This is a genomic window from Marinobacter sp. UBA2688 (genome assembly GCF_002352785.1).
Lineage (GTDB): Bacteria > Pseudomonadota > Gammaproteobacteria > Pseudomonadales > Oleiphilaceae > Marinobacter > Marinobacter salarius.
Genome location: NZ_DELU01000009.1, coordinates 28689 through 144031, shown reverse-complemented (window position 1 = coordinate 144031; position 115343 = coordinate 28689). Strand labels below are relative to the sequence as shown.

General features: G+C 55.4%; 116 protein-coding genes, 1 tRNA gene and 1 pseudogene (1 of these 118 only partly in view). 64 read left to right on the top strand and 54 right to left on the bottom strand.

Annotation, left to right across the window (positions count from 1 at the left end; translation table 11 throughout):
• The 4 genes from B3M52_RS04620 to B3M52_RS04605 all read right to left on the bottom strand — a co-directional run.
• Positions 1-603, bottom strand: the beginning of a protein-coding gene (locus B3M52_RS04620; protein WP_286748980.1) for a TonB-dependent receptor family protein. Its footprint begins 1470 nt before the window's first position; the window shows 603 of its 2073 coding nt (coding positions 1-603); its start codon is at positions 601-603; its stop codon lies off the left edge, out of view.
• 19 nt (positions 604-622) lie between these two features.
• Positions 623-1348, bottom strand: a complete 726-nt coding sequence (locus B3M52_RS04615; RefSeq protein ID WP_036208912.1) for an LrgB family protein — start codon at positions 1346-1348, stop codon at positions 623-625.
• Positions 1341-1721, bottom strand: coding sequence for a CidA/LrgA family protein (locus B3M52_RS04610; RefSeq protein WP_075194425.1), 381 nt, complete (start codon positions 1719-1721; stop codon positions 1341-1343). Before B3M52_RS04610 ends, B3M52_RS04615 begins: the two co-directional genes overlap by 8 nt.
• Positions 1722-1785: 64 nt before the next feature.
• Positions 1786-2697 carry a bile acid:sodium symporter family protein gene (locus B3M52_RS04605; protein ID WP_213479638.1) on the bottom strand — a complete coding sequence of 304 codons (912 nt, stop codon included), beginning with the start codon at positions 2695-2697 and terminating at the stop codon, positions 1786-1788.
• A 272-nt stretch (positions 2698-2969) separates the two neighbouring features.
• Between B3M52_RS04605 and B3M52_RS04600 the strand changes: the two genes are divergently transcribed.
• Together B3M52_RS04600 and B3M52_RS04595 are read left to right on the top strand one after the other, a co-directional pair.
• Positions 2970-4421, top strand: coding sequence for a WS/DGAT/MGAT family O-acyltransferase (locus B3M52_RS04600; RefSeq protein ID WP_286748979.1), 1452 nt, complete (start codon positions 2970-2972; stop codon positions 4419-4421).
• Positions 4422-4450: 29 nt separating this feature from the next.
• Positions 4451-5221, top strand: coding sequence for a class II aldolase/adducin family protein (locus B3M52_RS04595; protein ID WP_286748978.1), 771 nt, complete (start codon positions 4451-4453; stop codon positions 5219-5221).
• 10 nt (positions 5222-5231) lie between these two features.
• Here the strand turns inward: B3M52_RS04595 and B3M52_RS04590 are convergent, their stop codons facing one another.
• Entirely contained in the window at positions 5232-5858 is a 627-nt protein-coding gene (locus tag B3M52_RS04590; RefSeq protein WP_151982974.1) for a TetR family transcriptional regulator, read from the bottom strand.
• Positions 5859-6040: 182 nt separating this feature from the next.
• Here B3M52_RS04590 and B3M52_RS04585 point away from each other — a divergent pair, with 182 nt between their 5' ends.
• Positions 6041-7144, top strand: a complete 1104-nt coding sequence (locus B3M52_RS04585) for a ferredoxin reductase (protein WP_151982975.1) — start codon at positions 6041-6043, stop codon at positions 7142-7144.
• 68 nt (positions 7145-7212) lie between these two features.
• Entirely contained in the window at positions 7213-8307 is a 1095-nt protein-coding gene (locus B3M52_RS04580; RefSeq protein ID WP_151982976.1) for a fatty acid desaturase family protein, read from the top strand.
• Here the strand turns inward: B3M52_RS04580 and B3M52_RS04575 are convergent.
• A complete protein-coding gene (locus tag B3M52_RS04575) occupies positions 8304-8741 on the bottom strand; it encodes an RrF2 family transcriptional regulator (protein WP_036208891.1) in 438 nt (145 codons plus the stop codon). The genes B3M52_RS04580 and B3M52_RS04575 overlap by 4 nt on opposite strands.
• A gap of 185 nt (positions 8742-8926) precedes the next feature.
• Between B3M52_RS04575 and moaA the strand changes: the two genes are divergently transcribed.
• The 14 genes and pseudogenes from moaA to B3M52_RS04505 all read left to right on the top strand — a co-directional run bounded on the left by moaA (position 8927) and on the right by B3M52_RS04505 (position 22735).
• Entirely contained in the window at positions 8927-9919 is a 993-nt protein-coding gene (gene moaA / locus B3M52_RS04570; RefSeq protein ID WP_036208888.1) for a GTP 3',8-cyclase MoaA, read from the top strand.
• A gap of 100 nt (positions 9920-10019) precedes the next feature.
• A pseudogene (locus B3M52_RS04565) lies at positions 10020-10193 on the top strand (cryptochrome/photolyase family protein); the annotation flags it as partial.
• Positions 10194-10475: 282 nt separating this feature from the next.
• Complete coding sequence (locus B3M52_RS04560; RefSeq protein WP_151982977.1) at positions 10476-11180, top strand: L-threonylcarbamoyladenylate synthase; 705 nt, start codon at positions 10476-10478, stop codon at positions 11178-11180.
• A gap of 46 nt (positions 11181-11226) precedes the next feature.
• The gene (locus B3M52_RS04555; protein WP_151982978.1) at positions 11227-12396 is read left to right on the top strand and encodes a LeuA family protein; all 1170 of its coding nucleotides are present in this window, start codon (positions 11227-11229) and stop codon (positions 12394-12396) included.
• 15 nt (positions 12397-12411) lie between these two features.
• The gene (locus tag B3M52_RS04550; protein WP_151982979.1) at positions 12412-13092 is read left to right on the top strand and encodes a TenA family transcriptional regulator; all 681 of its coding nucleotides are present in this window, start codon (positions 12412-12414) and stop codon (positions 13090-13092) included.
• 14 nt (positions 13093-13106) lie between these two features.
• The gene (locus tag B3M52_RS04545; protein WP_159265603.1) at positions 13107-14285 is read left to right on the top strand and encodes an amidohydrolase family protein; all 1179 of its coding nucleotides are present in this window, start codon (positions 13107-13109) and stop codon (positions 14283-14285) included.
• Positions 14286-14290: 5 nt separating this feature from the next.
• On the top strand, positions 14291-15685 hold the full coding sequence (locus B3M52_RS04540; protein ID WP_151982981.1) for a 3-isopropylmalate dehydratase large subunit: 1395 nt from the start codon (positions 14291-14293) through the stop codon (positions 15683-15685).
• A 356-nt stretch (positions 15686-16041) separates the two neighbouring features.
• Complete coding sequence (locus B3M52_RS04535; protein ID WP_199480638.1) at positions 16042-16674, top strand: YbhB/YbcL family Raf kinase inhibitor-like protein; 633 nt, start codon at positions 16042-16044, stop codon at positions 16672-16674.
• Positions 16675-16684: 10 nt separating this feature from the next.
• Positions 16685-17329 carry a 3-isopropylmalate dehydratase small subunit gene (gene leuD / locus B3M52_RS04530; RefSeq protein ID WP_151982983.1) on the top strand — a complete coding sequence of 215 codons (645 nt, stop codon included), beginning with the start codon at positions 16685-16687 and terminating at the stop codon, positions 17327-17329.
• Positions 17330-17342: 13 nt separating this feature from the next.
• Entirely contained in the window at positions 17343-18074 is a 732-nt protein-coding gene (locus B3M52_RS04525; RefSeq protein WP_151982984.1) for a Sua5/YciO/YrdC/YwlC family protein, read from the top strand.
• Entirely contained in the window at positions 18071-19165 is a 1095-nt protein-coding gene (locus B3M52_RS04520; protein WP_151982985.1) for a citrate/2-methylcitrate synthase, read from the top strand. The genes B3M52_RS04525 and B3M52_RS04520 overlap by 4 nt, the downstream gene beginning before the upstream one ends.
• A gap of 56 nt (positions 19166-19221) precedes the next feature.
• Positions 19222-20442: an HlyD family efflux transporter periplasmic adaptor subunit gene (locus B3M52_RS04515; protein WP_199480639.1), complete on the top strand. Its 1221-nt coding sequence runs from the start codon at positions 19222-19224 to the stop codon at positions 20440-20442.
• A gap of 74 nt (positions 20443-20516) precedes the next feature.
• Entirely contained in the window at positions 20517-21479 is a 963-nt protein-coding gene (locus tag B3M52_RS04510; protein WP_159265599.1) for a LysR family transcriptional regulator, read from the top strand.
• A 185-nt stretch (positions 21480-21664) separates the two neighbouring features.
• Positions 21665-22735, top strand: a complete 1071-nt coding sequence (locus B3M52_RS04505; RefSeq protein WP_151982988.1) for a hypothetical protein — start codon at positions 21665-21667, stop codon at positions 22733-22735.
• 57 nt (positions 22736-22792) lie between these two features.
• Here B3M52_RS04505 and B3M52_RS04500 read toward each other — a convergent pair whose 3' ends face one another.
• Complete coding sequence (locus tag B3M52_RS04500; RefSeq protein ID WP_151982989.1) at positions 22793-23293, bottom strand: cupin domain-containing protein; 501 nt, start codon at positions 23291-23293, stop codon at positions 22793-22795.
• A gap of 284 nt (positions 23294-23577) precedes the next feature.
• On the opposite strand from B3M52_RS04500, the gene B3M52_RS04495 reads away from it, so the two are divergent.
• Positions 23578-25110 carry a cryptochrome/photolyase family protein gene (locus B3M52_RS04495; RefSeq protein ID WP_286748974.1) on the top strand — a complete coding sequence of 511 codons (1533 nt, stop codon included), beginning with the start codon at positions 23578-23580 and terminating at the stop codon, positions 25108-25110.
• A gap of 22 nt (positions 25111-25132) precedes the next feature.
• Here B3M52_RS04495 and B3M52_RS04490 read toward each other — a convergent pair whose 3' ends face one another.
• From B3M52_RS04490 to B3M52_RS04455, 8 genes are all read right to left on the bottom strand, one after another.
• Positions 25133-26248 (bottom strand): ABC transporter ATP-binding protein, encoded by a 1116-nt coding sequence (locus B3M52_RS04490; RefSeq protein ID WP_091642910.1) that lies wholly within the window; start codon positions 26246-26248, stop codon positions 25133-25135.
• Between the two features lie 6 nt (positions 26249-26254).
• The gene (locus B3M52_RS04485; protein ID WP_036208880.1) at positions 26255-27124 is read right to left on the bottom strand and encodes a carbohydrate ABC transporter permease; all 870 of its coding nucleotides are present in this window, start codon (positions 27122-27124) and stop codon (positions 26255-26257) included.
• Positions 27117-28043 carry a carbohydrate ABC transporter permease gene (locus B3M52_RS04480; RefSeq protein ID WP_036208877.1) on the bottom strand — a complete coding sequence of 309 codons (927 nt, stop codon included), beginning with the start codon at positions 28041-28043 and terminating at the stop codon, positions 27117-27119. The genes B3M52_RS04485 and B3M52_RS04480 overlap by 8 nt, the downstream gene beginning before the upstream one ends.
• Before the next feature lie 54 nt (positions 28044-28097).
• Positions 28098-29357 carry an ABC transporter substrate-binding protein gene (locus B3M52_RS04475; RefSeq protein ID WP_286748973.1) on the bottom strand — a complete coding sequence of 420 codons (1260 nt, stop codon included), beginning with the start codon at positions 29355-29357 and terminating at the stop codon, positions 28098-28100.
• 41 nt (positions 29358-29398) lie between these two features.
• Positions 29399-29746, bottom strand: coding sequence for a carbohydrate porin (locus B3M52_RS04470; protein ID WP_052479472.1), 348 nt, complete (start codon positions 29744-29746; stop codon positions 29399-29401).
• 10 nt (positions 29747-29756) lie between these two features.
• Positions 29757-30263, bottom strand: a complete 507-nt coding sequence (locus B3M52_RS20005; RefSeq protein ID WP_052479471.1) for a carbohydrate porin — start codon at positions 30261-30263, stop codon at positions 29757-29759.
• 109 nt (positions 30264-30372) lie between these two features.
• On the bottom strand, positions 30373-31842 hold the full coding sequence (locus tag B3M52_RS04460; protein ID WP_036208871.1) for an ATP-binding protein: 1470 nt from the start codon (positions 31840-31842) through the stop codon (positions 30373-30375).
• Positions 31829-32545 (bottom strand): response regulator, encoded by a 717-nt coding sequence (locus B3M52_RS04455; RefSeq protein ID WP_036208869.1) that lies wholly within the window; start codon positions 32543-32545, stop codon positions 31829-31831. Before B3M52_RS04455 ends, B3M52_RS04460 begins: the two co-directional genes overlap by 14 nt.
• 141 nt (positions 32546-32686) lie before the next feature.
• Here B3M52_RS04455 and B3M52_RS04450 point away from each other — a divergent pair, with 141 nt between their 5' ends.
• Positions 32687-33934 carry a substrate-binding periplasmic protein gene (locus B3M52_RS04450; protein ID WP_286748972.1) on the top strand — a complete coding sequence of 416 codons (1248 nt, stop codon included), beginning with the start codon at positions 32687-32689 and terminating at the stop codon, positions 33932-33934.
• Between the two features lie 2 nt (positions 33935-33936).
• Here B3M52_RS04450 and B3M52_RS04445 read toward each other — a convergent pair whose 3' ends face one another.
• Positions 33937-35625: an HAD family hydrolase gene (locus tag B3M52_RS04445; RefSeq protein ID WP_041334022.1), complete on the bottom strand. Its 1689-nt coding sequence runs from the start codon at positions 35623-35625 to the stop codon at positions 33937-33939.
• 2 nt (positions 35626-35627) lie between these two features.
• The gene (locus tag B3M52_RS04440) at positions 35628-36191 is read right to left on the bottom strand and encodes a DUF2845 domain-containing protein (RefSeq protein ID WP_075194495.1); all 564 of its coding nucleotides are present in this window, start codon (positions 36189-36191) and stop codon (positions 35628-35630) included.
• 312 nt (positions 36192-36503) lie between these two features.
• On the opposite strand from B3M52_RS04440, the gene thpD reads away from it, so the two are divergent.
• The 3 genes from thpD to B3M52_RS04425 all read left to right on the top strand — a co-directional run bounded on the left by thpD (position 36504) and on the right by B3M52_RS04425 (position 38635).
• Positions 36504-37418 (top strand): ectoine hydroxylase, encoded by a 915-nt coding sequence (gene thpD, locus B3M52_RS04435; RefSeq protein WP_036208857.1) that lies wholly within the window; start codon positions 36504-36506, stop codon positions 37416-37418.
• A 33-nt stretch (positions 37419-37451) separates the two neighbouring features.
• On the top strand, positions 37452-37904 hold the full coding sequence (cadR, locus tag B3M52_RS04430; RefSeq protein ID WP_036208855.1) for a Cd(II)/Pb(II)-responsive transcriptional regulator: 453 nt from the start codon (positions 37452-37454) through the stop codon (positions 37902-37904).
• An 80-nt stretch (positions 37905-37984) separates the two neighbouring features.
• Positions 37985-38635: a cation transporter gene (locus tag B3M52_RS04425; RefSeq protein WP_041334016.1), complete on the top strand. Its 651-nt coding sequence runs from the start codon at positions 37985-37987 to the stop codon at positions 38633-38635.
• Here B3M52_RS04425 and B3M52_RS04420 read toward each other — a convergent pair.
• Positions 38607-40268, bottom strand: coding sequence for a M12 family metallo-peptidase (locus B3M52_RS04420; protein ID WP_286748970.1), 1662 nt, complete (start codon positions 40266-40268; stop codon positions 38607-38609). The two genes, B3M52_RS04425 and B3M52_RS04420, sit on opposite strands and share 29 nt — an antisense overlap.
• 93 nt (positions 40269-40361) lie before the next feature.
• Here B3M52_RS04420 and rrtA point away from each other — a divergent pair, with 93 nt between their 5' ends.
• A complete protein-coding gene (gene rrtA / locus B3M52_RS04415; RefSeq protein WP_286748969.1) occupies positions 40362-40949 on the top strand; it encodes a rhombosortase in 588 nt (195 codons plus the stop codon).
• Here the strand turns inward: rrtA and B3M52_RS04410 are convergent.
• A complete protein-coding gene (locus tag B3M52_RS04410; protein ID WP_036208847.1) occupies positions 40939-41859 on the bottom strand; it encodes an AEC family transporter in 921 nt (306 codons plus the stop codon). The genes rrtA and B3M52_RS04410 overlap by 11 nt on opposite strands.
• Before the next feature lie 147 nt (positions 41860-42006).
• Between B3M52_RS04410 and B3M52_RS04405 the strand changes: the two genes are divergently transcribed.
• The 6 genes from B3M52_RS04405 to fabB all read left to right on the top strand — a co-directional run bounded on the left by B3M52_RS04405 (position 42007) and on the right by fabB (position 46834).
• Positions 42007-42717, top strand: coding sequence for a Crp/Fnr family transcriptional regulator (locus tag B3M52_RS04405; RefSeq protein ID WP_036208845.1), 711 nt, complete (start codon positions 42007-42009; stop codon positions 42715-42717).
• A gap of 91 nt (positions 42718-42808) precedes the next feature.
• Positions 42809-43498, top strand: a complete 690-nt coding sequence (gene trhA, locus B3M52_RS04400; protein WP_081899296.1) for a PAQR family membrane homeostasis protein TrhA — start codon at positions 42809-42811, stop codon at positions 43496-43498.
• Between the two features lie 79 nt (positions 43499-43577).
• Positions 43578-44033 carry an EVE domain-containing protein gene (locus B3M52_RS04395; RefSeq protein ID WP_036208837.1) on the top strand — a complete coding sequence of 152 codons (456 nt, stop codon included), beginning with the start codon at positions 43578-43580 and terminating at the stop codon, positions 44031-44033.
• A 79-nt stretch (positions 44034-44112) separates the two neighbouring features.
• On the top strand, positions 44113-44943 hold the full coding sequence (locus B3M52_RS04390; protein ID WP_036208834.1) for an ion transporter: 831 nt from the start codon (positions 44113-44115) through the stop codon (positions 44941-44943).
• A 159-nt stretch (positions 44944-45102) separates the two neighbouring features.
• Positions 45103-45612: a bifunctional 3-hydroxydecanoyl-ACP dehydratase/trans-2-decenoyl-ACP isomerase gene (fabA, locus tag B3M52_RS04385; RefSeq protein WP_007153372.1), complete on the top strand. Its 510-nt coding sequence runs from the start codon at positions 45103-45105 to the stop codon at positions 45610-45612.
• Positions 45613-45622: 10 nt separating this feature from the next.
• Positions 45623-46834, top strand: a complete 1212-nt coding sequence (fabB, locus tag B3M52_RS04380) for a beta-ketoacyl-ACP synthase I (protein WP_085679192.1) — start codon at positions 45623-45625, stop codon at positions 46832-46834.
• Between the two features lie 62 nt (positions 46835-46896).
• Here the strand turns inward: fabB and B3M52_RS04375 are convergent, their stop codons facing one another.
• On the bottom strand, positions 46897-47250 hold the full coding sequence (locus B3M52_RS04375) for a helix-turn-helix transcriptional regulator (RefSeq protein WP_041334002.1): 354 nt from the start codon (positions 47248-47250) through the stop codon (positions 46897-46899).
• Between the two features lie 453 nt (positions 47251-47703).
• On the opposite strand from B3M52_RS04375, the gene sufB reads away from it, so the two are divergent.
• The 7 genes from sufB to B3M52_RS04340 are packed head-to-tail and all read left to right on the top strand — an operon-like array spanning position 47704 to position 53956.
• Complete coding sequence (sufB, locus tag B3M52_RS04370; RefSeq protein ID WP_075194399.1) at positions 47704-49152, top strand: Fe-S cluster assembly protein SufB; 1449 nt, start codon at positions 47704-47706, stop codon at positions 49150-49152.
• A 60-nt stretch (positions 49153-49212) separates the two neighbouring features.
• Positions 49213-49986: a Fe-S cluster assembly ATPase SufC gene (gene sufC, locus B3M52_RS04365; RefSeq protein WP_041334000.1), complete on the top strand. Its 774-nt coding sequence runs from the start codon at positions 49213-49215 to the stop codon at positions 49984-49986.
• A 12-nt stretch (positions 49987-49998) separates the two neighbouring features.
• Positions 49999-51285 carry a Fe-S cluster assembly protein SufD gene (gene sufD / locus B3M52_RS04360; protein WP_085679189.1) on the top strand — a complete coding sequence of 429 codons (1287 nt, stop codon included), beginning with the start codon at positions 49999-50001 and terminating at the stop codon, positions 51283-51285.
• A 6-nt stretch (positions 51286-51291) separates the two neighbouring features.
• The gene (locus tag B3M52_RS04355) at positions 51292-52545 is read left to right on the top strand and encodes an aminotransferase class V-fold PLP-dependent enzyme (RefSeq protein WP_286748961.1); all 1254 of its coding nucleotides are present in this window, start codon (positions 51292-51294) and stop codon (positions 52543-52545) included.
• 13 nt (positions 52546-52558) lie between these two features.
• Positions 52559-52912, top strand: coding sequence for a HesB/IscA family protein (locus tag B3M52_RS04350; RefSeq protein ID WP_007153379.1), 354 nt, complete (start codon positions 52559-52561; stop codon positions 52910-52912).
• Between the two features lie 40 nt (positions 52913-52952).
• Positions 52953-53495 carry a putative Fe-S cluster assembly protein SufT gene (gene sufT, locus B3M52_RS04345; protein ID WP_007153380.1) on the top strand — a complete coding sequence of 181 codons (543 nt, stop codon included), beginning with the start codon at positions 52953-52955 and terminating at the stop codon, positions 53493-53495.
• A complete protein-coding gene (locus B3M52_RS04340) occupies positions 53495-53956 on the top strand; it encodes a SufE family protein (RefSeq protein WP_007153381.1) in 462 nt (153 codons plus the stop codon). Before sufT ends, B3M52_RS04340 begins: the two co-directional genes overlap by 1 nt.
• A gap of 11 nt (positions 53957-53967) precedes the next feature.
• Here the strand turns inward: B3M52_RS04340 and B3M52_RS04335 are convergent, their stop codons facing one another.
• On the bottom strand, positions 53968-55164 hold the full coding sequence (locus B3M52_RS04335) for a flagella assembly protein FlgT (protein WP_286748960.1): 1197 nt from the start codon (positions 55162-55164) through the stop codon (positions 53968-53970).
• Positions 55165-55178: 14 nt separating this feature from the next.
• Positions 55179-55721: an LPP20 family lipoprotein gene (locus B3M52_RS04330; RefSeq protein WP_036208805.1), complete on the bottom strand. Its 543-nt coding sequence runs from the start codon at positions 55719-55721 to the stop codon at positions 55179-55181.
• A 255-nt stretch (positions 55722-55976) separates the two neighbouring features.
• On the opposite strand from B3M52_RS04330, the gene B3M52_RS04325 reads away from it, so the two are divergent.
• From B3M52_RS04325 to B3M52_RS04300, 6 genes are all read left to right on the top strand, one after another.
• Positions 55977-57236, top strand: a complete 1260-nt coding sequence (locus B3M52_RS04325; protein WP_286748959.1) for a conjugal transfer protein TraF — start codon at positions 55977-55979, stop codon at positions 57234-57236.
• Positions 57237-57369: 133 nt separating this feature from the next.
• On the top strand, positions 57370-58479 hold the full coding sequence (locus B3M52_RS04320) for a multifunctional CCA tRNA nucleotidyl transferase/2'3'-cyclic phosphodiesterase/2'nucleotidase/phosphatase (RefSeq protein ID WP_136634158.1): 1110 nt from the start codon (positions 57370-57372) through the stop codon (positions 58477-58479).
• 7 nt (positions 58480-58486) lie between these two features.
• A complete protein-coding gene (locus B3M52_RS04315; protein WP_286748958.1) occupies positions 58487-59233 on the top strand; it encodes a pteridine reductase in 747 nt (248 codons plus the stop codon).
• 90 nt (positions 59234-59323) lie between these two features.
• Positions 59324-60502, top strand: coding sequence for an acetyl-CoA C-acetyltransferase (locus tag B3M52_RS04310; protein ID WP_007153388.1), 1179 nt, complete (start codon positions 59324-59326; stop codon positions 60500-60502).
• Between the two features lie 7 nt (positions 60503-60509).
• Positions 60510-60974, top strand: coding sequence for a tRNA (uridine(34)/cytosine(34)/5-carboxymethylaminomethyluridine(34)-2'-O)-methyltransferase TrmL (gene trmL, locus B3M52_RS04305; RefSeq protein ID WP_036208783.1), 465 nt, complete (start codon positions 60510-60512; stop codon positions 60972-60974).
• A complete protein-coding gene (locus tag B3M52_RS04300; protein ID WP_286748957.1) occupies positions 60952-61698 on the top strand; it encodes a substrate-binding periplasmic protein in 747 nt (248 codons plus the stop codon). The genes trmL and B3M52_RS04300 overlap by 23 nt, the downstream gene beginning before the upstream one ends.
• Before the next feature lie 61 nt (positions 61699-61759).
• On the opposite strand, the gene secB is transcribed toward B3M52_RS04300, so the two are convergent.
• Together secB and B3M52_RS04290 are read right to left on the bottom strand one after the other, a co-directional pair.
• Complete coding sequence (gene secB / locus B3M52_RS04295; protein ID WP_007153391.1) at positions 61760-62260, bottom strand: protein-export chaperone SecB; 501 nt, start codon at positions 62258-62260, stop codon at positions 61760-61762.
• 142 nt (positions 62261-62402) lie between these two features.
• Entirely contained in the window at positions 62403-62819 is a 417-nt protein-coding gene (locus tag B3M52_RS04290) for a rhodanese-like domain-containing protein (RefSeq protein ID WP_007153393.1), read from the bottom strand.
• Between the two features lie 161 nt (positions 62820-62980).
• On the opposite strand from B3M52_RS04290, the gene gpmM reads away from it, so the two are divergent.
• The 4 genes from gpmM to B3M52_RS04270 all read left to right on the top strand — a co-directional run bounded on the left by gpmM (position 62981) and on the right by B3M52_RS04270 (position 67972).
• On the top strand, positions 62981-64528 hold the full coding sequence (gpmM, locus tag B3M52_RS04285) for a 2,3-bisphosphoglycerate-independent phosphoglycerate mutase (RefSeq protein WP_036208777.1): 1548 nt from the start codon (positions 62981-62983) through the stop codon (positions 64526-64528).
• A gap of 26 nt (positions 64529-64554) precedes the next feature.
• A complete protein-coding gene (locus B3M52_RS04280) occupies positions 64555-65661 on the top strand; it encodes a murein hydrolase activator EnvC family protein (protein ID WP_036208774.1) in 1107 nt (368 codons plus the stop codon).
• A gap of 104 nt (positions 65662-65765) precedes the next feature.
• On the top strand, positions 65766-67166 hold the full coding sequence (locus B3M52_RS04275) for a S41 family peptidase (protein WP_036208773.1): 1401 nt from the start codon (positions 65766-65768) through the stop codon (positions 67164-67166).
• A complete protein-coding gene (locus tag B3M52_RS04270; RefSeq protein WP_075194386.1) occupies positions 67163-67972 on the top strand; it encodes a divergent polysaccharide deacetylase family protein in 810 nt (269 codons plus the stop codon). The genes B3M52_RS04275 and B3M52_RS04270 overlap by 4 nt, the downstream gene beginning before the upstream one ends.
• A 9-nt stretch (positions 67973-67981) precedes the next feature.
• Here B3M52_RS04270 and hisF read toward each other — a convergent pair whose 3' ends face one another.
• From hisF to B3M52_RS04245, 5 genes are all read right to left on the bottom strand, one after another.
• Positions 67982-68755 (bottom strand): imidazole glycerol phosphate synthase subunit HisF, encoded by a 774-nt coding sequence (gene hisF, locus B3M52_RS04265; protein WP_075194385.1) that lies wholly within the window; start codon positions 68753-68755, stop codon positions 67982-67984.
• A gap of 8 nt (positions 68756-68763) precedes the next feature.
• Positions 68764-69501, bottom strand: coding sequence for a 1-(5-phosphoribosyl)-5-[(5-phosphoribosylamino)methylideneamino]imidazole-4-carboxamide isomerase (gene hisA, locus B3M52_RS04260; RefSeq protein WP_036208766.1), 738 nt, complete (start codon positions 69499-69501; stop codon positions 68764-68766).
• Positions 69495-70136, bottom strand: a complete 642-nt coding sequence (gene hisH / locus B3M52_RS04255; protein WP_085679168.1) for an imidazole glycerol phosphate synthase subunit HisH — start codon at positions 70134-70136, stop codon at positions 69495-69497. The genes hisA and hisH overlap by 7 nt, the downstream gene beginning before the upstream one ends.
• Before the next feature lie 51 nt (positions 70137-70187).
• On the bottom strand, positions 70188-70781 hold the full coding sequence (gene hisB / locus B3M52_RS04250) for an imidazoleglycerol-phosphate dehydratase HisB (protein WP_286748956.1): 594 nt from the start codon (positions 70779-70781) through the stop codon (positions 70188-70190).
• Between the two features lie 113 nt (positions 70782-70894).
• Positions 70895-71356: an SRPBCC family protein gene (locus B3M52_RS04245; protein WP_075194381.1), complete on the bottom strand. Its 462-nt coding sequence runs from the start codon at positions 71354-71356 to the stop codon at positions 70895-70897.
• A 185-nt stretch (positions 71357-71541) separates the two neighbouring features.
• Here B3M52_RS04245 and B3M52_RS04240 point away from each other — a divergent pair, with 185 nt between their 5' ends.
• The 4 genes from B3M52_RS04240 (at position 71542) to B3M52_RS04225 (ending at position 75311) form a co-directional block, all read left to right on the top strand.
• A complete protein-coding gene (locus B3M52_RS04240; RefSeq protein WP_269399722.1) occupies positions 71542-73743 on the top strand; it encodes an AsmA family protein in 2202 nt (733 codons plus the stop codon).
• Complete coding sequence (gene mutY / locus B3M52_RS04235; RefSeq protein WP_269399723.1) at positions 73740-74804, top strand: A/G-specific adenine glycosylase; 1065 nt, start codon at positions 73740-73742, stop codon at positions 74802-74804. Before B3M52_RS04240 ends, mutY begins: the two co-directional genes overlap by 4 nt.
• Positions 74805-74856: 52 nt before the next feature.
• A complete protein-coding gene (locus tag B3M52_RS04230; protein WP_036208753.1) occupies positions 74857-75129 on the top strand; it encodes an oxidative damage protection protein in 273 nt (90 codons plus the stop codon).
• A 106-nt stretch (positions 75130-75235) separates the two neighbouring features.
• A tRNA-Phe gene (locus B3M52_RS04225) sits at positions 75236-75311 on the top strand.
• 91 nt (positions 75312-75402) lie between these two features.
• On the opposite strand, the gene B3M52_RS04220 is transcribed toward B3M52_RS04225, so the two are convergent.
• The 8 genes from B3M52_RS04220 to B3M52_RS04185 all read right to left on the bottom strand — a co-directional run bounded on the left by B3M52_RS04220 (position 75403) and on the right by B3M52_RS04185 (position 84095).
• Positions 75403-77817: an NACHT domain-containing protein gene (locus B3M52_RS04220; protein ID WP_286748950.1), complete on the bottom strand. Its 2415-nt coding sequence runs from the start codon at positions 77815-77817 to the stop codon at positions 75403-75405.
• Positions 77818-78439: 622 nt separating this feature from the next.
• On the bottom strand, positions 78440-78691 hold the full coding sequence (locus tag B3M52_RS04215) for a hypothetical protein (protein ID WP_286748948.1): 252 nt from the start codon (positions 78689-78691) through the stop codon (positions 78440-78442).
• A 480-nt stretch (positions 78692-79171) separates the two neighbouring features.
• Positions 79172-81184 (bottom strand): AAA family ATPase, encoded by a 2013-nt coding sequence (locus tag B3M52_RS04210; RefSeq protein WP_286748946.1) that lies wholly within the window; start codon positions 81182-81184, stop codon positions 79172-79174.
• Positions 81165-81572, bottom strand: a complete 408-nt coding sequence (locus B3M52_RS04205) for a hypothetical protein (protein WP_286748944.1) — start codon at positions 81570-81572, stop codon at positions 81165-81167. Before B3M52_RS04205 ends, B3M52_RS04210 begins: the two co-directional genes overlap by 20 nt.
• Before the next feature lie 9 nt (positions 81573-81581).
• Complete coding sequence (locus B3M52_RS04200; protein WP_286748942.1) at positions 81582-81776, bottom strand: hypothetical protein; 195 nt, start codon at positions 81774-81776, stop codon at positions 81582-81584.
• Between the two features lie 81 nt (positions 81777-81857).
• A complete protein-coding gene (locus B3M52_RS04195) occupies positions 81858-82499 on the bottom strand; it encodes a hypothetical protein (RefSeq protein WP_286748940.1) in 642 nt (213 codons plus the stop codon).
• A gap of 5 nt (positions 82500-82504) precedes the next feature.
• Entirely contained in the window at positions 82505-82768 is a 264-nt protein-coding gene (locus B3M52_RS04190) for a hypothetical protein (RefSeq protein ID WP_286748939.1), read from the bottom strand.
• Positions 82769-82802: 34 nt separating this feature from the next.
• Positions 82803-84095 (bottom strand): tyrosine-type recombinase/integrase, encoded by a 1293-nt coding sequence (locus B3M52_RS04185; protein WP_286748938.1) that lies wholly within the window; start codon positions 84093-84095, stop codon positions 82803-82805.
• 477 nt (positions 84096-84572) lie between these two features.
• On the opposite strand from B3M52_RS04185, the gene B3M52_RS04180 reads away from it, so the two are divergent.
• Together B3M52_RS04180 and B3M52_RS04175 are read left to right on the top strand one after the other, a co-directional pair.
• A complete protein-coding gene (locus B3M52_RS04180; protein WP_075194377.1) occupies positions 84573-85217 on the top strand; it encodes a hypothetical protein in 645 nt (214 codons plus the stop codon).
• A complete protein-coding gene (locus B3M52_RS04175; RefSeq protein ID WP_075194376.1) occupies positions 85214-86305 on the top strand; it encodes a DUF262 domain-containing protein in 1092 nt (363 codons plus the stop codon). Before B3M52_RS04180 ends, B3M52_RS04175 begins: the two co-directional genes overlap by 4 nt.
• Before the next feature lie 130 nt (positions 86306-86435).
• Here B3M52_RS04175 and B3M52_RS04170 read toward each other — a convergent pair whose 3' ends face one another.
• The 4 genes from B3M52_RS04170 to B3M52_RS04155 form a co-directional block, all read right to left on the bottom strand.
• Positions 86436-87179 (bottom strand): hypothetical protein, encoded by a 744-nt coding sequence (locus B3M52_RS04170; RefSeq protein WP_075194375.1) that lies wholly within the window; start codon positions 87177-87179, stop codon positions 86436-86438.
• Positions 87172-87930: a hypothetical protein gene (locus B3M52_RS04165; protein ID WP_075194374.1), complete on the bottom strand. Its 759-nt coding sequence runs from the start codon at positions 87928-87930 to the stop codon at positions 87172-87174. The genes B3M52_RS04170 and B3M52_RS04165 overlap by 8 nt, the downstream gene beginning before the upstream one ends.
• Positions 87931-89802: a hypothetical protein gene (locus B3M52_RS04160; protein WP_075194373.1), complete on the bottom strand. Its 1872-nt coding sequence runs from the start codon at positions 89800-89802 to the stop codon at positions 87931-87933.
• A gap of 473 nt (positions 89803-90275) precedes the next feature.
• Positions 90276-91847 (bottom strand): DNA cytosine methyltransferase, encoded by a 1572-nt coding sequence (locus tag B3M52_RS04155; protein ID WP_075194371.1) that lies wholly within the window; start codon positions 91845-91847, stop codon positions 90276-90278.
• A 67-nt stretch (positions 91848-91914) separates the two neighbouring features.
• Here B3M52_RS04155 and B3M52_RS04150 point away from each other — a divergent pair, with 67 nt between their 5' ends.
• The 3 genes from B3M52_RS04150 (at position 91915) to B3M52_RS04140 (ending at position 93532) form a co-directional block, all read left to right on the top strand.
• Positions 91915-92385, top strand: a complete 471-nt coding sequence (locus B3M52_RS04150) for a very short patch repair endonuclease (protein ID WP_075194370.1) — start codon at positions 91915-91917, stop codon at positions 92383-92385.
• A 162-nt stretch (positions 92386-92547) separates the two neighbouring features.
• Entirely contained in the window at positions 92548-93129 is a 582-nt protein-coding gene (locus B3M52_RS04145) for a DUF6036 family nucleotidyltransferase (protein ID WP_083637125.1), read from the top strand.
• 28 nt (positions 93130-93157) lie between these two features.
• Positions 93158-93532, top strand: coding sequence for a hypothetical protein (locus B3M52_RS04140; RefSeq protein ID WP_083637124.1), 375 nt, complete (start codon positions 93158-93160; stop codon positions 93530-93532).
• A gap of 14 nt (positions 93533-93546) precedes the next feature.
• Here the strand turns inward: B3M52_RS04140 and B3M52_RS04135 are convergent, their stop codons facing one another.
• Both B3M52_RS04135 and B3M52_RS04130 read right to left on the bottom strand, forming a co-directional pair.
• Complete coding sequence (locus B3M52_RS04135) at positions 93547-94293, bottom strand: NYN domain-containing protein (protein ID WP_091644230.1); 747 nt, start codon at positions 94291-94293, stop codon at positions 93547-93549.
• 146 nt (positions 94294-94439) lie between these two features.
• Positions 94440-94595, bottom strand: a complete 156-nt coding sequence (locus B3M52_RS04130; protein WP_286748935.1) for a hypothetical protein — start codon at positions 94593-94595, stop codon at positions 94440-94442.
• Positions 94596-94782: 187 nt separating this feature from the next.
• On the opposite strand from B3M52_RS04130, the gene B3M52_RS04125 reads away from it, so the two are divergent.
• Positions 94783-95754, top strand: coding sequence for a calcium/sodium antiporter (locus B3M52_RS04125; protein ID WP_286748934.1), 972 nt, complete (start codon positions 94783-94785; stop codon positions 95752-95754).
• 22 nt (positions 95755-95776) lie between these two features.
• Here B3M52_RS04125 and B3M52_RS04120 read toward each other — a convergent pair whose 3' ends face one another.
• The 8 genes from B3M52_RS04120 to dctP all read right to left on the bottom strand — a co-directional run bounded on the left by B3M52_RS04120 (position 95777) and on the right by dctP (position 104226).
• A complete protein-coding gene (locus tag B3M52_RS04120) occupies positions 95777-96226 on the bottom strand; it encodes a DUF4124 domain-containing protein (protein ID WP_075194367.1) in 450 nt (149 codons plus the stop codon).
• Between the two features lie 94 nt (positions 96227-96320).
• Positions 96321-97529, bottom strand: a complete 1209-nt coding sequence (glcF, locus tag B3M52_RS04115) for a glycolate oxidase subunit GlcF (protein WP_075194366.1) — start codon at positions 97527-97529, stop codon at positions 96321-96323.
• A 196-nt stretch (positions 97530-97725) separates the two neighbouring features.
• Positions 97726-98790 (bottom strand): glycolate oxidase subunit GlcE, encoded by a 1065-nt coding sequence (gene glcE / locus B3M52_RS04110; protein ID WP_286748932.1) that lies wholly within the window; start codon positions 98788-98790, stop codon positions 97726-97728.
• Entirely contained in the window at positions 98783-100255 is a 1473-nt protein-coding gene (locus B3M52_RS04105) for an FAD-linked oxidase C-terminal domain-containing protein (RefSeq protein WP_286748931.1), read from the bottom strand. The genes glcE and B3M52_RS04105 overlap by 8 nt, the downstream gene beginning before the upstream one ends.
• 39 nt (positions 100256-100294) lie before the next feature.
• Entirely contained in the window at positions 100295-100720 is a 426-nt protein-coding gene (locus B3M52_RS04100; protein ID WP_286748930.1) for a GlcG/HbpS family heme-binding protein, read from the bottom strand.
• A gap of 18 nt (positions 100721-100738) precedes the next feature.
• A complete protein-coding gene (locus B3M52_RS04095; RefSeq protein WP_286748928.1) occupies positions 100739-102280 on the bottom strand; it encodes a TRAP transporter large permease in 1542 nt (513 codons plus the stop codon).
• Positions 102277-102990 (bottom strand): TRAP transporter small permease subunit, encoded by a 714-nt coding sequence (locus B3M52_RS04090; protein WP_278367427.1) that lies wholly within the window; start codon positions 102988-102990, stop codon positions 102277-102279. Before B3M52_RS04090 ends, B3M52_RS04095 begins: the two co-directional genes overlap by 4 nt.
• 96 nt (positions 102991-103086) lie before the next feature.
• Positions 103087-104226 (bottom strand): TRAP transporter substrate-binding protein DctP, encoded by a 1140-nt coding sequence (gene dctP / locus B3M52_RS04085; protein WP_278367426.1) that lies wholly within the window; start codon positions 104224-104226, stop codon positions 103087-103089.
• Positions 104227-104474: 248 nt separating this feature from the next.
• On the opposite strand from dctP, the gene B3M52_RS04080 reads away from it, so the two are divergent.
• The 6 genes from B3M52_RS04080 to astE all read left to right on the top strand — a co-directional run bounded on the left by B3M52_RS04080 (position 104475) and on the right by astE (position 109585).
• Positions 104475-105233, top strand: a complete 759-nt coding sequence (locus B3M52_RS04080; RefSeq protein WP_286748927.1) for an FCD domain-containing protein — start codon at positions 104475-104477, stop codon at positions 105231-105233.
• A gap of 153 nt (positions 105234-105386) precedes the next feature.
• Positions 105387-106157: an ABC transporter ATP-binding protein gene (locus B3M52_RS04075; RefSeq protein ID WP_091644241.1), complete on the top strand. Its 771-nt coding sequence runs from the start codon at positions 105387-105389 to the stop codon at positions 106155-106157.
• Between the two features lie 135 nt (positions 106158-106292).
• Positions 106293-107045 (top strand): transporter substrate-binding domain-containing protein, encoded by a 753-nt coding sequence (locus B3M52_RS04070; protein WP_075194360.1) that lies wholly within the window; start codon positions 106293-106295, stop codon positions 107043-107045.
• 51 nt (positions 107046-107096) lie between these two features.
• The gene (locus B3M52_RS04065; protein WP_036208713.1) at positions 107097-107801 is read left to right on the top strand and encodes an ABC transporter permease; all 705 of its coding nucleotides are present in this window, start codon (positions 107097-107099) and stop codon (positions 107799-107801) included.
• Positions 107802-107804: 3 nt separating this feature from the next.
• A complete protein-coding gene (locus B3M52_RS04060; protein ID WP_075194359.1) occupies positions 107805-108527 on the top strand; it encodes an ABC transporter permease in 723 nt (240 codons plus the stop codon).
• Positions 108528-108565: 38 nt separating this feature from the next.
• Complete coding sequence (astE, locus tag B3M52_RS04055; protein WP_075194358.1) at positions 108566-109585, top strand: succinylglutamate desuccinylase; 1020 nt, start codon at positions 108566-108568, stop codon at positions 109583-109585.
• A gap of 2 nt (positions 109586-109587) precedes the next feature.
• On the opposite strand, the gene B3M52_RS04050 is transcribed toward astE, so the two are convergent.
• Entirely contained in the window at positions 109588-112617 is a 3030-nt protein-coding gene (locus B3M52_RS04050) for an efflux RND transporter permease subunit (RefSeq protein ID WP_286748925.1), read from the bottom strand.
• Positions 112617-113696 (bottom strand): efflux RND transporter periplasmic adaptor subunit, encoded by a 1080-nt coding sequence (locus B3M52_RS04045; protein ID WP_075194491.1) that lies wholly within the window; start codon positions 113694-113696, stop codon positions 112617-112619. The genes B3M52_RS04050 and B3M52_RS04045 overlap by 1 nt, the downstream gene beginning before the upstream one ends.
• A 164-nt stretch (positions 113697-113860) precedes the next feature.
• Here B3M52_RS04045 and B3M52_RS04040 point away from each other — a divergent pair, with 164 nt between their 5' ends.
• Positions 113861-114526, top strand: coding sequence for a TetR/AcrR family transcriptional regulator (locus B3M52_RS04040; protein WP_075194356.1), 666 nt, complete (start codon positions 113861-113863; stop codon positions 114524-114526).
• A gap of 20 nt (positions 114527-114546) precedes the next feature.
• Here the strand turns inward: B3M52_RS04040 and B3M52_RS04035 are convergent.
• A partial coding sequence (locus B3M52_RS04035; RefSeq protein ID WP_286748922.1) for an N-succinylarginine dihydrolase occupies positions 114547-115343 on the bottom strand: 797 nt, incomplete at its 5' end.

Sequence of the window (115343 nt, the reverse complement as noted above, 5' to 3'; positions counted from 1 at the left end):
GATGCCACTCGTCGCCCCCTCACTTCCGTTGGCCTGGAACGTGGTTTTGTAATAGTCGTTGCTTCCCACATCCTGACTTAGGCGCGCGCCCGGCGGCATTTCGTCTCCACGGGCCGTGGTAATGTCGATCACCCCACCGGAGGCGTTACCGTACTGAACCGACGACGGCCCGCGAATCACTTCAATGCGCTGTGCCGAGTCCAGGTCCACCGCATCAATCTGAGACTGCCCATCGGGCAACGTGTAGGGGATGCCATCCACCTGTATACGAATGCCGCGAATGCCGAATGGCGCCCGGGCACCAAAACCACGGGTGGACAGCCGCAGATTCTGGGCGAAGTTGTAGCGGTTCTGGAAGAACAGGCCAGGGACAGTATCCAGGGACTCGTCCAGTTGCAGCCTCTGCTGGCCCTCCTGGATGTCCGGGGCATTGGTCACGGACACCGCAGCGGGGGTCTCGTAGAGGTCTCTCTCAAGGCGGGGCGACGTCACCTTGATGACATTGTCTTGCGACTCCACGCTTTGCTGCGCATTGGCGGTGCCCCATGTTCCAGCGAATATCAGCGCCGAAAAGACCACGATCAACATTCTGATAATGACCACTTTACCTCCTGCTGCCGGGTTAAATACCGAGTAAATCCACCAACCAGGGCACAATCAATGCCGTCGCAAACGCCGACAGCGCCATCGCCAGCCCCGAAAAAGCGCCCATCTGGGAACTGACCTGAAATGCCCGTGCTGTGCCAATGCCATGGGCCGCCACACCCATGGCGATGCCTTTCACACTGTCGTCGGTGATACGCATCCATTCAAACAGTTTGGTACCGAGCACCGCACCGACAATACCAGTGGCCACCACCAGAACGGCGGTCAGGGACGGAATGCCGCCGATGGTTTCGGAGATCCCCATGGCAACCGGCGCCGTGGCGGATTTGGGCGCCAGGGACACCTGAATCTCAGTGGAGCCGCCAAGAAGCCAGGCAAGCCCAATGGAGCTGCCCGCTGCAATCACAACACCACACACCAGGGAAATGGATACCGGCAACCAGAGTTGGCGCAGCCGGGAAAACTGCTGGTAAAGGGGAACCGCCAGCGCCACCGTGGCAGGCCCCAACAGGAAGTGAACGAACTGCCCGCCTTCGAAGTACTCCTCGTAGGAGGTACCAGTGAGCATCAACAGGGCAATCAGCATCGCCACTGAGGTAACCACCGGATTGGCCAGGGGGCTGGAGTTGGACTTGAGATAGAGCCGATAGGCAAGGCCATAGGCCACCAGCGTAATGGTCAGGCCAAGCAACGGCGACGTTGAAAGATAAACCCAGATATCACGAATGACCGGCTCATTCATCCCGCTGCCCTCCCGCATTTTCGGGTCGGGCAAACCATCGCGAGGTTACCTGCATAATGCCGGCGGTGGCGACCATGGTGATAATAGTGGAGAGAAACAGGGCCAGCGTGATCGGCAGCCACTCATCCGCAATCCGGCTAAAATGACTCATCATGCCAACACCCGCCGGCACGAACAGTAGCGACAGATGGCTGAGCAATGCGCTGGAAGCGTTCTCAAGTGGCTCTGGCGTGGCGCCCCGAATCATCAGCGTCAGGAACAACATCACCATACCCAGCACGGGCCCTGGAATCGGCAGAGAGAGAAGACGAACAGTGACTTCCCCTACCAACTGATACACCAGCAGCAGGGTTATTCCGTTGAGAAAATTCATGGTGGCAGCTCCCGACAGAAAAAACGGCCCAAGTCAGGAGCATAGCCACTAAGCGGCCCCTTGCCTACCCGGCCTTGGTCTCTGTGCGCGGCGGGGTGGTGGTCGTGATGGTAGTCGCGGGAATCACTTTCCGGCCATAGGCCGCCAGCAGGAATCCGATCGGGAACATCAGCACGCCGTATACCGCCGCGGGAATCGACATGGTGCTGGACTCCAGCAGCGTCAGCGTTACCAACAGGGCAATGGTGCTGTTTTTGATGCCCAACTCCACGGCAACTGCAATGGATTCGCGCTGGGTCAGGCCCGCGACGCGGCCCGCCAGGAGCCCCAGGAATATACCGGCAATGTTCAACAGGAGGGTTGCCGGGCCGGCCTGTCGCAGCAGGTCCCAGATCTGGTCGCGCACGCCCCAGATCAGACCGACAACCAGCAACGCCAGAACCACACCCCCGAACACGCTGACTGCGCTTTCAGCACGGCGTGAGAGCTCTGGTGCCCGGGTACGGAAGATCATCCCAATCGCCACAGGAAACAGGACAATCCCCACCAGCATGCCTACCGTTCTTCCCACCGGCAGCGTGATGGACTCCTCCGTGCCGGCATAGAGTTGAAGCGCATAGTTGGTGAACAACGGCAGAGTCACGATGGTTATAAGACTGGCCGTGACCGTCAACACGATCGACAGGGCAATGTTCCCCCGGGACAGCAACACGAACAGGTTGGAGGTAGTGCCGCCCGGACAGGCCGCAATGATCACCAGCCCCACGGCAATGGCCGATGACAGGTCGAGCATGGAGGCAATGGCAAAGGCCACCATGGGCATGAGCAGTATCTGGGCAACGGTACCCACCACCATCCCTTTTGGATACACAGCCACTTGGCGGAAGTCCCTGACCGTCAGGGTCATACCTATACCGATCATGATAATAAACAGGGCAATCGGCAGCCCCGCAGAGATCAGTGGACTCGATTCCACAAAGCCTCCAAGGATTGTTGTTGTGATTAGATTAGATTAGCCAGCTAGTGAAAATAGCATAAGCCACCGAAAAAGAGTGAATGTGGATTCGCAACAACATGTAATTGCAGGAAGGACAGGAATGGGATTGCGCGCAAAAACCTGAACCTTTCAACCTGCTTGTTCGTGTGATTGTCCTGGTTGTTGCGTATACTTTCGAACAACAACTATACGAATCCAAACGCATCAGATTCAGTGCAGTTTGGCAGCTTCATAAAGCAAGAGGACGATCAATGAAACGCCTGGGCACACTGGACGCTTCCTGGTTGGCGGTGGAATCGGAAGACACCCCGATGCACGTCGGCAACCTGCAGATTTTTTCACTACCGGAAGATGCTCCGGAGACGTTTCTAAGAGACATGCTCGCCCGCATGAAAGCCGATGCCGATGTAGCGCCGCCCTGGTGCTACAAGCTCGCCTTTTCGGGGTTCCTGGGCCGCCTGGTCGCCCCGTCCTGGAAGGTCGACAAGAAGCTGGATCTCGACTACCACGTTCGACACTCGGCGTTGCCGCGCCCCGGCAGTGAACGGGAACTTGGCATCCTGGTATCCAGGCTGCATTCCAACCCGCTGGATTTCTCCCGCCCGCTGTGGGAATGCCACATTATCGAGGGCCTGGAGAACAACCGTTTTGCCCTCTACACCAAGATGCATCACTCCATGATTGATGGCATCAGCGGTGTTCGGCTGATGCAGCGGGTGCTCAGCAAGGACCCCGGTGAGATTAATATGCTGCCGCCATGGTCGGTACGCCCGGAACGGACACGGGGCAGCAAGACAGATTCCGAAGCCAGCATTTCAGCCGCCCTGTCCCAGGCCATGGAAGCCCTGAGAATTCAGGCCGACATGGCACCGAGGCTCTGGAATGCGATGAACCGCCTGATCCAGTCCGCACGGCACCCGGAAGAGGGGCTGACCGCGCCCTTTGCCGGCCCGGTTTCCGCCCTCAATCACCGGGTCACCGGCCAGCGGCGGTTTGCCACCCAGCACTACCAGCTCGAGCGGATCAAAAAGGTCGCCCAGGCGTCCAACGGTTCCCTGAACGACATTGTGCTCTACCTCTGTGGCACTGCCCTGCGCCGCTTTCTTGTTGAACAGGATGGTTTGCCGGATACGCCACTCACCGCCGGAATTCCGGTGAATATCCGCCCCTCCGACGACCAGGGCACGGGTACCCAGATCAGCTTCATGATTGCCTCACTGGCGACCGACGAAGCCGACCCCCTCGAGCGACTGAAGAGCATCAAACACTCTACCCGCAGGGCCAAACAACACCTTCAGAAACTGCCGCGTAAAGCCCTGACCCAATACACCATGCTGCTGATGTCGCCCTACATCCTGCAGTTGATGTCAGGCCTGGGCGGGCGAATGCGCCCGGTGTTCAACGTGACCATCTCCAACGTACCGGGGCCCGAGGAAACGCTTTACTATGAGGGCGCTCGGCTGGAGGCGATGTACCCGGTCTCGCTCATTGCCCATGGTGGTGCTCTCAACATTACTTGCCTGAGTTATACCGGTTCACTGAACTTTGGCTTCACGGGTTGTCGCGATACGTTGCCCAGCATGCAGAAGCTGGCGGTCTACACCGGCGAGGCTCTGGATGAACTGGAAATGCTGGCTCTCCCGCCTGATACCGCCACTCAAAAATCCGTCCGCAGAAAGGTCGCCGCCTCCAACAAAAAGTAACGCAACACCTGAGAACGGGAGCCAATGCCATGTCCGAACAACTTTCAATTCCGTCAAAAAGAGATCAGGTCAGCAAGGAAGAATGGCAGCTCCGAGTCGACCTCGCCGCGGCCTATCGTCTGGTCGCCCTGTACGGCTGGGACGATCTGGTATTTACCCATATTTCCGCACGGATACCCGGTGACGAGCACCACTTTCTTATTAATCCATACGGTATGATGTTCGAGGAAATTACAGCCTCCAGCCTGGTGCGAGTGGATCAGGACGCCAACAAGATCAACCCCGACGACTTCGATATCAATCCTGCGGGTTTTACCATCCATAGCGCCATCCACCAGGTCAGGGACGATGCCGGCTGCGTCATGCATTTGCACACCACCGACGGTATTGCTGTATCCGCCCAACAGGAAGGCCTGCTGCCGCTATCCCAGCAGAGCCTGTTTGCACTGGCGAGCCTGTCGTATCACGACTATGAAGGTGTGGCGCTAAGGGAAGACGAGAAGGCCCGCCTGCAAAAGGATCTCGGTAATACCAATTTCATGATTCTTCGCAACCACGGCCTGCTGACCACCGGCTCCAGTATTCCTGATGCCTTCCTGGCCATGTACATACTGCAAACGTCCTGTCAGATCCAGATCAGGGCACTGTCGGGCGATCGCCCACTGACGCCAGTTCCTGCCGGCATTGTGGACACCATCCGGCAACAGGCGGATCAGGTGACCAAAGGCCTGGGCGGCAAGCTGGCCTGGCCGGGCCTGCTACGCAAGCTCGACCGCATCGACGCCAGTTTCCGGGAATAGGAGTTGACCTTCATGGGCGACTCTTCCAGTTGGCTGCGCCCACAAATATCAGCTGTAGAAAGCGCGCGGTTCGCTGCCGCACCTGTTCTTCCTGATAGTCGTCGTCGGGAGAGATCCCCAGAATGTCCGTCAGGCTGAAGGCTACACTGCGCACCACCAGGTCGCAGGTCATATCCAGGTCGGCATCGCTCAGGTGATCCGCCACTTTCAGACGCCGAAGATCATTGGCCAGTTCGCTGGCAAAATAACGCATTTCGCTGCGGATGCCTTCCTGTACCGCCCGGCTCTCCCCCGCCAGCCCCTGGGCCATAAACATGAAAAAGCTGCGATTATTGCGGGCATGGGAGATAAAAATACCGACTGATTCGTCGATCAGTTTGTCCGCCTGCAATACGTTCGCCCGCGCCTCGCGCATCATCCGTCGAAGCACCAGCCCCAATTCGTCCACCAACTGCAGCCCAAGGTCATCCATGTTGCGGAAGTGCCGGTAAAAAGACGTCGGCACCACGCCTGCCTGTCGGGTGACTTCGCGGATGCCCAGGCTGGCAAAGTGCCGCCCCTTTCCCACCAGGGCCAATGCCGCGTTCATCAGTTTTTCGCGGGTTTCACCCGGCTTACGTCGTTGTTTTTCTGCCATCGCCTGGAACTAGCTCATCGGTTGATCACAAGCCAACAAGTGTACACAGGCCCACACTAAAAATAACCCGAACTTGTCATTACAGGACAATGTTAGTGGCTTGATTGCCGCCTAACACCTCGGTGTGTACAGTCGTACACATTAGTGAACACTTGTACACATCAGTACAAAGGAGAGCAATCATGATATCTGTACTGGAAAAGTCACCGACCCTGCACTGGCTGGGCAGGCAGCTTTTTAACCGGGACGACCCGGCTGCCTTTTTTGATCCCCTGCTGGAGCGCATCAACCCCATGTGGGTACGGCAATACACGCCGGCCAGAGTGAAGGCCATCTACAACGAAACCGCCGACACCAAAACCTTTGTCCTGGCGCCGGCCGGGCGCTGGAAAGGCTTTGCCGCCGGCCAGCACGTCAATATTGGCATCGATGTTGACGGCGTGCGTCGCAACCGAACCTTCAGCCTGTCCAGTTCGCCCATTCAATGGCGCGCAGACGGCACCGTCACCCTGACCATCAAACGGCTTCCCGGTGGCCTGGTGACCAACTGGATGCACGACCACCTGGAGCCAGGAGCGGTCATCGGGCTGGGCGAGGCGTTCGGCGACTTCCAGATTCCCGATCCGCAGGAGCCAGCCCTGTACATCGCCGGTGGCAGCGGCATCACCCCAGTGCTGAGCCAACTGGAAACCATGGCGGCATCAGACTATCGGGCGCCGGTGACCCTGCTGTATTTCGTGCGCACCCAGGCCGATGTGATTGCTGCGGAAAAGCTGCACGCGCTGGCCAGTCGCTGGCCGGCCCTCACCCTGAAGGTGTTTGCCACCAGCGACACCCACCCGCCCCAGTTCCTCAGCGAGCAACATCTGGATGAGGTTCCCGGCATTGCAGCCCGGCGGTGCTATCTCTGCGGGCCGAAAGGGCTCATGGATCTGGCCAACGATCTCCTGTATCGGCGGGGGATTGGCGAAGACCGCATTCACAGCACCTTCTTCTCCGCACCGACCGCAAATCTCGACACCGAGTCCCTCGGAGGAGCGGTGCATTTCCAACGCAGCAACCTGGATGTCTCGTCCGAAGGCGATGCGGTGCTGCTGGACATTGCCGAGGCCGCGAAACTGTCGCCACGCTACGGCTGCCGCATGGGCATCTGTCACCAGTGCAGTTGCCGCAAGACCAGCGGCACTGTGATCAACCGCCTGACCGGGAAAACATCCGGCCCGGGCGAGGAAACCATTCAGCTTTGTGTGTCTGTTCCGAGCGGGCCGGTGTCTGTTGAACTCTGACCGGCCGCACCACAACGCCTGAACCCATTATTGGCAGACATGGTTCGACCATTCTGCAAGGAGTCACCATGAAGACGATGAACGAAACACAACTGAAAGAGCTTGAAAACGACCTGGACGCCATTCGTGACCAGGTGATCTCCGATCTTGGCGAACGGGATGCACGTTACATCCGCAGGATCGTTCGGCTCCACCGGTCCCTGGAAATCGGCGGCCGGGTGCTGATGCCCTTCGGGTTTATCCCGCCCGTGTTCCTCGCCGCCACCACGGCGCTGGGTATCTCCAAGATTATCGAAAACATGGAGATCGGCCACAACGTCATGCACGGCCAGTACGACTGGATGAACGACCCGTCACTGCACTCGCAGACCTATGAATGGGATACGGTGTGCAGTGGCGATTCCTGGCGCCGCACCCACAACTACGAGCACCACACCTACACCAATATCATCGGCAAGGACCGGGACTATGGCTATGCCCTGCTGCGCCTGAGCGACGACGACAAATGGAAGCCGGCTCATACTCTGCAGTTCATCAACTATATTCTGCTGAGTGTGTTCTTCCAGTGGGGCGTTGGGTTGCATGAGCTGGAGTCTGAACGGATCCGCCGCCGGGAAATCTCGGTACGGGAAAAGATTCCGTTCCTGAAAGACTTCTTCCGCAAGGGCGGCCGTCAGGCCTTCAAGGACTATGTGTTCTTCCCGCTGATCACCTTTCCGGTGGCTCCTGTGGTACTGGCGGGCAACATTGGCGCCAACCTGATCCGTAACCTGTGGTCGTCCACGGTCATTTTCTGTGGCCACTTTACCCAGGATGCGGAGACGTTTACCGAGGAGGAATGCGAAGGTGAGAGCAAGGGCCACTGGTATCTGCGCCAACTGACAGGCTCCAGCAACTTTACCGGCGGTAAGTGGGTGCACCTGCTGAGCGGCCATCTGAGCTACCAGATTGAACACCATGTGTTCCCGGACCTGCCAGCCCACCGCTACCCCGAAATGTCGGAGAAAGTTCAAGCGGTGTGTAAAAAGCACGGTATTCCGTACAACACCGGCACCTTCGCCAAACAGTATTCAACCGTGCTGAAACGCATTTTCGGCTATTCACTGCCGGACCGGATGCGCAACCGGCTGCTACCGGAATTCAGCAACCGGGCCTTGAGTTAAGCGATCTGCAAAAGTCGTAGTAACTGAGGGCGATGCTGGTCGTTAATAATATCGGCCAGCGTGTATCGGTCCAGCACTTCCAGGAATGCCGCCAAGGCCTCGCCGAACATTGATTTCAACCCACAGACCGGCGTGATGCGGCAGGCATTCCTGGAGGAAAAGCACTCCACAACACTGAGATCCTGTTCGGTTTCCCTGACCAGGATGCCAACGTTAATGTCCTCCGGCGCCATGTGCAGGCGCATCCCTCCTTTCTTGCCACGAACGGTTTCGATGTAGCCCTTCTTGTTGAGTTGATGAACGACTTTCATCAGGTGATTCTTGGAGATCTCATAGCTGTCGGCGATCTGCTGAATGGTCGCCAGCTCATCACCCTGCACCGCCAGGTAAATCAGAACACGCAGGGAGTAATCGGTGTAACGGGTGATATGCATTCATCAACTCCAATAAGTCATCGATATCAGGTTCACACCGAAAGTGGCCAAACCGATACTTGTATACGCAGAATTCATGAAACCGGTTCTTACGCCCGAATGGTTCTTTTGTCGATATTGGGTTGGGTTATTCGCCACACATTGGTTATGCTTGTTGTATACAAAGCCAGACGGGGAATTTACCCATGCCCAACGCCACGCTGACAGACCGTTTTGGTCGCACCGTCAACTATGTGCGTCTGTCCGTCACAGACCGCTGCGATTTCCGGTGCGTGTACTGCATGGCCGAGGAGATGACCTTCCTGCCACGGCAGCAGGTGCTGACACTTGAAGAGATTGCCCAGGTGGCAAAGACCTTCGTATCCCTGGGCACCGAAAAGATTCGGTTGACCGGGGGAGAGCCACTTGTCAGACGGGGCATTCTGGAACTGGTCAAGGAAATCGGCACATTTGGCCTGCGGGACTTCGCCATGACCACCAATGGCAGCCAGTTGCCCACCATGGCAGAGCCACTGCGCAAGGCCGGGCTCAAACGATTGAATATCAGCCTGGATTCCCTGGATGCCGAGAAATTCAGCCGCATCACCCGCACCGGCCGGCTTGCCCAGGTTCTTGATGGTATAGACGCCGCAAAAGAAGCGGGGTTTGAGGGCATCAAACTCAATACCGTTGTCATGAAAGGTGGCAACGACCAGGAAGTACCAGAGCTGGTTGAGTTTGCCCGCAAAAAGAAAGTGGACATTACCTTCATTGAGGAAATGCCACTGGGTGAAATTTCCGATCATGATCGCGGTCAGGTGCTGTGCACCAGCGACGAAGTGCGCGATATCATCAGCCAGCGCCATGAGCTGGTTCCCACACCGGAAGATTCCGGCGGCCCCGCCCGCTACTACCGCATGCCGGACAGCGACATTCGGGTCGGTTTCATCTCGCCCCATTCCCACAATTTCTGCTCTACCTGTAACCGCGTTCGGGTCACGGTGGAAGGCCGTCTGCTGCTATGCCTGGGCAACGAGCATTCCGTTGATCTGCGCCGCGTGCTGCGCGGCCACCCGGAAACCGATGACAAACTCCGTGAAACCATCATCAACGCCATGGACCTGAAACCGGAGCGCCATCACTTTTCCAGCGAGGGTGACGTTCAGATTCTTCGCTTCATGAATATGACCGGCGGCTAGCTTCCAGCTGAACCAGCCTTGCGCCGCTGGCGTATCCTTCGTACCACATCGTGGCGATCATGGGTGATTGCTGCCCCAGGTACGGAGGTCGTTTCCCGCTATGTCCAATCTGATTCTGATACTCGGCGACCAGCTGACCACCGCCATCAGCGCACTCGACAACGCTGACAGGAAACGAGACAGAATCGTGATGGCAGAGGTCCACGACGAGGCCAGCTACACCAATCACCACAAGAAAAAACTGGTTCTGCTGTTCAGCGCCATGCGCCATTTCGTAGAGGTATAGGGGCGAGTGAAATTGGCTGGAGGACCACCCCTGGAAATTTGTGAATCTACTCAGCGATAGATGATCTTCAATATTACCGCAATCAACTGACAACTTTCACCAAGTGTTCACGAGACATGTCAGTCAGGACCTGTGACATAAGCCTTCCTTATATTTGACCATAAGATTATATCGTTTGTTAGCCCAAGACTCCTCTGAAAGAATAAATCCAAGGTGTTTCAAAAAACATAAACCTATAAATCAAAACAATGCCTGAAAAATGGAGTCGACATGACCAAACGAGACAAAAGAATTAGAGCATTAAGCCCAGACTCCATCATGGAAGCTGCGAGGATTCTTGATCGTGGTGGTTTAGTTGTTTTGCCTTCGGACACCAACTACTGCATACACTGCGACTATAAAAACTCAGATGCTGTAAAGCGACTATATGAGGCAAAAAAAAGAAACGGTAATAGTCCACTATTAATGACCGTCCCCAGCGCCAATTATATAGATCGTTTTGCCGAACCTAATGACCGCGCGTTGGAACTGGTAAATAAACACTGGCCAGCTCCCTTTAGTGTCATTTTACTGCGCAAGCCGGAAGTACCGAGCTTTGTAGTACGGGGCCTTCAAACTGTCGGCCTGGGCTGTCACAAACATCTGGCATTGAAAATGCTTTTTGATCTTAGGCCGGAAGCCGTGGCGTCAAGCTCTGCCAACATGTCTGGCGGGCCGGACCCCAAGAGTGCGGATGACGTGGCGAAACAGATTGGCCCCGGTGTTGACCTGATCATTGACGGCGGCCACCTGGGCTCCCTTCACGCCAACACACTTATTGACTTCTCCGAGCACCCCCCGGTTATTGCCAGATTCGGTGAATTCCCCTTGGAACCCATACTCGAAACCCTTCCAGATATCGATAAAACGATGACCAGCGAACAGTACAAGATTCGAACTCAAGGACAAGTCAGTGAAGTATGGAACACGACTTGAGTAATAGAACGCCAACAGTAGTTAACTGTGTAAATAAGGGACGACTATGCGCACTGTAAAACTCTTTGATACGACACTTCGTGATGGCGAACAAGCTCCAGGTAACGCCATGTCCGTTGAGCAACGGGTAGAACTAGCGAAATGGATTGACGCTATCGGCGTTGACTATATCGAAGGCGGTTTCCCTTCGTGCTCGGAAGCCGATTTCGAAGCCACAAAAGGAATCAGTGAACTTGGCTTAAACGCAACCATCTGCGCTTTCGCAAGGGCCAAGGCAGCCGATATAGAGTGCGCCATCAAGGCAACGGAAGCTGCCAATAAATCACAGGTTCAAATACTGCTCACCGGTTCTGAGGTACACCTTGAAAAGAAACGTCAATTTTCTCTTCCAGATGCGGTAAATGAAGCCAGCGAGGCTGTTCGAATTGCAAGAACAAACGGAGCACAACACATATCACTGGGCTGCGAGGACGCTGCTAGGGGGTCACTTGATATGCTAAAGCAAGTGGTCGCCGCTGGCCTGGAACAAGGAGCAGACTGCGTCGTACTAGCTGATACGGTTGGAGCCGCATTACCCAGCGAGTTTGAAGATAAGGTAAGAGCCATTCGGGAGTTTATCGGAGACGACATTGAGCTGTCCGTTCACTGCCACAACGATATGGGTCTTGCCGTTGCCAATACATTCGCAGGACTGGTCGGCGGTGCGGACTGCGCTCAGGTATCCCTGTGCGGTATCGGTGAACGAGCGGGCAATACAGCCATGGAAGAACTCGCAACTGTCATCCACTACAGGGGATATGAAGTAGGTATGCAGTCTCGCGTCGACTCAATACACATGATTAAAGCATGCCGGAAACTAATTGATGAGATCAGCCTGGTTGTTTCTCCTCAAAAACCACTCATAGGAAGGTATGTTTTCTCGACTGCAGCAGGCATTCACATTAATGGAATGCTGCAAGACCCGGAGTGCTACGAGTATGTATGTCCTGAGCATTACGGCCGAGAACGCGAATATATAATAAGCAGACTCTCTGGTCGTAGCGTGATCACCGACCGTTTGCAAAAGAACAACTTACCATCAAGCCCGGAACTTGTAGATCGAATGTATAGATCAATCATTAAAAGCAAGGATGTTCACAAGTACAACAATAACAAGCAATTCTATGATTTTTATATAGAGCAAAGAAATCAGATTCATAGCAATACAAATCAATAAGAAGGAGCTTAAAAAATGGAAGAACGGATTCTCGACGAAATCGATAAATTTATCGATCAGAACAGATACGTCAGACATAAGTCTGTTCAGAACATCGTAAATAAGGTGGCATCAAGATCGACATTAAGAAGGTGGTCGACTCAAAAATATCATCAAACCTATCTCCAGAATGTGTCATTCAGCGCAATACATAGCAATGCGAGGGATTACCCGGATATACGAGTCTTTCAGGTTGATCAGTTAGTGGGTGAAGAAACCGATATATGTGACGGAACCGATAGTCATTTCAATTTGATGAAAAGATTCGCGATTGCCTGTGGCGCTGACACCCAGGAGATAGAAAACAGCCCGGTGGCAGAACCCGTGAAACGATTCACGGATTACCTGATTAACTGCTGCAAAAAAAGACATCCTGTTCTGGCAATGCTGGCCATTTATTGCAACGAACGACAGACCCCCGCTAGCGCCAGCCAGATGGCAGCCGCACTTAAGCAAGAATATGGTTTCAACGACAGCGAACTGGAATGGTTTTACCTGCACGGTGAGCTTGATGTTGATCATAGCAAGCAAGCACGAAACCTGATCATCCGACACGCAGATGATGTAGTGGATTTCGAGAAAAACGCATGGGAAGTGGTCAGATTAGCAGTCATAGAGTGGACAAACCTTCAAGACTACTACGCATCCATAACGTAAAGGAGAGTTCGAAAATGGAAACCATTAAAAGTACAGACCAGTCGGCTAGCCAGAACTACAAGGAGCTTTACAAACTGGCCCGTCCATTTATCGACGCCGATTCTCATATCGAGGAAAACGAAGAGGTTTTTCGATACATCGATAAGGAATATGAGCATCGTCGGCCTACTATTATCGATATCGAAGGCGTGATCAAACACCGCCCCACCCGGAACAAAGTGTGGCTAGTCGACGGAGAAATACGTCCAAAACTGATGGGGCAGAATCCCTCATGCTATGCGAGCCCGCCAACATCCGACTACGCGATGTCAAAGCCGGTCAGCGTCTCAGTGCAAGGATTGATGGACCCAGATGAATATATTGAGTGCATGCAAACCATTGGGCTTGATGTGTCCGTTCTTTACCCCACACTGATGCTACATCCTATGACGCGTGATCCTGGGTTTGAGGAGGCGCTGGCACGAGCCTACAACTCTTTCATGGGAGAGCGTTGTGGCCAACGACCTGAGAATCTGAAATGGGCCGCCGTGCTGCCAATGCGAAACCCCGACGCGGCGGCCCGGGAAGTACGTCGGGCTAAATCCCTAGGCGCTTCCACCTGCATGGTACTAAGCACGGTAGGTGACATGCCTCTGCACGACCGTCGTTTCGATATCGTCTACGAGACATTGTGTCTTGAAAACATGCCAATGAGTATCCACGTGGGCTGGCCCCATGACAGCCTCAATGACTCACTTTCCAGCATTCCCGCCAGTCTGATACTCCATTTCGAAGCTGGAATGTTGCACAGCATGTTTTCAGTGCTCGCGGGCGGAATACTGGATCGTTTCCCTGAGTTAAAAGTGGCTTTCGTGGAAGCCGGGGCTGTCTGGCTTCCCACCTTCCTTGATCGAGCGGAAAAGTGGCGTAAGACACCCACCGCCGAAGTCTGGCTAGCCGAAAAAAGCCCGATGGATTACTTACGGGAGAATCAGGTTTTCTTCACTGTTGAGGGTGATGAGCCACGACTTGAAGAGTTTGTTGATCTGGTTGGTGAAAACCGGATTCTCGGATCCGCCGATTTCCCTCATGTGCACTACGAAGGCGGCAAGCTGAGCGAAACCTTTAAAGATCTGGTCACCCACCCGGGATTTAGCAACCAGACCAAGGCGAGGTTTCTCGGTAAGAACTCCCTCGATTTCTACAGGATGTGACCGAGATGGGCCTGACGACATTTGACAAGATTTGGGATCTACATACCGTCAAGACACTTCCAACGGGGGAGGACATTTTATTTATTGATCGCCATCTGTTGCATGAAGTATCCAGTCCTCAGGCCTTCGATGGCTTAAGACAAAAATCCCGTCCTGTGCGATATCCCCACTTGGCGATCGGCACCGAAGATCACATTGTTTCCACGGCACCTGGGCGGGTTGGAGGAACGTTCTCGGAGGCGGAGCAGATGCTGAGTACGATGAGAAAAAATACCGAGAACTTCGGTATTTCCCATCATCAGATTGGTAGTGACAGGCAGGGTATCGTTCATGTCATTGCGCCAGAGCAAGGACTCGTAATGCCGGGGATGACCGTCGTGTGCGGTGATTCCCATACCTGCACACTCGGCGCATTGGGAGCGGTCGCATTTGGGATCGGGACCAGCGAAGTCGAGCATGTGCTGGCAACCCAGACCATTGTTCAACGACGCCCGGGCGTATTACGGGTCTGTCTCGAAGGGGACTCAAAAGAACGCAGATACATACTGCCTAAGGACTATATCCTGCAGATATGCAGGCACCTCGGACCTTCCGGTGCTCGAGGCATGGTCATAGAGTTTGCCGGTGAAGCAATCCGGCAAATGCCCATGGAGGGACGACTGACGATCTGCAATATGGCGATTGAGGCCGGTGCCAGGTCAGGCTTTGTCTCCCCGGACAAGCTCACCATTGATTATATCCTGACAACAGATGCGGGAAAGCAAGTCCTCAACAAATCCGAACTGGAGAGTCGCTGGTTGTCGCTCGCCAGTGACAGATATGCCGAGGTACAGCGGGAACTGGTGATCGATGTTTCCGACATCGAGCCCCAGATCACTTGGGGAACCCGACCGTCCCAGTCAATGCCAATCGATGGAACGGTTCCTGGTTCCCAGGACGACAGCGATGATAAAGCACTGGCCTATATGGGGCTGACCCCGGGAGAACCCATCCGCGGTACAAACATAGATACGGTGTTCATCGGCTCCTGTACCAACAGCCGAATCAGTGATCTGCGCATCGCTGCGCATGTATGTCGCAATCAAAGGGTCGCCCCCCATGTGACAGCCTATGTCGTGCCCGGATCGGAGAGTGTCAAACGCCAAGCGGAACGCGAAGGTTTGTTGGATATATTCGTCGACTCCGGATTTGAAGTACGCGAACCAGGCTGCTCCATGTGTGTCAGCGTCAATCGCGAGTTCGTCAGGCCCTATTCTCGCTGTGTTTCAACAAGTAACCGCAACTTTGAGCACCGGCAAGGGCCGAATGCGCGTACTCACCTGAGTGGCCCGGCCGTTGCAGCAGCTTCCGCAATTGCAGGTCAAATCGAAGATCCGAGAACACTGGGGATTCACCTATGAATGAGCCATATATCAAGCACCTCTTTATTTGCACCAATGTACGACCAGGTGGTGGCCGTGCATGTGGCAGCTCAGGCGGAACTGCGTTTTGTCAACTGGCCAAGTCTGCCCTTAGGACAAGTCTTCCTATAGCTGAAAAGCATCGGTACAGGGTGTCGTCTTCTGGCTGCATGGGACGCTGTGCCAATGGCCCTGTGGCGGTTTCCTACCCGGATGGACACTGGTGGCAAATGCGCGACGAGGAACACGTGAAAGAAATTGTCAATAGTTTAGTGCCTCCGGCGGCGGGCATTGAAACAAACAACTAACTCAATGTAAGCGCACTGCTGCCATGCAGTGGAATGTATACGGAGGTCATGATGAAGATTTTATCGGAATCGTTCTCGGATGGAGAGCGTATGCCCAGCAAGTTTGCATTTGCGAAAAAGGATTTGTCCGAGGGGCTATGTTTTGCCCGCAACGTAAACCCGGAAATCGCATGGCAGGATATCCCGCCGGCCACACGTTCACTCGTGCTGATATGTAAGGATCGCCACGTTCCTGTTGACCTTACACAAGTCAATCTGGCCGGGGTGATCATACCAGAGAGTGCTCTTAGACGAGATTTCTACCACTGGGTCGTTGCCGATATCCAGCCTGGCATCAAGCGTATACCAGAAGGAAGCGTGTCCAAATGCGTCACAGTCGGTGGCAAGAGTTCACAGCATCACAATGGTTTCATCGAAGGGCTGAACGACTACACGAAAGTTCTTGGAGAGGATCAAACCATGGCGGGTCATTACTTTGGTTACGATGGCCCCTCACCTCCACTCAACGATAAGAAACTGCATTGGTACGAGTTCACTCTTTACGCCCTGTCGATCCCCACGCTGGGTTTAGAGGGCGCCTTTTCGGCGGACGACGTTATCCCGTTACTACAAAGGCATTGCCTGGATTCAGCGTCGATAGCAGCGAGTTACTCCTATTCGCCTGAAGTTGAACTGACATAAGGTGAGGACAATGACGGTAAATGATCCGTGGATATTCCGTGACGTCCGAGCCTCTATTCTGAGCCACAACGACGTGGACACCGATGCCATTATCCCGCAGACGGAGCTGGTTACGACATCCAAGACAGGATTGAGCAAAGGGCTGTTTGCACGTTGGCGTTACGACAACACTGGGCTGCTCTGTTCAAACTTTGTGCTCAACAGACCAGAAAACCGTAACAGCAAGATTCTGATTTCAGCCCGGAACTTCGGTTGTGGCAGTTCTCGGGAGCACGCCGTATGGGCGCTAAAGGACTTTGGTATTGTCGCCGTTCTGGCTCTGTCATTTGGCGAGATTTTCTACCGAAATTCTGTGCGGAACGGTCTGATAGCTGCAGTGATAAGTGACGAGACCTATAGCATGCTTTTGAAAAGCGCCAGCCCGGAATCCAAGGGAATGATGATGTCACTCGACCTCGGAAAAAAACTTATCGAGTGGCGAACGCCTGAGGCCCGGATGGGAACCGCAGATATCAACATTGATGACAAAGACAGGGAGCGAATAGCTAGTGGTCAGGACGAAATTGATATCACATTGAAGTACCTATCAGAGATTGATCAATACGTTGAACAGGATATGTCAGCCAGACCTTGGGTTTACTCACTTAGCCAATAAAAGGTGTCTTGAAATGAACAAAGCTGTGTTATTGGAAACAGCCCGGAATGCGGTTTCGGTCATCAAAAACGGGGGGCTGGCATTGACGCCGGCGGACATTGGTTACGGATTACTGGGCAATTCGGAATACTCGATCCGTAAAATGTACAGCCTCAAGGGACGGTCCTTCACCAATCCATGCATTGTGGCGGGGAACATGAACGTTCTGACAGAGATCGCGGTCGTTCCGGACGATGGGACTCTGGAGTGGCTGCTTGAAATAACTCGGGACAGCACCCTGGCGGTAGTCTTTCCGCTGAACAAAGAGTCCCGGCTCATTCGTTCCTTGTCACCCTGGGTACTCGAGCATTCAACCGAGAGTGATTCTATCGCGGTGTTCCTAAACTGCGGGCCAGTTGTTGAAGAAATGGTGAGACTGGCCTCCGAGGAGGGAATGTTATTGGTTGGGTCATCCGGAAATTTCTCAAAGTCCGGTAACAATTTCCGGTTACAGGATGTGCCGTCGGAAATTCGTGAGGGCGCGGATTTCACGTGCGACATGGGGGTATCAAAGTATGAGAATCCGGAGCGTATGGCAACCACCATCCTGAACTTCAGTAATCACAGCGTGAGAAGGCTGGGCGTGAACGGCGCCGAGATACTCAGCAGCTATCAATGTTTTGCAGCAGAGCGCAAGCTACCGCTCCTTCGGGAAGAGATTGCGCCAGTAACAGATAAGAATAGAGAAACGGAGGCCCCCGTATGAACGCAATAAACGAAGGACTGGAAGGCATCGCTATCGGAAAATCCAAGATCACCTACATCGATGGTCTAAAAGGTCAACTGATTTTTCGTGGTCATTGGGTTGAGGAGCTTGCAACCAAACACTCGTTTGAGGAAGTTGCTTACCTGCTGTTGTTTGGGGAATTACCAACGCCCATGGATCTGGCCGCGTTCTCAAAATCCATGGCGGATGCGCGCGAATTACCGCAATGGATCTATCCGATGCTGGACCTCATCCCTGACGAAGTTAGCTATATGGCTGCATTGAGAACCGCGATGTCCACCATGCCTCTGGAGAAGGAACACTTTCCACCTGAAAAAGAAGAGGCGATCAGGTTGATTGCCAGAGCCCCGGTTATACTTGCCTACCTTTTCAACAAACGCATGGGACAACCGTTTGTTGGACCAGACCCGTCTCTCGGTCACGTGGACAACTACCTCTACATGCTCTCTGGAGAGCGACCAGCTGCGGAGAAAGTCAAGTTGCTCGAGACTTACCTGGTGCTTTCCATGGACCACTCGATCAATGCATCAACCTTTACCGCACGCGTGGTTACTTCAACCGAGGCTGACCTGACATCATCAATTGTTGCTGCCATAAGCGCATTGCTTGGGCCACTCCATGGAGGGGCGCCCTCTAAGGTAGACACTTTGCTTGACGAGATTGGCTCTGTTGAGAATGCCGAAGCTGTAATCAGAAATAAGGTGGAACGCGGTGAGCGCATAATGGGGTTTGGCCATCGCGTCTACAAAACCCATGATCCTCGCGGTGCCGCATTGCGGAGTATGTGTGAAAAGTATAAAGCTTGCGATCCCTTGCTCCAACTGGGGTTGGAGGTGGAGCAGGTCATTGTCGACACCCTCCAAGAACTGAAGCCTGGTCGTGACCTGTACCCGAATCTTGAGTTCTGGGCAGCAGCCGCATTGCGTGTATCCGGGTTGCAGAAAGATATGTATACGCCCACCTTCTGCCTCGGGCGCATCGTAGGATGGAGTGCCCATATCGCCGAACAGGCTGGTAAAAACAGACTGATACGCCCGACGGTTGTTTATTCTGGAACGTTTCCAGAATAAGCCAAAGAAAGGGAATCGGAACGAGTCAACGGAATGATTCAGTTGGGGATAAACGATTGAAACTCAGGAGCAAGTTGGCAATACACAGGCTGCATATCTTAGCGGCAACGGTTGTTTTTGCATCAGGGTATACAGCCTGGAACTGGGTATACGATAGTGACAGTATCCAGGCATTCGTGAACGCTCGAGTTATCGAGGTGCGCTCACCAATCTCCGGTACCTGGATGCCCGAGCCCGATACGGTTCGGGCTGGAGCGTTTGTCCCAGGAGGCAAGACATTTGGCAAAGTGAAAGGAGTCAATAACAACCCGCTGGCACTTAGTCTGCGATTGCAGCGGGCGGACCTCGAACGAAAGATCGCCATTCAGCTTGAATCAATATCCTCCCTCAAAGGGAGGCTGAAAAGCAGAGTGCGTGAGTTGTCGCGATTCCAGCACCTTTTATCCCAGCAGACTGAATTACAGGCAAAGAATTGGTCTGTAACTTTGAATGAGGCGGAGGCTGAACTAGCCGAAGCGACTGTCAGAAGTCAACTAAGGGAAAAGCAGTTAAGACGAACCCGTGAGTTGGAGGGAAAAGGGTTTGTCAGTGAGGAGGAACTGGATGTCACTGAGATGTCTCATCGAGAGGCCGAGGCCCAGGTTGAGGTCTTGCGCTCAAGGCGGGAGCAGATCCGCCTTGACTCGGAGGCCGATAGGCTGGGGTTGCAACTAGGCGGCACGATGACCTTCAGCTATCCGCAACTGCGCGTGAGTGAAATTGAACTCGAGATTAAAGACCTGAAACTCGACCTGAATGTGCAACAAGCACGACTTGGCGCCTTGCGAAAACAAAAAAACCTCGTGTCCTTAGAACAGAGGCAAGAGGAAAAGCGCGTTATCTCTTCTACTTTTCCGGTATTGATTTGGTCTGTTGAAACTCAAGGGGTCACTCAGGTCAGCACCAACCAGCCCCTGCTGAGGGTTATCGATTGTTCAAATATATGGGTTGAAGCCTTCGTGAACGAGCGAGCCGCTGCCACCTATCATCGCGGAAGCTTGGTTCGGGTTTCTCCAATTGGTCGTCCCGAGCATTGGGAAGGAGAGGTGGAGTTTGTCAGATACGGGACCGGAAGGGTATCAATCGGTCAACCTGTTACCGAACCACCTCCAGAGATTTCCAGAAGGCAGCTTCCCGTGAGAGTAGCAACAGTAAAAATACGTGTGGATTGGCAAAAGAAAAACACAGGCGTGGAGTCTTGTCCTGTTGGTCTTAGCGTGAACGTAAGTCCAGCATAGTGTTTGCTTTACTATAGGGTTGCCTCACCGCATCGATGGGTGTTGATGAGCGACCATCAAAGGAACCAAGTTCAATGGAGTTGAGCCTGATGATAATAAGTATAGGTAAAGTAAAAAGTATACACATGCTAAAAGTATTTTCTGCAGCGGCGCATTACGGAAGCTTTACCGCATGTGGCCAACGATTGCACATGACACAGAGCGCAGTGAGTCAACAAGTTAAACGCCTGGAAGAGCTTGTCGGGTCGGAACTGTTTTTCCGCCAGGCTCGCGGTGTAAGGCTCACAGATCAAGGCCGCTTGCTTCTACAACAAATAGGCCCACTTATATCAATAGTAAATAACGGTCAGGAAAAAAAACCAGAAGAAACGTTTGTTATTAGAATGGCCATGTCGACGATTATAGCAGAACAGTGGGTTCCAATGTATCTACCAATGTTCAGGAGACTATTTCATAATTTCAAGCTTTGCGTTCTAGAGTCGAGCTTAAACGATAATGAGTTCGATTCAGCAGATATAAGCCTCATCCAAGTGAACGTAAATGAGGAAAGATTCATCGATGAAAGCTGGTGCTTCTGTGATCGTGACGAAATGGTTGCCGTGTGCTCTCCTGAATACCTCGAAATGATCAAGATAGATGCTAAAAATTGGTTGGAGAAGTCCTGTTTGCTTGAAAGCCACAGTTCAAGCAGGGAAAACGGCGGACTATCTTGGGACGCTTGGTTAGCCGCGCAAGGAAAACTAGGGAATCAATCCGACGAGATCGTTTTATTTGAAAGCAGCAGTCTATCCCTGCAAGCAGCGAAAGCAAGCTGCGGTGCCGCGTTGGCTTCCTTGGCGGAAGTGAGCTGCGATCTGCGAGACCGAACACTTGTCGTGCTTCCCGGACGCCCGGTACCCGCAGCCAGGTCCTACTATATCAAGGTGAGAGAAACCAGCGATTACCGTCATCAACAAGCGTTGGATTGGTTGCGAAAAAGCATATACGCAACAGTACAAGGTACCGTTCATAGCAGCCAATTGGTCGACGCGATCTAAAAGTAAACGCCGCACCCATACTCGACAGGGCCAGACCTTCATGCCCCGTCCCATCAACAGCCAGGAATGCGGTCAATCTTATGATAGTAAGGTTCTATGCCTATCGAATAATGTCGAGGCTGTATTTCCACGTCATTATCATTTTCATGTACTTCACCGCGCTCGAATATGGCTTGGTGCGAACCATGCTGCTCATTGCAGCGTATGGTTTTTCGATCACACTTGCCAGCGGGGTCGTCAGATACACTTCACAGTTCCTATCAGCCAAAGGAATGGTGCTGACTGGCGAGGTGGCCAAATTATCTGGAATAATTCTACTTATTCTGGGCACCCAACAAACAAGTGTCAGTTTTTGGTTACCCCTTGTGGGTCAAATTCTGGGAGGCATCGGATTCTGCTATTCAATTAGCTCTGACATTGGGCTTTTGTCTCAAGCCAACTCAAAAATATCGCAAGAAGACTTTGCACGAGTCCAGACTAACTCACAAAGCTTGATGTTTATTGCCACGTTAATTTCCGGGCTTTCTGGCGCCATTCTCTACAATTATCAATACCAATGGCCTTTCCTGGCCACTCTTTTCACAAACGTAGCAGCTATATTGATTGTACTTTCATTCCCCTCAATCAGCACCAATCCCCAAGCTCGCCACAACATATCATCAGGTCGTGACGATACACCAAGGTTAAGTGGATCGGTCAAATTCTGGATGACTTATTATGTGGTCGGCCGCATTGCGACATTAGCTCCTTTTATTGGATTTCTGCCCTTCTTTTTCATACAACTGCAGCCCGACCCATACACTTTCGGTATTGTGCTGAGTTTTTTTTCACTCTCTGCTTTCATTTCCGCATACTATGCAAACCACTTGGATCGCGTACTTGGGAGTAACGGGTACTACTGGCTTAACGTAGTGGTTATGTTAAGTGGGATGGCTTTATTCACACTTTGCGAGTGGTTGGCTGAGAATTATCGAGATCCTTTCCCTGCGGCTTGTCTTGCGACGCTATTAATTGGTTTTGGATCTGGCTGTATTCGACCATTATCCATGAGCAAACTTCAGTTGAGCGCCAAACAAGCAGATGAAAGGACTTATATACTGTCAACCATGGAAAAGAGGTTTGGTCTGTTCAACTCTGTTGTGCTAATTGTTGGAGGAGGACTCATTTATATCGGCAGTTTTTCTTTAGTCATGCTGGCGCTAACGACTTTGTATTTTGTGACATCCATATCCAGAAACACGACCTCCGCCGAATAGTGGAGGCCGCTAGCGTGGAGAACGCCAATTAAGCCAGCCATGCCGCAAGTTTCTACATTATTCATCATCCCAATAGCTGACCGCAGAAGATTCTCGGCCAAAAAAGGAAAATGTGCGCTCTTCTGAAGGGCCTCCGGGGGCTGTACCAACGAATACTCCAAACTTTCCAGAGTCCGGGTACTCCATAACATCGGGCGCTTCCATGGTACTGATGCACAGATACGACAACGTATTATCGGAGTTGTTGAGAATCTGATGAGCGTGCTCGGTACCGCCAGCCGGTGCACAAATAACGTCACCTTTTGTTATGGAGAAGGACTCCTCTCCGATCCGAACCAAGCCCTGCCCCTCCAGGATGAAGAACATCTCTTCATTGACCCGGTGGCTGTGGAACGGCCAGGCACGATAGCCGGGATCCACGTGCACCACTCGATACCCCAGTTTTTGCGCGGGTAGCAAGCCGGAAAGATCAACGGTGCGAGCCTTGAATTTTTCGTTGTGTTGGCGCTCAGTGAGGGTGAGTGATGGGTCCTCAATGTTCACAATCTTCTTGGTCATATTAACGTCCCTTATCATTAGCATACTTCCAGCCAGCGTCCATTCAGCCCTCACATACTGCCACTTGAAGAGATAACCCGGCAACTCCACAAGCGTCACTGAACACCAGCAATTGATGTTTGGACACTATCTGCTACTGAGTTGAACCGCCCACATGCAGATGGCGTATTCTTCGTACCATCTTCTGTGTGGTCGAGCGAGCGGGTGTAGAGGACGCAACCTGCTCAGTTTACAAAGAACACCTGACAAGATAGAGAATCTCATGTACCAGAGGCCAATCAAACATGCCTAACCTGATTTTGATTCTAGGCGACCAGCTGACCACCGCCATCAGCGCACTCGACAACGCTGACAGGGAACGAGACAGAATCGTGATGGCAGAGGTCCACGACGAAGCCAACTACACCAATCACCACAAGAAGAAACTGGTTCTGCTGTTCAGCGCCATGCGCCATTTCGCACAGCGGCTGGAGGATGACGGCTGGCAGGTTCACTACCAGACTTACCACCCCGATAACGAAACCCGAAATCTCGAGTCTGTCATCGCCAATCAGCTCAAAGAAACCGGCGCTGACAGGGTGATCACGACAGAGTGCGGCGAGTGGCGATTGCACGAGCAAGTTAGCCATTGGCATGAGCGCCTGGGTGTGCCGGTCGAGATCCGGCCGGATACGCGCTTTATCGCCAGCAAGCAGGCGTTTTCGGACTGGGCAGAGGGGCGTAAACAGCTGCGCATGGAATTCTTCTACCGGGAAATGCGACGAAAAACCGGTTTGTTGATGACGCCAGATGGCAAGCCTGAGGGCGGCGAATGGAATTTCGACGCCGACAACCGCCGCAAGTGGACGGGAAAACCGGCGGCTCCGGCTCCCTACCGCGTTGAGCCCGACAAGGTGACTCGGGAGGTGATTGAGCTGGTAGAGCAACACTTTACCGAACACTTCGGCACCACGGAGGATTTTCACTTTGCCGTCACCCACGAGGACGCAGAGCAGGCATTGGAGTACTTCATCGATTTCGCCCTGCCCTGTTTCGGCAACTTTCAGGATGCCATGTCCGACAATGAAGACTGGCTGTTCCACTCCATCCTGTCGCCCTACATCAATTGCGGCTTGCTGGATCCACTGGCCGTCTGCGAGGCCGCCGCACAGGCCTGGTATTCGGGGCGTGCGCCGATTAACGCAGTGGAGGGCTTTATCCGCCAGATCCTGGGATGGCGTGAGTTTGTGCGGGGTATCTACTGGTTGCATATGCCAGGGTACGCACAGGAAAACCGGCTCGGTAATACCCGTTCCCTACCCTGGTTCTACTGGACCGGAGACACCAGGATGCGCTGCATGCACAAGGCCATTGATGCCACTCGTCGCAACGCCTATGCACACCATATCCAGCGGCTGATGGTGACCGGTAATTTTGCGCTGCTGGCCGGCGTCAAGCCGGAGGAGATCTGTGACTGGTACCTGGCCGTGTATGCCGATGCCTACGACTGGGTGGAGCTACCCAACGTGCTGGGCATGGTGATGCACGCAGACGGTGGCTATCTGGGATCGAAACCCTATGCCGCCAGCGGCAAATACATCCAGCGCATGTCGGACCACTGCAGCAACTGCCACTACAAGGTCAACAAGGCCACGGAAGAAGATGCCTGCCCTTTCAATGCGCTCTATTGGCATTTCATCAATCGCCATCGGGAAGACTTTGCCAGCAATCCGCGCATGGGCATGATGTACCGCAACTGGGACAAGCAGAAACCAGAAAGGCGGGAGGCGCTGCTCCAGCGTGCCGACAACTTGCTGGCACACCTGGAGCAGCTCTGAAAACAGAGAGGAACTGGGGCGACTATGGGCGGATGCGCTTCTCGCTGTCCGGGTCGAAAAACACGACCTTTCTCATGTCGAACATCAGCTCCGCTTCTTCACCCCAGTTCACCGGGTGTTCCGCATCCAGCCGGCACTGCACATCAACATTGTTGAGGCGAATCACGGCGAGGATGTCCGGCCCGGTGGGTTCGGTCACCTCCACCGTAAATCGGCTCTCGGCCACCATCTGGCTATCTCTTTTCTGTTCATCTGGCTGGCTTATGTGCTCCGGCCGGATACCGAGTACCACCTGTTTGCCGGCCCACCCCTTCAGGTAATCCGGCACTGGCAGGGCAAGTTTCCGGCCATCGCTACCCTCAACGTTGACCACCAGGCCTGCGCCAGCCTGCTCTACCGTCACATTGATAAAACTCATGGACGGCGAGCCCATGAAGCCCGCGACAAACAGATTCTCCGGCGTATCGTACACTTCCTTCGGCGTGCCCAGTTGCTGCAGTTCGCCGTCTTTGAGCACCGCGATCCGGTCTGCCAGCGTCATGGCTTCGATCTGGTCGTGGGTCACGTACACAATGGTGGTTTTCAGGCGCTGGTGCAGCTTCTTGATTTCGGTGCGCATTTCCACCCGCAGCTTGGCGTCCAGGTTGGACAGCGGCTCGTCGAACAGATAAATTTTCGGCCTGCGAGCCAGGGCGCGCCCCATGGCGACCCGCTGTTGCTGCCCCCCTGAAAGCCGGGCTGGCTTTTTGTCCAGCAATGCAGAAATCTGCAGCAAATCGGCCACCCGCTCCACTTCCTGCTGGATCTCGTCTTTCGGCATACCACGGATTTTCAGGCCGAACGCAATGTTCTCGCGCACCGACATGGTGGGGTACAGCGCGTAGGACTGGAACACCATGGCGATGTCCCGGTCCTTCGGCTCCATGGTGGATATGTCCTTGCCTTCCACCACAATCGACCCACCGGTAATGGACTCCAGGCCGGCAATGCTGTTCATCAGGGTTGACTTGCCGCAGCCGGAAGGTCCAACGAGAGTCAGAAACTCACCGGATGCGATGTCTATATTAATGCCTTTGAGCGTCTCATCGAGAGCCCCCGGGTATGTCTTGCGGATGTCCCGCAGTTCAAGTTGTGACATGTTGTTTTACCCTTTAACCGAGCCGGCCGTCAGGCCGCGTATAAAGTACTTGCCGGCCACGATGTACACCACCAGCGTTGGCAGGGCGGCAATCATGGCGGCGGCCATATCCACGTTGTATTCCTTCACCCCGGTACTGGTGTTCACCAGGTTATTCAGGGCGACCGTTATCGGCTGGCTGTCGCCGCTGGCGAAGACCACGCCAAACAGGAAGTCGTTCCAGATCTGGGTGAACTGCCAGATCAGTGACACCATGAAGATGGGTGTGGACATGGGCAGAAGGATGCGGAAGAAGATGGTGAAAAAGCCGGCGCCGTCGAGCCGGGCCGCCTTCACCAAAGCGTCGGGAATGGCCACGTAATAGTTGCGGAAAAACAGCGTGGTAAAGGCCACCCCGTAGATCACGTGGACCAGCACCAATCCAGCGGTGGTGTTGGCCATGCCCAGCTTGCCAAGGGTGGCCGCCATGGGCAGCAGCACCACCTGGAAGGGCACAAAACAGCCGAACAGCAACATCCCGAACAACAGATCCGAGCCCTTGAATTTCCACTTCGACAGCACGTAGCCGTTAAAGGCACCCAGCAGGGTGGAAATCATCACCGCTGGCACCGTCATCTTGAACGAGTTCCAGAAATACCCTTTCACGCCCTCACACTGCACACCGGTGCAGGCCTCGGACCAGGCCTTGGTCCAACCGATGGTTGTCCAGTCGGTGGGCAGTGCCAACAGGTTGCCAGAGCGGATATCCATGGGCGTCTTGAAACTGGTGATCAACATCACGATCAGCGGAATCAGGTACACCAGGCAGGCCAGAAGCAGCACGCCATAGATGGCAATGCGGCTGGGGCGAAAGCCGGTACGAACCATATCAGTCATGGCGTTTCTCCCTCAGTTCGGAATACAGGTAAGGCACCAGCAATGCCAGAATCGCACCCAGCATCAGCATGGCGCTGGCAGAGCCCAGCCCCATCTGGCCACGGGTAAAGGTATGGGCGTACATGAACACCGCCGGCAGGTCGGTGGAATAGCCCGGGCCACCCGCCGTCATCGCCATCACCAGGTCAAAACTCTTGATAGCAATGTGGGCCAGCACCATCACGGAGCTGAAGAACACCGGCCGCAAGGACGGCAGGATGATTTTCCAGTAGATCACCGGCAGGCTGGCACCATCCACTCGGGCAGCACGGATAATGGATGAGTCGACGCCCCGCAGCCCGGCCAGAAACAGCGCCATCACAAAGCCGGAGGCCTGCCAGACAGCGGCCATCACAATGGTGTAGATGGCGAAGTCGGAGTTCACCAGCCAGTCGAAGCTGAAGGACGTCCAGCCCCAGTCGTGCATCAGTTTTTCCAGGCCCAGGCGCGGGTTAAGAATCCAGCGCCAGACGGTGCCGGTGACAATCATGGACAGCGCCATGGGATAGAGATAAATAGTCCGGATCGCGCCTTCCTGGCGGATGCGCTGGTCCAGAAAGATCGCCAGCACCACGCCGATCAACAGGCAGATGCCGATAAAGAGCCCGCCAAATATCGCCAGATTCCATGAAGCGACGATCCAGCGCTCGCTCTCCATCAGCTTGGCGTATTGCTCAAGGCCGACGAAATTGTAACTGGGCAGGAAGCTGGAATTGGTAAATGACAGCACGCCCGTCCATAGCATGTAGCCATAGATCCCGATGCCAACCAGCAGGAAGGTCGGGGCCACCACCAGTTTGGGCAACCAGCGCTGCAGGCCATCCATCAGGCCAGACGATGCCCTGGCCACCCCGGTGGCGCGACGTTGAGTGTGTTCCATGAGGAATCCCCTGAAGAAACCCGAAGGCCGCCCACCGGGCGGCCTGATACGGCATTACATGGCGGACTGGATGGCGGCTGCCAGCTGGTCCGTGGTTTTTGCCGGGTCCGGGTTGTTGGAGTTTACGAAGTTGGTGACCACATCGAAGATCTGGCCCTGGATGTAGCTGGTGGTCGCCAGGCCGTGGGAGAAGCTTGGCACCAGACCGCCGTCATCCGCGCTGGATTTGAAGGTATCCATCGACGCCTGGGCACAGGTATCGAAATCACTCATGTCCATGTCGGTACGAACCGGGATTGAGCCCTTGTTCTGGTTGAACAGGGTCTGGAATTCCGGTTCCAGGATGGTTCGGGCGAGATCCTTCTGTGCGTTGATGTCCTCCTCCTCGGACAGCGTGAACATGGCGAATGAGTCCACGTTGAAGGTGAACTGCCCGGTTGTGCCCGGGGCCGGCGCGCACACGTAATCCTCTCCTGGCGTCAGACCTGCAGCGGTGAATTCGCCCTTGGCCCAGTCGCCCATAATCTGCATGGCGGCCTCACCGCGAATGACCATACCGGTGGCGGTATTCCAGTCGCGGCCCGCGGCATCGTCATCGACGTAGCTCATGACCTTGGCGAACTGTGCAAAGACCTCTTCCATCTTGGCGCTGTTGATCACGTCCATGTCGTGGTCGACAAAAGCCTTGCGGTAATCATCGGGGCCAAGCTCGGCAAGTGCCACGGCATCGAACACCGTTGCGTCCTGCCACGGCTGTCCACCGTGCGCCAGGGGAATGTAGCCCTCGGCCTTGAGCTTGTCGGCCACCTCGAAGAACTCGTCCAGCGTAGTGGGAACCTCAACACCAACATCTTTCATGACCTCCGGGTTCACCCACAACCAGTTCACCCGGTGGACGTTCACGGGCACAGCCACGTACTCGCCTTCGTATTTCATAACGTCGGAAATCATTGGCGGTATGAGCTGATCCCAGTTCTCCGCCTCAGCGACGCTGTCGAGGCTGGTCAGAAAACCCAGCTCCGCCCATTCACGAATATCCAGGCCCTTGATCTGGGCGGCAGCAGGAGGATTGCCAGAAACGGCGCGGGTTTTCAGGACGGTCATGGCGGCTTCACCACCACCGCCGGCTACGGCAAAGTCTTTCCAGGTGTGGCCCTGCTCTTCCATCATTTTCTTGAGAGCGGCCGCAGCACGCGCTTCACCGCCGGCGGTCCACCAGTGCAGAACCTCGACTTCTCCGGCCTGAACGGCCGCTGTTGGCATCAGGGCGGCAGAGACCGCCAGAGCTGTAAGATGACGCTTGAACGATTTCATATCATGACTCCTTATTCTTGTCGTGGAGACGTTTGTCAGGCTCAGAACCAGACTTCCATCTGGGTACCAAAGGTCCATTGGCTGCCACCAAAGTCTTCCTGCCCCAGGGCATCGCCGCCGTCGTAGCGGTTAAGCTCGTCGTCCCAGGTGGAGTAGGTAGCAAAAACCCGAATTTCCGGGCGGTTCCAGAAGCCGCCTACCTGAGGCTTGAAGGTCGGTGCAATGGTAAAGCGGGCATAGTCGCCATCCACATCACCACGGCCTTCGTAGCCTTCGGTTTGCAGGTCCATCACCTGCCAGGAGGCTTCGTACTGCATTTCAAAGTTGGCGCCAAGCTCATTGGCCAGGCGGGTGTTGAAGGTCAGCCATTGGTACTCGTCCCCTTCCACGTAGCGGTCCTTACTGGTTTCTGCCAGGATTGCCGTGGTAGGCCAGCATGGTTTGCACACCTGAGTCAGCGGCCTCCATAACGCCCCCTACGACACGCTCATCGTTATCCGCAGCAGACATACCATTGATCAGCCACTGCACGTTGCCGAAATAATTATTGGCGGTAAGGATGGCTTCGAGATAGATATCCGGCTCGCTACCCAGCCGACCCACGGCCCCACCAACAGAGCCGGCGGGGGTCAGATAGGGGCCGCCGGGAGCACTTTTACCATCGCTGTTGAGCAGCAGTCCGGAACGGGCGTAGGTGTTGAAGGAGAAGCCCTGCTCTCCCTTGGCATGGGGTTCGACCTCAGCCAATTGTTGCTCCAGGGCGGACAAGCGTTCTTCCACGCTCTCCTGGGCATGCGCCTGGCCGGCAAACAACCCCAACGACGCCACGCCTACGGCGGCTGTCAGTCTGTGAAGAGGCTTGGCGCCCAGGATCAGGGCAGAACGATACGTTTTATGGGTATTCATAATGACTCCTTGTTTTTGTTGTATTAGCAATATCGGAGTCTATGGCAATACCTCGGGGAGGAACGTATCAAACTGAAAGGCCGATGTAACACGGTTGTTACATGCCACCTCAATGTCGGGGCAGCGTGAGGGTGACGTCCAGGCCACCGCCTGGCCAATTCGCGATTTCAAGGTCGCCACCATGGCTTTGGGCAATGTTACGGGCTATGCCGAGACCAAGCCCATGCCCCCGCCGGTGTTCCTGGCCCAGACGGTAGTAGGGCTCGAAAATTCGTCCAAGTTCGGCCTCCGGAATACCCGGCCCGTAATCCCGGACGTGGATCGTCAACTGCTCTGGAGAGTCCTCCACACTGATGGTCGCAGAGTCCCCATACTTGACGGCGTTGTCCACCAGGTTACCCAGGCATCGTTTGAGCGCCAGTGGTTTGCCGCGATAAGCCGCGCAGTTTCCTTCCACGACTACCCGCGGGCTCTCTCCTCCATACGCTTCCGCCATTCGCCGTAACATGCCGTCAATATCAACCAACTCCACGTTTTCATGGATGTCGGTGTCCTTCATCCCCTGCAAGGCCCCCTTCACCAGCAATTCCAGCTCCTGAAGGTCGCTCTCGAATCGCTCGCGAATGTCGGCGTCGTCAATCAGGTCGGCGCGCAGGCGAAGCCGGGTTATCGGGGTTTTCAGATCGTGGGAGATGGCTCGGAACAGCTGATCCCTGTCGCTGATGTAACTTTGTAGCCGCCGATGCATGGTATTGAAACCACGGGTTACCGCCACAATTTCCGCACTACCCTGCTCTCTCAATGGTGATCGGTGTTCATCCAGCGGCAGGTCCCGCGCTGCCCTGGCCAGCTTGTGCAGTGGTCGGGTCTGGCGACGCACCAGCCAGGCCAGCACCGGGAACAGAACCCCTATCATCACCAGGATAAACACGATCTGCTGCCCCGGGATGCTTTCATCATCCAGCGAGACATAGGGCGCCGGCAACAGCGAAGCCAGGTACAGCCACTCTCCTGTGGCAATCTCCACCTGAGTCACCAGAACGGGCGGTTTGATGGGTTCCAGCGTCAAAGCATAGTGGGCCCAGGATTTCGGCAACGCATCTAATGGCAACTGGGTATTCAGTATTCGCAGGTCATCGGGGTGAACAAATTCCACGTGCAGATTTATCGATTTCCCCAACCGGCTTTTCAACACCGCCACGACTTCGTCTGTCACCAGGCGCTTGCGTTCACTGTCAGGCAACGCACGCATATCGATGTGTTTGTCGTTGAGGGAGACAAAAAAGCGGGAGCCTCCCATATCCCGCAGCTGGTCCAGCACAATATGCCGGTATTCCAGTGGCAGGGACTTGAAGAACTGCGTCGTTGCCGCCGCTGATGAGGCCAGGTTGCGGGTGGTGCTGACCAGGCCCTCCACCTGCTGGGCGCGGAATGTGCCCACCCAGATCACGCTGGAGGCGACCTGGGCAACGCCCATTGCCAGCAGAGTCAGCAACAGAATGCGTCCGAGAAGCGACGAAGGCACAAGACGCCAGACCTTGCGGCCGGTTTCTAAGGTTCCCTCGTTATTCCGCGCCATGGGTCACCGTTGCCGCCAGCAGATACCCCGCCCCTCGCACCGTCTTGATCAGCCTGGGGCTCCGCCCCTGGTCTCCCAGGCGCTGGCGCAGGCGGCTGACCGCCACATCCACCACCCGGTCCAGCGGCATGGACTCCCGCCCCCGGGTAACGCCGGAAATGGTGTCACGGTCCAGGACTTCGTTGGGGTGTGCCAGGAACAGTTGCAACAATGAAAAATCCGCGCCGGACAACGGCGTGGCTTCGCCCTGGTCCGAGATAAGCTCATGGGCCTGGGTGTCCAGCCGCCAGCGATCAAAGTACACGTACCGGGGATTGTCCGCACGATTGAACCCGGAGCGTCGCAACAGTGCCTTGACCCGGGCCTGCAACTCCCGGGCGCTGAAGGGCTTGGCCAGGTAGTCGTCGGCACCGATTTCAAGGCCGACCACACGGTCGGTTTCGTCCGAGCTCGCGGTCAGCATGATGATCGGCACCTGTGAGTGCTCGCGAATCTCACGGCACAGCGTGAAACCATCGTCGCCCGGCAACATGACATCAAGGACAATCAGATCGACCCGTGCCTCTGACAGAGTGCGGCGCATACTGTCGCCCTCGGCCGCGGTCATGACATCATAGCCGACACGAGACAGGTGCTCATGCAACAATTCACGGATTGCCAGGTCGTCGTCAACAACCAGAATCGATGTTTTTACATCAGACATTCATCAGCCTTTATTGTTATTCATTCGAGCAGGGAGATGCCTGAACCTTGTCGGGCCGCTGTCAGACAACGTAAGGCAAAACCCACATCCAAATGCTAGTCTTCAGTCAGCATTGTCAACAAAAGGGATGACTCGGTCATCATGGATCTTCGGCCTATGGCCCTGAGCGTACTCGGCACCCTAGCTGTTTCCGTGTGCCACGCCGGGCCTTCCACACTCACTCTCTACACATTTGAATCCCCGCCTTACCAGATGTCTGCACAGACAGCCGGTGGCGTAGCGGATGTGGTTGGCGAAACCGTAGATACCGTGACCTGCGCGGCCAATCAGGCCGGCTGGTCCACGAACATCCGGCTCGCTCCCCAGAACCGGGCTGCGCACTCACTCAGCCGCAATCTCATTGACGGCTACTTTGCCATAGATCCGTCCACCGAGCTGGATATCACGGCAAAAAGAAGTGACCCGGTATCGCTGGAGAAGTGGTACCTTTTCAACGCAGACCCCGGCCCCATCCCAGACACCGCCCGTATCGGCGTTGTCGACGGCAGCAACGAGGAAGCCTGGCTCGAAGCCAATGGTTATAACATTTTTCTGAGCGTGTCATCACCAAGCCAATTGCCCGCCCTGCTCAGGCGCGGTCGAATTGACGCCGCCCTGATGGATGAGCGAACCATGAGTGGCCTGCAACACATGGAGGGCACGGGTTACAACGAGCTGAATGCACACTTTCTTCGCTACGCGCCTCTGTATCTGTATATGAGCGAGAATTTCACCGCCAACAACCCGGACTTCATCTCAAGCTTTAACCGCTATCTACCCGGGTGCATGGAGGGGCAGATTACACTCTCCGCAGAGGAGGACAAGCGCATAAGGCAATTGGCGGAGCGGCTGTTCAGCGAGCTCGACAGCATGCTGGACCTGCAACAAGCCATTGATGCCGGCCCACGCCTCGAAACCCTGGCGGACGTACTGACCTTCGACAGCATGTGGCAGGCACAGGCACCGGAAAAGGCAACCGACCTTGCCAGTACCATACTTGAGTTGCCGGGATCGCGAACTCTGAATGCCTGGACGCTTACTCACCCGGAACTGGTCACCGAGGCATTGCTCTCCAATAACATGGGCACTCTGGTCGCCATGAGCCAACTTACCTCGGATTACTGGCAGGGGGATGAGCCAAAGTTCAACGCTGTCGTATCAAACATCCGCTCCGGTTTAACCGGGCTGGAGGCCATGTACCTTTCGGACATTCGATACGATGCCTCGACATCCCGCTTTCAGGTGACGGTCAGCGCCCCCGTTGGGCCCATTACCGACAAACTGCCAAAGGGCGTTATCTCCCTTGGACTCGACATCGAAGAGGCGCTGGCGAACAGCCGGCCTCACTGAGATTACGGCGGGCCGATTTCGCAGGCCAGCACCAGCGCCCAGAATTCCGAAAAGTCATTGACCACCACATCCGGTTTATCCGGATGCTTGTGAGTGCCCGGAAAGATCCGGTTCAGCCAGGGCAAATCCCACTGCGCACCGTTGAAAAACACCGCCGTCATGCCGGCGCGTTTGGCGGCTATCACGTCTGTGGTGCTGTCACCTACGTACCAGACGCTCGGGTCTGGCGGGTAATCCAGCTTCTGCACGGCAAGATAAAGCTGATCGGGATGAGGTTTTCTCAGCGGCGTGTCGTCTCCACAGACGTCCACATCAAACAGATGCGTCCAGCCGGTGTCCTCTACGGCGGCCAACTCATGCTCGAAGAATTCCCGGTCACGATTGGTAATAACACCCACCTGAATATTGATCCGCCGAAGTCCCTCAAGAACGGCCCGCACCTTCGGCTCAAAGGCTTTCACCGTGCCGTAGTGCTCGCGGTAGTGACGATTGAACGCTTTGTGGGCGATCTGCTTGGCCTCCTGATCCTCCCCGAACAAGACCTCGAAAATATCGGTGCGCGAAATCTTGCGGTCGGCCCGAACCTTGGGGTGAAGCTTGGCAAACTCCCGCACGTAAGCCACCAGCCGAGCGTCTTCCGGTGTCTTGCTGTCTTCCGGCGCCAGCATACGGCTGACCAGGCCCAGTTCCTCGAAATCCGGGAACATATCGTCCACCGCGTGATACATGGCGTCCAGGGTATCCACCAGCGTGGCGTGCCAGTCGAACAACACCACCGACGGGCGGATCAGGCTGACAACGGCAGGATGCCAGTCCGGCTCAATGCGGGGCTGTGGCGGCTCCGGCCGCGGATAGGGCCGTGGCCGGACTTCCGCCGGAGTGGCCTGAAATGCCTTTGGCTGATGTCGCTCCAACAACGCCAGCAGGTCTATGAGGTCTTCGAAACTGTCCAGTATGGCAGCCGGAGCGTCGCGATAACTGAACCAACTGTCAATTCGATCCGGCTCCCAACAGGCGCCGTTGTAGAAAACACCCGATACCCCGGCACGGTTGGCCGTGAGCATATCCACGTAGCTATCGCCCACATACCAGGCCTGTTCGTCGACTGGCAGCCCCAGTTTCTCCAGCACGCGGGTAATCACTTCCGGGTCGGGCTTGTACTCGGTGACATCGTCGGCGCACACGGTAGCGTCAAACAGGTTGCGCCAGCGCCCCTCGTCCACCATGCTCAGCTCCTTATCCAGGAACTCCCGGTTGCGGTTGGTGGACACCGCCAGCTGGATGCCCATTTCCTTCATGGCGGTCAGGTACTCGTAGGCGCCCTGCTGGAAGGGCCGTACCTTGCCGAAGTATTTCCGGTAACAATCGTTGTAGGCTTTATGGGCGACAAGCTTGGCGTCTTTATCGTCGCCAAAGATGGCGTTGAAGATGTCGGTGCGTGATACCCGCCGTTCCGCCAGAATGCGCGGGTGCAGCCGTCGGAAGATCCGTATGTAACGGACCAGGCGAGCATCGTCTGAGGTGCGACATTTGTCCTCGGGCAGCAGCCGGTCCACCAGGCCCAGGTCTTCCAGCTGCGGCAGCATCTCTTCCATGGCGCTGAACATGGCATCGTGCGTATCCACCAGCGTGCCATGCCAGTCAAACATCAGCACCGAGGGTGCGGGCAGTCCATCGCTGAATCGGGCCATAATCAGTTTCCCGTTGGTTTCTTCGCGGTCTCCACGTGAACCACCCGCCCATTACGCAACTTGACGATGCGGCGGAACTGGGTCTTTCCGGTCTCGTACAGCCACTCTTCCACAGGCACCAGTTGATCGGCACGGTAGTGACCGGCGACCGTTGACCCACGGCCAACGGGTTCCCAGGTGACTCGCCGGGAAAGCGGCTCGCCGCAATAGGCCACCATTTCGAATTCGCTGAGCCCACTTTGCAGCCGCGCCGGAGAGCAGTCACCGGCACTGTCGCCGGCGAAGCCATAGCCCAGGCTGTGCTCATGCCGGAGCTTGCCATTCCTGAATTCAAGGCGGCGAATAAATCCCTGTGGGCCGGGGTTGTAGTACCAATGCTCGACTTCGCCCACAACACCTATTCCGGGAACGGTGGCCGTTGGGTAGGTCGCTACGTAATCCGGCGCACCGCAGCGCTCTTCAACCTCCACTGGCCAGTCACCGACGTCCACCAGTGACGAGCCACAGCGAAAAGCACCATTGGCGGCACCCGGCAAGGCAGCCAACCCCGGAAGAACCAAAAGCATCAACACTCTGATTGATAACGGCAACCGCATACCCTTCCTCCCCTGAACGCTCCTAACCTTCCATAGTAGAAGCATGAAAAGGTGTTGGGCACCCGTAAATCGTAAAAAACACGTAAACAACCACCGTCTGATCCTCAGCAATCAACGTTCACTGTTCAAAGGACCACTACCCATGGCCGGTTGGGTTGGTAGTGGACTTTTCAAACTGCGGCCTCGCTCGAAGATGTTTCAAGGGTCTCCTCCATATCAACGGTTGAAATACATCTTAAGACCCCAACGGATCAGGTTACCTACGCAATAAGGAGGACACATATGGCACGCCCACAAGACCTGTTTCCGACACGCCTCGAACGCAAACTGGGCATGTTTGAGCGACTGGATCCTGTGGTACACACCCCTTCGGAGCGCCTGTCGGACGGCCCACTATCCGCCAAACAGGTGCGAGAGTTCGATGAGAGGGGGTTTCTGTTTTTTGATTCCTTCTTCTCCAAGGACGAGATGGACGGGTTTATCAAAGAGCTTAAAGACTACGAGGACGATGACGACCTCAAGTTGTCTGAGGGCACCATCCTTGAGCCCGGAAAGGAGGAGATTCGATCCATCTTCGGCATTCATGACATTTCGGAACGCTTTGACCGGCTGACCCGTGATGCTCACCTGCTCAACATCGTGCGTCAGTTGCTGGACAGCGAGGTCTACATTCACCAGTCGCGGATCAACTACAAGCCCGGTTTCAAAGGCAAGGGGTTCAACTGGCATTCCGATTTCGAAACCTGGCACAGCGAGGATGGCATGCCGCGCATGCGCAGCCTCAGTTGTTCCATCGTGATGACGGACAACAACGAGTTCAACGGCCCGTTGATGCTGATTCCGGGTTCCCAGAAGTATTTTATCCCCTGCGTCGGTCGCACGCCGGAGGACAACTACAAAGAATCCCTCAAGAGCCAGGATCTCGGGGTTCCAGACGCAGCCAGTCTGACCCGGTTGATGGACGAGAACGCCATTGAGGCACCGAAGGGCCCACCGGGGTCGTTGATCATCTTCGAGTGCAACACGCTGCATGGTTCCAACGTGAATATGTCGTGCTGGCCGCGAAGCAACCTGTTTTTCGTTTACAACAGCATTCACAATACTCTGGAAGAGCCTTATTGTGGCAATAAACCACGGCCTGAATTTCTGGCCAACCGGAAAAATCTGGAACCATTGAAGCCGGTCAAGAACCCATAACGGTCTTGGCGGACAAACGGCAGGCGAACAACCATGAAAATTGGCGAAATCTCGAAAACCACAGGCATTCCGGTAGAAACCATTCGCTACTACGAAAAAATCGGGCTGGTGCCGGCACCCGACCGCCTGGCCAGTGGCTATCGCCAATACCGGCAAAGCCACCTTGATCGCCTGCTGTTCATCAAACGTTGCCGTAACCTGGATATGGCACAGGACGAAATCCGGGAGCTCATACGCCTGGCCGACCAGCCGGACTCTGATTGCAGTGAGGTGGATGCCCTTCTGGCTCGGCACCTCAGCCATGTACGCGAGCGTTTGCAGGAGCTTGAAAGCCTGGAAGATACCCTTGAACAACTGCAGCATGCCTGCTCCGAAGGCCGTACAGTCAGCGAGTGCGGCATCCTCGGCGGACTGACTTCGGAGCCGGCCCAAGACGCGTCCTCCGGCAACCACAACCATATTCCCGGCACTCACGGCTCTCGCTGAACACCATTTTCGCGACGGGGTTTGACTCTGTAGTAGCTACAGGGTTTTTAATGAATACAGTCTCACATAAGGAGGTATTCATGGCCTGCAGTAGCTGCTCCGCCCCCAACCCAAAATCCCCCGCTCCAGGCTTTCGAAAGGCATTGTGGATTGCGCTTTGGGTCAACCTTGCAATGTTTCTGGTGGAAGGCATCGCAAGCCTTCAATCCGGGTCGGTGTCGTTGATGGCCGATGCCATCGACTTCTTTGGCGACAGCGCCAACTACGTGCTGTCCCTGACCGTACTGTCCATGGGTATGCTTTGGCGCGGCCGGGCCGCCCTGGTGAAAGGTATTACGATGGCCGTTTTCGGTGTCATCGTACTCGCCCGGGCCATCTGGGTACTTCAGAGCGGCATCACACCGGAGCCGCTGACCATGGGGGTCGTGGGCCTTATGGCACTGGTGGCAAACGTCGTTGTGGCACTGATACTGTTCCGTTACCGGGATGGCGATTCAGACATGCGCTCGGTGTGGCTGTGCAGTCGCAACGATGCTATCGGCAATGTCGCCGTCATGGTGGCCGCCCTGGGGGTATTTGGCACTGGCACTGCGTGGCCTGACCTGGCCGTGGCGACCATCATGGGCGGCTTGGCTATTACCGCGGGTGTCAGCGTAGTGCGTCATGCCCGGAAGGATATTGAAGGCGCCAAACAGGCGTCAGTCAGTTCCGCCAGCCCGGAAGTCCGATAACTCGTACTGGCTGGCCCACACCGCCCTGGCAACGAAGGCTCGCCGCGAATACCGCGACCACAAGCCACCACCAGGAAACGGAACCACCGCCACCACCGCCTCCGGAATCCGAGCCGGTGGCTTCCGGCGTGTCTGATGTCGGTTCAGCGTCGTCCGGATCTCCCGTCGTCCCAGACTCATTGTCGGTAACCGCAATTTCCGTCAGTATCGAATCGTTTATCGGCCGGATATCCTTAACGTCACCGCTGTTGCTGGCCAGACTCACATTCTGCAGCAAACTGAATGTCGGGCGATCGCCGGCAACCGCGTGAACGCTGAGCTGAAGCCCCGTTCTAGCCTGTATTTCACCACAGTCATAGGCATCGGTGCCCAGCAAGGTACAGGCTGCGCCACCTACACTGACGCCCAGCAAGCGCCCCTCCTGATCACCGATAGCCCCTGCAACGACAAGGCCGTCTGCTGGCTCGGCAGCCCGGCGATACGCAATGTCGAAATGCGCCTGAAACGACGACTGAGCCTGAACCTCACTCGGGTTTCCGGAGACGGCGGTGAGCCCCGCATCCGCCGGGAAGTTAAAACATTGTTCGACCGAATTTAGCTGGGAAATCCTGTTGGTGAGGGCATCGTCGGAGCACTGGGAGAACTGCGTGGCCGAGGACACCACATAAGGGCTCATGATATTTACGCCTTCATCGCACCCATTATCTGGCGAGTCGTGGCTTGCCCCCAGGTTATGGCCAATCTCGTGGGCGATCACAACCGCAGTGGTTGCGTTAGAGTTATAAGCATTGGTAATACCGGAGGCATAGCCTTGCGAGTAACACACCGTACCAACCCACGCCAGACCTGCCGTGGAGCCAGCAAAATCGCGACCGCTGATCAGGTGAAATATCGACCGTTCGCTTTCCAGGAACGGTAAAATTCGGCTGCCTCTCCGGGCAGTTACGTCGTCCAGCAGGGTTCCCGCATCCGTGGTGCTGTCGAACGTCCCCGGCCCGGTGAACGTCAGCGATAAGGTATCGAACACAATCCCGAACTGATCGGCGTAGAAGCCCTCCACCATATTCAGTATGGCTCCTGCACGGCCCTGGAAGTCGCCCGGGAAGCGATCCTGGAACTGCTGGTCAAACGCCAGCTCAAGTTCCAGCATCAGGCAGGCGCCGTCTACCTTGTTTGCGCAGAGTGTGTCGTAACTGGCGGAGACCGCCTGCGCCATGGCACGACCGGTCAAGCTTTGCGGAGTGATGAATGTTCGGCCATGGAGATGATCAAGACCGCACTGCGGCGCCTCCAACTGGCTGGTACTAAAACTGGTCACGCGACTGGCACGAGGGGCATCGCCGATGGCATGCATACGCCCGAAAACGTACGCCAAGCCTTCCCAACCGCTGTCCAGGCGGGAAACCCTCACCCAACTGTCCGGGTCTTCCGGGAAGTGCCCTTTATAGTGAGTGCCGGCAAGGTCGGAATCCCGGGCGTTGTCCACCCGCAAGTTCTCCTCCAGCACCGCTGCGTAATCATGGCCGTCGATCCAGATATCACGAACCGTGCTGGTGTCCGCAACCACAGGGGTTACAGCAAGGAGCATGAGGGTGATTATGGCCGCAACAACCTGTATAAACTTGAACTGCATTGAACATCCCTGTTTTGTTGTTTAAAGGGGGTGCACAAAATCTAATCACTTCGCAAACAGGGCACCAGGCGTTTTGCGTAACGCCGTGTATTTATGACACACACACGATCACCACAACTGTTCCCTTACTGGCCGAGATTCACGGTACTGGCAGCGCTGCTGGCGGCTGCATTCCTGTGGCCGGCAAGCGCTCTGGAATGGTCTCGTGAGGGTATTCCTGGCGGCGAGTACTGGCGGCTGCTCACCGGCCACTGGACCCACCTGGGCCCGAACCACCTGCTACTCAACCTGGCGGGGCTACTGGTAACCGGCCTGTTGTTCACAAGGCATCCCCCCCTGCCGAGCTGGATAAGCTACCTGATTCTCTCCCCTCTCGCCATCTCTTCAGGCCTGTTTCTGGCGGCGCCCGAGGTTGACTGGTATCGGGGGTTTTCAGGCTGTCTTCATGGGCTTCTGGTGTTTACGGCCTTGTTCAATATCAAAGCGGATACCCGCTGGAGCATCACCATACTGGCATTCATTCTGCTGAAGATGGCAACGGAGGTGTTTCTATACCCGGCGGTTGGCGAAAACCCATTGATTGGGGGCCATGTCATCGTCCAATCCCACTGGCTTGGCGCGCTCACCGGCCTGATAGCGGGCTTGTTCACCTTACGCACCGCTCCCCGGGTTACGGCATAACCAGGGCCACCATCACCGGAATAAACGCCAGGGCAAACAAGGTGCTCAGCAAGGCAGTGCCGGCGGCCTGTTTTGGCGCGGTGTCCAGCAGCGTGGCTATGACCACCGTATTGGCGGCAATGGGCGTTATGGAAATCAGGAAAATCGCCTGGTAGACGGCCAGGTTATAGATACCGAAGAAACGGGCATCCAGCCACCAGAGCACGATGGCCGCCAGCGGCCAGGACACGAACTTGCCGAAGAACGCCAGGCCGGTAAAACGCGGGTTGCCCGCCAGCCCGCGGAAACTGAGAATCCCCATGCCAATAATCATCATGCCGAGGACGCTGTAGGCCCCACGAAGGTTGTCGAAAAGCGGCGTGAAAACATCCGGGATGGAAAATCCGTTCAGGTTCAGCACAACCGCCAACATAAAGGCGTAGACCGAAGGCAGCCGCGCCACCCTCACGAGGGAATCCTTGAGGCTGTACCGTCCCCGGGCGGCCAGATAGAAGCCCACGGAATTCTCGAACAGCGTCGTACCCAGCATGCACACGATATAAAGCGCCAGTCCTTCCTGACCAAACAGCAGCAATGCCACCGGTATGCCAAAATAACCGGTATTGCCCGTGCCCACCGACAACGGAATAAGACTGGCACTGCCGTCCGAAATTATTCCGCGGGCAATCCTCATGTGCGCAAAACCGAGCACCGAACACAGCGTAAAAACCAGTAGTGGCAACAGGATCACTTCCGTCGAGAGCGGTGCCGCCATAACGCCGGAAAACACCACAGAGGGCGTTACAATGTAGAGCATGATACCGGCGATGTGTTTACCGCTGGCCTGAAGATAACGCCCGGCAACCCAACCCAGGGCAACCGTGATATACAGGGGGAGCAGTTTGTAGAACAGTGCGAGGGCCGCGGCCATGCTGACTCCGGTACAGGGCAAGAAAGGCACCGAGTTTAACACCAGCAGGAATATTGATTCAGCCGCTAAGACAAACTGGTTTAATTTATTTTGAATGTACCTATCCAGATGCCAAACTCCGACAACCGACTCAGCCAAGGTGCTCCCATGAAACAAGAACCGATTGCCAGCTCATCGCCCCCCTGCATGCTGGCAGAGCGACACCGGGATATTATCTGGCATGAGCCCGCGCCGGAGTCCCATGCGTTACTCAGTGGGCTCAGCCACTGCTTTGGCATTCATCTGAGCAACGACAGCGACAACCCCCAACAGCGCTTCGTCAGTGAACTGGGCGGACTGTTCCAGAAATGCCGGGTGGACGCTGAAACCGATCTGGAGCGACACAACCGCCCCTGGGGTAACGTGTACCTGATCCAGCACGGTGTGCTTCGACTGTTCCGGGAATCACTGGCGGGAAAGGTGGCCATCCACCATTTTTTCACGGAAGGGGATCTGATCTGGCCTGTCTTTGGCAGAAGCCGAACTTCCCGCAACACCCTGTGCCTCACAGCCGTTACCCCCGCAACACTCTGGGTGGCCGATTTTTCCGCGTTCCGGGCAGCAGTCCAGGCACAGGGGGATGGCGCCTGGGAAAAGTTCGCCATTGTGCTGACGGAGGAAGTCGCCGAGCTGACCAGCATGAGGGAGTTCCGCAAGCAAACCATGCCGGCCCAAGAGCGTTACCGGCTGTTGCTGGACGAGTATCCCGAGCTGATCAAGCGGGTGCCGGACAACCAGCTGGCGTCGTGGCTGGGCGTGGTGCCGGCAACTTTCTCAAGGCTGAAGAAGGCCACCGGCAACGGCCGCAGTTCGGGATAATCCGTCGAACAGCGTTCTTACAGGCTCGAGCTGAACAACACGTCACACTTCGTCTATTGCGTACACCTGTACGCTGAAGTACCGTAGCGGCATGACAGAACCGAACCAGGTACCCATGAAAGCTCGCGAGAACCCCGAAGAATCCGTCCATCACCGTATCGAGGAATGGCTGAACAGTGCCACCCACGGCCTCGGCGCCCTTCTTAGCGTGATCGGCACGGTTGCATTGATCGTCGCGGCCAGCCAACTGGGTGATGTCTGGAAGGTTGTAAGCTTCAGCATTTTTGGCGCGTCCCTGATCATGCTTTACCTGGCATCGGCGCTTTACCATGGTGCTCGCCATCCCCGGATGCGAGCGCTGTTCAAGACCCTGGATCACTGCGCCATCTTCGTGCTGATCGCCGGCACCTACACCCCTTTCCTGCTGGTCAACATGCGCGGTACCAGCGGTTGGACCCTGTTTGCCATCATCTGGTCCCTGGCGGCTACCGGCGTGGTTCTGAAAGTCATCTTCCAGAACCGCTTCAAACTGGCACGTGTAGGTATCTACATTGCCATGGGTTGGCTGATCACCTTCGCCTCATCGGACCTGGTAGCGAGCATCAGCGAGACAGCCCTCTACCTGACCATCGCGGGTGGCGTGGTCTATACAGCCGGCGTCGGCTTCTACCTCGCGGACCGCATTCCCTACATGCATGCGGTATGGCACCTGTTCGTCATCGGCGGCAGCGCCCTGCACTTCAGCGCAATCTACTACGGCGTCCTGCCCCATACCCTGTGACAGCGTGACCGTGCCATAACGGCCAGACGAGCCGGATTTTGGTTATACTGTATAACCTCACCATGTCGGGAGCCGAGCGATGGCAAAGTGGCTGGTCAAGACCGAACCGTCCGAATGCAGCATCGATGACTTTGAGAACGCGAAGGATCAGACCATCCCCTGGGACGGAGTGCGCAACTATCAGGCGCGAAATTTCCTGCAGGAAATGGCCGAGGGGGACGACGTGTTTGTTTACCACTCCAGTTGCAAACACATTGGCGTGGCAGGGATTGTCCGCGTCGTCACGTCCGCCTATCCAGACCCGACCCAGTTCCGGGAAAACTCGCCCTACTACGACCCCAAAAGCACACCGGACAAGCCACGCTGGCAGGCCGTTGATATGGCCTTTGAGAAAAAGCTCCCGCGACTGATCCCACTGGATGAAATCAAGTCCCTGCCAGGGCTTGAGGGTCTGGCATTGATCAGGCGAGGCAACCGCCTGTCGGTGATGCCCGTTACTGAAGAGCAGTGGCGGATCATACTCGCCAACGCCTGAGCGCAGTTCCCGCTACCCAATCCGGCCCACTCCCTTTAGAATTCAGGCTCCGCGATCGTTATGGAGTTGCTGTTTTCCCATGTCCGACCAACCAAGCCCCACAACCGGATTCGAACAACTGCGCCGCATTGAGTCCAGCCGGATCTTCCAGAGCGTGGTTATCGGCATCATCATCCTGTCGGCGCTCACCATTGGCGCAAAGACCTATGAGCTTCCGCCACTGGTGGAGGCTTCCCTTAGCGTGATGGACAACGCCATCACCTTGTTTTTCCTGATAGAAATCCTGTTCCGTTTTGCTGCCTGCCCCAACAAGAAACGCTTTCTGATGGACGGCTGGAACCTGTTCGACACACTGGTCGTGGTTGGCAGCCTTATTCCACTGGACAACTCCGACGCCGTGCTGCTTGGCCGATTGTTGCGAGTGTTCCGGGTGTTGCGCCTGGTCTCTGTGGTGCCCGAGCTGCGCTTCCTGATCAACTCTCTTCTGAAAGCCATCCCGCGCATGGGCTACATCGCCCTGTTGATGTTTATCATTTTCTACATTTATGCGGCCATGGGCTCAATGTTCTTTGCCGACGTGGACGAGACCCTTTGGGGCGATGTCGCCATAGCCATGCTTACTCTGTTCCGGGTGGCAACCTTCGAGGACTGGACGGATGTGATGTATGCCACGATGGAATCCTACCCGCTCAGCTGGCTCTACTACCTGACGTTCATATTCCTGACGGCCTTCGTATTCCTCAACATGATGATCGGGGCTATCCTGGAAGTCATGAGTGAGGAACAGAATGCGGAGCAGGCCCAAAAAGCCCACGATGAACGGGACGAGATCGCACGCCAGTTAAAGGCGGTTCAGCAACAGTTGCAGGAACTGACGAAGCAGGTATCCGAGAAATCCGGGGGGCGCTGACCTCCGGAGTCGTTGGCCAGGGTGGCGTCGCCATGGCGAAGTGAAAAATCGTCACAGAAAATTTGTGCCCGACTGCAAACTGCAACCAATGGTCAATAGCCTTAGCGGTAATACCAGCTAAAGTATAAGAAACCATTTTGTAACAGGAACACTGGCATTATGACCCCTGATCACTTTACCAAGGCCGATCTGGAAGCCTGCGGACAAGGCACGCTCTTCCCCGGCAAGATGCGACTGCCCATCAATGAAATGCTGATGATGGACCGCGTTACCCATTTCAGCGAAACCGACGGGCTCTATGGCAAAGGCAGCATCGTTGCGGAGCTGGACATCAACCCGGACCTCTGGTTCTTCAAGGTTCATTTTGTGGACGATCCGGTCATGCCCGGCTGTCTGGGCCTGGACGCCATGTGGCAGTTGGTGGGTTTTTTCCTGGCAGCCACCGGAGGTGAAGGCAAGGGTCGCGCGCTTGGAAGCGGTGAGGTGAAGTTTTCCGGCCAGGTGCTACCCACGAACAAACTCGTTCGGTATCACCTCGACATCAAACGGGTCATCCGCCGCAAGCTCACCATGGCCATTGCCGATGCCCGTATGGAAGTGGATGGCCGGGAAATATACACCGCCAAAGACCTGAAGGTCGGCATGTTCAATTCTACGGATGACTTCTAGGAGCCATTAAATGCGTCGTGTTGTTATTACAGGCATGGGAATCGTCTCCAGCCTCGGAACCAATCAAGACGAAGTAACCCGGTCCCTGCGGGATTCAATTCCTGGCATTGGCTTTAGCCAGGAAGCCAAGGACAACGGTCTGCGCAGCCATGTATGCGGACAGATTGACCTGAATCTACCGGAACTGATCGACCGCAAACTGATGCGCTTCATGTGCCCGGCCTCCGGCTACACCTACCTGGCGATGAAAGAAGCCATTGAGCAAGCAGGACTGACAGAAGAGCATATCCGCGCCAACTCAACCGGCGTCATTACCGGCGCTGGCGGTGCATCAACGGTGGAACTGATGGACGCCATCGACACCCACCGTGAGAAAGGCATCCGTCGTGTAGGGCCTTATCGTGTGCCCCGCACCATGGGCAGCGCTATCAACGCCTCTCTTGCTACGGCATTTGGCATTACCGGCATCAACTACGGTATCACCTCAGCCTGCGCCACCAGTGCCCACTCCATTGGCCATGCTGCCGATATGATTGCCCTGGGCCGCCAGGACGTGATGTTTGCCGGTGGCGGTGAAGACATCCACTGGACGCTGAGCCTGATGTTCGACGCCATGGGTGCGCTGTCCACCAAATACAACGACACCCCCGGAAAAGCCTCCCGCACCTACGATCGGGATAGGGACGGTTTCGTCATCTCTGGCGGCGGCGGCATCCTGGTACTGGAAGCCCTGGAGCATGCGGAAGCTCGCGGAGCCAACATCCTGGCCGAGTTGGTGGGCTTCGGCGCAACCTCTGACGGCGCCGATATGGTGGCGCCCAGCGGTGAAGGCGCCATTCGCTGCATGCAGCAGGCGATGAAAAACATCGATGGCGAGATCAGCTACATCAACACCCACGGCACCAGCACGCCAGCGGGGGATGTCACCGAACTCAAAGCCCTGAAGGAAACCTTTGGCGACAAGATACCGCCACTGAGCTCAACCAAGCCACTTTGCGGCCATGCTCTGGGCGCAGCCGGTGTGCACGAGGCCATCTACAGCCTGATCATGCAGCGGGGGAACTTTATTGCTCCGTCAGCCAATATCGAAAACCTGGATGAAGGCGCCGAAGGCTACCCCATCGTGCGGGAACGGCAGGACAACGTGGATCTGCCCCTGGTGATGAGCAACAGCTTTGGCTTCGGCGGCACCAATGGCACACTGATCTTCAAGAAAGCCTGACCACCCGGCAGCAAACCGCCGGGGCACGCACAAATTTGCGGCCCCGGCGTTTTCAATATTCCTTAAGCAACCCGCGAGCGGTAGGCTCCTGGCGATTTACCCATCCAGCGTTTGAACGCACGGCTGAAAGCACTGAGTTCGGAGAACCCGAGCTGTTCAGCGATTTCCACCAGAGGCTTACTGCGATCCTTCAGGTAGGCCAGCGCCCGTTCACGCCGGATGTCCTCAAGCAACGCAGCAAAGGTCAGATTTTCTTCTTTCAATCTTTTATGGAGCGTGTGCCGGCTCATGTGCAGCTGAGAGGCAACTGCCTCCACCCCCACCCGACCACGTTCCAGATGCCCGGCAATCAACGAAGTCACTCGCGCACTGAACGGTGCCATAGCCGCGCGGGGCTTCATCGGTTCTGAGTGCATGTCACGGTCTCCTGATCATTCCCTGCAGGCACGCTTTACCTGCGCTGGTCAGCGTACACATGTTAGCCGAAAATAACCATATTGGGCTTTAGTCGCAGACAGGAAGACACACTCCGCCTAATAGCACAAAGAGCCGGGCTATCGACCCGATTACCGCACCCTTAGTGCCACAAGGGTCGATTAAGGTATAATCACGACACGCGCAATTTAATACCTGACTATTTTACTCTGGTATTGTATACTCACTCACCAGAAGAAACGGATATTGCCCTTGATTTTCAACAGGGCCGCACCCAATCCGTCATCCAAAAACCGATTGCAGGGCGCACCCAGATCTGGGGCGATCACTGCGACGCATGAATTTATGACATCCGCCCGGCAGCCCTGAACACGAGACTACCGGCGACACCAGGGGCTGCAAGGCCCGAGATGAGAGAATACGGAGCGACGATCATGGCGACCACCGATAAAGAGGTGAACGAGCTGATCAAACGGGAATACGAACACGGTTTCGTAACAGACATCGAAGCCGACACGTTCGAGCCCGGCCTGAACGAAGACGTCATTGCCCGCCTTTCCGCCATCAAGAAAGAGCCGGAATGGATGCTGGAATGGCGCCTGAAGGCCTACCGTCGCTGGCTGGAAATGGACGAGCCGGACTGGGCACACGTGGGTTATCCGAAAATCGACTACAACTCGATTTCCTATTACTCCGCGCCCAAGCGCAAGGAAGACATGCCCCAGAGCCTCGACGAAGTCGACCCTGAGCTGCTCAAGACCTACGAGAAACTGGGCATTCCCCTGCACGAGCGTGAAAAGCTTGCCGGCGTGGCTGTTGACGCCGTGTTTGACTCCGTTTCCGTGGCAACCACCTTCAAGGAGCCGCTGGCCAAGGCTGGCGTCATCTTCTGCTCCATTTCGGAGGCCATCCAGGACTACCCGGAACTGGTGAAAAAGTATCTGGGCTCTGTGGTTCCTGCAGGCGACAACTTTTTCGCGGGCCTGAACTCCGCCGTGTTTTCAGATGGCACATTCGTGTACGTACCCAAGGGTGTTCGTTGCCCCATGGAACTGTCCACTTACTTCCGCATTAACGCGGCCAACACCGGTCAGTTTGAGCGCACCCTGATCATCGCCGAGGACAGCAGCTACGTCAGTTATCTGGAAGGCTGCACCGCGCCGATGCGCGACGAAAACCAGCTTCACGCTGCCGTTGTTGAACTGGTGGCCCTGGACGATGCACAGATCAAATATTCCACGGTGCAGAACTGGTACCCGGGCGATGAGAATGGCAAAGGCGGCATCTTCAACTTCGTCACCAAACGTGGCGCCGCTATTGGCAAGAACTCAAAGATCTCCTGGACTCAGGTCGAAACCGGTTCTGCGGTGACCTGGAAGTACCCGAGTTGCGTGCTGCGTGGTGACAACAGCGTGGGCGAATTCTACTCGGTGGCACTGACCAACAATTACCAGCAGGCGGATACCGGTACCAAGATGATCCATCTGGGCAAGAACACGTCCAGCACCATCATTTCCAAGGGCATTTCCGCCGGCAAGAGCTCCAACGCCTATCGCGGGCTGGTGAAGTTCGGCCCGGGTGCGGAAGGTGCACGTAACTATACCCAGTGTGATTCGCTGCTGATCGGCGACCGCTGTGGCGCCCACACCTTCCCGTACATCGAGAGCAAGAACAAGTCGGCCATCGTTGAGCACGAGGCAACCACCTCCAAGGTCAGCGACGAGCAGATGTTCCTCTGCCGCCAGCGTGGCATCGACCCGGAGCAGGCGGTTTCCATGATTGTGAACGGCTTCTGTAAAGAGGTGTTCAAGGAGCTGCCGATGGAGTTTGCCGTGGAAGCTGGCAAGTTGCTTGAAGTCAGCCTTGAAGGGTCCGTTGGTTAAGCCCAGGCTCATATACAAATTTTCAGATTCCAGTTTTCAGATTATAGAGAGACGCCAGAAATGCTAAGCATCAAGAACCTGCACGCATCCGTTGAGGGTGAAGAGATCCTCAAGGGCATCAACCTGGAGATCAAGGCCGGGGAAGTTCACGCCATCATGGGCCCCAACGGCTCAGGCAAGAGCACCCTGTCCCAGGTGCTGGCAGGCAATGAGACATTTGAGGTAACCCAGGGCGAAATCAGCCTGAACGGCGAGAACCTGCTGGACCTTGAAACCGAAGAGCGGGCTCGTGAAGGTATTTTCCTGGCGTTCCAGTATCCGGTGGAGATTCCCGGCGTCAGCAACCTGCAGTTCCTGCGCACCGCCGTCAACGCCATGCGCACACACCGCGGCGAGCAGGAAATGAACGCCGCGGAGTTCATGAAGCTGGCCAAAGAGGTTTCCAAACAGGTGGACCTGGACCCGGCGTTCCTCAAGCGCGGTGTCAACGAAGGCTTCTCCGGTGGCGAGAAGAAGCGCAATGAGATTCTTCAGGCGCTGTTGCTGCAGCCAAAGCTGGCCATTCTGGATGAGACAGACTCAGGGCTCGACATTGATGCCCTGCAGGTGGTTTCCAAGGGCGTAAACGCCCTGCGCGCCGAAGACCGTGCCATTCTGATGGTGACTCACTACCAGCGTCTGCTGAACCACATCGTACCAGACCATGTTCATGTACTGGCCGGTGGCAGGATCGTCAAATCCGGGGGTCGCGAGCTGGCCCTCGAGCTCGAAGAGCGTGGCTACGGCTGGCTCGGCGTGAAAGACGAAGAAGCCACCCCCAGTGCAGCCAGCTAAGGAGGCCGTGGAATGAAACCAGCACCAACCATTTCCAGCGCCTTCCTTGAGCCGGGCGGGCATTCGCTGCCCGAGCCGTTGCTTGAACTGCGCAAACAGCGGGGCACGGCACTGGTGGATATGCCATTGCCCACCCGCAAAACCGAGAACTGGAAATACTCCAGCCGGCACCTGAAGCTGACCGACGAACTGGCCACCACCCTGCCCGCAACCGGCAAGGACGGCTGCAGCTTGTCGATTCCCGGTTATCGCGTGGTGTTCCACAACGGCGTGATGATTCCGGAGGCCTCGGACTTTCCGGACCTGGACGGCATCCGCATTCAACGCTTCGCCGATCTGGACGATGACGAGGCCGCGGCCCTGGCCGAACGCCTGGACAACACGCTGGACACCCGTGCCGTACAGATGGCGCGACTGAACTCCGCTCGCTTTGAAGACGGCCTGTACATCCAGCTGGACAAGGAAGCGGTTCTCGATCAGCCGCTGTTCATCGTGCACGAAGTGACCGGCACAGCTTCCGGCTCGGCGTACCCGCGCATTTATGTGGATGCCGCGCGTCACAGCCAGATTACGGTGGTAGAGGAATACCTCTCCAGTGGCGAGGAGCCGGTCATGGTGGATACCGTCACCGAGTTTGTACTGGCAGATGGAGCCCAGGTCACGAATGTGCGGCTGGTCATGGAAGGCGAAAATGTACAGCACATCGGGGCTACCGGTGTTCGCCAGGCCGCCAATTCCCGCTTCGAGAGCCACTGCGTGGGCTTCGGCGGACCACTGCGTCGCCATGACCTGCAGGTTCGGCTGGAAGGCGAAGGCGGTGAGTGCAAACTGAACGGCGTGGTTGTCACCCAGGGCAAACAGCACTACGACAACCATACCTCCATTGAACACGTGGCCGCTCACTGCGACAGCGAGGAAACCTATCGCAATATCGCTGCAGACGAGTCCCACGCGGTGTTCAATGGCCGCATCCATATCCACGAGGATGCCCAGAAGTCCAACGCGAACATGAACAACAAGAACCTGTTGCTCTCCACCGGCGCCGAAATCGACACCAAGCCCGAGTTGGAGATTTACGCGGACGACGTCAAATGCGCCCATGGTGCCACCATCGGCCAGCTTGACAGGATTTCCCTGTTCTATCTGGTATCCCGCGGCATCGGTCGCCGTGAGGCCAATACCCTTTTGACAATGGCCTTTATTAACGAACTTGTTGAACAGATTCCGGTTCAGGCGGTCAAAGACGCTGCCCAGCTCCGGCTGAATGAATTTTTCGATCAGACGTTTCAGGAGGCCTGACCGGTTATGACAGACCTTTCCATGGCCAAAAAGGCGGGCACTGCGGCGTTCGACGTCGAGGCCATTCGCCGGGACTTTCCGATTCTTGATCAGCAGGTCAACGGCAAGCCCCTCGTGTATCTGGACAACGGCGCTTCGTCACAGAAGCCCATCGCCGTGCTGGACGCCATGGATCGCTACTACCGGGAAATGCATTCCAACGTCCATCGGGGCGCCCACACGCTTGGCGACCGCGCCACCAGCGCCTTCGAGGGCGCCCGGGAGAAGGTTCGCGCGTTCCTGAACGCTGACAGCACCCGCGAGATTATCTGGACCCGTGGCACCACCGAGGCCATCAACGTGGTGGCCAATGGCCTGGCCGGCCGCCTCAAGCCTGGTGACGAAATTCTCGTCAGCCATATGGAACATCACGCCAACATCGTGCCCTGGCAGATGGTGGCCGAGCGCACGGGCGCGAAGGTGGTTCCCATCCAGATCACTCCACAGGGTGAATTGGATCTGGACTCGTTCAATAGTTTGCTGGGCGACCGCACCCGGGTACTGGCACTGACGCACGTGTCCAACGTCCTGGGCACGGTGAACCCGATTGCACCGCTGATTGAGCAGGCCAAGGCTCACGGCGTGATCACCGTTATCGACGGCGCACAGGCGGTGCCGCATTTCCAGCCGGACGTACAGGCTCTGGGCTGTGATTTCTACGTGTTCTCGTCCCACAAGCTGTTCGGCCCGACGGGCGTTGGCGTGCTGTACGGCAAGGCCCAGTTGCTGGAAGAAATGCCCCCGTTCCAGGGTGGCGGTGAAATGATTGAGCGGGTGTCGTTCGAGCGCACCACTTGGAACGTGCTGCCTTACAAGTTCGAGGCCGGCACACCGCCGGTTGCCGAGGCCATCGGCCTGGGCGCGGCCATTGATTATCTGGGCAACCTGGATCGCAATGGCATGGAAGCGGCGGAAAACGCGCTTCTCACCCGCGCCAACGAACTGGTCGAGTCGGTCCCGGGCATGGAAATCATCGGTACGGCCAGCCAAAAGGTGCCGGTCATGTCCTTTAAAATCGCCGGCCTGCACCCCAGTGATATAGGAACACTGCTGGATCAGCAGGGCATCGCGATTCGCACTGGCCACCACTGCGCCATGCCGCTGATGGACTTTTACGGGGTTCCCGGTACAGCCCGGGCGTCCTTTGCGTTTTACAATACGCTGGAGGAAGTGGAACAATTATTCACTGCCCTGCAGAAAATCCAGCGTCTGTTTGCCTGATGGAGGTGGAAATATGACAGCCGAAGTCTTCACACCAACCGTGGCGGTCACCATGACCCCGACAGCGGTGAAACACGTACGCAAACAACTGGACAAGAAGCCTGAGGCGAAAGGTATCCGCCTGGCGATCAAGAAAAGCGGCTGTTCCGGCTTCAAGTATGAAACCCAGTGGGTGGAAGAAGCCGCAGCGGACGACAAGGTGTTTCACATCGACGGTGTGGACGTCTTTGTAAAGGAAGAGCACCTGCCTCTGGTGAACGGCATTGAAATTGATTTTGTGACCGAAGGGGTGAACTCCCTGTTCCAGTTCCGGAATCCGAATGCGACGGCAGAGTGCGGTTGTGGCGAGAGCTTTACAGTCGCCTGAACCCGACAAACCAGATAGCGAATACGAGGCCCATTAAGGCATGCAAGAACGGGAAGTGGTCCTGACCAAACGCGAAGTAGAGGCGCGCCTGGTGCCCGCCGGAACCGAAATCATGATTCCGTCGGACACCTTCGTCACCATCACACAGTCACTCGGTGGTAGCTTCACCGTGGCCGTGAACGGCAACCTCGCTCGTATTGAAGGCCACAATGCCGATGCACTGGGCAAGAAGCCCCTTGAAAGCAGCTTCGACACCCCCGAAGACGGTACGGTGAACGAAAACCAGGTGTGGGAAGCGATGCGCAACTGCTACGACCCGGAAATTCCGGTCAACGTGGTGGAGCTGGGCCTGATCTACGAGTGTGAAATACAGAATGGCACGGAAGACGGCAACCATGTGTACGTCAAGATGACACTCACGGCCGCCGGCTGCGGCATGGGCCCGGTGATCACTGAAGACGTCAAGACCAAGCTTGAGCATGTACCCAATGTGGACAAGGTGACCGTCGAACTGACCTTCGATCCACCCTGGAACAATGACATGCTCACCGACGAAGCCAAGCTTGAATTGGGGATGCTGTAATGACTGCCGCTGAACAGGAGTTTTTGAACAATCCGCTCGGGAAAGACACCACCCTCGAAGACGTCCTCGATGGCTTTGAATTCCTGGACGACTGGGAAGAGCGTTACGCGTTCATTATCGACCTTGGCAAGCAGCTACCTGCATTTCCGGACGACGAGCGCAGGGAAGAGAATTACGTTCACGGCTGTCAGAGCCAGGTGTGGCTGATCCATCATTACGATGAGCAAAGTGGCAAGCTGTACCTGCTGATTGACTCTGACGCCATCATCGTTCGCGGCCTTGCCGCCATTATCCTGGTGGCCCTGAATGGCAAGTCTCCCAGGGACCTGCTGGCCACGGACATCGACGAGCTGTTCGAACAACTGGATCTGTTCCGCCACATCTCGCCCACACGGGGCAACGGCCTGAGGGCCATGGTTGGCAAGATCCGGGACGTGGCGGCGGAAACCGCCGCAGCCTGATTGACCAGTCCCTACCAGACGATGGCCACGTCATCCCGCTGTATATTGATCAGCCCGCCAAAGACAGGAATGCTGCCGTTACTGAAATCCGGGTGAACGTTGTTCACTGTCATGGTGGCGTGGCTGTCCACCAGTTCCGGGGTCGCCCCGGGTGAATCGAAGAAACTGGCACTGCGATAGAGTTTCAGCTCATCCCCCGGGCGCAAGCCTGCCGTGGCTCCGGAATCCAGCGTGACCTTGTTGCCGTCGACTCTCGTCACCCGCGTGATGAATGGCTGACAAGCAAGCGCATCATTGACCGCGGACACCATGTCGTTCATCAATCCCGCAACAGCCTGTCCGTACTCGGTTTCCCGGAAACCCGCCGACCCGAACCCATCAGAAGACCCCGGCCCAGCATTCCAACGTGCCTCCGCCGAAAACCGCTCCTGATAGACAGGTGCGCCGCTGAAGCCGTCATAAACCATCATGTCCACCACAAACCGCCGGTTCTGGTTCGCCGCACCAATGCCCCGTTGCAGGCGGTCGATAACAGAACTTCCCCAGGCGTCCGGGTCAGACACGCCAACATCACGGATGACACCGGTAACCACAAACTGCACCCCAAGCTCGCGAGCCACCTGGATCACGTTGCTCAATCGATTGTTGAATTTCTGGTGCGTTGGGGCATTAAGCAGGTCATCAAACAGGCGCTGGGTGGTCGCACCAAAAACCTGGAGTTGGCCACCACTCTGTAGATCTGCCTGCAACAATTGCGGCAAGACTTCGCCGGCATCCCCTATGCGCCCTATCCGGGCCTGATCCGGATACACCATGGGGAAACCGGTCACGGCCACGCGCTTTCTCAACTCTGCGGCATCGCCGGCCTGGCACTGGCCGCCGGCCGACATGTCGGCGCGAACCGTGACACGTAACAGATTGCCCCGCCGGTACTCGTCCACCACTTCAACGGACTTTGCCCGCGCTGACGAGGCAACCTGTAGGCGGGATTCCGTCACCACACCGTTTTCCATGGTGTCGCGGCTACTGATCCTGGCTTCGTACTGCAGGGAAACATCCCTTAACGCCGCCTTCTTAGCCTCCTGCCGTGCGCTGTCGACGTCATCGTTGTAAATGGTGGCGTGGCCGACGCCCTCCAGCACCACTGCCTGGGCACCGCCACACGCAATTACCAACAGTGCTGTGACAACGGAAATAGCCAGCTTCATGGGAAATCGTTCTCTTATTCGAGGTAGTAGAGGGAATCAACGCCCCGGCTCTGGAAATCTCCGGTGCTGTCATTGCCTCTGGGCATCGGAATTGGGCACAGGTCCTGCACTTCCCGATCGGTTACGCGGGAAACACAGGCACGGAACCTGGGCTCCAGCTTGAGTTCCATAACGGTTTCCACCACGCCGTCACTGTGTTCATTCACGGCAACCATTTTGGCGCCACGGATGTAGCTATCAACGTAGGTGCGGAACATATCGTTCTGCAATACGAAATCGTTAACCGTTGAGCTGCCGTAGATCACGGTGCCATAAACCCGTTCCGCCAGGTTGCGATAGGCATCCAACTGGGACGCACGCCGGGCAAGCAGGCGCTTACGCGTGTTCAGACGATCTTTCGACACTTGCTCATAGGTTCCGAAGCCGCTAACCCTCACCGTAATCGGGTCCAGTTCGGTCTGCTGCCGGTCGGCACTGGCGTTCCGGTGCTGGCCCACGGGGGCGCAGCCGATCATTGTTACCACCAGCGCAGGTATCAGTATCCGCCGCAGGGTCATGTTGGTTCTCCGCAAAAAACATCTGTTCACTGCCCTTATGAAAAATTCACGCCAACCTTTGTAACCGACTGAATTCCATAATTTCATCTCCCACCGGGCCCGCCACACAGAAACCAGGCGGCAAAAAACTACCGCTATTTACAGTAAAAAAACAAACCGTTACCGCATCACCGGTGAGTCACGGTGGCAACTGAATTAACCTGAACTGAATGTCATTTTTAAATTAGCAGTATCATCGCTTCATCAGGACACACCATGACCCCATATCGTCTGACCAAGCTATCACTGGCCATCGGCCTTTCCATCGCCACCACCTCCGCCATCGCGAGCCCGCAGGCGTTCATGTCGTCACGCTCCTTCGCCATGGGCGGCACCGGTGTTGCCGTCGCCCATCCGGCTGCGGCGGGCGCCACCAATCCGGCGATGATGGCTGCAGACCACCATGAATGGTCCAACGATTTTGGTCTGATGCTGCCCTCCGTCAACGCCCGCTTTGCGGACGAAGAGGAAACCGTTGATCAGATCGACGATATTCAAGACACGATTGATCGCTTCCAGGAACTGGATAAGACGTCCAACCCGCAAGATGCCCGCCAAGCCGCCGGTGACCTGAGACGCCAGCTCAATGACTTTGACCGCGACACCGTCCGGATTGACGGCGGCCTGGGAATCGCCCTGGCCGTGCCCACCGAGTCTTTTGCCGTCGGCTTTTTCACCAACGGCAACGTTCGCGCCACCGTCCGCGGGGAGTTCGACGAGGACGACGAGCAGTTTCTGGCCGACCTGGAAACGGCAACCATCCCGGAACTAATTGCCGCCGATCTCGACCGCGACCTGGAGTCCCGCGGCCGCATCCTGGCCTCTGCCGTTGCCGAAGTAGGTCTTTCCATCGCCACTTCCATAGAGCTTCAGGACAGCTCACGTCTGCAACTCGGCGTATCGCCAAAATACGTTCAACTGCGCACCTTCCAATACACCGAAACCGTCTCCGGGTTTGAGGACGACGAGTTCGACAGCGACGAATACCAGACCGACAAGAGCGGGTTCAACCTGGACGTGGGCGCCGCCTACGCTTTCGGATCCCGCAACCAGTGGAATGCCGGCATTGCGGTCAAGAACCTGATCCCGATGGAGCTGGACTCTGCAGCCAGCCGCCCAGACGAGGAAAAGCGCACTCTGGAACTTGAGCCGATGGTAACTGCGGGCATCGCCCATAAAGGCGACTTCCACGTGCTGACCGCAGAAGTGGACCTGACGGAAAAGAAAGCCTTCGGCTATGAGGATGACACCCAGTGGGTTGCTCTCGGCGCGGAGTTCGACGCTTTCCGCTACGCGCAACTTCGCTTCGGCGTGCGCCAGAACCTGGCCAGCAATGACGACAACGATGGCATCGAGGAAGACACCCAGTTTACGGCCGGTATCGGCCTGTCGCCCTTCGGTGCCCGCCTCGATATCGGCGGCCTGATCAGCGATGCCGATCTGGGCGCGGCGATTGAGTTCGGCGCTGCGTTCTAAGCCTGTTGTATAGAAGCAGTCCACCAAGCCCGGTTTGATACCGGGCTTTTTTTGTGGCCAACCGGTTTGCCTGTGGCCAGCCTTGCCGGGATAATCCCCAGAGCAACATCCCTCAAGGAGCAGAACCCAATCCATGAAAACCTATCTGGTGGGCGGAGCCGTCCGTGATGAACTTCTTGGTCTGCCGGTCAAAGACCGGGACTGGGTGGTCACCGGTGCAACTCCGGAAGACATGTTGCGAAAGGGCTTCAAGCAGGTAGGCGCGGATTTTCCGGTATTCCTTCACCCAGACACCCGGGAGGAGTACGCATTAGCACGAACGGAACGAAAGCAGGGGCGAGGCTACCACGGGTTTACCGTGTACAGTGCCCCGGACGTGCCCCTTGAGGACGATCTGAAGCGCCGTGACCTGACCATCAACGCCATGGCAAAGTCCACCGCAGGTGAAATTGTCGACCCCTTCCACGGCCGCCAGGACCTGCAGGATCACAAACTACGCCACGTTTCCGAGGCCTTCGCCGAGGACCCGCTGCGCATACTGCGCACCGCACGCTTTGCTGCCCGCCTGCAGCCCCAGGGATTCACCATTGCCGAACCCACCATGGCGCTGATGCGGCAGATGGTGGACCAGGGCGAGGTCGGCGACCTGGTGCCGGAGCGGGTATGGCAGGAAATCCAGCGAGCGTTGCATGAGCAGGAACCCGGCACCTTTTTCGAAGTCCTGCGTGAATGCGGCGCACTGGCCGTCCTTATACCGGAGCTTGAGCCACTCGAGGCGTTTTCAGGCGCCATCGGCGCCTTGCGCCGTGCCCACGAAAGCAGCGATGATACGAGTGTCCGCTTCGCCGCGCTGCTTTCCCCCCTGGCGCCAGCCGAAGCCCGGAATCGAGCCAGGGCACTGAAAGCCCCCAACGACTGCCAGGATCTCACCCGCCTCATCACCGACGTGATACCAAAGATCCACACCATGACGTCTCACGACGCCGACCTGTTGCTGGACATGCTGGATGGAGCAGACGTGTGGCGTCGGGCAGACCGATTTTCCGGCCTATTGGTTGCTCTGAAATGCGCGCTGCCGGAGCCAGAACGGCACAGGGTGGATTGGCTGGAATCCGCGCAACACGCCGCCACCGGGGTACAGGCGAAAACCCTGATGGAACAGGGGTTTCGTGGAAAAGAACTGGGTGAAGCAATCCGCAAAGAGCGGTTACGGCGTATCCTCGCATTCCTCAACAAAGAGTAGACACGCGATGGCATCCTCAACACCTGTAGTGCTCATTACCGGCGCAGCGCATCGGCTTGGCTCCCATACCGCCAGACATCTTCACCAACGCGGCTGGAACCTGGTCATTCATTACCGTTCGCGGGAGGCGGACGCAAACGCCCTTCGTGACGAGCTCAACAGCATCCGGCAGGAATCGGCGGTTGCCATCCAGGCCGATCTTGCCGCCCCGGATCAGACAGAACTGCTGGCCCGCAAGGCAATTTCCACCTGGGGTCGGCTTGATGGCCTGGTGAACAACGCCTCGGTGTTCTACCCGAACCCTACACAGGACGCCAGCCCAGGTGACTGGGACGCGATCATGAACACCAACCTGCGGGCGCCTTTTTTTCTCGGCCAGGCCTGCCTGCCAGCGTTGAAACTGTCACAGGGCGCCATCGTGAATCTTATCGACATCTACAGCCAACGGCCGCTGGCCGACCATCCACTATACTGCGCCAGCAAGTCCGGGCTCGCTTCACTGACCCTGTCCTGGGCGAAGGACCTGGCACCGGAGGTACGTGTAAATGGGGTTTCACCAGGCGCGATCCTTTGGCCAGAGGGTGACGCGGCGATCGACGAAGGTTACCAGCAAAGTATACTGGCCAAGACGCCCCTGGCCCGCACCGGCAAGCCGGAGGACATTGCTGGCGCCATCGCCTTCCTGCTGTGCGACGCCCCGTTTGTCACCGGCCAGATCCTCGCGGTGGATGGCGGACGCAGCCTCAATATGTAAAACCATCGCAGTTGCCTGCTTTGGCCCACTCTCGCTTTCCGATACAATGAAGCCAGCTTTTAAAATCTGCGTGCAAACCGGAGAGACTCCATGCGTGATGTAGTTATCGTAGCCGCCAAACGTACCGCCGTCGGCAGCTTCGGCGGCGGGCTGTCCAGCCTGAGTGCCGATAAGCTGGGCAGCGCCGTTATCAAAGCCCTGCTTGAAGAAACCGGTGTTGCTGCCGATCAGGTCAACGAAGTGGTCCTTGGCCAGGTTCTGACGGCCGGTTGCGGACAGAATCCGGCACGCCAGGCGTCCATCAACGCCGGCATCCCCGCCTCTGTACCGGCAATGACGATCAACAAGGTATGTGGCTCGGGACTGAAGGCGGTGCACATGGCGGTCCAGGCCATTCGCTGCGGCGATGCCGAGCTGATGATTGCCGGTGGTCAGGAGAGCATGAGCCAGGCTCCCCACGTGCTGCCCAACAGCCGCAACGGCCAGCGCATGGGTAACTGGAACATGGTGGACACCATGATTTCCGATGGCCTTTGGGACGCCTTTAACGACTACCACATGGGCGTCACCGCAGAAAACATCGTGGAGAAGTACGGCATCACCCGTGAAGAACAGGACGAGTTTGCTGCCGCGTCCCAACAGAAGGCGGCCGCCGCGATCGACGCTGGCTACTTCGAAAGCCAGATTGTTCCCATCACTATTCCTCAGCGCAAGGGCGATCCACTGATCGTCAACACGGACGAGAACCCGCGCGCTGGCGTAACCGCGGACAGCCTGGGCAAGCTTCGTGGCGCGTTCAAAAAGGATGGAACCGTCACCGCCGGCAATGCGTCTTCCCTTAACGACGGCGCGGCGGCCGTCATCGTGTGCAGCGCCGACAAGGCCAAGGAACTTGGGCTTGAGCCTCTGGCCACTATCAGGGCTCATGCCAATGCCGGTGTCGACCCGGCCATTATGGGCACCGGCCCGATCCCTGCTAGCCAGCGCTGCCTGAAACTGGCCGGTTGGTCGGTGGACGATCTGGATCTGGTGGAAGCGAACGAAGCCTTCGCCGCCCAGGCCATTTCCGTTAATCGGGACCTGGGATGGGATACCGCGAAGGTCAATGTGAACGGTGGTGCTATCGCACTGGGCCATCCAATCGGGGCTTCCGGTTGCCGGATCCTGGTCAGCCTGCTGCACGAGATGGCTCGCCGGGATGCAAAGAAGGGGCTTGCCACCCTGTGCATTGGCGGCGGCATGGGTGTTGCCCTCGCCGTGGAGCGTTGATCACAGGATGTTGAACGTGGTGCTGTTCGAGCCGGAGATACCGCCGAATACCGGCAATATCATCCGGCTCTGCGCCAACACCGGCTGCCGGCTGCATCTGATTGAACCCCTGGGTTTTACCCTGGAAGACAAACAGATGCGCAGGGCAGGCCTGGATTACAGTGAATACGCAACGGTAACGGTACACTCCGACTACCAGGCCTTTTTGGAGAGTGAGCAACCTTCAAGGCTTTTCGGGCTGACCACCAAAGGTAGCCGCGGCTATCATGATGTCGAATACCAGAATGGTGACTATCTGATGTTCGGCCCCGAAACCCGCGGGCTGCCACAGGACATCCGAGAGGCGATGCCGGAGCACCATCGCCTGAGAGTGCCCATGCGACCGGAAAGTCGCAGCCTTAACCTATCCAACACGGTAGCACTGGTGGTTTATGAAGCGTGGAGGCAATTTGGATTTGAAGGGTCGCAGTAACCCTCGCCACAGCGGATGGCCCATTATTGCCGTTTTGCTCATGCTGACTACCTGCAACGCCTGGCCCAATAATAATACGCAGGCTACCCGTGTTATCACCACGCCCTCGACAACGTCAGAAGTGTCTGTGGTCCTTGGCAAACAGATCATCAGAAAGCTCTATGACAGCTGCGGGCTGGACATAAGATATCTGGATGTCCCGGCCGCACGGGCCGTGCTTATGGCAGAGAAAGGCCAGTCAGACGGCGAGCTTGCCCGAATCCCGATGGCCGTCAATGACAATGCTCCGTTGCTACCGCTGGCGACGCCCATCCAGGAGGCGCGCCTGGTTTCGGTGGCTCTCAACGGCAAGGCCCGCGATTCAAAGGCCTCTTTGAAGGGAAAACGGATTGGTTTCCTCAATGGCTATCGAATGATCGCGCGGGTGCTGCCCGAGGATGCGACACAGGTAGCCACCAGCGACACCTTTCAATTGATCGATCTGCTCGAACGAGGCCGTATCGACGTGGCACTGACCCTGGAGTGGGACGCCCTGGCCGCCAAACGCAAGAACCCAAACCTGTCCATTGGCGAGCCACTGCTGCAAGCCCCCCTCTATCACTGGGTTCATGAATCCCGAAAAGACGATATCCCTTGCCTGTCCCGGACGCTGGAGTCCATGAAGGCATCCGGCGAGATCGACCAGATAATCAGTGACGGTATCGGGCAGGAAATCGCCCAATAAAAAAACCCCGCGAACCTGAACCGTTGGCGGGGTTTTTTCTGGCGCTTGTGACGAGAGCGTATCAGTGAGTCTGCTCTTCCTTCGCTTCCCCTGACGCCTCTTCCTGCTTGCGCTTCAATGCCTGTGCATAGATGGCATCAAAGTTAACCGGTGCCAGCATCAGCGCCGGGAAGCTACCCCGACCGACCACGCCGTCAATGGCTTCCCGAGCGTAGGGGAACAGGATGTTGGGGCAATAGGCACCCAGCATCTGACCAAGCTGTGGGCCTTCAATACCTTTCACCAGGAAAACGCCCGCCTGCTGAATCTCGACGATGTAAGCCACTTTTTCATCGACTTTCGCGGTCACAGTCAGAGACAGGACCACTTCGTACTGGTTATCGCTGATCTTGTTGTGGGAGGTGTTCAGATCCAGATTAACCTGAGGTTTCCACTGGTCCTGAAAAACCGTCGGGGAATTCGGCGACTCGAACGACAGATCCTTCACATAGATACGCTGGAGCGCGAACTGTGGTTGATTCTGGTTTTCGTTGCCTGCTGCGGCCTGCTCATTTTCAGCCATGTTCAATCCTTTCATTCTCGATAAGGGGCAACCAGGGCCCGTTGTTATGTCAGTGCTGCCGGAACAGTGTAATGCCTGGCTCCGCCGGCCGATGTGAAACAGTGCGACAGTTTACCGTTCAGTTCAAGGCCTGGCAGGGCCGTTACTTCTTCACCAACGGCAGATTGCTGCCTTTCCAGTCCGCAACGCCACCGTTGAGGCGAACCACATTGGCGTAGCCTTCCGCATTCAACTGCTTGACCGCCATGGCGGAATGCTGACCCATCTTGTCAGCCACAATAATCTGCTTGTCCTTGAACTTCTTCAGTTCCGACGCACGACTTTTGATACTATTAAGGGGAATATTGATTGAACCGGTTATCCGGCCCTCGTTAAAATCTTTGCGATCACGGATATCGACGACGACAGCTTCGTCGCGGTTAATCAGATTCACGGCTCCCTGCGCAGAGATTTTCTTGCCGCCACGGCGAGACTCGAGCACCAATATGGCCAGCAGGAAAGCGACAAACAGAGATACCAGAATGTAATGGTTAACCGCGAACTCGAACACCCTTTCCATGAAAACACCTTGCTGAATAGTTTGTGGCGGGATTATACACACCCTTCCCCAAGGACAGAAGGTGACCAGGCCGAAGGTGACGCCACTGGCCGGAGGGTGCGAAAATGTTTAGAATCAATGTTCGTTTTAGTAAATTTACCAAACTACCATCGGATTAAGTGATGACTGCCACGCGTAAGCCTACCGCACTGATCATTCTTGATGGCTGGGGCCACCGTGACCCGGCTGAAGACAACGCCATCAGCAATGCCAACACCCCGTGTTGGGATAAGCTCTGGGAAAATCAGCCGAAAACACTCATCAACACCTCCGGCATGTTTGTCGGCCTGCCCCAGGGACAGATGGGTAATTCCGAGGTTGGGCACATGAACCTGGGCGCTGGCCGGGTGGTTTATCAGAGCCTGACACGCATCGACAAAGATGTAGAAGAAGGTAGTTTTACGGAAAATTCCGTACTTTGCGCCGCCATTGATAAAGCCGTTAGCAGCAACCGTGCTGTGCACCTGATGGGCCTGCTTTCCCCCGGCGGCGTTCACAGCCATGAAGACCACGTACTGGCGGCCGCTGAAATGGCAGCCAAGCGCGGCGCAAAGGAAGTCTATATCCACGCCTTCCTCGATGGCCGCGACATGCCTCCCCGCAGTGCAAAAGCGTCACTGGAAAAAGCTGCCACCAAACTCAAGCACTTGGGCGTGGGCCGGGTGGCCTCCATTGTTGGCCGCTACTACGCCATGGACCGCGACAATCGCTGGGACCGCGTGGAAGAAGCCTACAACGTTATGACCCTGGGCGAAGCAGAATTCACTTCAGCTGATCCGGTGTCCGCGCTGGAGCAAGCCTACGAGCGCGGCGAGAACGACGAGTTTGTAAAGGCCACCCGTATCATGGCCAGCGGCGATAACGAAGGCACCATCAACGACGGTGACACCGTTATATTCATGAACTTCCGCGCTGATCGCGCCCGCGAGATGACACGCTGCTTCGTGGAAAAGGACTTCGACGGTTTTGAACGTCGCAAGCATCCGGAACTGGCTGACTTCGTCATGCTGACCGAGTACGCAGCCGACATTAACACCTCGTGCGCTTATCCCCCGGAGCAGTTGACCAATGGTCTGGGCGAGTATGTGGCCAACCTCGGCAAAACCCAGCTGCGGATTTCCGAAACCGAGAAGTACGCACACGTTACCTTCTTCTTTAACGGCGGTCTCGAAACACCGTTTGAAGGTGAGGACCGAATCCTGGTTCCTTCGCCCAAAGTGGCGACTTACGACCTGCAACCGGAAATGAGTGCGCCCGAGGTCACTGACAAGCTGGTCGAGGCAATCAAGAGCGGGAAATACGACCTGGTTGTCTGTAACTATGCCAATGGCGACATGGTGGGCCACACCGGCAAGCTGGATGCCGCCATCAAGGCCGCGGAATGCATCGACCAGTGCGTAGCCCGTATTACCGAAGCCTTGCAGGAAGTGGGTGGTGAAGCATTGATCACCGCTGACCACGGCAACTGCGAGCAGATGACCGACCCCAATTCCGGCCAGGTACACACGGCCCACACGATCGGCCCCGTGCCGCTTATCTACGTTGGCCCACGCAAGGTCAACCTCAGGGACGACGGTAGCCTCAGCGACGTGGCGCCCACCCTGCTGAGCCTGATGAGCCTGGAACAACCGGCTGAAATGACCGGGCACAGCCTGGTGGAGATCGGTTGAGTCTGCGTCTTTGGCTGGCGGTGGCGATGCTTGCAGTCGTCACGCCAGCACTGGCGGAGCAACAGGTCACACCTGGCCAGATAGAAGATCTCAAGGAAGAGATTGCCGATATTGATGAGTGGCTTGCCGACGCCGAGGAAGACCGTTCCTCGCTGGAGCAACAGCTCTCCGGGCTCGAACAGGAAATAGGCCGGCTCACCCGCGAACGCCGGGAGCTCCGCCAGCAGGCACGGGAACAGCAACTGCGCCTGACCGAGCTCGGCAAGGAAGAGACCGAACTCACCCGCGTGCTGGAAAGCCAGCGCGACAGCCTGAAGAAACAGATCCGCGCCGCCTGGATGGAAGGCGACGCGCCCGCCGTCAAAGTCCTGCTCAACGAGATCGACCCGGACAAGGTCGCCCGCACGATGACCTACTACGAGTACCTCAGCCGGGACACCATTGACCGCCTCGAGGCGTTCGCTGCCAATCTCCGGCAATTGAAAGAAACGCAGAAGCAGGTCAAGGCTGGGCGGATGCGGCTGGCAGAACTGGAAGAGAATGTCGCCGACCGCCAACAAAAGCTGAGCAGCAGCAAAAAGGAACGGGAACAGACCCTGGCGGCCCTGAAAACCGACATCAGCAATCGACTGAGCGAACGCGAGGAACTGGAAGAGGATCGCAAGCGCCTGGAAAAACTGCTGCGGGAGGTCGAAGAGGCCATCGCCAACATCCCCACGCCCAATGAGTCAGATCCGTTCGGATCACTCAAGAACAAACTGCCGTGGCCGGCGGAAGGCAAAATCGTCCGCAACTTCGGAGACAGCTACGCCAGCGGAAAACTCAAGCACAACGGACTGCTGATCAACACCGCCGAGGAAGGCGACGTAAAAGCCGTTCACTATGGCCGCGTTGTTTTCGCCAACTGGCTGCGCGGGTTTGGCCTGATCACCATCCTCGACCACGGCGACGGCTACATGACGCTCTACGGCCACAGCAGTAGTCTGTTCACCAGCCCCGGAGACTGGGTTGAAGCGGGCGAGGCAATTGCCCAGGCTGGCCGAACCGGCGGGACCAATGACCCCGCGGTGTATTTTGAGGTCCGCCACAATGGAAAACCGGACAATCCCCGACGCTGGCTCGGCAACCGCTGAACGGGTTCACGCTACCCCAAAGGCTGACAAATCAGCCCGGTAACGCCATACTGTCCGGCAATACTTGGGAACAACCAGTCATCGGATTAACACAGGACATGTGAATGAGACGGGTAAGAAGTCTACACCACGCCAGCACACGCGCACTCGCCCTTGCCACCTGCTTAACCGTTCTGCCCGGCCTTATTCATGCCCAGGAAGCCGATGAAGAAACCCGACGCCTGCTGGAAGGCATCCAGCACGGTGAGCAGGTGGAAATACAGCTGCCCGATCCGGAAGAACAGCTGCCACTGGACGACCTTCGCAAATTCGCTGAAGTGTTTGGCCGAATCAAGGACGCCTATGTGGAAGAGGTGGACGACCGCCAGCTCCTCGAAAGCGCGATCAAAGGCATGTTATCTGACCTGGACCCGCACTCCACCTATCTGGCCCCGAAAGACTACGAACAGCTCGAAGAGAGCACCTCCGGCGAGTTTGGCGGCCTGGGCATCGAAGTAGGCATGGAAGATGGCTTCGTAAAAGTTATCTCTCCCATCGATGACACCCCTGCTCAGAAGGCCGGTGTACAGGCGGGCGACCTGATCATCAAACTGGGTGACCAGCCGGTGAAAGGCATGTCGCTGGAAGAAGCCGTTAAACTGATGCGCGGCAAGCCAGGAACCGTCCTCACCCTGACCATTATGCGTGAGGGAGAATCAGCGCCGATCGAGATTGATGTGAAACGCGACATCATCAAGGTCACCAGCATCAAATCCCGCATCATCGAGAACGGCTATGGCTACGTCCGCATAACTCAGTTCCAGGCGGATACCGGCACGCAGTTCACCAAGGCACTGGAAGCCTTGGAGAAAGAACATGGCAGCGACCTGGACGGCCTGGTGATTGACCTGCGCAACAACCCCGGCGGCATTCTCCAGGCGGCGGTTGAAGCGGCCGATGCCCTGCTGGATAGCGGCTTGATCGTCTACACGGAAGGCCGCATCCAGAGCTCGCGCCTGCGCTTCAATGCCAAACCCGGAGATGTGATGCCGGATACGCCCATTGTTGTTCTGATTAACGGCGGCTCAGCCTCTGCATCCGAGATTCTTGCGGGCGCGCTTCAGGATCACCAGCGTGCCGTGGTCATGGGCACCCAGTCGTTCGGCAAAGGCAGCGTGCAAACTGTCATCCCCCTGGATGAGACTCACGCCATCAAGATGACCACCGCCCGCTATTACACCCCGGATGGGCGCTCCATCCAGGCCAAGGGGATCAAACCGGATATTGAAGTGAAGCCGGCGCAGCTGACTGAGCTCGACAGTCAGCCGTTCTTTACCGAGGCGGATCTCAGCGGCCACCTTGAGGGGCAGGATGAGGGGCAGCAGGAAGAACCGCAAAAGCAGGAGGACGCACAAAGCACGTCGCCGGCGAACAAGGACTTCCAGCTACGCTCTGCACTGAACCTGCTGAAAGGCATGAGCATTCTCAACAAGCGTAACAAGCCGACACAGGAAAGCGCGGATTGAAAGTTCTAGCAACACTGATTGCCGCCCTTTTGGCCACCTCCCCGGTTGTTGCCGGGGAGCATGAGGGGCAACTCCCGCCCACTATCGCCATCATCATCGATGACATGGGACATAACCTGGTGGAAGGTGAGCGACTGATCGCCCTGGATCAGCCCATCACCCTGGCTTTCCTGCCCTACCGCAGATACACCACCAGACTGGCGGAGTTGGCCCACCAAAAGCACAAGGAAATCATGCTGCATGCGCCAATGGCCAATACCCGTAACATCGGCCTTGGGCCCGGCGGCCTGAACCCGGATATGGACCAGAACAGCATAGCCACTACCTTGCGGCGAGCACTCCAGTCCATTCCCCATGTGCAGGGCGTGAACAACCATATGGGCAGCCTGCTAACTCAACAACTTCAGCCGATGGACTGGGTGATGTCTGAACTCGATCACTACCCGGTCTATTTCGTGGACAGCCGCACCATCGCTTCCTCCATTGCGGGCGAAGTCGCAGCCGCTTACCGCATACCCACCCTCACCCGCGACGTGTTCCTGGATCACGAGCAAACCGAGGAATTCGTGGATCAGCAGTTCGAGCTTCTTATCAAGCGGGCAAAGGAAAACGGCAGCGCCATCGGCATTGGCCATCCTCACAAGGTAACGGTGGACTATCTAGAGAAACGTCTGCCAGAGCTGGACGAGCAGGGAATTGCCGTAGCGACCGTCAGCGGCGTATGGGCCATGAGAAATGGCAACCGGCCAATGTTTGCGGAAGGGGAGAAGCGGGCGATTCGGCCCGCGCTGGCGAAGCAGGAATGAGGCCCGACCTCAATCCCGCACCACAATCCCCTGGGCCTTCATGAATGCCTTTGCTTCGGGAATCGTATGCTGACCGAAGTGAAAGATGGACGCCGCCAGCACGGCATCCGCGCGACCTTCGGTCACACCGTCTGCCAGATGCTGCAGCTCGCCCACTCCCCCTGAAGCAATGACCGGTACCGATACAGCGTCGCTGATGGCACGGGTCAACCCCAGGTCGAATCCGATTTTGGTGCCGTCCCGGTCCATGCTGGTCAGCAGCAACTCGCCGGCACCCATCGCGGTCATCTTGCGAGCCCACTCAACCGCATCCAGCCCTGTCGGCTTGCGCCCACCGTGGGTGAAAATCTCCCACCGGGGCTCCTCTCCTTCACCACTGACACGCTTGGCATCAATGGCGACAACGATACACTGACTGCCAAAACGGTCGGCGGCCTCACGCACGAAGTCCGGATTGAATACCGCCGCAGTATTGATTGACACCTTGTCCGCGCCCGCATTCAGGAGCTTGCGGATGTCCTCAACGGTGCGCACGCCGCCACCCACCGTCAGCGGGATAAACACTTCAGCCGCCATGCGCTCCACAGTTTCATAGGTGGTATCGCGGCTTTCGTGACTGGCGGTGATGTCCAGGAAGGTGATTTCGTCGGCGCCCTGTTCGTTGTACTTGCGGGCCACTTCCACCGGGTCACCGGCATCGCGGATATCGACGAAGTTCACGCCTTTTACAACGCGGCCTTTATCGACATCCAGGCAGGGAATGATGCGTTTTGCCAGAGCCATAATTCGTGTTACCCCTTCAGGCTGTCGCAGAAGGCCTGGGCCTCGGCCACATCCAGGGTGCCTTCATAGATGGCTCGGCCGGTAATCGCACCGAGGATGCCCTTGTCAGCCACGGTAGCAAGGCGCTTGAGATCGTCCATGTTGGTAACGCCGCCAGAAGCGATCACGGGAATGCCGCCTTCTTCCGCCAGTGCCGCGGTGGCTTCCACGTTCACGCCCTGCATCATGCCGTCGCGGCTGATGTCGGTGTAAACAATGGACTCGACACCGTCGTTGGCAAAACGTTTCGCCAGGTCGGTCGCCATGACTTCAGACACTTCCGCCCAGCCGTCAGTGGCAACGCGGCCGTCTTTGGCGTCAAGGCCCACGATAATGTGGCCGGGAAAGCGCTTGCACATCTCGGTGACGAATTCCGGTTCTTTCACCGCCTTGGTACCAATAATGACCCACTGTACGCCGGCTTTCAGATAGGCCTCGATGGTTTCCGCCGAACGAATACCGCCGCCAATCTGGATGGGCAAATCCGGGTATTTGCGAGCGATGGCCTGGACGATTTCGCCGTTGACGGGTTCACCGGCGAAGGCGCCATTCAGGTCCACCAGATGCAGGCGGCGGGCGCCAGCATCCACCCAGCGGGTTGCCATATCAACAGGATCGTCACCGAAAACGGTGGAGTCGTCCATACGGCCCTGGCGCAGTCTTACGCATTTGCCGTCTTTAAGATCTATGGCCGGGATGATCAGCATGTTCCAGTCCAGTTGGTAAAGTTTTTCAGTAACTGCAGCCCCGCCCGAGCGCTTTTTTCAGGGTGGAACTGCACCGCAAAGATGTTGTCTCTCGCCACTGCTGCTGCCAGGTCAACGCCGTAATGGGTACGGCCGGCAATATCCGGGTTGCCCTCGGCTTCAGCGTAGTAGCTGTGCACGAAATAGAAGCGGTCGCCGTCGGGAATATCGTGCCAAAGCGGGTGATCCATGGTCTGGTGCACTTCGTTCCAGCCCATATGAGGCACTTTCAGACGTTCGCCGTTCTCGGTGAGATTGTCACCGAAGAAGCGCACCTCCGACTGGAACAGGTCGATACAATCCACCCAGCCGTTTTCCTCGCTGCGGGACATCAGCGCCTGCATGCCTACGCAAATGCCGAGCAACGGACGGTCAGCGGAGACTTCCCGCACCAACTCATCAATTCCCAGGCGGCGGATTTCCGCCATGCAGTCGCGGATGGCACCCACGCCAGGGAGGATCACCCGGTCCGCGCTGCGGATCTGCTCGGCGTTGTCGGTGACCAGAACACGGGTATCCGGTGCAACGTGCTCCACCGCTTTGCTGACGGAATGAAGGTTACCCATGCCGTAGTCGATAATGGCAACGGTTTTCATGCGAAGAGAAACTTCCTGAATCGTGGTTCTTTTAGTTGAGCCCAGGGCCGCTTACAGCGACCCCTTGGTGGACGGGGTAATACCCGCCATTCGCTCGTCCATTTCAATGGCCGTACGTAGGGCACGACCGAAGGCCTTGAACACGGTTTCGATCTGGTGGTGGGTGTTCTTACCCTTCAGGTTATCAATGTGCAGGGTGACCATGGAGTGGTTCACAAAGCCGTGGAAGAACTCCTCGAACAGGTCGACGTCGAAGCCTCCTACAGCACCACGGGTATAGGGCACATCCATCATCAGGCCGGGACGGCCAGACAGGTCAATCACCACGCGGGACAGTGCTTCGTCCAGCGGCACGTAGGAATGACCGTAACGACGGATGCCCTTCTTGTCGCCAACCGCCTGCTTGAAGGCCTGGCCCAGGGTGATACCAATATCTTCCACCGTGTGGTGGTCATCAATGTGCAGATCGCCCTTCGAGACAATGTTCAGGTCCACCAGCCCGTGACGGGCAATCTGATCCATCATGTGCTCAAGGAAAGGCACGCCCGTGTCGAAGCTGGACTTGCCGGTGCCGTCGAGATCGATCTCGACGGTGATCTGTGTTTCCAGGGTATTTCTTTCTACCCGAGCCTTGCGTTCGGCCATGGGGACTCCAAAGTCATCAGTCGGCACATGCCGGAAAAGTGTCTGCGCGCATTATACCTTTTATGATTCCCCGCGTCCCGCAATGGCCTTTATAGCCTTGATAGCGACGACCATCAGAACGCTTTTTTGAGGTTACTCATGTAGGTATCGACCAGGCTGTTGAACTCGTGCTTGATCACGGGGCTGATGGCCAGTTTCAACAGGCTCGGCAGCGGAACGGTCAACTCGGCGCTGGTCTGGAATTTCACTGAAGTAGTGCTGTCGTCTTTCTTCTTGAGGGTCCAGGAGCCTTTTACCACACCGTTACCCTCGCCTTTCACCGGCTCCCAGGTAATCCTGCCGTTGTCCTTGTCCGCGAAGTATTTGCACGCGTATACAGACTGGATGGCATGCTTGTCCACGCCCACCTTTTCCATTTCCCAGCGATAGGCGTTGTCACCCAAATCCACCAGGTTATGCACCTTGGGAAAATGGCTGGCTGATGCGGGCACGTCCGCCAGCAGCTCGAATACTTCGTCATATCCGGCGGGCAGATCCAGTTCCCGGTTAAGCTCAATAGAGACAGTAATAGCCACTGTTTACTCCTTTTTATCGTTGTAAGACGCGCTTTATATCGTTGTGTAGAAATAAGGTGCCTATTTTGGCTGATCACTAACGTATTGTCATACACTCAGGCTTTTATTTTGTTACCCCTGGGTTATCCTTGGGCTAATCACAAGCCCAGTTACCGGACACGAATTATCGGAAGGACGCCAAAATCATGAAAGCTGTTCGCTATGTGGCTCTTGCCATCGTTGGCCTGCTCATTCTTGCCGTTGCCGCCGTCGCTATCGCGGTCGCCGTTATTGACCCAAACACCTACAAGCCACAGATTGAGAAAGTGGTCGAAAGTAAGACCAATCTGGACCTGATACTGGCCGGGGATATTGGCTGGTCTTTCATCCCACTCGGCCTGGAACTGAACGACGTTGAGGCCACCCTGGAAGACGAACGCCTGGTCAAGCTTGACCAACTGGTGGCTCAGGTCAGCTTCTGGTCCCTGATAACCATGTCGCCCCGGGTGGATACTTTCCTGTTGAGCGGGCTGGACGCCAACCTGTCCGTTGATGCCAACGGCACCGGTAACTGGACCCGCATCATGCCGGAAGGGGAAGAACAGCCGAAGCAGGAAGAACCCGCCGCGCTAGCCGAAACCGCTGAAGAACAGCCAGAGAGCAGCGGCGCCAGCGAGCCCTTGAACTTCAACGTAGAGAGCGTGGAAATCAGCAACGCCCGCGTTCATTACGAAGACAAGGGCACGGGCCAGGCATTTACCCTGGAAGATTTCACCGTAAACGCCAGCGAGATCACCCTGGGTTCAAGCTTCCCATTGGACGTCTCGTTCCGCTTCGCCACCAACCAGCCGCAGTTTGAAGTTCAGGGCGACATCAGTGCCCGCCTGGCCGCCAATGAAGCGTTAAACGAATTTGGCGTGTCCGACCTGGAAGCCATCTTCGACATGAACGGCGAGCCTTTTGGCGGCGAATCCGTTCGCGCCGAAATAGCTGGCTCCCTGGAAGCCAATCTGGAAAACGAAACCGCCACGCTTAATGGCTTTACCGCCAGCCTGGCCGACCTGACGCTCAACACAGACCTGACGGTGAACGGCTTTGGCGACAAGCCGAAACTCGAAGGCAGCCTCAGCATTGACGAATTTTCCCTCAAAGCGCTTCTGGCGGCCCTTGGCCAACCCGCCATCGAAACAGAAGACCCTGACGTCATGAAGGCCGTCGCTTTCTCCACCAACATCGGTGGCCCCGCCGGCACCGTGGAACTCAGCGACCTGACCATCAGCCTGGACGATACCACCTTCCAGGGCAGTGCCAGTTACGCCCTGGCCAACAGCGGTATTGGCCTGGACTTGCAGGGCGACGCGATCAATGCCGACCGCTATCTGCCGCCTGCCAGTGAGGAACAAACCGATGCCGCCGCCGAGGAAGCCCCGCAAGGTGGTGGCGCCCCGGCGGAAGAAGGCGACTTGCTGCCCCTGGACACACTCCGTTCGCTAGCGCTGGATATCAATCTCGGGCTGGGCGAACTGATCGTCAGTAATCTCACCATCAAGGAAATCAAATCGGTGATCACCGCACGCAATGGTGTGCTGGAAGTGCAGGACTTCAGCGGCAAACTGTACGAAGGCTCCTTCGGCGCCAAAGTGACCCTGGATGCCCGTACCGACAATCCGAAGTGGAGCATCGGTTCCAAGGTCAACAACGTACAGACGTTGCCACTGCTGACCGACCTTGCCGAAGTGGACATGCTTGCCGGTGGCGCCAACCTGTCCGTGGACGTGAACACCACAGGCAATCGCATTTCCGCCCTGCGCAGCAACGCCAAAGGCGACATCAACTTCAACCTGGCCGAGGGTGAGTTCACCCGCATGAACCTCACGCGCATGGCGTGCCAGGGCATTGCACTGGCCAACCAGGAAAGCCTCTCTACATCAGACTGGGGCACCAGCACGCCGTTCAACGACATGAAGGGCACCCTCAAGATTGACGGCAACACCCTGAACAACACGGACCTTGTGGCTGCCCTCGCCGGCATGAGACTGGAAGGCGACGGCACGGTGGACCTGGCTGCTTCCGACCTGGATTACGAAGTTGGCCTGCGGATCGTGGGCGAGATCCACCGGGACGAAGCTTGCCGAGTCACCGAATACGTTGAAAACGTGGTGATCCCGGTTGAGTGCCGCGGCGACTTCGCGGAAGACCCGGCCGGCCTCTGCTCCTTCGACGGCTCACGCTTCCGCGACACCCTGAAGACCATTGCCGCCAACGCTGCCAAAGCCAAGGCGCGCGAAAAAGTGGACGAAGCCAAATCCAAAGCGGAAGACAAAGTCTCCGAAAAACTGAAAGAGAAGCTGGGTGAAGAGAGTGGCGAAAAGGTGAAAGACGCCCTCAAGGGCCTGTTCGGTCAATGAACGACGGTTTTGCCCAAAAGCTTCTCGCCTGGTACGACGAAAACGGCAGGCACGACCTGCCCTGGCATCATGACCGGAACCCATACCGCGTGTGGGTTTCGGAAATCATGCTGCAGCAAACCCAGGTGACCACTGTTATTCCCTACTTCGAAGCCTTTATGCAGCGCTTTCCAGACGTGAAAGCGCTCGCTTCTGCACCGGTGGATGACGTTCTCAGCCATTGGTCCGGCCTTGGGTACTACGCACGCGCCCGCAACCTCCAGAAAGCGGCGCAACAGGTGGCCAACGAGCACGGAGGCGAGTTTCCCGGCAATCTGGAACAACTCCAGGCCCTGCCCGGCATTGGCCGCTCCACCGCGGCGGCCATCCTTGCCCAGGCCTTCCAGCAACGGGCAGCCATATTGGACGGCAACGTGAAACGGGTACTGGCCCGCTACCACGCCATCCCCGGCTGGCCGGGTAAAACCGACGTGCTCAACCAACTTTGGGAGCGCGCTGAAGAACACACGCCCGATGCACGCATCCGCGACTACACCCAGGCCATCATGGATCTGGGCGCCATGGTCTGCACCCGCAGCCGTCCAGCGTGCGACAACTGCCCACTACAGAACGGGTGCGACGCCTATGCCAACAACGAAACCAGCCTCTACCCCGGCTCAAAGCCGAAGAAAGCCAAGCCCGAAAAAACCACCTGGATGGTGATACTGGAAGATCACCAAGGTCGCATCCTGCTGGAACGCAGGCCTCCCAGCGGCATCTGGGGCGGCCTCTGGAGCCTTCCGGAACTGGACCCGGCCTACGGCCCGGAAGAACTGTCAGACGCCTGCGAACAGGCCTTCGGCTTCCACTGTGGCGAACCGGAACTTACCAGCGGCTTTCGGCACACCTTCAGCCATTACCACCTTCATATCCAGCCGGCACGGCTCACCGTACAAAGCCCCGCTCACATCAATGATCGGGACAGCTACAAATGGGTCCACCGGGACCAGGCCCTTACCCTCGGCCTGCCGGCCCCCATTCGCACACTGCTGACCGCGCCGGAACAAACCCTCTTGCTTTGATCTGTTATCATCCCAGCAGATTCAGCAACACCACCTCCAAACAGGAGCAGACATGAGCCGCACCGTATTCTGTCGCAAATACCAGGAAGAACTCGAAGGGCTGGACTTCCCCCCCATGCCCGGCAAGAAAGGCGAAGACATCTACGAAAACGTCAGCAAGAAAGCCTGGGAAGAGTGGCAGGCCCAGCAAACCATGCTCATCAACGAAAAACACCTGAGCCTGATGGATCCCAACACCCGCAAGTACCTGCAGGCGCAGATGGAACGCTTCTTCAACAACGAGCCGTTCGACAAGGCTGAGGGCTATGTACCGCCAGAGAAGTAGGCGCACCCAACTTGTGGAAGCGCCTATCAAAATTTTCCCGGAACGGCCTTGACTCAGGCAACCTAAACCGGTTTAATAGCGCCCCGTTGCAGCAGCACCGCAACACGCCCGGATAGCTCAGTCGGTAGAGCAGGGGATTGAAAATCCCCGTGTCGGTGGTTCGATTCCGCCTCCGGGCACCATTAGAATTCAATGACTTAGCCCGCCTTGTGCGGGCTTTGTTGTTTCTGGAATGTTGATTTGTAAGCAATATGTAAGCAAAACTTGGAACTTTCACTTATTTGGGTGAGTGAGACTGAGCGTTTTTTTCTTCTCACGTGACCGTTTCTCCAACGGAACAACAAGATCTGCCTTTGGATTTTGGCGCCAAAAACGAGAAACTTGACGGCGTATCGTCCCCATGTCGCTGGACGAAATACCTCCCTGTTCTTTTCCGTGCATGAAAATCCCCGCCAAGCTATCAAACACCGCTCCGGCAGCCACTTTCACAGGAGAGGCATGGACTAAAAACTCGGGGGGAAATACGTTCTCTCGGATTGGCCCCAATACACCGGAGATCTTTATCTCAAATTCGGTAAGCTCATTCTTAGAGTTAAAAACAGGGGCTACGCCCTCAATAAGGGAAAGCAGCAGTAGGCGGCTCTTCTCAGACTCGTCAATGACGCGCCCACTCGCTTTGTTCTGAACTTGGGCTTTTTCAATTATCCTTAGATTATGGAAGTGAAGAATTGATGACAGCAAAGTGGCCATCTCGCGATCAACTCCACTTTCCTTACATGCACATAAAACAAAAAACAATACCAATGATGCTCGATATTCAGGGTCACCATTTCTATAGACCAAATCTTTTATGGTGGCCAGGGTTTTATCCCAACCTTTTTTGACACTCAATACATACAATAAAACGATAATAGAAATTTTGTCTTTTCTCACCAACTCTCTGGAGGTTATTTGCTCATCCGTAACCTTGGAAAATTCGGCGATCATTTCAATGAAACCCGGGGTCACATGCCCCTGATATATTGGCAATACCTGCAGCACATTTTCTGCAAAAAGATCTGACTTCCCACTTTCTCGGATAAATTCCTTAACCTCATTATTTACTTTCTCAGAAATATCTTTTATCGACCTCGCCGAAAGTGTTGCTCTCAATAAAAACTTTGCAACCAGAAATTCTTGAAAAGACCGATGCGCAAAATAAAAGTAATTTTCAGTTGAGCCTTTCCGTTCGAGAACGCTGCCAATTACCAAATCTCTGACAATACCCTCCCTTGTTTTTCCGGTCTCCTCAACATTAATATCAATTTGGCTTATGTCTTCAAATGTAAAACCATGAACGCCACCTTTCTGCCAGAGCCGCCAAGCTACTTTTTCCAAAAATTCTTTTCTTATCTCGGAAGAAATTTCCTTGCGAGCGTGTTTTTCGTACTCGCGCTCTAAAAACTCTCCAATAAAATAATCATAAAGCTGATAGCGTGAAAAGCTAGAAAGCTCTTCATCGTTGAGAACAGACAAGCTAATAAGCATCTTGGCATGTACTGGACGGGATATAAGCTCTCTAAATCTAGGCTGAAGGAGCTCATTCTTTCTTTTCTTACAAAACTCATCATTAATAAACGGGGCTTCAGATTCAGGCACTGAAGAAACTAAGTGATCCATGTAACTAGTAACAAAGTCAGAAAGCTGTCCCTCATCAAATAATCCAACTTCTATCTTATGCCAGGCACGCATTTGTGCGCTTTTTATCTCTCTATCTCCCGCCTTCTTAATCCCTAATAACACGGACGATTCTTCGTCCTCTGAGGTAAAAGCATTCGGACGACCTAGAATAAGCACCTTAGAACCCGGGACAACAAGCTTGTTAAATTGCTTTATATTGTATTGAAACTCAGAAAAACTCATGGCATGTTTCATCTCATCAAATCCATCTAAAATTATGAAAAGCATGCCTTGTTTGTTTAATGACTCGAAGATCGGAAAACTGTAATTCCTCAATACATATTTCGAAGTAAAATATTTTCCAAGTAAACCCTCCAGATCCTGATGGTGGAATATATCATTTAGTTCAATGTATATTGGAATCCTGTTACCTTCTCCTGACAAATAACTATCAGCATATTTATACGCCAAGTTTTTCGCAAAGCTGGTCTTTCCCATTCCATACCCAGCGAGAATTGCTCTCGGTTCAAATTCCGTACTCAAAGACCATTTCTCTATTTCTTCTTCAACATCAAAGCCACCGATATCTCTTATTGGAACATAATAGTCTTCCAGCCCATCGCTAAAGTTTCCCTTAAGGCTTTCAAGATAGGAACTAAAGTCAACGAGCAAGGAGACGAACTCATCGATAGTAAAATGGCGAACCCATCCTTTTTGCTCAATTGTTGTCTGAACATCAGTGGGCGGCTTTTTCTTAGATACAATTATTAGAATATCGAAATGGGACCTCTCTTGCTCATAGTCAAATATTATTGACAAAACCTGAGACCTATTTAATGCACTATTGTAATTTTTACACTCCACTGCAATTCGATGGGTCTTGTGTAAAGGGTCATAGTCTTCATAATAAACATCGGCTTTTTTGCCACCAAGTCTTTTCTCAACTGTGCAATTCATTTTTTGCGCTGCCTTTAGCAAGGCATACACACGGTCTCTTAGGGCATCTCCTTTTTGTACTGTACTTGGCATAAATTTTCCTTTTTTCTCAAAATGGATTAGTCGTAAGCTCTTTCCTGATAGAAAAGTTCGGGAGTTTGCTTTCAGGTGGCATAAGTACTCGACTGGTAAGCGTTAAAAGTTCCCGTCAGTGTAGCCTAATTTTATAAAGTCCTTACCACCCGTGAGCAACTATCGCTCGTATCAGAAGCCCGGTGCCGGACTAGCTTCGGACTTGTCGATGCACTGCAAATTCAGCAGTAAGCACTGGGTTTTTCCGTACGTTTCCACAGATTAGGTGCGGGTCACTCAGGCTCTTTTCTGAGACAGCCGAACGAATTCGCCAAGCTCGGGATTTCAATGAAGTGAAACCCGACTAGCGGTTTAATGTGCAACGCTCAGGTCTTCCCCACTTCCAGCCAGCTAAAATGGGGAACTTGGGTTTATGTGTAGTAGCGTTGAGTACCTCAAGGCTCTAAGAATCCGTTAGTCACTGGTTCGAATCCGGCAGTGCTGACTATTAGATTCGATGATTTAGGCCGCAATACGTGGACTTTGTTGTTTTTTTTCATCCCGATTTGAAAACATTATTAAATAGATTTATAGGAATCTGATCTTTTTCACCGGTGGAGTTTCTGCAGCGACTTTTCGATGACTACATTAGGAAGCCGTACCAGGAATACAGTTCAGCGGTGCCTTCGTCGGTGTAGACCCTGATCTTGACCCATTTAGCCGGGTCTTCAGGGTAGTTCACATTGATCACACTGAACTCGGTGCCAGCTTTGGCAAAGAAGCAGTGACCCTGTTCAACCAGGTAACCCATGCCTCGGGCATCATTGCGCTTCTTCGCTTCGTTGGCCTGTTCCAGGTACGTAAGCTTCGTACAGACTGGGGTTCTGTTGATCATGACATCGGCCTGAGCAATCATAGGCAGCGAGAAAAGAGCAATAGTAGGTAACAGTTTTGATGAGAACTTCAGCATATTACTTCCCCCTTCCATTGGTGGCTGTATAAGCGCTTACTAACTATAGACTGTAGCCTAGCCTTGCGGGTCCTTCCCGCCCGAAATTCCTTACCGCGGGGGACGCTGAGCGCGGTTTGTGGGCATCTTCAAACTTTCCCTGGCTCCACAACTTCAGGGATTAAACACCGGGGTAGTTCAGTTCGGTTCGCATGTTCGGTACCCCTAAAGGGGGGGTACACCGAACGAACAATGCGAGATACCGAACCACCGAACCGAACAAAAAACACACCCGGTGCAAAAACCCTTGGGGCACAAGGGATTCCGGTTGTTCGCTTTTCCGAACTATCGAACCGAACTATTCCGAACTTTCAGGCGGGGGAAAATGATAGTTCGGTAGGGTTTCCGAACTATCAGAGGGGTGTTTTAACTTAGAATTGGGTCTTTCCGGTGAATCTTTATCTCTTTGCCTTCCTTGACCACGGTGACTAAATCCTGAACCTCAAAATGCTTTCTGGCTTCCGATACACGTGCGGCGCTTATTCCCTGACTACCACACCGTTCAACCAATGCTTTGTTGTCCAGGAAATCACCACCGGCGTCATCCATTGCCTGAACCAGGATTTCCCAGATTTCCTTTTGCTGTTTGCTCATCGGTGGTTCGGGATCATCAACGAACTCATCAGCCTTAACCACTACCGCACTGCTTCCGGTTTCGCCAAGGTCCATACTGTGAAGCCTCATTAAAACCGGTTCGGGCAATTCTGCGTCCTTCATTTTTGTCGCCTGTAATGCAATGGTCCCGCCAGCCTTCGCTTCAACCCGGTGCTCAATATCAACGGCCCCCTTCAATGCGCTTGCACCACGGGCGCGGTCTTTATTCCCCTGCCCCGTATGGTGAACGATCAGAACCGTGGTTTGCAGTTCATACTTCAGCCGGTCCATATGCTGAACGAACAACCCCATATCTTTGTTGCTGTTCTCATCAAGGCCACCGAAATTTCTCGCCAGGGTATCAACCACAATCAAAGCCGGCACCCCATGTTGTTCGACTTTCGCCTTGATTCCCCTCATTACCTGTTTCACGGCTTCCCATTCTGTGAGCGGTGCAGCAGTGGTGCTAACGTGAATGCTTCCGAGCTCCACCCCTCTATACCTACACCAGGCACCAAGCCTACGACCTATACCTGCGTGCCCTTCACCGGCGATATAGAAAACTGGCCCCTGCTTCACCGGGAAACCCTGCCAAGCCTCACCGGTGGCTATACAGCAGGCCACATCCAGTGCAATGAATGACTTCCCCACTCCGGGTTCACCGAACAGGATCACCATTGCATTAGCCTCAATATACCTTTCTACCAGCCACTGAACGGGCGTGATATTGGCTATCAACTCAGCACCCGAAATAAAGCTGAAACCACGGCGAACCGGTACCCGCTCTTTTCGTTCAAGCTGTGGCAATTCATCAAACAGGTTTACCACTTCCTGCCAATCCGCCAGCACTTTTGCCAGGGTGTATTTCCACAACCACTGCTTTGCTGATTCCGGGTTGCCTCCCCGCCGATCCAGTGCCGCACTTGCCAGAAAATATTCTTTATCGGTCAGCACTGCCAGAATTGACTCTTTGTTCACCCCAGCACTTACCATTTCCTCACAAACCGCCAGCAGTGCAGTAGAACGATCAGCCCTCCCCGCTGAATCGGTGAATTTATCCAACCCTTCACCGTCCCTGACCAGGACTTTCCAGCTTTCCCCTATTGGAATATCATCCAATGACACCAACGGTGCTTCAGGGTCCCAATCCAGATCCCCAACGGTGTGACTGGCGTCATTGCTGGCGGATTGTCCGAACCAATCCGAATACAGCGCTTTGAGGGCGGCACCGCCAGCCTTAACGGTGCCCAACCCTTCCACCACGTCTGCCGTTATCGTGAAAAACCGGCCTTTCTGGTACATTTCCCGGCCTGCTTTGTTGTCGCAGTGACCATCACCGGGTAACTCCCCTTTACAGATAATGTGCAGCCCTCTGCCGGACGGTGATTTCTCGGTGAATGACTGCAATTCATCCACCGCCCGCCTAGCGTCATCCCGCAGGTTCCCGGACTCATCAAAGCAGTTATCCAGGTCTACCCCTACGAAGGGGTCATCAGCGGTGAAAACGAACCCTACACCGGTGTAGCCGTCCATCAGGTAGGCTTCACACGCATCATCAAAGGTGCCCCAGTGTTCCGGGTTCCCCGTGCTGGCCTTCCTTCCGGTTTTCGGGTTGTGCGGGATCTTGGTCACTTTCACCGTTCCATCCCGCTTTTTCTTTTCCACGGCTTTCCAGACTACCCATTGCGGGTATTGCTGTAGTTCCTCCGGCACCGTTTCCAGGTTAGGGGGTATCAACCCCGGTGGCATGTGCGGGGCTATTTGTTCAGTGCTCGCTGAAGACATCGGGCACCCTCCGTATCATTTTCACGCTGACAGATTCACCCGATGACTTTTCAGCCAGTGAGGTGAACATTTCGGCCATTTTTTCAAATGGTATGGTTTTATCACCGTCTTTTGTGGGCAGGGTTTTCCGGTAGGGCTTCATTGCCTCGGACAACAACCAGTGAAGTTCAGCGAAAATATGAGACTCCAAGTCATATATGGGCTGGCCCCTCCTGTGTGCCTGCTTTAACGCTGTAGCATGATCAATGCCCACTAGGTACGGGTCTATAATCCACCGTCCCCGATTATCTCTTAGCATCAGAAATGGGATCTCAAACACCGAGGGCAGAAATTCCCGTAGATCCATCTTTCGGATTTCAAACGGTGCATCAATTTGGACTGATTGCATGACACCCCCTTACGCTTGCTGGCTTTCGGTGGTGTTTTGCGACTGAGCCACCAGCCGTTCAACGGCGTCATCAGGCCAGGCAAGAAAGCGATTCGGGAGTTTTGTAGGGCGGATACCCATGTAAGAACCGGTGCGGCATAGTGCAGACCGGATAGTGTTGGGCTTAACGTGCAGTTTTTCGGCGAGTTGTTCTGTAGTCAGCATGACTATGGCTCCTTAGATTGCGTTGCATTCAACGGGAGCCACGATAACGGCGGGGATTACTTGTCTTGGGACAAAAGAGTGTTAGCACCCATTCGGTTTATCTCTGTCCGCTCTTTTTCTGAGTCGCTCAATGCCTTGTTCAGTATCAGGTGTCGCGCCCTTACTGACCCAACTGGCAGGCCATGGGATCACACCGTCATCAGGCATAAGAAAAGGAAAGCTGGGCTCTTGGGTTTCAGCATCATAGGCCACCGCGCGGGCTGCTTCACGGACTGGCACCGGCTCTGATCTATTCTGCTCACCCTCCATTAAGAAACGATAGGCATGAACCAGATTAACTAGGTAATTGATAACATCTTTATCTTTGCGTCCCTCTTTTCGCTGACCGTGACCACGTTTTTGCTGAAAGAAAAACAAAGACAGGATCAATTTCTGCGTAATCTCTCCGCAACGGTAAATCCGTGGTTCCAGATTCAGTGCCTGCCAGGCATGACGCCAATTTTCGGGCTCATAGACTAGTTCTACTTCTGACAATTCAAGAACCACCCCTTTCTCTGGGGATAGCTCGATATTGGTTGCCGTAAATCGACGGTCAGAAATCTGATCATCTAGCACACGGTTTTCAAGCAAACCGTATAAAGCATCATCGGCAGGAATCAGCACCCGCAAAGTCTCACGGGTGTACTTGTTGTCAATCGTGAATAGGACTAGGTTCACACCCATCCCTTTTACCCCCGCATCCCTTCCAGGCGGCTCACCGCTGTTTCCATCAGGTCTGTTACCCGCCGGTGTGCTTCCAGGGCTTCCCGCAAATCCGCCAGCGAGTCGGACGCATACAGCGGGTCATTCTTCATTTCTTCCTGAATGTCACTATCTGTCTGCATCATCACGGTAAAGGCACCGAGTCTGCCTGACTGAGTATCCTGCAATGACTGTTCAAACTGTCGGGCTTCCTGTTCGGTGATAACATCGGCTTTGTTGCTCTGCATCATGATTTGCTTCTCCCATTGTTCCCGGCTGGCGGGTTTACTGTTTAACGGCTCTCAGGCGCTGGCCTGCCACCGGTGGTTCAAACTTGATTCCGGCCTGTTCCAGAACCCAACTTTCGATTTTCGTGTGCCACTGCTTAAGCAGGTCTAGCGGTCGCTGGCGGTAGTGCTTTTCAACGGTGGCGCTAGGCTTGTGCCCTTGGATTTGTGCGACGATCCCGGCAGGCACTTCCACCCACTCCGACAAAGTGCCGAATGACCGCCTCAAACCGTGGAGGGTCAGCCCTTCGATACCGGCCACTTTCAAGGCGCGGGTATGCTGAGCCCGTGGCTCTACAAGGTGCCCGCTTTTAGCGGTGGGACTGGAAAATACCCACTCATTCCGGCGCGGTAGTGAGTCGATCAGATAGGCAACATACGGGGTCAGGGGTATTACCCGCTCTCCTTCCACCTTGTCACGAATTGCGAGGCTTTCCCACCGGGTATCAACGTCTGACCATTGCAGGGTGGACAACTCTCCCCGCCTGGCACCGGTGAGCAACAGAATTTGCAGGTACGCGGCAATGACCGGATTGTGGATTTGCTGGACAGCGGCGAACCAGGCGGGCAACTGTTCCCGTTGCAGGCAATCCGCCTTTACACCTTTCCGGGGTAGGGTTTGTTTCGCCAGCCGGTTTGAACAGGCGTCAGGGCGTGCCAGCCCCTGAAAGCGGGGTTGATCTTCGCACCAGTGGAGGAATGCCCGCAGCAGGGCAAACGCTAACCGGGCTTGTGTGGGGCGGTCCTTTGCTTCCTTCTGCAACCATGGCCCCACGGTGTGACTGTCTATATCCGCCAGCTTCACCGGTAGGAGTGGGGTCAGAACACCGGGTTGTGTCTTGCCCTTTCCACGTTTGCGAGGTTCGCCACCCGCCTTGCTGATTTTAAGGTGGTCTTTCAGATGATGCTCACCCCAGCGAGGCTTCCGGGCTTCAATGTATTCTGACCAGGCATCACCCACGGTGGCATCAGCCCGCTTTGATTCCTTCTGAGCTTCCCTGACTTCCGCCAGCCGCTGTTTCTTTTCCAGGCGGGGATCAATGCCTTGGTCGATCAGCGTGCCGACTCTACGGGCTTCCGCGCGGGCCTCGTCTATCCCCCAGGTCCTCACGTCACCAATGGTGATTCTTAGGGCTTTGCCGTCTACCCGTCCCTGATAGATAAATGCTTTGCTTTTGGCGGTGGCGCGAATGCCCAGCCCCGGCACCGTGGAATCCCATAGAAAGGCTTGCTTCCCATCGGCCCCGGCCTTGAATCCATCCACCCTGCCTGCTGTCAGGTTTACTTTCACCCCTGTCACTCCTCGAAAACTTGTAAGCGCTGTGTAAGCAATATGTAAGCACTTTTCGAGAATACGGGTAAGTTTCGATCAACACAATAGGGAGAGGAAAAGTCAACTAATAGTTGATAATAAAAGGTTTTGTTGTATTTTCGGGATAGTCAATCAACACCGGAAAATTTTGATTTTTAGGGATTGAAAATCCCCGTGTCGGTGGTTCGATTCCGCCTCCGGGCACCATTAAGAATTCTGACGAAGCCCGCCATTGTGCGGGCTTTGTTGTTTCTGGAAGCCACGAGCTTATCCACCCCCTCTGCTACCCGGGAGTTGCCCCAGAGCACTCTTCAAATCCTCGCCATTACATATGTCGGCCGCTTATGGTCTTTAATGCACTCAATCAATTATTCGTCTACCATGACAGCAAATTATCAGGCGCGTTAAAGCGCCGACTAGAACAGCGCAGAACCCAAACTTACAAATTAAACGCTTATGATTAGTGACGAAAACTCAAAATTCCTAGATAGATTCAAAGAGGAATGCAAGTCAAAATCATCAGATGAAATTGTTCAGCGACACTTGATCGACGGGTCGAGCTACTTCTTTAATGAACTTTACACTACTGACGATGAGTTTCATTTTAAAAAATCCATAGCAGACAGCTTGGGCGTCCATATTAGAGACATTGTGTTAGTCGGATCGGGTAAATTGGGTTTCAGCATAAAGCCAGAAAAGGCGGACCTCAGGCTCTATCTCTTCAAAAAATTTGACTACGAATTTTCTATTAATGATAACAATAAAAAATCTGATCTAGACGTAGCGATAGTTTCTGGTCGACTATTTGACGACCAATTGATTAAGCTCTACCAGCACACGGATTGCTATTTAGATTCAGTAATAAGCTCCGGCGCTCGAAATCAGATAGCCAAATATATTCTAAAAGGCTGGATTCAACCGAATACTTTACCAAAAGACTATAAAATTTCTCAAAACATCGAAGACACGCAAAGCCTTCTATCACAAAAGTACAAGCGAGAAGTTAACATTGGGATCTATAAATCCTGGTTTTATTTTGAAAAATATCATCAAAGAAACATACATACACTTTCATTAAACCTATTGGCGCATTCAGAATGAGCATACTCGAGAGCGTACCATCGACAAACGTTAAGATCATAGAGCTATACAACAAGATAGACTCTGGATCGCTCGTAATAAATCCAGCTTTTCAAAGAAAGCTAGTATGGAAAAAGCAACACAAATACCATTTCATTGAAACCATACTTAAAAACTACCCCTTTCCAGAGGTATATATCGCAAGCTCTGAGATGGACGTAAGTAGCATAAAATCATCAGAGGTCGTTGTTGATGGACAGCAAAGGCTTTCAACAATAGTTGATTATATTAGAGGCCAAGGTGACTTTAGCAACCAGAACAGAATTAGAAGCTTTTCTAGCCTTAGCACTGAGGAGAAAAAATACTTCCTGAATTATTTTGTATCTGTGAGGGACTTAAAGGACACTTCACCAGAGGTCATAAAAGACATATTCAAGAGAATCAACAACACTGAGTATTCCTTGAATGCAATTGAAAAAATTAATGCACAGTATGGTGATAGTGAATTTATAATTTATTGCAAACAGCTAGTTGATAACGAATACAATCCAACGCCGGAGGAAACAGAGGCTCTTATCCCAGCGAGTGACAGAGAGCTGATATTCAACTTCTTCAATGAACATGAAGTATTTTCAGAAACAGACGTAAGAAGAATGAATAATCTTCAGTTCGCAATGACCCTTGTCGCAACTCTCTTAGAATCAGAATATTTCACAAGAAACGATAAAGTCATCAACTATATTGAAAAATATAATAATGAATTTGAGCTAAAGGACCAAGTAACAACGGCATTGGTGAAGTCAATAGCCTCGTACAAGGAGCTCAAAATTGAAAAAGAAAGTTACTGGTTTTCAAAATCAAATACTTTCACCCTTATCATAGAACTTTCCAAGCACAATAAAGATAAAATAGACAAGAACACACTCAAGAGACACCTTGACCTTGTTGAAGAAAACAGTAAGAAATATTTTTCAAATATAGAAATTGAGTCAATCCCTAGTGACCAAGTTCGATACTTTGAATACGCAAAAGAAGCAGTCAATGCTAGGAAAGCCAGGGTCTCACGAGGAGAGTTTGTTGGAAATTTAATTGAACAATCAAAGCCCTAAGGTATACAAACAGCCTCAAACCTAATAGGAAAGCTTTGCAGCCGGAAAGGAATGGTTGCCGATTTTAAGTGGACGGTCTTCATCCTAACCACAACCATTCCTTACTTCACTTTATCTGCCAATTGAAGCACTAACTAAAAGCGCCTTCTCTAATAGAATCTGCATCCAAGAACCTATTATATTCATATGGTAAAATGGACATTAGCGAATCTGCAGTAATTGTTCCCAAGTCGTAGGTTAAGTCAAGCTGCTGAAGATAGGAAACAAATCTTCGTATATTTCCCCCTCGCGTTTGCGAAGTAGACCCCACCTTGAATGTTCCTCTGCTAGAATCGAAATAAATTCTGTGTGCAGCCTCGATAACCCCGCGGCAAGACATAAAATATTGTCTGGCAGCGAGTTGCTCTATCAACTCTCCACGGGCACTCGGTTTCTTGCTAAGCATGAAACGTGCGCTCTCTCTATGATTGGCCACGAGCATCCACGTCGTGTATAGAGCATGCCTGGGGCGATGATTCCAGTTTGGACTAAGCACGTAATTGTAAGGCTTTTTCGGTTTTCTCTTGCCCTTTGAATCTAATGGACAGAGCTGATCAAACCAGCAAAGAGCAAGCCAAGTCCAGAAACCACTATCTCCAAGTAGTTGCTGAGAGCGCACTTGTTTCAACAGGTCTACAAGATAGACTCCCATGTCGTACCGGGTTGCAAACTCTGCCAGGTGATTCACCGTCAATTCGATGTCCAAAGGCTCTGAAGTTCGATCATCAGTAAGAATCCCTAAAGGAAGAGTCAAACCGCCATCATTTGACAAACCACTGATATAGTTTTCAAAGGCCTCAATACCCCTTTCGTTCAGGCGTCGCACTTCAACCATGGGACTGCTCCTCCATTCGCGAGATCAGGTGGTCGCAAAGATGATGTCGATTGCTAAATTCAGCCACTACCTCATTGATCCAGCCAACAATAATGTGAGGATCTTCATCATCAGGTTGCTCCTCGGGAGCGATTTTGTTCGCAAATCGCAGCCAATCGGCCTGCCAACCCTCTTCTTCATCTAGCTCGTCATTTATGCAAACGAAGAGCAATACTTCACGAAAAGCTGCAGGCAGAATCAGAGCCTGAAAGAAAGGATTTCCTAGGAGTTGGCTCTTGGCCTCGGGAATCCTGCTGTTGATACAGAGTACTGGCTTTTCATCCTCAAAAGCCATTTTCCAGGTCAGATTGCCCATATCTGGAGCACTTCTGAAAATCATCAGAGATTCGTTCTTCTCATCCTCCTCAGCTCTTGGGGATATGCCTTCCGCAGATGCTATTAGCCTTCCGATGTGCTCCGAATTATCCACCACCTTGACCCGGAATAGCGTCGGACCGGAGAGATCGATCTGGTCTAGCTTCATTTCATCTGGAGGAATTGGCGCAGCTACAGTGCCAAACTCAAACCTCTGTGAAGTGTTGCGATGGTATGCTTCCACATACACATCAGCTTCAGGTGAAAGGTTTGAGTTGTCCAGCTTCAGGTTAACCCTGAATTCCGGCACCTCCCTGTCCTCCAAGAGCTCGATCTGAACTTCTGATCTCTTGATCTGCCGCCGACCAGTGTGGTTTATGTGCCTGGTTATCTGCATTTATTCTTCCTCCACTACCACGGCGTTCAGCTTCACCTTCAGATCCCTGTGAGGATCAAAGCCAGTGATCTCAACGTCAAACTCCGGGCCGGTCACTTCAACTTCAAACCTATTATCTCTTGCCTCTAATACCTGTACACAATCCGATTTGTCCTCGATTTTTACGTTATTTCGTTTAGCAAAATCAAAATCAAGCTTGTTATATTTCTTGAAGGGATTGCCAGCAACTGTGTCATAAGCCGCAGTCACTATAAACGTCATGGGGTAATCAGCATGTGCAGCACCTCCGGCAGGACGAATTGCAAAACCATCTGCAGTCGTCTCGATCCTGGCAACTTTAGGTACTGGTGCAGGGATATTTTCTGGAGGCTCAGGCGGATTCACATCCGGCTTCCGATCTTTTTTCTTTGGGGTAGTCGCTCCCTCTGTAAAAAAGAATTTGGCTAACGCTTTTTCGTCCTCTTCCTCCTCAGCCTGTATCAACATGTCATAAAAGTTGATTACCGCATTTTTAATGACCTTAAGCTGCTTTTCCGGAGCAACATAATTTGTTCGAAGCTTTTCCGCATTGAATATCCATTTAGTGTGAGCGGGATTTTCTGCATCCCCCAGAAACGCAGATATAGTCTCATCATCGGCAATCATCGCTCCGAATGCTTTTCGGTCTCCAAATTTTGACTCAGCAGGTAACGTCAGGCCACCACGAACATACAGATCGACACCCTTTTCAAGGTCTCCTGGACGCTTGAGGAACACAAAGAACTGGGTATGAAGCTTTTGCTTCTCAGGTTTCTTTCTAATGGTTAAAGGGAGCCTGACCCCCACCAGGTCACCTTGCGCGAAGCGAGCCCTGATCGCTTCCAGCTCAGTTTCGTCAAAATCATCTTCATCGAGGCGGGTATCCTCAGCCCATGATTCTCTCAAAGACACGAACCGGTCAGAACCAATGCAGGCATTTACCTCTTCAATGAAATCAAACAGGGCATCGATATCTTTCAGCTTTTTCCCCTCGGCGTGTTCATGTGCCAGCTCGCGAATGTTGTGCGCTGTAAGCTCCACCTCCCCAAACTCGAGGACTAGCTGGCCTGTCAGTATCGGATAGAAGTAATTCTCTATCGCCACCCCAATCATTTTATCCGGCCGAAGACCCTCGAAAGGAAAAGGAATGACAATCGACAGTCCGGGTTCACGCTGACGAGAAATTCCAAACTGATTAGTGAAGCTGTCGACAAATTGCGTTGTTCTAAGTGGGACAGGGGTCTTCTGAAATATCTCGCCCTCTCCTTCCATATCGCAGAAATAGGCGTGAGCGGGATACTCTTTGCCTTCGTAGGTGTGAAGATCAAGAACTGTCTGCCCCATCAGATAGCGCTCAGACTCACCATTCCTGACGGTTAACCCAAAAAATACCCCCAACATTGAGGAGCTTGAATAAACCAGCTTCCCCAACCCCCATCGGCCCCGGCTTGTCCCGGTTTTATGTGACTTCCCGTGGCGTCGCCAGAAGTCACTGAAATTGTCGTTATCCTTGACATCAGTTCCTCCGGTAAGCCCCTTGGTACCAAAATCTTCAATCACCAAGGCTGATGGCACGCTGAAATCAACTGCCTGAACATCACGGCCTGCAGCTTCAGCGTGTTCAAGCTGTCCTGAGAAAAGTTCTTCTACGAAAGAGGACTCCAACCGGCTTCCATCTATATAACTGAAGCGAACATGCGTGACTTCTCCGGGAAGAGTAGCATCCAGAGAGTTCTGAATGGATTCCCTTACTATGGTGTCAGAAAGCTCGACCTCATCATTTCGGAACTGATCGCGCTGAGTGACGCCACTCTCCACGTAACAGTCTAGCTGCGGGATAAACTGCCAGGCCATTTTTGCCTCCCATCGGTAATGCTCTTAGTCGAGCTTGAAATCAGACTTCTTTGAAGCCCCTCCTGCGGCGAACCTCGCTTTGGCATCCTTCAATTCACGCTCCAGCGTTCTGAACATTTTCTCCACATCTCTTTCAGTGTAGGAGTAGTTACTTTTATTCGAAAGATTACCCAACAATCTCATTGTCTTAACAAGATTGTTCACCCTTGATTCTGCCAATCTTACAAACTTTTCTCTCGATGTTTCTCCCATAAAGCCACCCTGAAAACGTACATATTAGAAATGTACGCAATATCTCAGTTGAGAGTCAACAATATATTAGGATTTTAGCGTGACTGACGACAAGTCAATGCACTAGGAGAGAACATCAAGGGAACTGAGCAGATACAGCGACGACGTAGAAGTCCTACGGAGCGTAATAGCTCGATAGAAAACTCGAGGAGACGTGGGCCGGCAAGCCAGAGAGCCTATTGCTATTTCAGGATGTCGTAGACAACGTCAGCGATCTTATTAGCCAGCAATGGCGGAACAGCGTTACCCACCTGAACATACTGCTGGGTTTTATTGCCTTCAAAATAGTAGTTGTCCGGGAACGTCTGAATGCGGGCAGCCTCCCGAACCGTAAGGCTTCGACACTGTACTGGGTCGTAGTGAATGAAGTAGTGCCCATCCTTGGCGATATGGCTTGTCACCGTGCTGGGGATGCGGTCTCTTGCCTGCACCTTGAACCGATCCGAAAAGTGCCCGGACTTCCAGTTCTTGTGCTTAGGAATCAAATCGTCCGGATAATCCCTTGAGGTTGGCGACAGCCCTTTACTCAGTTCCGCAAAACTGCTGGCAAACAAATACCGGAAAATGTCCGTAGGCATATGGCTTCGTGCATAGTGATTGAGACACCCACCAATCTTTTTGTCAAAGAACCACTTCTTTAAATCAGGCGGCAGCATCTCTCCTACGTGCGCTCCATCACTATCCGGTACGAAATTTCCTCCCTGCGATACCAGACAACTACTCACCGCCCACAGCGGGCTGCCGTCGGGCAATTCGAACCCCAAACCTCCGAGCAGCTCCCGAACAGATTTTGCCGCATGCAGAAGATTTTCGTGCCACTTTTCCGCAGTATTACCAATCTTTGTCACTCCGCTCCTCAATGGAGGCAGATCCCCAATAACGTCTGAGGTAGTCAACGTGGAGTGGATATCCCGCTGAAGAATGCGTGGTTGACGATTTCCCAGTACGCCTTTGCGTACCCCCAACAGAATCACTCGGTGACGCGTTTGGGGAATACCGAACTCCTCGGCCTTGATAAGATAACTCGAGTTGGACGGGTAGGCTCTATCCCCCAGCGCATCAGAATCAGGCAACGGAGTCGTCAGAGAATATATTTCGTAGTCCTCTCCCGAGGAATCACCCAGGCTTTTTGCAGGATTCTTAAGGTCCTTGAGAATCGAATCGAAAATCCGATTACCATGAACCTTTGCAGTCAAAATGCCACGCACGTTTTCCATGACAAAAACATCAGGCTCGACTTCTTTCAATACCTTGAGATACTCCTTGTAGAGAAAGTGTCGCTCGTCGTTTTCAGGCTGATAGCCTTCGATACCTCTATTACGAGCTCGCCCAACTACCGAATACGCCTGGCACGGAGGACCACCGATAACTATCCACTTCCCGGTATGTTGCTTCTTAACAGACCTGATACGATCAAAGATGGTGTTGTGATCTTTAGTTCCCAACCCCCGGGGAGCCCCAAGAGTCTCCTCTATGGCTGCTTCGCTTTGCGGTCTGAACTGATTAAAAAGGTCCTCTCGCTGCGCTGGGTCGCCCCCCTTGACGTAATCGTAGTATTGGGACGGAACTTCACCTTTTTCAAACTGACGAAAGAAAGCTCGTAACGTAAGAGTTCGGTGAGCACTTGCTTCTTTTTCAACAGAAGCCACCAGCTTGAAAGGCCGCTTTCCGGCCTCATCTTCATATGAAGAGAAACCTTCGCCCAAACCGCCAGGGCCGGCGAACAGATCAACGATATGTACCTTGTCACTCATATCTGGCGGAGGGCCCCTGCAAAAAGGTAGTAGGATACCAGTAACACCCTATAAAACCAGGTCTAAGATGAGCGATGTTGTCGATTCCCAGACCCGGTCCCGAATGATGTCCGGGATCAAGGGAAAAAATACGAAGCCCGAACTGACCATACGGTCGGCTCTCCATAGAATAGGGTTCCGCTTTCGCCTGCATAGGAAAGACCTCCCTGGCCGACCAGACGTCATTCTTCCCCGTTATCGAGCAGTCATCCTGATCAACGGTTGCTTCTGGCACGGACACATGTGTTCGCTTTTTAAATGGCCAAAAACCCGAGAAGATTTTTGGAGGGAAAAAATTCTTGGTAATGTAAAGCGTGACCAACGTAACCAGTCCATGCTTATCGAGAAACACTGGCGGGTGTGCGTAATCTGGGAATGCGCACTTCGTTCTCAGCCGCCAGAAAAGATCGAAAAATTAATGAAACAGCTCGCCGAGTGGATCGAAGGAGAGGGAGAGCTTGTTGAGTTTCCGGAGCCCAGCCAAAATAGCCAGAAGTAACTCAGGTGTCTAACCAGCGGTTATGGAGGCAAAATGTCGTGCCTTGGTTTCCACCCACACTCTAAGAGTCTTTCGTAAACTATCGGGTATTGCGCCTGTAATGAATCTCCTGCATTGCGGGTAGAATGATTTCCGTTGAACAAACGATTAAGGATATATTCCGTGACGCTCTACACCGACACCCCAATGGGAAAGGCTGTACTGGAACTGGTAGAAAACCTCTCATATCTCTTGGCTGAGAAAGGAAACCCTCCCGGGACTTGTCGAGCCTATATTTTCGGCGGCTGCGCTTTGCATTTACACACCAAGGCTCGGGGCAGTAGTGACTTGGACGTTGAGTTGGAAGCCGCCAAGAAGGTTTCAATCGGGGAGCTCGTTCTGGAGCTGGACGACATCTTCTATGACGACCCAGATACCGGCCCGTCTTCAATTGTCTTGGACGAAACCTTCAATCCGACACTGGCCCCGCTGCACGAGCTCTACCAGGAAGAAGCCATTCGATTGAACCCAAACGAGGACAGCTCGCCGCTCGAAGTCTATGTTGTACAGAAAGTGGACTTAGCTATTTCCAAGCTTGGCCGATATGGGGACCAAGACATCGACGATATCCATACCCTTTTTTCCCATGGCCTTGATATTGAGGAATTCAGGAAGCGAGCCCTCGAAGCCTCAAAATACTATGTCGGTAATGTCAGCACTTTGACAAGCCATATTGAGCACGTTATAAACACCTTCAAACCCTGATGTTTTTTGATCGATCATGAGCGCATTCTTGGAACTCTCCAAAAAAGGCTTATCTGATGCTAAGCCCCAAGAGGTGGTTCAAACTGCCTTGGAGCTTTGGCACAAGAGTTATTTGCCATCGTTGACCGGGCTTTCCGTTGAGAACAAGCGCGTTGCCGGCTACCTGCTTGATCGGCTTTCACGCTTCAACTGCCTATCAGCCGAACAGAAAGCCAAACTCCAGGAAGTTGCTTATTCAGCCAGAGCTGATGTCCCCCATCGGGAGAGCCAGTTGAAGGTTGATTCCCTCGCCAAACAATGGGGCCTGGACTATGACTTGCGCCCATTCATGAAGGATTTACTTCCGCTCCAAACCAGGCATTTCAAACGTAATTTCGCGAAGCACAACGATGAGGCAGCCTGATTACACATGGTTGTCTACTTTTGGTCTAAGGGCTTATAAGCCCGATACCCCTGCCCATTAGCCCCCTTCTTCACCGTAAAATACTCAGACCTCTCTACCAGCAGGTCAGAGAACTTCTTTGCACCATAGGTTCTCGGGTCAAAATCCGGGCGTGTGCGTTTGAGGAATGAACCCGCGGCGGAGAAGGTTGCCCAGCCCTGATCGTCCTGGGTTTGTTCCCAGGCCCGTTTTAGCAGTGCCACTTCCTCGGGGAGCTTTTCCTGTTTCTTCCTCGGGGTTTCGGATTTGGCGGGCTCATCGGGCGCAATTTCTTCCGGGTACTCCAGGTTCTCGGTAAACAGGAAATCGTCACAGGCGCTTCTGAATGAGACCGGTGTCTTTTTCTCGCCGAATCCGAATACGTATATCTCGGATTCCCTGAGCCGGGAGGCCAGTTTGGTGAAGTCGCTGTCGCTGGAAACCAGAGCGAACGCGTCAAACTTGGAGGAGTAAAGTAGGTCCATCGCATCAATAATCATCGATGCATCAGTGGCGTTCTTGCCTTTGGTATAGGCGAATTGCTGGATGGGCTGGATCGCCAATTCGTTCAGAACGGTTTTCCAGTTTTTGAGGCTGTCGATGGACCAGTCACCATACGCCCGCTTTACAACCACGTGGCCATGGGAAGACAGCTCTTCGATAATCAGCGGCAGCTTGGTCAACTGGGCGTTATCGGCGTCGATCAGAACGGCGATTTTCTTGTGCTGCTCAAGGTCCTTCAATGCGGCTCTTCCTTTGTTGTTGGCACACACAAGAAGAGTATCAGTTAGCAGCTTCCAAGGGCATGTATCTCCTAATCCAACAGACCTTTGAGCCGAACATACCTCCTTCGGCTCATGCCAACCGAAGACTTCCGCAAACCAACCCTTCAGGCAGCCTTGCGGAAGTCCTCGATTCGTACCGCTTTATCCCGCTTACGCTTGTACTTGCTCTTATCTTCCACCACCCGCATCTGGTACTTCGGGGTTTTCAGGTCACGCTGGACCGCGCTGTGTTGTGTGGGCTTTGCCCTCTTCTTTGCCATATCGGATCGCTCCCAGGTTGGCTGATTGTCAGTTGGAGGATAATACCATCTCGCCAGGCGTTGTCCCCGCCCCATCCGCATAACTGCTGAGATAACAGCACTCACGTTTGCGTCTAATATCCTCCCGAACCAGAATGACTTACGTCACTCATACCGGCGCCCGGCGCCACAGATTCAGGAATCCACCATGCTTCTCTCGTTTGCCGCCATTGCAGTCGGCCTTGCCCTCCTGGTGTGGAGCGCCGGCAAGTTTGTTGAAGGCTCGGCGGCAACGGCCGGGTACTTTGGCATGCCACCGCTGTTGATCGGCATGGTGGTGGTTGGTTTTGGCACCTCCGCCCCTGAGATGGTGGTGTCCGCCCTGGCGGCGACGCAGGGCAATCCGGGGCTGGCTCTGGGTAACGCCTATGGCTCAAACATCACCAACATCGCCCTGATCCTGGGTATTACGGCGTTGATCAGCCCAATTGCAGTTCACTCGCAGGTGATGCGCAAGGAGTTGCCTATTCTCACCGCCGTAACGGCACTGGCCGCCTGGCAGGTGTGGGATGGCGAGCTGACGTTTGTGGATGCCCTGGTGCTGCTGGGCGTGTTTTTCCTGTTGCTGGCATGGTCCATCCGCCAGGGTATGACCCAGAAAAGCGATGCCCTGGGCGCGGAAATCGCGGAGGAAATGAGCCACCGTGCCATGCCGCTTCGCAAGGCTGTGTTGTGGCTTATTGTTGGCCTGTTGCTGCTGATCGTGAGTTCGCGGATTCTGGTGTGGGGTGCGGTTGAGTTGGCGCTTGGTTTCGGTGTGAGCGACCTGATCATCGGGTTGACCATTGTGGCGGTGGGCACGTCCCTTCCTGAGCTGGCGTCGTCGGTAATCGCGGCCCGCAAGGGGGAGCATGATATTGCCCTGGGCAACATCCTGGGTTCCAACCTGTTCAATACTCTGGCGGTTGTGGGCATTGCGGGCACCATCAGCCCGATGGTGGTGGCGCCGGAGGTGTTCTACCGAGATATCGCGGTGATGTCAGCGCTCACACTGTCGCTGTTTGTCCTTGGCTATGGCTTCCGTGGGCCTGGGCGAATCAACCGGGTGGAAGGTGGGTTCCTGCTGGCCTGTTTTATAGGCTATACGGCCTACCTGATCTCCACCACGTTCACATCCTGAACCATCGGCACGGCGGGAACCGTCAACCAAGCAGGCACTCACGTGACAGCTTCTGACTGACTTCCCGCCGCTGTCGCCGCAGGCGGTTGCCCTGGTCGTTGGAGTATCCGGCCCGCAGCTGCTTCTGGATACGGTCCAGCTTTTCCCGGTAACCCTCGCAGCGGGCGTTCTTGCGCTCGCGTTCACGCGCTTCCTGTTTGTCCGTCAGTGTGCGCTGGCCACTGCTGCTGCCCTCAAGGCTGCGGTTCACTTGCTGATTGATGGTGCTGACCCGCTTGCCCCGGGTGATGTTCTCCCGCATGGGGATCAGCGAAGGGCGTTTCAGTTCCACATGCTCGTGTTCACGCGCTATGGGCTTTATATCGGTAAAATGCGCAACGCCCTGGTCGTCGATCCAGGTGTACATTTTTTGGGCTGATGAGATGGCGGGGATAACGAGCAATACAAAAACTGCGGCCTGCCTCCATGGCATTGGTTTCCACTCCCTGTGGTTTGTGTGTCGGCGCGGGCATTATAAACAAAACCGCGTGCGAGTGAGAGGGCCAGTATGATGGCTGGCCCACAGATCACGCATCCAGTAGCTCGATCCAGTGCTGGACCGGCACCTGGGCCTTGGTTTCCAGGTGCATCTGGCAGCCGATATTGGCGGTAACGATGCGGTCTGGATTGTCCACTGTCAGGGCCTTGAGCTTGTTGTTCAGCAGGCGTTGGCTGAGTTTGGGCTGGAGGATCGAGTAGGTGCCGGCGGAGCCACAACACAGATGTTTTTCCTTGGTTTCCGCCAGTTCAATTCCCGCTTTACGCAGTACCTGGTCCACCACGCCACTTTGCTGCATGGCATGTTGCAGGGTGCAGGGGCAATGGAATGCCACCTTGCCGGCTCCTTGGGGCACCGTGAGTTTTTCCAGGTCCTGCTTGAGCAGGAAGGCGCCCAGGTCGATGGTCATATCGCTGACTTTCTGCGCCTTGGCGGCGTAATGGGGGTCGTCTTTCAACAGATGGCCGTACTCCTGGACCATTGCGCCACAGCCGGACGCGGTCATGACGATGGCCTCGGCGCCCGCTTCAATGGCTGGCCACCAGGCGTCGATGTTGCGGCGCATGGCGTTGAGTGCCTTATCATGCTCTGAGAGGTGATGATTCACGGCACCGCAGCAACCGGCTTCCGGGGCTTCCACCATGGTGATACCCAGTTTGTAGAGCACTCGGGCAGCCGCAGCGTTGGTGTTGGGCGTGGCGGAGGGCTGAACGCAACCGGCAAGGGCGAGCACAATGCGGTCGTGACTGGCGGCTGGCCAGGGGCTGGCCTTTTTCCGGGGTGGTACTTTGGTGCGCAATACGGCGGGCAATACCGGGCGAAAGAACTGGCCCATGCGCAGCAAGACGCCGAACAGTTGACGGTTGGGAAGCACCCGTGCCAGCGCCCAGCGTATCCACCGCTCTTTGGGGGGCCGTGGCATTTCCTGTTCCATCAGTCCTCGGCTGATGTCGACCAGGCGGCCGTATTTCACACCGGAAGGACAGGTGGTTTCACAGCTGCGGCAGGTGAGGCAGCGGTCGAGGTGTTCACGGGATTTTTCGGTGACCTCTTCGCCTTCCAGGAACATTTTCATCAGGTAGATGCGGCCGCGGGGGCCGTCGCGTTCGTCGTTCAGTTCCTGGTACGTTGGGCAGGTGGCGGTGCAGAAGCCGCAATGTACGCAGGCACGCAGGATGGATTCGGCTTCCTGGCCTTCTGGGGTGTTGGCGAATTGTTGGACTAAATTGGTTTGCATTGTTTACCTGCTTTTTTGATTTGGAGCACAAGTGAGCGGTAACCCCTTTTCTGAAACACGCTCCTTCGGCACATCCATGTGACGCTTGGACTCCGCCATCCATGGCTCCGTACAGTTTCAGAAAAGGGGCCACCACTCACTTCCCCGGCATCTCAGAAGGCCCGCTCAGTTTCCTGTGAGATACCGGAGCTGATTGTTACAACCAGCTATAAAGTCGGCCCGGGTTAAAAATACCGTCGGGATCAAACGACTTTTTCAGCCGTTGCTGAATTTCTTTTAGCGCCCTCGGCTGGTGGTGCATTACCTCATCGGTGCGATCCCCGCCGCGGAACAGGCTTACCTGGCCGCCAGCGCGCTGGGCCAGGGTTTCCAGCCGCGCTATGTCGGCTTCCCCGCGATACCAGCGTTGGGAACCGGCCCAGTCGATCAGCCAGGGGCCATCAAGGTCCGGGTTTTTGGCGGTGGAGCCGACGGAGAAGCGCCAAAGCGGTTCATCACCGGCAAAGAAGTCATGCTGCATGTGTTGTAGCTGTTGCCAGAACTGGTCGCCCTGCTCCACGACTTCACCGGACCACTTTCCGGCGGTGGCCTCCACGGCGGATTTGGCACCAGCGAGGCGCAGATACACTTTGCCGTCCACCCAGGCAGCACCGGTGATGGGTTTGGGCTCTTTGGCGCGGCTGTTCATGTAGTGGATGACTTCGTCCATCGCCATGTCCTGCACCAGGGTGACGGACATCGCCGGTTTGGGCATGACTTTGAGGCTGATCTCGGTGATCGCACCCAATGTGCCCATGGCACCGGCCTGTAGCCGGGAGGTGTCGTAGCCGGCCACGTTTTTCATTACCTGACCACCAAAGCGCAGGTGTTCACCCTTGCCGTTGAGCAGGCGGATGCCCAGCACCTGGTCCCGTACCGAGCCGGACCAGGGCCGTGCGGGGCCTGAGAGGTTGCACGCGAGCGTGCCACCGAGCGTGGAACCATCACCAAACCTGGGCGGTTCGAAGTGCAGGCACTGGCCTTCTTCGGCCAGAGTGGCTTCGATTTCCGCAAGGGTGGTGCCGGCACGTGCGGTCAATATCAGTTCCACAGGATGGTATTCAACGATGCCTGTGTGCTCGCCCATGTTCAGAGAGCCTGCATCAGCGTCGGCGGCCCGCCCCATGAAGGCCTTGGTGCCACCGCCTTCGATATTCAGTTTCTGGCCCGTCTTGCGGGCCTGGAGAACCTGCTCCTGCAGCTTTTGAGACAGATCAGCCATGTGCCGCGTCCACCGTGTCGTGCTTGTGTTGTTTGTGCTCCAGTGAGCGGTATTCCTGGCAGAATTTCAGGGCGGGCACGCCCTTGCCAGGGTTGAGGATGCCAGCGGGGTCGAAGGCGGCCTTTACGTCGTGGAACTGCTGCAGCTCTTCATCGTTGAACTGCACCGCCATCTGGCGGATTTTTTCGACGCCCACACCGTGTTCACCGGTGATACAACCGCCCACTTCCACACACAGGTTGAGGATGCTGCCACCGAACGCTTCGGTGCGCTCGAACTCGCCGGGCACGTTGGCATCAAACAGGATCAGCGGGTGCAGGTTGCCGTCGCCGGCGTGAAACACGTTGGCGACTCGAAGGTCGAATTCCTTGGACATTTTTTCCATTTCCAGCAGCACGTGGGCCAGGTGCCGACGTGGAATGGTGCCATCCATGCAGTAATAGTCCGGCGAAATGCGGCCGACGGCCGGGAAGGCGGATTTTCGGCCTTTCCAGAGTAGCGCCCTCTCCTCTTCGCTCTGGGAGGTTTTTACCGAGGTGGCGCCGAGTTTGCGAAAGACTTCCTCGGCCTGCTCGATGTGCTCGTGGACTTCCTCTTCGGTGCCGTCCACCTCACACAGCAGCAGTGCCTTGGCTTCACGCGGGTAACCCGCCTGTGCAAAGTCGTCGGCCGCCACGATGGCGTAGCCGTCCATCATTTCCAGGCCGCCGGGGATAATGCCATGGGAAATGATTCCGCCCACGGCGTCCCCGGCTTTCTGCACGCTGTCGAAGCCCGCCATGACCACCTGGGCAATTTCCGGTTTCGGCAGCAGTTTGACCTTGACCTCGGTGACGATGCCCAGCAACCCTTCGGAGCCGGTCATCAACGCCAGCAGGTCCATGCCGCAGGCATCCAGGGCGTCATTGCCGATGGTGACACGCTCACCTTCGGCGGTGATCATCTCCACACTGAGAATGTTATGAACCGTCAAGCCGTATTTCAGGCAGTGTACGCCGCCGGAGTTCTCCGCCACGTTACCGCCGATGGTGCAGGCAATCTGGGACGAGGGATCCGGCCCGTAGTAGAGACCGAACTGGGCAACCTCTTCACTAATGGCCAGATTACGAACACCCGGTTGCAGTCGCGCCGTCCGTGCTAATGGATCGATGTCCAAAATGCGGTTGAACTTGGCCAGCGACAGCACCACGCCCTCCTTGTGGGGCATGGCGCCTGCACTGAGGCCTGTTCCGGCACCGCGGGCGACTACCGGCACTTCGTGCTCGTTGCAGATGCGCATCACCCGCTGCACCTGTTCGGCGGTTTCCGGCAGCACCACGAGCATTGGCATCTCGCAATACATGGACATGCCATCGCATTCATAGGGTTTCATGGTTTCGTTATCAGTGATGACGAAGTCCGGGTCTATGAACGCGCGGAACTGTTTCGCCAGTTCCGCTGCGCTGATTTTCGGCTTGGTGGTCATATCGTTCTCTGGGATCAATGGCTTCCGGTATGACAGCCGTCAACCGCGTTTGGTTTCAAAGTAATCAATCCCTGCCTGGGCACAGTCCATGTCCTGCTGGGGGGTACCGGAACTGATACCGATACCGCCCACAACCTCACCATCGACCATTACCGGCAGGCCGCCACCGACGGAACTGATGCGCCCACCCACTTCGGTATGGATGCCGAAGGCCAGCTTGCCGGGCACGTTGACCGCGTTGTAGTCGTGGGTCGCCTTCTTCGCGGCCGAAGCGGTGAACGACTTGTCCTGGGCAATGGTCACACTGGTGATCTTGCCGCCGTCCATACGTTCGAACGCAATCAGATTGCCTGACTCGTCCGTAATGGCGATACACATGGGAACGCCGATCTCGCGGGCCTTTTGTGCCGCGCCTTCGATGAGGATTCTGGCGTCCGCCAGATCAAGCCGATTAACCGTCAACATAATCCATTACTCCTTTTTTTAGCCATAAACCAGATTGGGTAGCCATGTGACAACGCCCGGGATGAGTACGCAGATAAACAGCCCCAGCGCCTGAATGGCCAAGAATACCAAAGACGATTTGAAGATAGTGCCCATGGTGATATCCGGCGGACACACGCCCCGAATATAGAAAAGTGCGTAGCCGAACGGTGGGCTGAGGAACGACATCTGCATATTCACCAGATACAGCACCCCAAACCAGAGCACCACATCTGTACCTTCCACACCCGGCAAGCCGAACAGGCCCGTAAATTCCAACGCCTCAACAATGGGGATAAAAATCGGCACCGCCAAGAGCAGGATACCAACCCAGTCAAGGAACATGCCCAACACCACCAGCAGAACCATCAACAGCAGCAGTACAGCGTAGGATGAGAGGCCGATGCCCAGAATGGTTTCGGTAATGAACTCCTGTCCGCCCTGCAGGATATAAAACCCGACAAAGACTGACGCACCGAACATAATCCACAGCACCATGGCCGTTGCCTTGGCGGTGGTCACGGACGCATCCCGGAGCGTGGCAATGGAGAACACCTTGTGCTTCATCGCCACCAGAATAGCCCCGAAGGAACCAATGCCTGCTGCCTCTACGGGCGTTGCAACACCGCCGAACAGAAGCCCGAGTACCAGGAAAACCAGGAAAAGCGGCGCGATCAGGTCTTTTAGCAGCAGCAGCTTTTCTTTCAGCCCGATCCGCTCTTCCTCTGGAACTGGTGGCCCCAGCTTTGGATTGATATACGAGCGAATGCCCACGTACAGGATATACAGACTGGCGAGAATCAGGCCCGGAATCACCGAGCCCAGATAGAGCTCACCCACCGACTGCTGTGCCACAACGGCGTAGAGGATCGCCAGAATGGACGGCGGAATCAAAATGCCCAGGGTACCCCCGGCCATGATCGAGCCCAACGCTATCTTCTGGTCGTAGCCACGCTTGAGCATCGCTGGCAGTGCAATAATGCCCATCGTCACCACTGCGGCACCAATCACACCGACCATTGCGGCCAGAATCGTGGATGCCATGATGGTTGCAATGGCCAGGCCGCCACCAAGGCCGCCCATCCATTTGTAAACCACGTTGAACATCTCTTCGATCAGGCCAGCCCGTTCCAGCATTGACGCCATGAAAATGAACAGCGGAATCGCCGCCAGGTCCGAGTTGGTCATCATCGGGAAGATGCGACTGGGGATGATGTTCAGCATCATCGAGTCGCCCACCAGATAGACGAACATCACACCCAGGCCACCGGTCACAAACGCCAGCGGCAACCCCATCATCAACAGCACGGCCAGAGAGCCGAACATGATGTAGGTCAGAGGACCAATCTTTACATCCGACAGAATGCCAGAGAGCCTGAACAGGAATCTCTCGTCACTCCAGGGGTCGTAGAACAGGATGTTGATGACTTCCACCAACATCACAAAACCGAGCGCGATCGTGGCGATGATCATCAGCCAGGTGCCAAGCTTGCCGATCAGAGGATTGCCGGGGTTGGCGTTGGTCATAGTATCTGAGCTCATGCGCTTTGCTCCCGGCCAAGTTTGATGTAGATAACGATGTCCTTGAGCAATTTGGACAGGCCAGCCAGGAACAGCAGCGTCGACCCCAGCAGCATGATGCCTTTAACAGGCCAGTAATGAATGCCCCAGGTTTCAACGGTTCGCTCATCCATCGAGTAGGAGTTTTCCAGGAAGGTCCAGGAGGTAATCATCAACGCAATCGCAAACATAAAGAAAAACATGGAAGTGAATATGTCCATACCCACGCGACCACGCGTCGGCAGGAAGTTATAAACCACGTCAACCCGAACATGGGCGCCATGAAGCAGTGCAAATGCCCCGGCCATCAGATACTGCATACCGAACAGCAGAAAGCTGGCTTCGTGGACCCAGATAGTGGGCTGGTTGAACAGGTAGCGCATGACTACTTCAAAGAAGTAGAACACCACCGCATTCACGGTCCAGAAAGAAATAAAGACGCCGGATTTCTGGCTGATCCAGTCCACTGATTTGGTGAACCAGTTGCTGGCGTCACTGTAATCAACGGTTTTTTTTAGTTCCGCTTCAATCTGCTGAAGCTTTTCGCTGGCCTCGGCATTCTTATCGACGGCTTCTACACCGCGCTGGGATAGCCAGCGGTCCAGAGCCATCATGATCAGCGGCATCACCGCCAGCCAGCCCCAATAGAACCAGTGAGGCAGCACAAAGCCAAACGCACTCAAATCAGACATGTTGTTGTCACCTTAATCACAGAGCGGGGAAGGGAGGGCATGCCTTCACAGCATTCCCTGCCTTCCCCGTGATCAGTTTTTTATGGTTATACAGGCTTACATGCCTTTCAGGTCTTCCTCATCGAGGTAGCCAACGGTTTCGTTCATCATGTATTCAATCTGAATATCCAAAATGGCCTTTGCGTCTTCGTTTTTGTTCGCCCAGTTGAACCAGATCGGGATCGCTGCTTTCCGGAACTCATTAACATCCTGCTGACTAAGCCGGGTTACCGTGGAACCGTCTGCCTTGAACTTCTCCATGGCCGCAATGTTGCGCTCCTGGATAGTCAGATAGTGCTTCTGGGAATAGTTACGCACTTCGTCTTCAACCAGTTGCTGCAGTTTCGGATCAAGCGCATTCCAGGCCCGCAGATTCACGGTCAGGTCCATCAGGTCCACCGGCTGGTAGATGGACATAACGCCAGGAGGCCCGAACATGATGTAGTCGGTCACCTGGGAGAAGCCCAGCTCATAATTCACTGCAGGGCCAACGTAGTCAGCGGCGTCGATAGTGCCCTTCTCCAGAGCTGGGAAAATATCCGAGCCCGGAAGACTCACCGTGGACACACCAAACTGCTGGAATACTTCCGCGACCATACCGCCCGGTACGCGCATCTTCATGCCTTCCATATCGGCCAGACTGTTAACCGGCTTCTTGGAGTGAATAATATTGGCATCGTGCTGGATGGGGCCGACGTAAAACAGGCCGTACTTCTTGTAGATTTCGCGGGTTTTTTCCAGCATGCCCATGGAATAGAACATGATGTCCCACATGTGCGGCTGGTCCGGGCCCGCAGGGTAGGATGACAGGAAAACCGAGGCCGGAATCTTGCCGGACCAGTACAGGGTGAAAGGATTCATGCCCTGCAGAACGCCGTTACGAACTGCCTCGAAAAGGGCATTGTTATCCGCCGCGACAGATTTTGCCGGATAGGGTTTTATGATCAACTCACCACCGGATTTCTCTTCCATGCTGTTGGCCCATTCCTCGAACAGGTCATAGCCCACGGTGCCGGCGTCCCATACCGACTGAATCTTCCAGGTGGTTGCCGCCTGCGCCTGCCCTGCACCGGCTAGCGCCACGCCGCAGAAGGCAGCGGCAAGGGCGACCGATTTCAGGAAGCCGCGCCTGGGTGTGGTGGATAAGGCCTGGGTGTGCGGAGCGCTGTACTGCTCACTGTTCTCGTTGGTATTCATCGACACATCTCCGTTGACATTGTTTTTATCGGGGTCAGGTCAACGCCGGCAACAACCGGCATTGAATCGATATTCGTAGTCCTGCCGGGTTTAGTCCAGAAGATTGCCAACTGGTCAGACCAGTTTTGTAAATGCCGGATAGACGAAAACGCCGTAATGAGCCATATTTACTGGTCCCGAAAGGGATTCTTTAAATCAAGACACGATAAAAACAACTGGTCCGACCAGTGGCCCCAGCAGGAAACATCATGGCAATCGCTCAGGAAATCTCCTATCGACTCGAACGGCTCATTCTCGACGGCGGGCTGGCGCCGGAACAGAAAATGCCCTCGGAACGGCAACTGGCCACCCGTCTTGGCGTGTCCCGTGCCATCATCCGCGAAGCCCTACACGAACTGCAGGGGCGGGGCGTGATTGAAACCCGGCATGGCAAGGGTTCCTTTGTAGCCCGCATCGTGCCCGGCAGCGAGGAAGACGGCGAGGACAGCCCGTTATTGCAGATGTTTACCGGCCACCCGCGCACTCTGTATGACCTGCTCGAGGTACGGGAGCAACTGGAAGGCCAGGCCGCCTACCTGGCCGCACAGCGGGCCACTGCGCTGGACCTCCATCGCATCACCAAGGCCTATTCCGCGCTCGAACAGACCGACCCACTCACCAACGCCCGGCCGGATCACAGTTTCCATCAGGCCATCGTGGAAGCGTCCCACAATCCGGTCCTGGTGCATGTTCTGAATGGCTTGAAGAACCTCATGCTGTTGACGGTGGAAGCCTCCGTGGCCAACCTGAATCCGCGTGAGGAAATGCGCAACAAGATCTCCCGGCAACACAAGCGAATCTACCAGGCGGTGATGGCAGGAAAGCCTGAGGCGGCAAAACGCATCGCCATGGCCCATGTGCGTTTTGTCAGTGACGCCATGCGTACGATCGAGCAACAGGGAACGGCCATTATCCGGGTCTCCCTGCACGCATCGGCAACATCGGAAAAGCCACCACAACGGGCATAAACGGCAAAAAGCTTGCATCAAACGTTCAATAATCCACAATTAACACGCGGTATGTGTAATGAAAAACAGAAAAACCCCGCTTTAGGGGGATTGATTTCCGCATCCACAGCCCGTAAAACTTGCGCCTTTGTTATATAGCCTCGGGAGCCACCTATGGCGGATTCAGCGCCTCTGATCTGCAAGGACATCCACAAGACCTTTGATCAACTGGAAGTCCTCAAGGGCATTTCACTGGAAACAAAGAAGGGGGATGTCGTTTCCCTGATCGGCAGCTCCGGCTCCGGTAAGAGTACGTTTCTGCGCTGTATCAACATGCTCGAGACACCCACCTCCGGCGACATTATCGTGCACGGCGACCCGATTCGGTTCACCACCAACCGCAAGGGCGAGCGGATTCCGGCGGACAACAGGCAAGTTGAACTGATTCGCGCCCGGCTTTCCATGGTCTTCCAGAGCTTCAACCTCTGGTCTCACATGACCGTGCTGGAAAACATCATTGAAGCCCCTATTCACGTGCTCAAAGTGCCCAGAAAAGAAGCCATCGAAAGGGCCGAAGCCTATCTTGAAAAGGTCGGCATCTACGAGCGCAAGGACTACTACCCGGCCCAGATGTCAGGCGGGCAGCAACAGCGGGCCGCCATTGCCCGTGCCCTGGCCATGGAGCCGGAAGTGATGCTGTTTGACGAACCCACGTCCGCGCTCGACCCAGAGCTCGTTGGTGAGGTTTTGAAAGTCATGCAGAACCTCGCGGAAGAAGGCAGAACCATGATCGTGGTAACCCACGAAATGTCGTTTGCGCGGGATGTGTCATCCCAGGTCCTGTTTTTGCATCAGGGCGTGATCGAGGAGCAAGGTACACCGGACAAAGTCTTCGACAATCCGGATTCAGAAAGAATGAAGCAGTTTCTGGCTCCAAAGTTCTGACGTGCAGTGCTATCTTGAAACCATGTTTCCTTGTCGGGGCAGATCCGCCCCGGAAGTAAATGCCAAAACCAGCAAAATAAGGCAGACCACTGCCGATAATAAAGCCCACAAGGCTGACTACTGGAGAAGTGACTCATGAGAAAACTGATTGTTGCAGCAAGCGTCGCCCTGGCCATGATGGCCGGTGTCGCCCACGCCCAGGAACGTAACCTTCGCATCGCCTTCGACGTGCCCTACGAGCCGTTCGAATACAAGGATGAAAACGACGAACTGACCGGTTTCGAAGTGGAACTGGCCGAAGCCATGTGTGAAGAGATGAACGCCAACTGCGAATTCGTTATCCAGGCATGGGACGGTATGATTCCGGGCCTGCTGGCGCGCAAGTTCGACCTGATCATGTCCTCCATGTCCATTACGCCCGAACGTGCTGAGCGTGTGCTGTTCTCCGAGCCGTACTACAACACTCCGGGTGGCTGGTTCGGCCCCGAAAGCTTCAACACCGACGTCACCGACATGGCCGCCATGGAAGGGATGACCGTTGGCGTACAGCGCGGCACCACCATGGACACCTTTGTGACCGAAAAAATGGGTGGCGTTGTGACCATCAAGCGCTACACCACCGCTGACGACATGGTCCTTGACCTGGAAGGCCAGCGCCTGGACGTGGTCTTTGTGGACTACCCGGTTGGTGAGCAGACCGTCCTGAGCAAGGATGGCTTCAAGGAAGTTGGCGAGCCGGTCAAACTCGGCCAGGGCGTGGGCGTCGCCATGCGCAAGCGTGACGAGGATCTGGCGCAGGAAGTCAACGAGGCGCTTGCCACCCTGAAGGAAGATGGTACCTACGACACCATCATGGAAAAGTACTTCGCTTACGACATCAAGATGTAAAACTGGCCCGGGGGCAGCGTTTTTTGCTGCCCCCGCTTACCGGATGTACCCATGATTGACTTGAAAGGCTACGGCCCGGCCCTGCTGGAAGGGGCTGTGGTCACCATTGAACTGGCCTTCTTTTCCCTTGCTCTCGCGCTGGTTCTGGGGCTGATTGGCGCTTCCGCCAAGCTGTCCAAAAGCCGGGTAGCCATTGGGATTGCGACCACGTATACCACCCTGATCCGTGGCGTACCGGATCTGGTCATGATGTTGCTGTTTTACTATGGCGGCCAGGTCGCGGTTAATAACCTGTCGGATTACCTCTACGACGCCTACGACATAGACTTCTTCTTCCAGTTTGACCCTTTTATCTCCGGTGTCATCACCATTGGCCTGATCTTCGGTGCCTACATGGCGGAGACGTTCCGTGGTGCCTTTCTCGCCGTGGAGAGCGGTCAGATTGAAGCGGCCCGTGCCTACGGTTTCAGCCGCTGGCGCACGTTTCACCGAATCATATTGCCGCAGATGCTGCGCCATGCCCTTCCTGGCATCGGCAATAACTGGCAGGTACTGCTCAAAACCACCGCACTGGTCTCCATCATCGGCCTGACCGATATGGTGCGTGTCGCCGAAGAAGCCGCCAAGGCCGAGCGCATGCCATTCCATTTCTTTATTCCGGTGGCGTTTGTTTACCTCAGCCTGACAGCCGGTTCCGAGCTGTTTATCAAGTGGCTCAACAAGCGCGCCAATATTGGCGTGGTACAGGGGAGCTGAACCATGCCTGAATTTCTTGCTGAACTGCTTAACCAGAACGATATCTTCACCGCCCCCACCATCATGGAATACTGGGGCGGGCTGGTCACTACCGTTCAACTGGTATTTCTGTCACTGATCCTGGGCCTGCTGGTTGCCGTTCCCCTGGCGATCATGCGCACCTCGAAGAACCCACTGATCAACGGCCCGGTCTGGTTCTATACCTATATTTTCCGGGGCACACCGTTGTTGATCCAGCTGTACATCATTTACTACGGCCTGGCCCAGATAGAGGGTATCCAGCAAACCTTCTGGTGGGACATCTTCCGTGAAGCTTTCTACCCGGCCCTGCTGGCGTTCACACTGAATACCGCCGCCTACACCACGGAGATTATCCGGGGTGCCATTGTAGCCACACCCAGTGGGGAGATTGAGGCGGCAAAGGCCTATGGCATGAGCTGGGCACTGCGGATGCGCCGGATTATCCTGCCGAGCGCGGCGAGGCGGGGTGTGCAGGCATACTCCAACGAAGTCATTTTCATGCTTCACGCCAGTGCCATTGCCAGCGTGGTGACCCTGGTGGACCTGACCGGGGCGGCGCGGAACATTTATTCCCGATTCTACGCCCCCTTTGATGCGTTTATCTTTGTGGCGCTGCTCTACATGGTTTTGACGTTTATGTTGGTGTTTGCTTTCCGCAAGCTGGAAAACTATCTGTTGCAACATCAACGGCCGGTGAGTGGCTGACAAATCCACAGTGCAGGGACGTCCGGAGCGCAGCTGAAATGATTTTTGGTCCTGGCCTTGATTGGCTTTCTCACACGCTCACGCGAACAGAGCACGCAACATCGGAAAAGATTGTTGTTCTGGACGACGGCACGGGGTTGCAGTTGCAGGACTCCGGGCTCCTCTATCTGGAACCCCCTACTGGGCGCCCCAACCCCAACAATGAGTCGCTGATTGTTTCCGCTGGCATCCATGGGAATGAAACCGCGCCCATTGAGGTTCTGAACCATCTGTTGAATGAGCTGATCGACGGTCAATGGCAACTGGCCTGCCCGGCGCTGTTGATACTTGGCAACCCAATGGCGATGGATGCTGGCCAGCGCTTTATTGACGTGAACCTCAACCGCCTGTTCGGTGGCGCCCACCGTAAACCGGAATACCGGAACTTTCCCGAGGCGGAGCGGGCCCGGTTGCTGGAGGACGCCTGCAGGGCCTTCGCCACCAAACACTCTGCCAATGTGTGCCACTACGACCTGCACACCGCCATTCGCCCGTCATTGCGGGAGAAGTTCGCCCTCTATCCGTTTGTGGAGGGACGGGATATTCCGGATGGGCAGATTGATTTCCTGCTGGAGGCGGAGGTGGAAACCCTGCTATTGCAGCATCGTGAAGGCACCACCTTCGCCTCGTTTTCCTCGTCCGAACTGGGAGCAGAAAGCTTCACTGTGGAACTTGGCAAGGTACGGCCTTTCGGGCAGAACGATCTCGGCCGCTTCACGGGTATTGCCAATGCCTTGCGACGACGACTGAAAGGCGAGGAACCGCCGAAAAGGGACAAGGGGGCAGCACCGATAACAGTGTTTGAAGTGGTGCATGAAATTCTGAACACCGGCGACAGCTTCCAGTTCCACGTGCCAGACGACGTCGCCAACTTCACCATGTACGACCCGGGCACGGTCATCTGGGAAGACAGTAACACCCGCTACACGGTAGGCGACACACCCGAAGGCATTGTGTTCCCGAACCGCGACGTACCCGTTGGCCAGCGGGTAGGCCTGATGATCAGACCCACCCGCTAGCGTCAGGCCGGAGCGTTCTCTGGCTCTGCCACCTTGCAGCTGATCACGTGGGTACAGACCGACGGTACCACCAGCAACGTCAGTACCGTAGAGGCCAGCAGGCCCGAGATAATGGCCCAGGCCATTGGCGGCCACAGGGTGGAGCTGGAGAACGCCAACGGCAACAAGCCGGCAACCGTCGTTGCGGTGGTCAGAAGGATGGGCCGGGTGCGCTGCTCCACCGCCTTGCGAACGGCGTCGCGGATGCGATCGCCTTTCTCCAACTGCCGATCCATCACATCCAGCAATACGATGGCGTTGTTCACCACAATCCCCACCAGGGCGATAACGCCCAGCAGAGACTGAAAGCCGAACGGTGAGCCGGAGAATACCAACCCCGGGAAGATACCCACGGTGGCCAGTGGCACGGTCAGCAGGATAATGCCGACACGCCGGAAGGAATTGAACTGAATAAGCAGGAAGAACAGCAGCAACAGCACACCAATGGGCGCCGTGGTCAGCAAGGCGTTGTTGGCATCGCCGGAGCCCTCGGCATCACCACCCATGTCCAGCCGGGTACCCGGGGGCAAAGGATTTTCTGCAAGCCTTGCTTCCAGCCCTTCCAGAGCCTGACTGAAGCTGTAATCTGCTATCAGATTGGACCAGACGGTATTCATCCGGGTGCCATTGCGTTGGAACAGGGCCGCCGATTGCCAGGACGTTTCCACCGAGGCAATAGCGGAAAGAGGCACCGCGTCGCCCCGATCGTTGTAGATATTCACCGACAGCAACCGTGGTAATGACAGGCTGGTGCCTTCCCGGGAGCGCAACACCAGGGGAATCGGATCTTCTTCCTGGCGATACTGTTCAGCCACCACACCAAAGCTCTGACCGTAGAGGCTTTGGGCAACATCGGCACGGTTCAGGCCGTATCGGGCCGCGCTGGCATCGTCCACATTGATGGCAATGCTCGGTACGCCGATATCCAGGTTGTGGCGCACATCCACCGTGCCCTTAACGCTGCGTAACGCCGAGAACACCTGTTCCACGGCACGGGCGCGGGTGTCGTCGTTGGCGTGATAGACCCGCACTTCCACCGGCGCTGCCCGTGGCGGCCCCTGCCCCAGTATTCCCGCTGTTAACTGCAACTCCGGCATTTCATGCCCGGCGTAGTCACGAATCCACTGCACCAGGCCGGTGGTGTCTTCCAGGGTGGGCGTTGATACCACGATTCGCCCGCGGTTCGGCGCCTGGGGCTCACGCTGCAGATTGTAATAGAAGCTGGGGCCGGTAAAGCCAACAAACCGATGCACCTCCAGGGCCTCTGGTCGGGAGCGGATCGCACGCTCAAGGTCGGCCGCCACACTGGACGTGCGCTCCTGATCCGTGCCTTCGGGCATGTAAAGCTCAACCACCACCTGGGGACGATCCGCGTTGGGGAAAAACTGCTGTTTCATGAACGGCGTGAGTGACAGGCTGAACACCACCAGTGCCGTACCCGCAAGGATCAAGGTGCCCGGACGCCTGGCCACCAGGGCGCCGAGAAAACGGGAAAGCCCAACCAGCTTGTCTTCCCGCGCGTCTGTCTTGCGGGGTTTCAGGAAGCGGGCCGCCAGCAGCGGTACGGCGGACACCGCCAGCAGATAACTGACGGAGAGGGTGAGCATGATCATCACTGGCACACCACGGGTGAAATCCGCCGTGCCACCCTTGGACAGCAACAACGGCATGAACGCCGCGATGGTAGTGCCCGTGGAGGCTCCCAGCGGTCCCGCCAGCTCCTTCACAGATTGTTTCAGGGCGTCCAGCCATCGCATGCCGTCATCCAGGTACCCCTGAATGCTCTCGACAATCACAATGGCGTTGTCGATCAGGATACCGAGGGAAATCACCATGCCGATGACAGCAATCTGGTGCAGTACACCACCCCCCAAGTCATAAAGGCCGATACTGATCAACGCCACCATCGGCAGGATCGACGCCACCAGCAGCCCCATGCGGATGCCCATACCGGTGAACACCACGGCCACAATGATGATAACGGACATCACCAGGCTCCAGGCCAGGTTGTCGAGCCGCTCTTCCACCTTATCGGGCTGGAAGAACATCTCGCGGATTTCATAGGGAGCGAACTCGTCACGGATCGTCGATAGCCGTTCCCGCACACGTTCGCCAAACCGAATGGCGTCGGTACTGCCCTCCTCCATGATCATGGAAACCAGCACTACCCGTTCACCGTCGTACCAGGCTTCCGGTTGCCGGGGCTCCGCTGGGCCACGCCAGACTTCAGCAGCCGCGGCGAGGGGCACCTGGGAGCCGTCCGGCAGTTCAATGGGCGTCGCGCGAATGGCATCCACACTGGTGAATTCGCTGTTTGGCAACACCGACAGACGACGACCGTCGGCGATAACAAAACCGCCCGGCGTGGTCTGGTTGCGGCGCGCCAACGTGTCCAGCACGCGTGCGGGGGAAATGCCCAGCCGGTACATGGCTGCGTCGTCCAGCGCCAGGGTGATCTGTTCGTCCGCGTCACCCTCCAGTTCAATACGGGACACGCCGGAAATGTCCGCCAGATTCTGTTTCAGGCGCTCCGCCACGTCGCTCAGTTCGGTAACCGAACCAGAACCGCTGACCGCAAGAATAATGGCAGGAATATCAATCAGGCGGTCGTCCAGAACCATCTGGCCAACGTCATCCGGGAAATCCAGGCGCGCCCGGTCCATGGCCTGGCGGACACGGTCCCAGGCGGAATCGGTATCGTAGATGGTGTCGTTCAGGCGCACGTTGAAAATCGCCACACCGGTGCGGGCAGTGGCCTGGGTGTAATCAACCTCCTCCACCTGGCGCAACTCGTCCGACAATGGCTGCAGTACCAACCGCTCAACGGCTTCGGCGCTGGCGCCTGGGTAGTTGATGCTAATCAGACCGGCGCGATAGGGAAATGAAGGATCTTCCTGGCGCGGCATGGTGCTGTAGGCCGCAATCCCCAGGAGGCACAGCATGGTCACCACCATGCCCAGCAAGCGTTGAAAGTTCAGCAGGCGCAGTGACATCAGCGCACCTCCACGGAATCACCGTCGGAAATACGGGTCATGCCGGCAAAGACCACCTGATCACCAGCGCTAAGATCGGAGGCATCCACCACTACACGCTCACCGATAATCCGCTGCACCGTCACCGGCACACGGCGGGCAACGCCATCGGAAATGCGGAACACGCTGGCGCCTCCGTTGGATTTCATCACCGACAACAACGGCACCGTCGTGGCCACGGTTTCACGGGGCGTAATACCCACTTCCACCGGCTCCCCGGGTTCGAGGGTATCTGCCGGCAGGCTGACCAATACCGGATGGAGCTCGCCGCGAACACCTCCGGGCTGGGCAATTTCCACAATGGAGCCGGTGACTGGCGCACGGTTGCGATCCTGCACCGACCAGACCGGCAGCAGTTGCGACAGCGACACATGGTTGAGCATATACGCCGGTACCCGCACTTCCACTTCGCGCCCCTCTGGGGACGACAGACGCATCACCGGCTGGCCGGAGGCCACAAACTCATCCCGTTCCACCAGCAAGGCTTCAACCCGGCCGTCGAACGGCGCCCTCAGTTCACTCTCTCGCAGTAAGCGTGTGGCCTCGGCAAGAGATGCTTCGGCCGTTGCCATACTGGCTTTCAGGCTGTCCCGCCGGGAAGCCAGTTGCTCGAGTCCCTGCTCTGAAACGACCCCGCGCTCGTGCAGTTGGCGGGAGCGTTCCCACTCCCGTTTGGCCTGATCATATTGGGTTCTCAGTTCGTCCAGCCGGGCAGCTGCGGAATCCCGTGCCGGTTCCAGTGCGGGGTTATATACCCGCGCCAGAAGGTCATCGGTCTTGACGGTCTGCCCCAGTTCGACCGCGCGCTCTCGCAGGGTACCACTGACCTGGAACGTCAGCGTCGCCCGCTGGGCTGCCCGCACGATGCCGGAAAACCGCAGGGACACCCCTTCCGTCTGCCCCCCGGTGACATCGGTCGCGCGCACCGTCACCGGGGCAGCGCCCTGTTCTGGCGCCGATTCACTGGATTTACAGCCGCCAACAAGCAGGCTTGCAACGGCTACAAGGGAAACAATGGCGGAACGCCGGGCGATGCTCATCGAGAAGTCCTCTCTTCCATGGTCACGGTGTTTTTTCATCATCCATCCAATGGACAAAAATTCATTATCAGACATAATGTCATTCTTTGACAACTTGTCAATAATCGGTTTTCATCTCTAACCATGTATCATGAGAGCGCAGTCTCAATTATCCGGAATCCCCTATGAGTGAGCCGTTAAAAACCCGTAGAGAGAAAGAGAAGCAGGCCAGGTACGACAGCATCCTGGATGCCGCGGAGTTGGTGTTTGCGGAGAAGGGCTACGAGCGCACATCCATGGACGACATCGCCCGCACGGCCGCACTCAGCCGCGCATTACTGTACGTCTACTTCAAGGATAAGGCGGCAATCCAGCGCGGCATCATGCTGCGTGCCGGCCACAGCCTGTGCCGTCGCTTTGAGGAGGCGCGTCAGACGGCTGATACCGGGCTGGCTCAGATCTCCGCCATGGGGGTCGCCTATTACAACTTTTACCGCGAGCAACCGGATTACTTCTCCGCACTGACGACCGCCTCCACGGCGATGGCAGAGGCCGATGATGAGTTGGCGGGCGAGATGTTTGGCTGCAAGGCGGAAACCATGGAGTTGATGGTCGGTGCAATACACCTGGGGCTGGAAGACGGCACCATGAACCGCGACCGCATCCATGATCCGGCGGAGACAGCGCTTTATCTACGCGGCGCCCTGCACGGCGTGATCATGCTGTGCCAGAGCGAAATGGCCGATAGTGACCTGGATAGTGGCTTGGGTAGTGGCCTGGAGTACAACGTTTCCGCGGAATCACTGATACGCCATACCATGGAGATGCTGACGTCCTCTATCTCGTCCTGAGAAAAGAGGACAGAACCGGGTCAGAGCTGGAAATCGTAGATAGACCCAAGCCCCAGAATCCCCGTCAGCTCGTCCAGCGCCTTGCGCACTTCCTCAAGCAGCATCGGGTCACCCAGGTCGTCCTGTGAAAGTTCCTCGCGGTAGTGCGCTTCCACCCAGGTAGTCAGGCGCTCGTAAAGCGCATCGGTGAGCAACACGCCGTGATGCATGGCCTTGAGTTCGTCGTCATTCAACACCACCCGCAAACGCAAACACGCCGGCCCGCCGCCGTTGCGCATCGACTGTTTGACGTCGAAAACCTCCACCGAGGTAATAGGGCCCGCGCCTTCGACCAGCTCATCCAGATAACGGCTGACCGACGCATTTTCACGGCACTCCCCCGGCACCGCCAGCATCATGCCGTCGGGCGTGTTCAGCAACTGACTGTTGAACAGGTAGGAGGCAACGGCGTCTTCCAAAGGCACTTGCTCACTGGTGACACGCACGGCCTCCAGTTCCGCACCCGTCAGGCGTGAGCGGATATCCGCCAACACCGTTTCTTCGTCCAGGAATGCCAGCTCGTGGTAGAACAACGCGTTGCCATTGCCCACCGCGATAACGTCGTTGTGGAACACCCCGGCATCGATCGCGGCCGGGTTCTGTTGGGCGAACACCACGTGACTGTCTTTCAGGCCGTGCAAACGGGCGATTGCCTGTGAGGCCTCCAGGGTCTGCCGCGCGGGATAGAGTTTCGGTGCTGGCGCCTGTTCGTTAAAGGCGATCTGGCCATACACGAACAGTTCCACACCCGGTTCGCCATACCCGCCACACAGGCGGG

Bases quoted from the DNA above. Each gene is read 5' to 3' on its own strand.
- B3M52_RS04045 (WP_075194491.1), bottom strand. From the start codon at position 113,696: ATGAGCATCGCCCGGCGTTCCGCCATTGTTTCCCTTGTAGCCGTTGCA.
- B3M52_RS04170 (WP_075194375.1), bottom strand. From the start codon at position 87,179: ATGGTTGAAGTGCGACGCCTGAACGAAAGGGGTATTGAGGCCTTTGAA.
- B3M52_RS04310 (WP_007153388.1), top strand. From the start codon at position 59,324: ATGCGTGATGTAGTTATCGTAGCCGCCAAACGTACCGCCGTCGGCAGC.
- B3M52_RS04500 (WP_151982989.1), bottom strand. From the start codon at position 23,293: ATGACCAAGAAGATTGTGAACATTGAGGACCCATCACTCACCCTCACT.
- B3M52_RS04600 (WP_286748979.1), top strand. From the start codon at position 2,970: ATGAAACGCCTGGGCACACTGGACGCTTCCTGGTTGGCGGTGGAATCG.
- B3M52_RS04350 (WP_007153379.1), top strand. From the start codon at position 52,559: ATGACAGCCGAAGTCTTCACACCAACCGTGGCGGTCACCATGACCCCG.
- B3M52_RS04050 (WP_286748925.1), bottom strand. From the start codon at position 112,617: ATGTCACTGCGCCTGCTGAACTTTCAACGCTTGCTGGGCATGGTGGTG.
- B3M52_RS04125 (WP_286748934.1), top strand. From the start codon at position 94,783: ATGCTTCTCTCGTTTGCCGCCATTGCAGTCGGCCTTGCCCTCCTGGTG.
- B3M52_RS04120 (WP_075194367.1), bottom strand. From the start codon at position 96,226: ATGCCATGGAGGCAGGCCGCAGTTTTTGTATTGCTCGTTATCCCCGCC.
- B3M52_RS04540 (WP_151982981.1), top strand. From the start codon at position 14,291: ATGGGCCTGACGACATTTGACAAGATTTGGGATCTACATACCGTCAAG.
- B3M52_RS04075 (WP_091644241.1), top strand. From the start codon at position 105,387: ATGGCGGATTCAGCGCCTCTGATCTGCAAGGACATCCACAAGACCTTT.
- B3M52_RS04095 (WP_286748928.1), bottom strand. From the start codon at position 102,280: ATGAGCTCAGATACTATGACCAACGCCAACCCCGGCAATCCTCTGATC.
- B3M52_RS04100 (WP_286748930.1), bottom strand. From the start codon at position 100,720: ATGTTGACGGTTAATCGGCTTGATCTGGCGGACGCCAGAATCCTCATC.
- B3M52_RS04175 (WP_075194376.1), top strand. From the start codon at position 85,214: ATGAGCATACTCGAGAGCGTACCATCGACAAACGTTAAGATCATAGAG.
- B3M52_RS04615 (WP_036208912.1), bottom strand. From the start codon at position 1,348: ATGAATGAGCCGGTCATTCGTGATATCTGGGTTTATCTTTCAACGTCG.
- B3M52_RS04070 (WP_075194360.1), top strand. From the start codon at position 106,293: ATGAGAAAACTGATTGTTGCAGCAAGCGTCGCCCTGGCCATGATGGCC.
- hisA (WP_036208766.1), bottom strand. From the start codon at position 69,501: ATGCTGATCATCCCGGCCATAGATCTTAAAGACGGCAAATGCGTAAGA.
- thpD (WP_036208857.1), top strand. From the start codon at position 36,504: ATGGCACGCCCACAAGACCTGTTTCCGACACGCCTCGAACGCAAACTG.
- glcE (WP_286748932.1), bottom strand. From the start codon at position 98,790: ATGGCTGATCTGTCTCAAAAGCTGCAGGAGCAGGTTCTCCAGGCCCGC.
- B3M52_RS04230 (WP_036208753.1), top strand. From the start codon at position 74,857: ATGAGCCGCACCGTATTCTGTCGCAAATACCAGGAAGAACTCGAAGGG.
- sufD (WP_085679189.1), top strand. From the start codon at position 49,999: ATGAAACCAGCACCAACCATTTCCAGCGCCTTCCTTGAGCCGGGCGGG.
- B3M52_RS04210 (WP_286748946.1), bottom strand. From the start codon at position 81,184: ATGTCTTCAGCGAGCACTGAACAAATAGCCCCGCACATGCCACCGGGG.
- sufB (WP_075194399.1), top strand. From the start codon at position 47,704: ATGGCGACCACCGATAAAGAGGTGAACGAGCTGATCAAACGGGAATAC.
- B3M52_RS04290 (WP_007153393.1), bottom strand. From the start codon at position 62,819: ATGGAAAGGGTGTTCGAGTTCGCGGTTAACCATTACATTCTGGTATCT.
- gpmM (WP_036208777.1), top strand. From the start codon at position 62,981: ATGACTGCCACGCGTAAGCCTACCGCACTGATCATTCTTGATGGCTGG.
- B3M52_RS04550 (WP_151982979.1), top strand. From the start codon at position 12,412: ATGGAAGAACGGATTCTCGACGAAATCGATAAATTTATCGATCAGAAC.
- B3M52_RS04590 (WP_151982974.1), bottom strand. From the start codon at position 5,858: ATGGCAGAAAAACAACGACGTAAGCCGGGTGAAACCCGCGAAAAACTG.
- B3M52_RS04510 (WP_159265599.1), top strand. From the start codon at position 20,517: ATGGAGTTGAGCCTGATGATAATAAGTATAGGTAAAGTAAAAAGTATA.
- B3M52_RS04545 (WP_159265603.1), top strand. From the start codon at position 13,107: ATGGAAACCATTAAAAGTACAGACCAGTCGGCTAGCCAGAACTACAAG.
- B3M52_RS04405 (WP_036208845.1), top strand. From the start codon at position 42,007: ATGAAACAAGAACCGATTGCCAGCTCATCGCCCCCCTGCATGCTGGCA.
- B3M52_RS04240 (WP_269399722.1), top strand. From the start codon at position 71,542: ATGAAAGCTGTTCGCTATGTGGCTCTTGCCATCGTTGGCCTGCTCATT.
- B3M52_RS04080 (WP_286748927.1), top strand. From the start codon at position 104,475: ATGGCAATCGCTCAGGAAATCTCCTATCGACTCGAACGGCTCATTCTC.
- B3M52_RS04525 (WP_151982984.1), top strand. From the start codon at position 17,343: ATGAACAAAGCTGTGTTATTGGAAACAGCCCGGAATGCGGTTTCGGTC.
- B3M52_RS04150 (WP_075194370.1), top strand. From the start codon at position 91,915: ATGAGCGATGTTGTCGATTCCCAGACCCGGTCCCGAATGATGTCCGGG.
- leuD (WP_151982983.1), top strand. From the start codon at position 16,685: ATGACGGTAAATGATCCGTGGATATTCCGTGACGTCCGAGCCTCTATT.
- B3M52_RS04155 (WP_075194371.1), bottom strand. From the start codon at position 91,847: ATGAGTGACAAGGTACATATCGTTGATCTGTTCGCCGGCCCTGGCGGT.
- B3M52_RS04060 (WP_075194359.1), top strand. From the start codon at position 107,805: ATGCCTGAATTTCTTGCTGAACTGCTTAACCAGAACGATATCTTCACC.
- B3M52_RS04325 (WP_286748959.1), top strand. From the start codon at position 55,977: ATGACCCCATATCGTCTGACCAAGCTATCACTGGCCATCGGCCTTTCC.
- hisF (WP_075194385.1), bottom strand. From the start codon at position 68,755: ATGGCTCTGGCAAAACGCATCATTCCCTGCCTGGATGTCGATAAAGGC.
- moaA (WP_036208888.1), top strand. From the start codon at position 8,927: ATGCCCAACGCCACGCTGACAGACCGTTTTGGTCGCACCGTCAACTAT.
- B3M52_RS04460 (WP_036208871.1), bottom strand. From the start codon at position 31,842: ATGGCGCGGAATAACGAGGGAACCTTAGAAACCGGCCGCAAGGTCTGG.
- B3M52_RS04610 (WP_075194425.1), bottom strand. From the start codon at position 1,721: ATGAATTTTCTCAACGGAATAACCCTGCTGCTGGTGTATCAGTTGGTA.
- B3M52_RS04440 (WP_075194495.1), bottom strand. From the start codon at position 36,191: ATGCTTTTGGTTCTTCCGGGGTTGGCTGCCTTGCCGGGTGCCGCCAAT.
- B3M52_RS04495 (WP_286748974.1), top strand. From the start codon at position 23,578: ATGCCTAACCTGATTTTGATTCTAGGCGACCAGCTGACCACCGCCATC.
- trmL (WP_036208783.1), top strand. From the start codon at position 60,510: ATGTTGAACGTGGTGCTGTTCGAGCCGGAGATACCGCCGAATACCGGC.
- mutY (WP_269399723.1), top strand. From the start codon at position 73,740: ATGAACGACGGTTTTGCCCAAAAGCTTCTCGCCTGGTACGACGAAAAC.
- B3M52_RS04475 (WP_286748973.1), bottom strand. From the start codon at position 29,357: ATGAAATCGTTCAAGCGTCATCTTACAGCTCTGGCGGTCTCTGCCGCC.
- hisB (WP_286748956.1), bottom strand. From the start codon at position 70,781: ATGGCCGAACGCAAGGCTCGGGTAGAAAGAAATACCCTGGAAACACAG.
- B3M52_RS04320 (WP_136634158.1), top strand. From the start codon at position 57,370: ATGAAAACCTATCTGGTGGGCGGAGCCGTCCGTGATGAACTTCTTGGT.
- secB (WP_007153391.1), bottom strand. From the start codon at position 62,260: ATGGCTGAAAATGAGCAGGCCGCAGCAGGCAACGAAAACCAGAATCAA.
- B3M52_RS04375 (WP_041334002.1), bottom strand. From the start codon at position 47,250: ATGCACTCAGAACCGATGAAGCCCCGCGCGGCTATGGCACCGTTCAGT.
- B3M52_RS04585 (WP_151982975.1), top strand. From the start codon at position 6,041: ATGATATCTGTACTGGAAAAGTCACCGACCCTGCACTGGCTGGGCAGG.
- astE (WP_075194358.1), top strand. From the start codon at position 108,566: ATGATTTTTGGTCCTGGCCTTGATTGGCTTTCTCACACGCTCACGCGA.
- B3M52_RS04580 (WP_151982976.1), top strand. From the start codon at position 7,213: ATGAAGACGATGAACGAAACACAACTGAAAGAGCTTGAAAACGACCTG.
- B3M52_RS04330 (WP_036208805.1), bottom strand. From the start codon at position 55,721: ATGACCCTGCGGCGGATACTGATACCTGCGCTGGTGGTAACAATGATC.
- B3M52_RS04275 (WP_036208773.1), top strand. From the start codon at position 65,766: ATGAGACGGGTAAGAAGTCTACACCACGCCAGCACACGCGCACTCGCC.
- B3M52_RS04200 (WP_286748942.1), bottom strand. From the start codon at position 81,776: ATGCTGACTACAGAACAACTCGCCGAAAAACTGCACGTTAAGCCCAAC.
- B3M52_RS04335 (WP_286748960.1), bottom strand. From the start codon at position 55,164: ATGAAGCTGGCTATTTCCGTTGTCACAGCACTGTTGGTAATTGCGTGT.
- B3M52_RS04560 (WP_151982977.1), top strand. From the start codon at position 10,476: ATGACCAAACGAGACAAAAGAATTAGAGCATTAAGCCCAGACTCCATC.
- B3M52_RS04395 (WP_036208837.1), top strand. From the start codon at position 43,578: ATGGCAAAGTGGCTGGTCAAGACCGAACCGTCCGAATGCAGCATCGAT.
- B3M52_RS04485 (WP_036208880.1), bottom strand. From the start codon at position 27,124: ATGACTGATATGGTTCGTACCGGCTTTCGCCCCAGCCGCATTGCCATC.
- B3M52_RS04420 (WP_286748970.1), bottom strand. From the start codon at position 40,268: ATGCAGTTCAAGTTTATACAGGTTGTTGCGGCCATAATCACCCTCATG.
- cadR (WP_036208855.1), top strand. From the start codon at position 37,452: ATGAAAATTGGCGAAATCTCGAAAACCACAGGCATTCCGGTAGAAACC.
- B3M52_RS04130 (WP_286748935.1), bottom strand. From the start codon at position 94,595: ATGGCAAAGAAGAGGGCAAAGCCCACACAACACAGCGCGGTCCAGCGT.
- B3M52_RS04165 (WP_075194374.1), bottom strand. From the start codon at position 87,930: ATGCAGATAACCAGGCACATAAACCACACTGGTCGGCGGCAGATCAAG.
- rrtA (WP_286748969.1), top strand. From the start codon at position 40,362: ATGACACACACACGATCACCACAACTGTTCCCTTACTGGCCGAGATTC.
- B3M52_RS04480 (WP_036208877.1), bottom strand. From the start codon at position 28,043: ATGGAACACACTCAACGTCGCGCCACCGGGGTGGCCAGGGCATCGTCT.
- B3M52_RS04595 (WP_286748978.1), top strand. From the start codon at position 4,451: ATGTCCGAACAACTTTCAATTCCGTCAAAAAGAGATCAGGTCAGCAAG.
- sufC (WP_041334000.1), top strand. From the start codon at position 49,213: ATGCTAAGCATCAAGAACCTGCACGCATCCGTTGAGGGTGAAGAGATC.
- hisH (WP_085679168.1), bottom strand. From the start codon at position 70,136: ATGAAAACCGTTGCCATTATCGACTACGGCATGGGTAACCTTCATTCC.
- B3M52_RS04160 (WP_075194373.1), bottom strand. From the start codon at position 89,802: ATGGCCTGGCAGTTTATCCCGCAGCTAGACTGTTACGTGGAGAGTGGC.
- B3M52_RS04555 (WP_151982978.1), top strand. From the start codon at position 11,227: ATGCGCACTGTAAAACTCTTTGATACGACACTTCGTGATGGCGAACAA.
- dctP (WP_278367426.1), bottom strand. From the start codon at position 104,226: ATGAATACCAACGAGAACAGTGAGCAGTACAGCGCTCCGCACACCCAG.
- B3M52_RS04355 (WP_286748961.1), top strand. From the start codon at position 51,292: ATGACAGACCTTTCCATGGCCAAAAAGGCGGGCACTGCGGCGTTCGAC.
- B3M52_RS04340 (WP_007153381.1), top strand. From the start codon at position 53,495: ATGACTGCCGCTGAACAGGAGTTTTTGAACAATCCGCTCGGGAAAGAC.
- B3M52_RS04090 (WP_278367427.1), bottom strand. From the start codon at position 102,990: ATGTCTGATTTGAGTGCGTTTGGCTTTGTGCTGCCTCACTGGTTCTAT.
- glcF (WP_075194366.1), bottom strand. From the start codon at position 97,529: ATGCAAACCAATTTAGTCCAACAATTCGCCAACACCCCAGAAGGCCAG.
- B3M52_RS04220 (WP_286748950.1), bottom strand. From the start codon at position 77,817: ATGCCAAGTACAGTACAAAAAGGAGATGCCCTAAGAGACCGTGTGTAT.
- B3M52_RS04390 (WP_036208834.1), top strand. From the start codon at position 44,113: ATGTCCGACCAACCAAGCCCCACAACCGGATTCGAACAACTGCGCCGC.
- B3M52_RS04205 (WP_286748944.1), bottom strand. From the start codon at position 81,572: ATGCAATCAGTCCAAATTGATGCACCGTTTGAAATCCGAAAGATGGAT.
- B3M52_RS04490 (WP_091642910.1), bottom strand. From the start codon at position 26,248: ATGTCACAACTTGAACTGCGGGACATCCGCAAGACATACCCGGGGGCT.
- sufT (WP_007153380.1), top strand. From the start codon at position 52,953: ATGCAAGAACGGGAAGTGGTCCTGACCAAACGCGAAGTAGAGGCGCGC.
- B3M52_RS04315 (WP_286748958.1), top strand. From the start codon at position 58,487: ATGGCATCCTCAACACCTGTAGTGCTCATTACCGGCGCAGCGCATCGG.
- B3M52_RS04190 (WP_286748939.1), bottom strand. From the start codon at position 82,768: ATGATGCAGAGCAACAAAGCCGATGTTATCACCGAACAGGAAGCCCGA.
- B3M52_RS04445 (WP_041334022.1), bottom strand. From the start codon at position 35,625: ATGGCCCGATTCAGCGATGGACTGCCCGCACCCTCGGTGCTGATGTTT.
- B3M52_RS04410 (WP_036208847.1), bottom strand. From the start codon at position 41,859: ATGGCCGCGGCCCTCGCACTGTTCTACAAACTGCTCCCCCTGTATATC.
- B3M52_RS04535 (WP_199480638.1), top strand. From the start codon at position 16,042: ATGATGAAGATTTTATCGGAATCGTTCTCGGATGGAGAGCGTATGCCC.
- B3M52_RS04575 (WP_036208891.1), bottom strand. From the start codon at position 8,741: ATGCATATCACCCGTTACACCGATTACTCCCTGCGTGTTCTGATTTAC.
- B3M52_RS04425 (WP_041334016.1), top strand. From the start codon at position 37,985: ATGGCCTGCAGTAGCTGCTCCGCCCCCAACCCAAAATCCCCCGCTCCA.
- B3M52_RS04455 (WP_036208869.1), bottom strand. From the start codon at position 32,545: ATGTCTGATGTAAAAACATCGATTCTGGTTGTTGACGACGACCTGGCA.
- B3M52_RS04450 (WP_286748972.1), top strand. From the start codon at position 32,687: ATGGATCTTCGGCCTATGGCCCTGAGCGTACTCGGCACCCTAGCTGTT.
- B3M52_RS04520 (WP_151982985.1), top strand. From the start codon at position 18,071: ATGAACGCAATAAACGAAGGACTGGAAGGCATCGCTATCGGAAAATCC.
- fabB (WP_085679192.1), top strand. From the start codon at position 45,623: ATGCGTCGTGTTGTTATTACAGGCATGGGAATCGTCTCCAGCCTCGGA.
- B3M52_RS04505 (WP_151982988.1), top strand. From the start codon at position 21,665: ATGCTGCTCATTGCAGCGTATGGTTTTTCGATCACACTTGCCAGCGGG.
- B3M52_RS04065 (WP_036208713.1), top strand. From the start codon at position 107,097: ATGATTGACTTGAAAGGCTACGGCCCGGCCCTGCTGGAAGGGGCTGTG.
- B3M52_RS04215 (WP_286748948.1), bottom strand. From the start codon at position 78,691: ATGATCAACAGAACCCCAGTCTGTACGAAGCTTACGTACCTGGAACAG.
- B3M52_RS04195 (WP_286748940.1), bottom strand. From the start codon at position 82,499: ATGGGTGTGAACCTAGTCCTATTCACGATTGACAACAAGTACACCCGT.
- B3M52_RS20005 (WP_052479471.1), bottom strand. From the start codon at position 30,263: ATGAATACCCATAAAACGTATCGTTCTGCCCTGATCCTGGGCGCCAAG.
- B3M52_RS04280 (WP_036208774.1), top strand. From the start codon at position 64,555: ATGCTTGCAGTCGTCACGCCAGCACTGGCGGAGCAACAGGTCACACCT.
- B3M52_RS04180 (WP_075194377.1), top strand. From the start codon at position 84,573: ATGATTAGTGACGAAAACTCAAAATTCCTAGATAGATTCAAAGAGGAA.
- B3M52_RS04040 (WP_075194356.1), top strand. From the start codon at position 113,861: ATGAGTGAGCCGTTAAAAACCCGTAGAGAGAAAGAGAAGCAGGCCAGG.
- trhA (WP_081899296.1), top strand. From the start codon at position 42,809: ATGACAGAACCGAACCAGGTACCCATGAAAGCTCGCGAGAACCCCGAA.
- fabA (WP_007153372.1), top strand. From the start codon at position 45,103: ATGACCCCTGATCACTTTACCAAGGCCGATCTGGAAGCCTGCGGACAA.
- B3M52_RS04105 (WP_286748931.1), bottom strand. From the start codon at position 100,255: ATGACCACCAAGCCGAAAATCAGCGCAGCGGAACTGGCGAAACAGTTC.